Genomic DNA, 115343 nt, shown 5'->3' on the forward strand with positions numbered 1-115343 from the left:
AGATCACGCTGATCGGCTGGATTCCGGCCGCGATCTGGTCGGTATATGCGTTGAGCCAGTACAACACCGACAAGAAAATCGCCCGGGCAATGGGCAATGGCCGTTAAGGCCGAATCCGATGCGCGTCGCCGCGCTGCTGGAATTCAACCGCGTCCGGCGCTTCGATCACCACGTCGGTTTCAGCGATCGCCACGCACGGCAGGATATAGCCTTCCGCTTTTTCTTCGCGACTCAGCCCCGGCCACTCGATCGTGTAGCGCACGCGCCCCGCTGTCATTTTGCACAGACACGTGCGGCACGTGCCGTTGCGGCACGAGCGCGGCAGACGCAGGTTCGCAAAGCCGGCGGCTTCGAGGATCGTGAGCGGATCGGGCGCTTCGAAGCTTTGGCCGAGGGGCTCGACGCGAACTGAAAAAGCGCGTGGACTATCAGTCATGAGTGAATTCGATGCGAATGCGCAAAAGGTCGGACTTCGACTGTACACGGTGGCGGGCAGGCATGCGGTGCAGCGGCCGATGCGCCGGTACTGTGGTCGAAGCTGCAAGACGGCAAATGGTCGGCGCTGAGCGAACTCCAGGATCGACTGGTCAGCCGCGCAGATGCTTCTCGACTTGATCACGTCAAAGCAAAACGGCGATCCTTGCGGATCGCCGTTTTTATAGCAAGCAGGTTTCAAAACCTTTATCGTCGGCGGCGCTGATCGGCCCGCAGTTGAAATGGCCGATCCAGCTACCGACGCAGGACGCGCGTGCTGACGCATTCAATGCGTGCCGCTGCGCCGCAGGTACTTGTACACCGTGTTGCGCGCGAGTCCCAATTCGCGTGCTGCCGCCGACACGTTGCCGCTATGCCTTGCGAGCGTTTGCGCGATCAGCGTGGCTTGCCATTCATCCATACGGGCGGGCGTCGCAGGCGTGTCGGCCGCGCGCGGCGCGCCGTCATTTGCGCGTGCCGCCGCGAACCGAGGAGCACTGCCGCCGACCTGGGATGCGCCGCTCGTGCCGCCGTGACTGACACAATCCTGCAGAAAATCCTCCGGCAAATCCTCGAGTTCGATCTGTTCCGTGCCTTCAGCCATGATGCTCGCGGTGCGCAGCACGTTGGCCAATTGCCGCAGATTGCCTGGCCAGCGGCATTGCGCAAACTGTTCCAGCACCTCATCGGACACACGGCGCGGCAAACGCTCGCCGTCCGGCTGCAACGCCAGCATGCGCTCGACGAGCGCCGCCAGATCGCTGCGCTCGCGCAGCGCCGGCAAGGTGACCACAAGGCCGTTGATCCGGTAATACAGGTCTTCGCGGAAGGTGCCGGCCTCGATCATCGTGCGCAGATTGCGGTGGGTCGCGCAGACGATGCGCAGATCGACCGGAATCGCACGCGTCCCGCCGAGCGGCACGACGGTACGCTCCTGCAGCACGCGCATCAGGCGCACCTGCTGGGCGAGCGGCATGTCGCCGATTTCGTCGAGGAACAGTGTGCCGCCATCGGCTTGCACGATCTTGCCGACGCTGCCGCGTTTTTTTGCGCCGGTGAATGCGCCGTCCTCGTAGCCGAACAACTCTGCCTCGATCAGCGTTTCGGGCAGCGATGCGCAATTCAGCGCGATGAAGGGCGCGGCCCGCCGCGGCGAATCGTGATGGATCGCGCGGGCAAGCCACTCCTTGCCGGTACCGGTTTTGCCGAGGACGAGAATCGGAATATCGCGTCCGCGCAGTTTGGCGACGCGCCGCAGGATGGCGGAAACTTGCGCGTCGCCGGTATCGAGCGTTTCGAGCGTGGCGAGAGGCGCGGGCTCGCCGGGCCGAGTCGCGGCACGCGTGCCGCGCGACGTGGCCGTACGCGCCGCGTCAGAAAAGCCTTCTGCCGAGGCAACCGGACCCACGTAGCGCGGCGCCGCAAATTCGCCGCGCGCGACCACGCGCACACCGCTCGGTAGCGTCAGCACAATATTTTCGCCTGGCGCGCGAGCGATCTGCTGCAACAACCTCGATAACGCAACGCCAAACAGTGCCTCGAACGGTTGCCGTGTCAGCTCGGCGAGCGGCTGCCCGAATTGAAACAGCGCGCTGCGATTCGCCGACAGGAACGTGCCGTCTGGCGCGAATGCGGCGAGCCCTTCGTACAGCGTGCCGATGAATTCCGCGCGCGCGTGAAAGTGGATGCGAATGGCGTCGACGAATTGATTGGAGAACAGATGATTTTCGATCATCTGCGCCGACATCCGCACGAGCGCGAGCGTGTGTTTGTGGAAGCCGCGCGTGTCGCCGCTGACGTCGAGCGCGCCGATGGTGCGCCCGAACGGATCCGCGATGGGCGCGCACGAACAGGTGAGGATGCGGTTGGCATGCAGGAAGTGCTCGCCGGCGTGCACGACGGTCGGCTGGCCGTCGACGAGAGCGGTGCCGATCGCGTTCGTGCCGCGATCCGCTTCGGCCCATGACACGCCCGGACACAACGCGACGCGACTGGCTTTTTCGACGAAATCGCTGTCACCGAGACTGTGGAGAATCACGCCATGAGTGTCGGTGAGCAGCACCATGCTCTGCGTGTCGACGATCTGCGCGTGCAGCGTCTCCATCACGGGGAGCGCATGGGTATAGAGCGACTGGTTACGATCGACGAGCTCACGTAATGCAGGGCGCCGCAGCGGATGAAAGTCCGGCGTTTCCGACGCCCGCAGGCCGACTTCGAGCGAGCGGGCATGAGCTTGCGCGATGACATCGGGCCGACCGGTGGTGGGCGGCGTGGCAGGACGATGGCTCAAGGAATGTCTCCGGTTATCGGACCCGGCGGGTGCATTGCCCGCCGTTGCGTTCCGCACTGCAACAAACGCGTGTGCGGCCGAACACTGATATTACAGGACGAAACAGGACCCGGCGAAAGCCGCGCGGCGGGGACCAGCCGCGTGGCCCTATAGAGGAACGGCGCCTCAAAACACCACGTCGGGCACCAAAATCAAGCAAACAGGAAGGAAAACTTGCGCCGCGCCCGAACTCGTCTACAGTGGATCAAATCACCTCCGCGGGGCGCGAAGTACAGTGCGTTCGCAGCCGTGGGGTGACGGACCCGCACCACCAGCATTCGACAGGGAGGAGTACCGCTGCAGGTGCGACCAGACTCAACCAGCGTGCGCAGTACCAACCGACCCATGCGCAGCACCCAACCCATTAGGTGAACTCCCATGCAGATCCTATTCCCGAACGAAACTCCTGAATATTCAGGTCGCGAACTTACCTTGGCGTTCCCGGCGATGGTGGATGGGCAAAGGGTGGAGTGCATGATCACCGCTGAAGCGCTGGAAGATCACTTTGGCGCCGCCTCGCCGCGTCTGGAGGACATGGTCGGCGCGTTCGACGCGCACCGCGGGCGCATCGAAGCAGCGACGCGGCGTCTGCTATCGGAAACGCGGGCGCAATGTCTGGTGTTGAGAAGCGGCTACGTGCGTTTCTATGAAGCGAACTGGCGCAACTGAGTGAAGTCGTGCCGTCCGGGTGGCTACCCGGCGCGGCAGTATCGTCCAGATGCTGCGAGCGTAAGACAGCAAGCGGATCAAACCATCCGCCGCAGCGTCCGGTCCTTGAACACCACGTGATGCGCAATCGCCGCCAGCGCATGCAATCCGATCACCCAGTAAAACGCATTGCCAAGCCACACATGCGCTGTCTTGAGCAATGGCCGCGCAATCGGATCCGCGCCGACCAGTGTGTAATTGAAATTGGCCCACGCGAGCGTCACCGGATGCCCACCGGTATTAGTCATCAGGATGCCGAGCAGCGGCTGCGCGAAGATAAAGACGTACAGGGCGAGATGCGCGGCCCGCGCCAGAAAAGCGAGCAGGCGATTGCCTTCGATTTCCGCGGGCGCGCCGGCCCACAACCGCCATAGCAGGCGCAGGACCGCCAGTGCCAGCACGAGGGTGCCGGCCCAGAAATGCACGTTGCTCCAGAAAACCCGGCTGTCGGAGCCTTTCGGCCCGCGTATTTCGATTGCCAGATAAGCGAGCGCGACCAGCAGAAAGATCGCCCAGTGGAAGAAGATGGCGGGTGTCGTGTAACGGTCCGTGGCGCGGTTGTAGGACATGCAGGAAACTCCTGTGACCAGTTCGGTAGTTTTTATCAATCATCAGATGATAAAGGGTGCCCGACCAGAACGGGCGCCTTCAATAAAACGATTGTTGATCCAGACCGAACCACAACCAGACACAGTGTCAATGCCGCGATGCTTTGCGGCAGGCTGCGCCGCGTTGCACGACGCCGCACGGTGCAGGAAGGAGCCGCCGCGCTTACTCGCTGCCCAGGTAGAAATACCGGAACAGGAAAATCGCCGCGATGATCCACACCACCAGTTTCACTTTGCGCGCCTGCCCGGTCAGCAGTTTCAGGCCGGCATACGAGATGAAACCGAACGCGACGCCATTGGCGATCGAGTAGGTGAACGGCATCAGCAGGGCGGTGAGGGCGGCCGGCACGACTTCGGTGGCGTCGTCCCACGGCAGGTCCAGCATTTCGCGCAACATCAGGCACGACACATACAGCAGGGCCGGCGCCGTCGCGTAGCCGGGCACCACGCCCGCCAGCGGCGCGAAAAACAACGCCGCGAGGAACAGGATGGCGACGGTGATCGCCGTCACACCTGTGCGGCCGCCGGCCTGCACGCCCGACGCGCTTTCGATATACGCCGTGGTCGACGAGGTGCCCAGCATCGAGCCGGCCAGAATCGCCGTGCTGTCGGCGAGCAGGGCGCGGTTCAGCCGATGCATCTTGCCTTCGACCAGCAGCCCGGCGCGATTGGCCACGCCCATCAGCGTGCCGGTCGCATCGAACAGTTCGACGAGGAAGAACACCAGGATCACGTTCAGCACGCCACCGGAGAGCGCGCCGCGAATGTCGAGCTGGAACAGCGTCGGTGCAATCGACGGCGGCGCGGAGACGATGCCGTGGAACTGATTGCCGCCGAAGAAAAAGCTCAGCACCGTCACGCCGACAATGCCGATCAGGATCGCACCGCGCACCCGCAGATAGTCGAGCGTGACAATCGCAAAGAAGCCGATCACCGCGAGGATCGCATGCGGGTTGTGCAGATCGCCGAGCGTGACGAGCGTGGCCGGATTGCCAACCACCACACCGGCCGACTTCAGCGAAATGATCGCGAGAAACAGACCGATGCCGCCGGTAATCGCAATGCGTATCGAATGCGGAATGCCGTTCACGATGACCTCACGTACGCGAAACAGCGTGACGATCAGGAACAGGCAGCCGGAGATGAACACCGCGCCGAGCGCGGCCTGCCACGTGAAACCCATGCCTTTCACGACGGTGTACGCGAAATAGGCGTTCAGGCCCATGCCCGGCGCGAGCGCGATCGGGTAGTTCGCGTAAAGGCCCATGATCAGCGAGGCCAGCGCGGCCACGATGCAGGTGGCGACGAACACCGCGTCCTTCGGCATGCCGGCGTCGCCGAGAATCGCCGGGTTGACGAAGATGATGTAGGCCATCGTCAGGAAGGTGGTCAGCCCGGCGAGCACTTCGGTGCGCAGGTTGGTGCCGGCGGCTTCGAAGCCGAAGTATCGTTTTATGGAGTCCATGAGGCGGGTCTCTCGTTGTTCAAAAAGCGTTTCTTGTGGTTGATACGGGCGATGCGCAGCTAACAGGCGGGCGACTTACCTTCCCGTCCCGCACGGCACGCAATGGCATGGCACCGATGCGCCGCGCAGCCAGGCCCGCGGGCGGATTGTCATCACGATTGACGGCGCCGCCCCTATCGTGTCACTGGGAGCCTGGCTGAAGGGGCGAGATGATACCTTGCCAGCGCGCGGGGCGGCGCGGCAAGCGAATTTACGATGTTACGGCTGGGAACGGTGGGTTTCCGCGGGAACCGAGAGCGGCAGAGCCTGGCGGGATGACGTGGATTGAAACGATTCGGGCAGAAGCTAACCTCGAAAAGTCGCGCGAAAAGTCGCGCGGAAGCCGGGCGGCGAGCGAGAGGCAGATGACTGACGTGCAGGCTGCGGGCATGCGAGACCCACGTCGCCGGCGACCCTTGCGGTCGCGGGCGGCCCGGCATGCCGCTTCAAGACAACGATGAAACTGCTTACTGCGTCATGCTCCCGCCCGCTTGCTGCGCCCGCCGCGCGGCGACAATGCGACCCGCGCGTTGCGCATTCTGCGGATAGTCGATCCAGTCGAGCGGATCGTAGCCGGCGGCGAGCCATTCGGCCAGATCGGCTTTCACCTCGGCGCGCGTTTTCGGAGCCGATGGGTCGTAAGGCCGCGAGGTCTGCGCAAACGCGCTGTTCATGCCAACGGCGGCCAACAGCGCGCCGAGTCCAACGAGTGAAGCGATTTTCATGATGAGCTCCTATGGAGCGGTTAAAAACACCTCAAGATTTTAATTTTCGTAAGCCTTTCGAGTAAGGCGGTTGAAGGAAATGCACCGTTTCATCCAGTGACTCAATCGGCCCCGCTTGAACCCGCGCGCGATCCCGATTCAGGACGGCGACGGTTTGCCGAAGCGATCCAGCACCGCGCTCAGCAGATCGATCGGCAGCGGAAACACGATTGTCGAATTCTTGTCGGCGGCAATCGTCGTGAGGGTTTGCAGGTAACGCAACTGCATGGCCTGCGGCTGCTTCGCGAGCGTCTGCGCTGCCTCCAGCAGATGCTGCGAGGCTTGCAATTCACCTTCCGCATGAATCACCTTGGCGCGCCGTTCACGCTCGGCTTCGGCCTGACGAGCAATGGCGCGGATCATCGTTTCGTTGATGTCCACATGCTTGATCTCGACGATCGACACCTTGATACCCCACGCATCCGTTTGCGCATCGAGCACCTTCTGAATATCGGCGTTCAGTTGTTCGCGATCGGCCAGCAGTTCATCGAGTTCATGCTTGCCGAGCACCGCGCGCAGCGTGGTTTGCGATAGCTGGCTGGTCGCCTCGAAATAACGCGCCACCTGTATCACGGCCTTCTCCGGATCGACGACGCGGAAATACACGACCGCGTTGACCTTCACTGAAACGTTGTCGCGCGTGATCACGTCTTGTGGCGGCACGTCGAACACGATGGTGCGCAAATCCATGCGCACCGCCTGTTGCACGATGGGGATGATCAGGACGAGGCCAGGCCCCTTGACCTTCCAGAAGCGCCCGAGCATGAACACCACGCCGCGTTCGTACTCGCGAAAAATCCGTATCGATGAGGCAATCAGCGCGATCACCAGCAGAATCAGAATGCTGCTGAAGCCGAATGTGAAACCGATCATGAGCGTTCTCCTTGTTGTCGTGTTTCCGCGGGCACCACGGTCAGCGTCAGTCCGCGCCGCGCCGTGACGCGCACCGCGTGACCGGCCGCGACCGGGGCCGTGCTGGACACCCGCCAGCGTTCACCGTGCACCTGCGCCCAGCCGGCCAGCGTACCGCCCGCTGTTGCGTCTGCCGTAGCATCCCCCGGCAGCAGGCCACCTTCCGGCAGCAGGCCACCGTCGAGCACGACGCCGACACTGCCGATCAGCCCTTCCGAGCCGGTCACCACCGGCTTGCGCCGCGCGTGCAAGGCGAGCCTCGACACCCCGAACACAAACGCGACGCTGAACACGACCACGGCCGCGATCAGGGGCAGCGGAATGCCATAGCCGGGCACGTCGGTATCGATCAGCATCAGCGCGCCGATCACGAAGGCGACCACCCCGCCGAAGCCGAGCGAGCCGAAAGTCGGCAGAAACGCCTCGCCGATCAGGAAGGCGATGCCCAGAAAGATCAGGCCGAGTCCAACGTAATTGACCGGCAGCATCTGCATCGCGAAGAGGCCCATCAGCAGACTGATGGCGCCGACCACGCCCGGCAGCACGAAGCCCGGATTGGCGAACTCGAAAAAGAGGCCGTACATGCCGATCATCAACAGAACCAGCGCGACGTTCGGGTCGGTGATGACCGCGAGGAATTGGCTGCGCCAGTCGGCTTCGAGCGTGACCACCGGTGCGTTGACGGTGCTGAGTTTGACGTCGCCGTGGCTCGTGCCGATTGTGCGGCCGTCCAGCTGGCGCAACAGGTCGGGAATGTCGCGCGCGTTCAGATCGACCACGTGCTGCGCGAGGGCTTCGCTCGCCGACAGGCTGACGGCTTCGCGCACGGCGCGTTCGGCCCAGTCGGCGTTGCGTCCGCGCATTTGCGCGAGGCCGCGGATGTAGGCGGCTGCGTCGTGGACCTGCTTGCGCAGTTCGGTGGATTGGGTGTCGAGCGGAAGGGAGGCGCTGGGCGTACTCGCGGACGAGTTGGCTGGGTTCGCTGAACTGGCTGAGCTCGTCGAACCGGCTGAGTTCACCGAACCGGCTGAGTTCGTCGAACCGGCTGAGGCAGGCACGCCGGGCTCGTTCTTTTGGGCGCCGGCGCCGCTTCCGCCTCCCGTGCCCGGCAATCCAGGCATACCGCCGCCCGCAGGCGGCTCCGCCCCGCCGATGCCCATCTGGATCGGCGTCGCCGCGCCGAGATTGGTGCCCGGGGCCATCGCCGCGATATGGCTGGCGTAGACGATATAAGTGCCGGCGCTCGCCGCGCGCGCACCGCTCGGCGCGATAAACGTGGCAACCGGCACCGCCGAGCCGAGAATCGCCTTGATGATCTGCCGCATCGACGTATCCAGCCCGCCGGGCGTATCGAGTTGCAGCACGGCGAGTTGCGCGCGTTCTTCGGCGGCGCGCTGCAGGCTGCGCACGATGAAGTCGGCGCTGGCCGGACTGATCGCGCCGTTCACGGGAATCACGACAACGCTATTCGGCGCCACCGCGGCCTGAGCGGTCTCGGCGACCCACCCGCGCGGCGCGTTTTCGCACAATGCGAAGCCGAGCGCCAACAGTACGCCGAACGCGGTCATGCCGCGCATCAACCGGCCCACGACACCGCCACGGATAAGCGCAGGGCGCGGACCAGACTGCCGGAACGGGAGACGCGGAAACGTACTCATCGCTGACGGCTGCCGCGCCATGTCGACGGGTATCGGCAGGCGCGGGCCGATACCCCAAATTGGCTGGCCTGCTCATTACAGCTTAGTCCGATTCCGGGCGACGCGTGAAATCCGCACGCGCCGTCCGGTAATCGGTCGGCCGCATGCCGGTCCATTTGCGAAACGCGCGGTGAAACGCGCTCGGCTCGGCGAAACCCACCGAGGTGGCGATGTCGGCGATCGTACGATCGGTGTCCTGCAGTTCGCCGATCGCGATGTCGCGCCGCAAGTCGTCCTTGATCGACTGATACGTATAGCCTTCCTGCTTCAGACGTCGCCGCATGGTGGCCTCGGCGACATGCAAGCGTTCCGCCATCTGATCGGCGGCGGGCCAGCCGGCCATCGGCAGCGCGCGCAGCATCTTGCGCACCCGCGCGGCGAGCGAGCCGGGATTGCGGTATTTGACGATGAAGCTGCCGGGCGCGTCGCGCAGGAACGGCTTGACCGACTTGGTGGTCTGGATCACCGGCAGTTCGAGAAACGCCGGCGACAGGTCGACATATGACTCGGCTTGATCGAAGGTCATATCGTCGCAGAACATCAGACGGTATTCATGCGCGGCAGGCGGCTCGGCGCAGCGAAAGCGCGCCTCGAGCAATGGAATGCGCCGCCCGACCAGCCAGCACAACAGGCCATAGACAAGGATGAAGTAGGTCGCATAGGCGAACATCGCGGGTGGCCTCATGCCTTCGCGTTCCATGAACCTGAGCCGTACGCGCCCGGCATCTGTTTCGATTTGCGCGCTTAGATCGTCGAGCACCAGGCGCATGAAGCGGACCGCACGCGCGAGCGCCTGCGCGCCGTTGCGCGCGGTCAGCGCCGTTTGTGTCATCGCGATGAAGCTGCCGCTTTTCATGCGGTGCGAGTCCTGGCCAAAGAACTCGTCGTCCAGCGCGCGGGCGATGCCGGCCCACAGCGCGCCGTACTGCGCCGACGACACGCGGCTCTTCGGCGACGCCAGCAGCGGCCCCGCAATGCCGGCGGCTTCGGCGAGCGGCAGCGCATCGAAACCGCGCGCGCGTGCCAGCGCGAGGGTCTCATCGACCAGACTGACGGAAATCGTGCCTTTATCGTTCTTGAGGTTCTTCATATTTTCGTGAAGGTCTGGCAAACGCGCTCAACATTTTCCTTGTCACGATCCGCTAAGCCTTTGAAAACGCGGCCCGAACCGGGTTGACATGATACCGCCATGGCAAATGCGCTCAGCCAGAATGATCGGGCTGAGCATCGAACGTGTGCCACCGCTTCCCTACACTTGGCGTCAACCGATAGCGGACCGCATCGCCCGGCGACACACGGCGAGGCCGCGGCAAGGTCGCGGAGAGAGGCCCATCACGCCCCCGCGACGAACCGTGGATGATGAGGCGGCGCCACCGCGAGTCGAAGCGCATGCGCCTCGCCACCGCGACTCGCTGCACATAACAGGACCGAGCCCATGGACAGCTTCTACACCGACGAACAACGCATGATCCGCGACGCCGCCCGCGACTTCGCCACCGAACGCCTCGCGCCGTACGCCGGGCAGTGGGATCGCGACGCGAAGCTGCCGGCGGAAGTCGTCACGCAAATGGGCGAGCTCGGCTTTCTCGGCATGATCGTGCCGTCCGAGTGGGGCGGCTCCTATACCGACTACGTGGCCTATGCGCTCGCGCTCGAAGAGATCGCCGCGGGCTGCGCCGCCTGCGCCACGCTGATGAGCGTGCACAACTCGGTTGGCTGCGGGCCGATCCTGAACTTCGGCACCGCCGCGCAAAAAGACCGCTATCTGCAAGACCTCGCCACGGGCCGCCGCATCGGCGCGTTCTGCCTGACCGAGCCGCAAGCCGGCTCCGAGGCGAACAACCTGCGCACCCGCGCGGTGCTGCGCGACGGCAAATGGATTCTCAACGGCAACAAGCAGTTCGTGACCAACGGCGCGCGCGCCAATATCGCGATCGTGTTTGCCGTCACCGATCCTGAGCGCGGCAAGCGTGGTCTATCAGCCTTCATCGTGCCGACCGATACGCCGGGCTTCAACGTCGGCAAGCCCGAACACAAGCTCGGCATTCGCGCCTCGGACACCTGCCCGATCTCGCTCGACGATTGCGCGGTGCCCGAAGCCAATCTGCTCGGCGAACCGGGCGAAGGCCTGCGCATCGCGTTGTCGAATCTCGAGGGTGGCCGCATTGGTATCGCGGCGCAGGCGGTCGGCATCGCGCGAGCCGCATTCGACGCCGCACGCCGCTACGCGAACGAACGCATTCAATTCGGCAAGGCGCTGAAGGACCACCAGACCATCGCCAACATGCTCGCCGACATGGCGACCCGCCTGAACGCCGCGCGCCTGCTCGTGCATCACGCGGCGCGGCTGCGCACGGCGGGCAGGCCGTGTTTGTCCGAGGCCTCGCAGGCCAAGCTGTTTGCGTCGGAACTCGCCGAGGAAATCTGCTCGAACGCGATCCAGATTCACGGCGGCTACGGCTATCTCGAGGACTATGCGGTGGAGCGCCACTATCGTGATGCCCGCATCACGCAGATTTACGAAGGAACCAGCGAAGTGCAGCGGATGGTTATCGCACGCCATGTTTAAACGCAGGTTAGACGGCGTTTGAGTGCAAAATAGCTTGCTAGTAGTAAGAAGCAGAGGCAAAAAACAGAGCGCATACCGCGCCAGCATGGGATCGGAGTAAGCGCTATGGGACCAGAGTAAGTGATAAAGCATTAACTCTGGTCGACACGCTAACTCCGACCGACAGGAGACGACGATGACTGCAGCGAAGGGCTTTCTCGAAGCGCGCGATCTGTTGTTGCGCCATCGAACCGACTACGAGCGCGCCTACCGCGAATTCGCGTGGCCGGCGCCGGGCGAGTTCAACTGGGCGCTCGACTACTTCGACGTGATCGCGCGAAACAACGACAGCCCCGCGCTGTGGATCGTCGACGATCCGGCCAGCGACGGCGTGCGCCTCTCCTACGCGCAAATGTCGGAGCGCTCGGCGCGCATGGCAAACTTCCTGCGCGGCCTCGGCGTGGGGCGCGGCGACAAATTGCTGCTGATGCTGCCGAACCGCGTCGAACTCTGGGACGTGATGCTCGCGGCCATGAAGCTCGGCGCGATCGTGTTGCCCGCCACCACCCAGCTTTCCGCCGACGACGTGCGCGACCGCGTGCAGATTGGCGGCGCGACGTTCGTGGTAGTCGATAGCGCGGAGCTGGCCAAGTTCGATGCACTCGACGTGCCGCTCACCCGCATCTCCGTCGGCGCGCCGCGCGACGGCTGGATCGACCTCGCCGCGGCCTATGACGCATCGCCTGAATTCACGCCCGAGGGCGTCACGCACTCCACCGATCCGCTGCTGCTGTATTTCACGTCGGGCACCACGTCCAAACCGAAGCTGGTCGAGCATACGCACCAGAGCTACCCGGTCGGGCATCTATCCACGATGTACTGGATCGGCCTGCAACCGAACGACATCCACTGGAACATCAGTTCGCCGGGCTGGGCCAAGCACGCGTGGAGTTGCTTCTACGCGCCGTGGAACGCGCAGGCCTGCGTGTTCGTTTTCAACTTTCCGCGCTTCGTCCCGAAAGAGACGCTCGACGCGCTGGTGCGTTTCAACGTCACCACGCTGTGCGCACCGCCCACCGTCTGGCGCATGCTGGTGCAGGAGCATCTCACCGACTATCCGGTGAAGCTGCGCGAGATCGTCGGCGCGGGCGAGCCGTTGAATCCCGAGATCATCGAACGCGTCAAACATGCGTGGGGCATCACGATTCGCGACGGCTTCGGCCAGACCGAAACGACCTGCCAGATCGGCAACCCGCCGGGGCAACCGGTGGTGCCGGGCTCGATGGGCCGTCCGCTGCCGGGCTACCGGATCGAGCTTCTCGATGCGGACGATCAACCCGTCACCGAAGGCGAAATTTCGCTGCCGTTGGCCGACCGTCCGCTCGGTCTGATGACCGGCTACGCGAACAATCCCAACGCCACCGCGCAAGCCATGCGCAACGGTTTCTACCGCACCTCCGACGTCGCGATGCGCCGTGAGGACGGCTACTACGTCTACGTTGGCCGCGCCGATGACGTTTTCAAATCGTCCGATTACCGGCTGAGTCCATTCGAACTCGAAAGCGTGTTGATCGAACACGAGGCGATTGGCGAAGCGGCCGTGGTGCCGAGTGCCGACGCGTTGCGTTTGTCGGTGCCCAAAGCGTTCGTCACCGTGCGTCAGGGTTACGAAGCCAGCCCCGAACTCGCCCGCGCGGTCTTCGCGTTCTCGCGCGAAAAACTGGCACCGTACAAGCGGATTCGCCGCCTGCAATTCAGCGAGCTGCCGAAAACCATCTCCGGCAAGATTCGCCGCGTCGAACTGCGGCGCCGCGAAATGGAGCGCGAGGCCGAGCCCGCGCGCCTGCCCGGCGAGTATTGGGAAGAAGATTTTCCGGACTTGCGTTGATTATTTTTATTTCCCGTCACTGTTCGGCCGCCAGGCGGCCACTGCACAGGAGTTCCAGCATGAGCGCAATTGCTTCGAACCATGCCGCCACCGTTAAACTGCTGATCAACGGCGAGTTCGTCGAATCCAAAACCACTGAATGGCGCGACATCGTCAATCCGGCTACGCAGGAAGTGCTGGCGCGCGTACCGTTCGCCACCGCCGACGAAGTGAACGAAGCGATCCGCTCCGCGCACGCCGCGTTCAAGACCTGGAAGGACACGCCGATCGGCGCGCGCATGCGGATCATGCTGAAGTTCCAGGCACTGATTCGCGAGCATTCGCCGCGCATCGCGAAGGCCCTCAGCGCCGAGCAGGGCAAGACGATTCCCGATGCGGAAGGCGATATCTTCCGCGGGCTGGAAGTGGTCGAGCACGCCTGCTCGATTGGCACCTTGCAGCAGGGTGAATTCGCGGAAAACGTGGCGGGTGGTGTGGATACGTACACGTTGCGTCAACCGATCGGCGTATGCGCCGGCATCACGCCGTTCAATTTCCCCGCAATGATTCCGCTGTGGATGTTTCCGATGGCGATCGTTTGCGGCAATACGTTTGTACTGAAACCGTCCGAGCAGGATCCGATGTCGACCATGCAACTGGTTGAACTGGCGCTCGAAGCCGGTGTGCCGAAGGGCGTGCTGAATGTCGTGCACGGCGGCAAGGACGTGGTCGACGCGCTCTGCACGCACGATCTGGTGAAGGCGATTTCGTTCGTCGGCTCGACGGCGGTCGGCACGCACGTCTATCGCCTCGGTAGCGAACATGGCAAACGCGTCCAATCGATGATGGGCGCGAAGAATCACGCGGTCGTGCTGCCCGATGCGAATCGTAAGCAGACCTTGAACGCGCTGGCGGGTGCCGGTTTTGGCGCAGCGGGACAGCGCTGCATGGCGACCTCGGTGGTCGTGCTGGTGGGCGCCGCGCAGCAATGGCTGCCCGATCTGGTCGCGAAGGCGAAGACGCTCAAGGTCAACGCGGGCAACGAGCCGAATACGGACATTGGGCCGGTGGTCTCACGCGCGGCGAAGCAACGGATTCTCGGCCTGATCGAAACGGGCGTGAAAGAGGGCGCCACGCTGGCGCTCGACGGCCGCGGCGTGACGGTGCCGGGCTACGAGCAAGGCAACTTCATTGGCCCGACGGTCTTTACCGATGTCACCACCGAGATGGAGATCTACCGCCAGGAAATCTTCGGCCCGGTGCTGGTGGTGCTGAACGCCGCGACGCTCGATGACGCGATCGCGCTCGTCAACAGCAATCCGTTCGGCAACGGCGTGGGCCTCTTCACGCAGAGCGGTGCGGCGGCGCGCAAGTTCCAGAGCGAGATCGATATCGGCCAGGTCGGCATCAACATTCCGATTCCAGTGCCCGTGCCGTTCTTCAGTTTTACCGGCTCGCGTGGCTCGAAACTCGGCGACCTCGGACCCTATGGTAAGCAGGTCGTGCAGTTCTATACGCAGACTAAGACCGTCACCGCCCGCTGGTTCGACGACGACACCGTCAACGACGGCGTCAATACGACGATCAGCCTGCGCTGATTTCCAAGGTCGATGCTTTGGATGGGATGGGAGTAAGGGCTGAGCCCCTAACTCCCATCGACAGCTTTGCATGGGATGGGAGTAATGGCTAAAGCCCTAACTCCCATCGACAGGAGATGACACCATGAAAATAGGCTTTATCGGACTCGGCAACATGGGCGCGCCAATGGCGCTCAATCTGCTCAAGGCGGGCCACACGGTCAACGTATTCGACCTCAACGCGCAGGCGGTGCAGGCGCTGGTCGACGCCGGGGCTAAAGCTGGGGGCTCGCCGAAAGCAGCGGTGACCGACGTCGAGTGTGTGGTGACGATGCTGCCCGCTGCCGCGCACGTTCGCAGCGTGCTGACAGCGGACGACGGCGTGTTCGCCGGCATTGCGAAAGGCGTGACGATCATCGATTCGAGCACTATCGACCCGGCAAGCGTGAAGGCGTTCGCCGAACTGGCCGCGCAGCACGGCAACAGCTTCGTCGACGCGCCCGTTTCGGGCGGCACCGGCGGCGCGGCGGCGGGCACGCTGACCTTCATGGTCGGCGGCAGTGCGGCGGTTTACGAGCGGGTGAAACCGGTGTTGGCGTCGATGGGCAAGAACATCGTGCATTGCGGCGAGACCGGCACCGGCCAGGTCGCGAAGATCTGCAACAACCTCGTGCTCGGCATCACGATGGCGGGCGTGGCCGAGGCGATGTCGCTGGGCGAGGCGCTCGGCATCGACTCTAAAGTGCTGGGCGGCATCATCAATACCTCGACGGGCCGCTGCTGGAGTTCGGACACGTATAACCCGATGCCCGGCGTGATCGAAACCGCGCCGTCCACGCGCGGCTATACCGGTGGCTTCGGCACGGATCTGATGCTCAAGGACCTGGGCCTCGCCACCGACGCCGCGAAATCCGCGCGTCAACCGGTGTATCTCGGCGCGCTCGCGCAGCAGCTTTATCAGACGATGAGCACGAAGGGCGCGGGACGTCTGGACTTCTCGGCGGTGATCAAGCTCTATCGCCGGGACGGCAAGGACGGAGACGCGTGATGATCGAACTCGACTACTCACACCACGGCGCCGTCCCGCTGCTGACGCTAAAATGACCACCCGCGAACGCGTTCACGCCGGATGGTTTGCTGCAGTTACAGCAGACCGTCGAGCGTCTGAACGGCGAAGCGTGCGTGCGGGCTGGTCCGGGAACCATAAATCTTTAACTCGGGCAGGAGATAAGTGCCGATTCTTCCTCTTTTGCGCCAAGTTTCAGAGTTGGCTTGAATGAGCAGTCGCCAGATAAGTCTGTAGTCTTTCTGAAAGGTGCGTGACTCACCTCAGCCGGCGGATTACTGAGGATTCTGCCCAAATCTCCACATCCCGTCTCTTTTAGTTGCGACTGCCTGCTCTGCCGGCCCTAGCACTTTCAGGTCGCTCGGCTGGCTTTCGGCCAGAGCCGCCGTTCGCATGTTGATGTCGGGATGCCCGCTCACTGCAGCACAGCGGTCGTTCGAAAACGAAAATCGTGAACAGCCGCTGCGACATCGACGAATGCGTACTTTTCGGCCGTAAGTGCCCCTCCGATTCGATGCGAGCGCTATGGCAGCTTCCAAACTGGAACTGCCCGAGGGTTATAGTTCAGGCGATGACCTTCTGCTCCCCGGCAGCCTGCTCGCGCATGCGACGGGCTTCGTCGCGCAGGAACTGCTGGTAATCGTCCAGATCGCCGTCGAAGGGCTCGACGCCACCCTTGGTGACGAGCCAGAACTCGTCACAGACCGCGCGCAGCAGGGACCGGTCGTGACTGACCAGCATCACTGTGCCTTCGAATTCGTTGAGTGCCATGCCTAGCGCTTCGCGTGTGGCCAGGTCGAGGTGGTTGGTCGGCTCGTCGAGCAGCAGCAGGTTGGGTCGCTGCCACACGATCATGCACAACACGAGCCGCGCCTTTTCGCCGCCGCTCATCGTGCCGACCGCCTGATGGACCATGTCGCCACTGAAATTGAAGGTGCCGAGGAAGGTGCGTAGCGATTGTTCGGTGCCGCTCTGGCCGGGGGCACGCAGGTGCGCCGGCGTCTCCTTGGCAAGGCGGATCATGTGTTCCAGCGGCGTGTCGAGAGGACGCAGCACGTCGAGTTCCTGCTGTGCGAAGTAGCCGATGTTCAGGCCCTTTCCTTCGCTGATTTCGCCGGCAATCGGCGCCAGCTCGTGCGCCACCGTCTTCACCAGCGTGGACTTGCCCTGGCCGTTGGCACCGAGAATGCCGATGCGCTGCCCGGCCAGCACGGATCGGTTGATGCCCCGCACGATGACCGTGGGCGGCGTGTCCGGCGGTGCGTCGGTCGGTGCCGGGTAGCCGAAGCTCGCGTCCAGCATCGACAACAGCGGGTTCGGGACGTTGAGCGGCTCCTTGAACTCGAAGGTGAACTCGGCGTCGGCAAGCACCGGTGCGATCTTCTCCATGCGTTCGAGCGCCTTGACCCGGCTCTGCGCCTGCTTTGCCTTCGAGGCCTTGGCCTTGAAACGGTCGATGAATTTCTGCAGGTGGGCGATCTTGTCCGCCTGTTTGGCCATCGCGGCCTGCTGCAACACCAGTTGCTCAGCGCGCATCTCTTCGAACTTGCTGTAGTTGCCGCCATAACGCACGAGCTGGGCGTTGTCGACGTGCACCGTCACCTGCGTCACCGCGTCGAGGAATTCGCGATCGTGGCTGATCACTACCAAGGTTCCTTGATAGCGCTTGAGCCAGGCTTCCAGCCAGACCAGGGCGTCGAGGTCGAGGTGATTGGTCGGCTCGTCGAGCAACAGCAAGTCGGACGGGCACATGAGCGCGCGCGCCAGTTGCAGTCGCATGCGCCAGCCGCCGGAGAAACTGTTGACCGGCTGGCTAAGCTGCGCAGCACTAAAGCCAAGGCCCAGGATCAGCGCTTGGGCACGCGCGGGGGCATCATGGGCACCGGCGTCGTGCAGGGCCATGTAGGCGTGCGCCATGCGCATGCCATCGTCGCTGGCCTCAGCGGCGGCCACTTCGGCCTGCGCGGCCAGCAGTAGGGTGTCACCCTCGATGACGAAGTCGGTCGCACTCTGCTCGGTCTCCGGCATCTCCTGCGCGACCTGGCCCATCTTCCATGCAGCGGGAATCGAGAACTCGCCGCCGTCTTCGTGCAAAGTGCCGTTGAGAAGGCCGAAGAAGGATGATTTGCCGGCGCCATTGCGGCCGACAAGGCCGATCTTTTCGCCGGGGGTGAAGGTGACGGACGCGCGGTCGAGTACGACATTGACGCCACGGCGCAGCGTGACATTACGGACGGAAATCATAAGGAGCTACTTTGGAGGGGATAGGCATGATAGCTGACCGGACGTACAGGGCTGTCTCTTTTCTGGTCGCACGAGTGAAAAGCCGCTTGCGCTTTGCGGCGCCCATCGGCCACAAAGCGAGGCGGGCACTGGCGCACCGGGCGTTCCGGCTGCGGGGCCAGCGAACAAACGGTGAGTGGCGGCTCCTGGCCGATAGCACCAGCTCGGCGAACGCTCTCTAGAGCGGCCGTTGGACTCATCGACGGCAGCTCTCCGGCAGGCGGGGCGAATGCGTGCTCCCGGCCCAGGAGCTGCCGCTGACCAATCTGCTCCCAACGACCCATTGAAAGCCGCAAGCGGTCGTTCGGAACGTCGTCGCAGCCAACTCGATCTGTCGCGCACTGCTCTCGCAACAGTTCATCGAGCGAAATCCGGTAGTACGTGGCGATTCGCTCTCGACAATAGTCCAAGCCCATTGACTTGATGGATCGTGCCTGCCTATCGCACCTGAATCTCGAAATCGACAAGATATCCCGATACTTCCGTACCGTGCGCGCGAATCAGTGCAATAAGTTCTTCCGGCGTAATCTCGACACGCCATTCCCGCTGGCTGCCAGGCTTGCGAATATCTAGTGCGACCAGGAGCACGCTGCGACCATCCGCTGAAGCTTCGAGGCGCATCGTACGGTTAATCGTCTCCGTCTGCGGATCAATTTCCGTCAGTAACGACAACGTGCCATGAGCGCCAGAAAAGTGTGAGGAGTTCATGAATGAAAGTTTCCTGATTCCTTCGAACTGTTACGTTCGTCGGCTCTTACGGGGGAGGCATCCGTTCTATTTCCGGTTGCTTTCGACCACTGTCGACGTTTCAACTCCTGGTGGTGGCGTAAGCAGCCAGTCTCCCTGAGAAATGGAGAACGAACCCGAGCAACGCCAACGCGCCACCAAATACGCATGCTGCATGCCATCCACCGAGTCGCCAACTGATACTTGCTCCCCAGGAACCCGCGGCGCCGCCTACGAACATTCCGCTCATGAATAGCGTGTTGAGCCGACTTCTTGCCTCCGGTCGAAGAGCGTAAACCACATGTTGGTTGGAAATGAGAGCCGACTGCTCACCGAAGTCCAGCAGGATGATGCCGACGACCAGGCCAGCGAGGCTGCCCCAAAGGCCCAGAACCGCGTATGACAGCAGCATGATCAGGCAACCAAGTCCGATAACGACATGGGGTCCACGACGATCGGCGACACGGCCGGCAAGTGGGGCAATCAGAATACCCGCCGCGCCAACGATTCCCATGAGGCCTGCCACATCAGCCCCCAAGCCGAAGGCCTCATGCAGACGCAATGCCAGAATTGTCCATAGCCCAATAAAGGAACCGAACATCGCGGCTTGAATACACGTTGCACGGCGCAGTGACCGTTCTTCTCGCCACAACTCGATGAGTGACCTCATGAGACCAAAGTAGCTGTGGTTCGTCCTGGGTTCACTGTGTGGGAGTTTGACTAGCAACATGACCCAGATAATGGCGGTCATCGCGGCCCCTAGCCAGAACGTGGCACGCCAGCCCCAATGATCGGCAGTAAATCCGCCGACGGCCCTTCCCAGCAGAATGCCGCAAAGCAGGCCGCTCATCACGGTACCGACGACCTGGCCACGGCGATTGGATCCGGCTAGCTCTGCCGCGAACGGTACAACCTGTTGGGCAACGGATCCTGAAATACCTACTGCCGCTGAAGCGATTACCAGCAACCAGGCATTCGGGGCTGCAGCAAGGCATACCAATGCCGCGATTAACACTGCTGCTTGCCAGAGAATCAATTTTCTCCGATCAATCCGGTCTCCCAGAGGTACCAGAAAAAACAGACCACAGGCGAAACCCAGTTGTGTCGCCGTCGGAACCAGATTGACGAGGCCAATCGATCGTGGGAAAGCCTGCTGCAATAGTTCCAGGATCGGCTGGTTGTAGTAAATATTAGCGACGAAGATACCGCAGGCAACCGCCATCACCATTAGCAATGAACTGTCCAGGTGATGTGTTAACCCGTGCTCTTCAGGGGCGGCGCACTGCGCCGGAGATTCGCTACCAACCGTATTGGGTGACATGTCCAGACTCACGACTTAGTACAGGGACCTTCATCCTGATGCAGCGCACACAAGAAGTCTTTGGCCTACAATTTCAGACGTCTGAAATTGCCGTTGATCCCCGCAATCTTGCGATGTGACATTAAGAAATGCCTACAGGTACAAAGACTCGCCATGAAAGGCCGTCGAAGGGCCCTGACTCCCGCGACGACGATATGGTTGCTTTCGGCCGTTACCAGTTGTTCCCACGTTTGCGGCTATTGTTAAGAGACGGCGTACGACTGGACGTAGGCGAGCGTGCGCTGGACGTGCTGGTCCAGCTTGTCGGTACGGCAGGCCAGGTCGTATCCAAAGATTTGCTTCTGTCCCGGATATGGGCGAAGGAAGTCATCGAGGAAAACAGCCTGCAGGCGCAGATCTCGTCGTTGCGAAAAATACTGGGGGACGACAGGGACCTGATTGCGACGGAATTTGGTCGGGGCTATCGTTTTACAGGTTCAGTGCAGGCGCATCGGGCTGTCACGTCGTCCATAGGCGCACCTCAAGCACGAGTCGGACTCCCGAATCCACGGTCTCCTTTGATCGGCCGCGTTACGGAGCTACTGGAATTGAGCCGGCTGCTGGCTACCCAGACGCTATGCACGCTCACAGGCCCTGCCGGCATAGGTAAGACTCGCCTGGCGATAGAGGCCGCATCAGAATCCAGTCCTTGTTTCCCCGATGGGGTTTACTTCGCCGACTTGTCGCAACTAAGCGAAGCCTTAGTAACGCCAGCTATTTCGAGCGCGTTGGCGGGGCTTGCTGGAACCAGCACACAGTTAGCGCCTCATCCGGGAAGGGCGCTACTGGTCGTCGATAACTGTGAACACGTTACGTCGGCCTGTGCGGCGGTCCTCGAGCGGCTGCTGGAATCTGATCCTCAATTGAGCGTGCTGCTCACCAGCCAGACCCCATTGGGGCTGGACGGTGAGCAGGTGTACCGGCTCAGTCCCCTCGCGTTACCTCCGCACACCATCAATGCAGCAAACGCGAGAACCTATAGTGCGGTTGAACTGTTTGTCCGCCGTGTCACTTCCGCGGACTATCATTTCGCGCTTACCGAAACGAACGTAGAGCAGGTTACGGCGTTATGCAGGGCGCTCGATGGGGTTCCACTGGCATTGGAAATCGCCGCAGCTCGCGTGCCATCGCTGGGTCTCGCAGCGGTCACCGAGGATTTAGCCGTCTCGTCCGGATTGCTTGCCGCTCAGAAACGCCAGACTCCAGGTCGCCATCGCACGCTTGGTGACGCTCTGCAGTGGAGTTACCAATTACTCGACTCCGCAGAACAAGCGGTGTTCCAGGAGTTGGCCATTTTTCCTGCCGATTTCACCGTCGCTGCCGCAGAACGCATCGTATCCACCAGGCTGGAAAGGCCCAACCGACTGGTTGATGTTCTTTGCAGCCTCGTTGAAAAGTCGCTAATCACGTTGCAGGCCGGAACCCAGCCGATTCGCTATCGCTATCTAACCATGGTGCGGGCATACGCCCTGGAGCAGCTTGCGAACCGCACGGCGGCCATGACCGAAAAGCATGCCCGCTACGTTGAGCAATTGATTTCTCAAGCCCAACAGGATTGGATGTCGCTACCCACGACGCAATGGAAGCGACAATACGAACACCACATTGACGATATCAGGGCCGCTCTTGACTGGTCATTGTCAGATAGTAAGCGCCGCGCCACGGGACTGCTCATCCTCGCGAACTCGGCCCCATTCTGGATACAACTATCACTCTACGACGAGTGTCGCCAGCGGATTACGAACGTACTGGAAGAAACGAAAGTTCCTCCCGTTGAGGAGCGGCAGGAGATGATGATTCAGGCCGCACTGGCCACGTCGCTGACCTGGTCACGTGGACCCGTTCCCGCTAATGGGCGGGCCTGGACCAGGGCCAGCGATCTCGCGCTCCGGCTGGACGACGCGGAAACGCAACTGCAGGCTGAATACGGTCTATGGCTTTATCATCTCCGTAGCGGCTGCTACGCCCAGGCCCTCCAGCACGGGAAAAGCATGGCCGATTTAGCCCTGAGGCATCGCGATCAGGCAGCGCTTCTGACAGCACGTCGTCTGATCGGGACATCTCTTCATTTTTTGGGTAATCACACTGAAGCTTTGATTGAAATTGAATCCATGCTCGACAGCTATACACGCGACGAACGTCATGGCTCCCATTTCAGATTCGGCATGGACCAGCGCGTAGCGGGTTGGGCCTTTCTTTCCCGCGTTCTGTGGTTAATGGGGAACACGGCCAAAGCTCGACGGGCTGCCCAGGTCGCGATTGACGAGGCTATGGCACTCGACCACGCCTGCACCTTGTGCTGTGCCCTTGCGGAGGGAGGCTGTACCGTGGCAGCGCTTTCAGGAGACGTGGAAGGAGTCCAGCGTGTGTCGCAGCAGCTTAACCAGGTGGCAGGAAATCACGGCCTGCACTTCTGGGGACTCTATGGTTCGGCTTTTTTACTATGGGCGAAAGTATTCCAGGACCCCAATGCTGTCTCTTTCCTTGAGCTTCGATCGACACTGGAGACGCTTCAAGCCCGTGGATTTGATCCGGCCTATTCCGTATTCCTGGCCGACTTTGCGAACGCAATGCTGGAACAGGGACGTACGCGAGAAGCAGTCAGCCTCATTAATGCCCGGCTGGCAGGCGACGCCGCTGGACAGTTTTGGAACGCCCCCGAACTGATGAGAGTCAAGTCTCGGACGCTATCGGAGAAGAGGTCATCCCGGCGAGCGCCACGGTCGTTGATTTTGCAACAAGCGTTGACGCTCGCACGCGCTCAGGGTGCGAAAGCGTGGGAGCTAAGAATCACAGACGAACACGTAGCGTAGGCGCCCGGCGTAATGGGATATCACCCGTTTGCCGCGCCGAGCGCTGCACTGGAACGGGACATGCCCGCGAGCGGGCCCGTTTCCGTCGATTCGACCAGGTAGTCGAGGAAGGCCCGCACCGAGGGCGACGTGCGCCGCGCGCGTTCGAATAGCACGTTCACGGGCGCAGGCATTGTCTCGTAATCCTGAAGGATGCGCCGCAGCCGGCCACGCTCGATGTCGTTCGCCACTTGCCACGAGGGGGCGCGCACGATGCCCGCACCGTCGATCGCCGCGGCTGCCAGGACGTCGAGCGCGTTGGCCCAGAGGCGGCCTGTAATGCGCGCGGAATGGCGCGTGCCTGCGGACTTGAAGCGCCAATCGACGGGGCCAGGCTGGTCGGAGAAAACGAGGCAGTCGTGCTGGCGCAGCTCGTCAGGCGAGCAAGGCGCGCCGCGGCGCTCGATATAAGACGGCGCGGCGCAAACGATCATGCGTACGTCACCGAGCTTGCGTGCCACGAGCGCCGAATCGGGCAGGCGGCCCACACGAATCGCGAGGTGGATGTCCTCCTCGACGAGATTCACGGCGCGGTCGATCAGCAGCAGCTCGACCGAAACGCCGGTGTGGCGCGCAAGAAAGCACGGCAGGAGCGGCGCGATGACGGTTCGGCCGAGCAGCGTGGGCGCAGCGATGCGCAAACGGCCTGCCGGCTCGTTGCGGCCCGCGCTGAGCAACGTGCCCACTTCGTCCAGCTCCGCGAGGATCGACTTCGCGCGCTCGAAAAATAGGCGCCCCTCGTTCGTCAGCGCAATGTGCCGTGTCGTGCGGCGCAGCAGCTGCATGCCGAATTGCGTCTCCAGCGCCGACAAGTGGCGACTCACCGAAGTCAGCGACATCGGAATGGCACGGGCCGCGGCAGACAGACTGCCGGCTTCCACCACCCGGACAAACACATTCATCGCGTCGAATCGGTCCATTGGTCACCTTTCCTTAAATCGCAAGAATCATTACCGCTGTACGACCGTACTCCCGAGACGAGGAATAGTCTACATTCCCCTGTGCGCAAAACCGCAAAAGCCCGCACGCCACGTCTCGGATCGAGCGCGTGAGCGCTTCGAACATTTCCGGCAAAGGATGGACGCAGATGAAACAGTCGATCTATTGGGTCATGGCACTCGCAGCCGGACTCGTCGTCGCCAACAACTATTACAACCAGCCGCTGCTTGTCGATTTCGCGCATACGTTCGGCGCTACCGAAGGTCAGGCCGGCGCGGTTTCCATCGCTGCGCAGGCTGGTTATGCGCTGGGCTTGCTCCTGTTCATTCCGCTCGGGGACAAGATCGAACTCCGCAAGCTCTTCGCGCTCACATTGGCGGCGGCGCCTACGCTGCCTTGGGCCGTAGCGGCAAGCTTTGCCGCGGGCATGGCGAGTGTCGCGCCGCAACTGCTCACGCCTTATGCGGCGAAGATTGCGGGGCCCCAAAACCGCGGCAAGGCCGTCGGAATCGTGATGTTCGGTCTACTTTGCGGCATCCTCGTCTCTCGCACGGTATCGGGCACGATTGCAGCGCATTTCGGATGGCGCGCCGTCTACGGGTTCGCGGCAGTCGCGATGGTGGGTGTTGCCGTCATGCTTGTGCGCGTGCTCCCGCGCGTCGAGCCGACCTTCTCGGGCAGCTATGGTGCGTTGATGCGTTCGCTGTTTGCGTTGCTGCGCGAGGAGCCCGTCGTACGGCAGACCGCTTCGATCGCGGCGTTGCAATTTGCCGCATTCAGCGCCTTCTGGACCACGCTCGCGTTTCATCTGCACGGCCTCGACGCCCGTTACGGCAGCGAGACGGCGGGGTTGTTCGGGCTTGTCGGCGTCGCCGGCGCGAGCGCGTCCTATGCTGCGGGAAAGCTGACCGATACGCGCGATCCGCGTCGTATCATCTTCGCCGCCAGCATTGTCCTCATTGCCTCGTACGTGGTGCTTGCGTGGAAAGGCTCGAGCATCGGCGGGCTCATCGTCGGGGTGATTCTGCTCGACCTCGGCATGCAAAGCGCCCATGTCTCGAACATGGCGCGCAGCCTGGCGGTTAAGAGCACTGCGATGAGTCGCGCCAACACGCTTTACATGACATGCCGCTTCGCGGGCGGGGCGATCGGCGCGACGCTTGGCAACTATGCGTGGAGCGTGTGGCACTGGCCGGGTGTGTGCGGCGTTGGGCTCGTCTTTGCCAGCGCCTCGATGCTGCCGCAGATCATTCTCGCGTCCGGTCGGCGACCGTTTGCGGCGCAATGCGAGGCAAGCGCCGACTACAAGGGGCGTGAAGCGCGATAGACGATCGAGTGGTCGCATCAAACGGATCGCACTTCCTTAAGCGTATGGAAGGATCGACCGCTTTTGATCGCTGTTGGGACATCCGAAGAAACGAGCTGAAGGACCGCTCCGGGTGTGCGCCGTGAAAAGGTGGCGCTTTCCAGCGGGTGCAAGCCCCGCCCGGCAAATGCTCCAGCCGGAAGCAACCGGAGCAGCTATGGAGGCAACGAAATGGCTGAAGCCTTCGGTGATGCGTGTCACGAATTGGTGACAGCGCGAGTGTGCAGGCCGTAACGCGAGTGAAGTGCGCCAGTACAAACTGGCAGGAGGTAGTCGATGAAAGTTCGATGCAGCGAAGGTCTAGCAAACCACGCTGACCCCGAGTCATGCGGTGGCTGTCGTGAGGCATCCATCGAAGCGTTGACAGGGGAAACCGGCAGGCCAGCCATTGAGCCGCGTAATCAGGAATTCGGGATGCCGACGGAGTTTCACTTCTCGGAAGGCAACACGGAACATGGCGTTAGATGCGAGTCATGTGACGATCCCGCGCGGTCGGAGACCCTGCGCATGTCGGGAAGCTTCCTGCACAGGAACTGGGAGATCTCATCGGCATTCGGGGCCGTTTGCCCGGATGGGGCGGGGAAGGCCACAAGCCGTACGCCCGCCGTCTACGTCGATGAGAAGTCGGATGCGTCAGTAGTACCTGAGAAGTCGTCGAACAAAGGGGTTCCCCCTGCGGAGGCGATGGAGGGAAGGGACGCAGCCAAGGGGAACACTGGAAAGCCTCCCGCGCCCCGGACACAGAGCCGGGCCGGCGCGTCGATGGGACTTGAAGGTGTACGCGAAGTCGCCCGCCGGGATCGGCGGACGAGGTTCACGGCATTGATGCACCACATCACGCCGTCGCTGCTGGTGGAGAGCTTCTACGCTTTGCGCCAGAACGCAGCGGTGGGTGTGGACGGAGTGACGTGGCGGGAATACGAGGGAGTTCTCTATACGCGGGTGCACGAGCTGCATCGGGAGATTCATACCGGTACGTATCGTGCACAGCCATCGCGGCGGGTATACATCCCCAAAGCAGATGGCAGACAGCGGCCACTGGGGATTGCTTCCCTGGAGGACAAGATCGTGCAACAGGCGGTTTCGACCGTACTAGGTGCGATCTATGAAGCGGACTTCCTTGGATTCTCATATGGGTTCCGTGTCGGGCGCGGCCAGCACGATGCGTTGGACGCGCTCTACATTGGAATCAAGACGCAAAAGGTGAACTGGATTCTCGACCTGGACATTCGGGGGTTCTTTGATGAAATCTCGCACGAATGGATGGTCAAGTTTCTGGAACACCGGATTGCGGACAAGCGGCTACTGCGGCTTATCCACAAGGGGCTGAAGGCAGGGGTGGTCGAGGACGGCCGTAGGATCGTGAGCCAACGGGGCTGCCCGCAAGGGTCTGTGCTGTCCCCAATGCTCGCGAATGTGTACCTTCACTATGTTCTCGATCTCTGGGCGCATCGCTGGCGGAAAAAGGAAGCGAATGGCCGCGTCATCGTCGTGCGGTACGCCGACGATACCGTGCTAGGTTTCCAGCACGAACACGAGGCCAGACGGTTCCTGGCTGCGGTAGAAGAGCGACTGGGCAAATTTGGGCTGGCTCTCAATGCTGAGAAAACGCGCCTGATTGAGTTCGGTCGATATGCTGCGGAGCGTCGGCGCGTGCGTCACCTTGGCAAGCCAGGGACGTTTGACTTTCTTGGCTTTACCCACTGCTGCACTCGCAGCAGGCGGGGTGCCTTCGACATCCTGCGTCTGACGGTCAAGAAGCGCATGCGCGGTACCCTGAAGGCGATACGGGAAACCCTCCTGCGTCGTCGGCATGAGCCGATAGCTGTTGTGGGGCGTTGGCTCGGACAGGTCTTGCGCGGGTACTACAACTACTTTGCGGTGCCTGGCAATATCTACCGCCTCAACGGATTTCGCGCCGAGGTGGAACGGGCCTGGTTGTGTGCCCTGCGACGACGCAGCCAGCGGCCTCGCATGCCCTGGCCGCGCTTCGCGCCGCTCATTGAGCGCTTTCTGCCCCCGTTGCGCCTTGTCCACAATCATCCGCTGGAGCGTCTTCGCGTCATGACCTAAGGCAGGAGCCGTATGCCTTAATTGGGCACGTACGGATCTGCGCGGGGGGCGGCGGGCAACCGCCGTTCCTACCGCAACCGCCGAGCAAACCTCGAAAAGGTCGATGCGCAGGCCGACCCGACAACCCTATCGGGGAAGGCTGATACGACTGGGCGAAATGAACAGGCTGGACGCCCAGTCGCTGCGCCGGGGTAGTGGCGACAGCATATACGCAAGGAAAGCGTACGCAACACGGGAAGTCCCCTGGCGTGGTCAGGGATGACCAACCGGACGCCCGCGAGGGACAGGCCGGGCGTCTTGGGATGACGGAGAGGCCCGCAGTACCGCTGAAGCCGGGTAATGCTGGTGGAGAAGGGGCCTCAGTTCAAGACAGACGCAATACGTAGTGAGGACGTGGAGATTGGGCAACCTATCAACTCCGATTCGTGTTCAGAAGCTGCAGATGGCGTTACACGCGAAAGCGAAGGCAGAAGCCGGATACCGCTTTTACGCTCTGTACGACAAGATCTATCGTGAAGACGTGCTGGCGCACGCGTCCGCCCAGTGTCGCTCGAACAGGCGCGCCGGGTGTCGATCTGCAGGACTTCTCGGCGGTCGAAGCGTACGCGGTGCAGAGGTGGCTCGGTGAACTGGCGCTTGCGCTCAGGCAGGAGCGTTACCGGCCGGACCCTATCGGAAGAGTGTTTATCCCGAAGGCCAATGGCAAGCTGAGGCCACTGGGCATCTTGACCTTGCGAGATCGGGTGTGCATGACAGCAGCGATGCTGGTGCTCGAACCGATCTTCGAAGCAGACCTACCGCCAGAGCAATACGCTTACCGCCCAGGGCGAAACGCCCAGCAAGCGGTGATCGAGGTGGAGGAACGGCTGCATCGAGGGCAAACGGACGTTGTTGATGCCGACCTTGCGGACTACTTCGGAAGTATTCCACACACCGGATTGATGCTGTCGCTTACGCGCTGATTTCGCGACGCCGTTTCGACAAGTTTGCAGAGCCGTCCGATGTCCCATCAACCACTGTCGCGGTCAATGATGGTGAAACCTGTATCGGTGATTTTCTCGTGGGTATCCGGCGTATTGCGCAGGCGCGCAAGCAGCTTCTCGGACGCCACCGTTCCGATCCGGCTGCCGTTGATCCTGACCGTGGACAACGAGGGGAAGGTTTGCTCCGCGGCACTCAGGTCACCGAAGCCCATCAAGGCCAGATCGTGTGGGATCAGCAGACCCCGGTTCGCCGCCTCAGCCATGACACCGAGCGCCAGCTCGTCGGAACTGCACACGATCACATCGATGTCCGCATCCTGTGCCAACAATCGGCTCAGTCCTTCACGACCCAATTTCAACGTGGCCGGTGCTGCCACCGTGCAGGTCGCGGGGTTCTCGATCCCCTCGGCCGCCAAGGCACTCTCGAGTCCTTCGCGCCGCTGCTTGCCTCGTGCATCGTCGAGCCACAGAAGGCCGAAGCGACGATAACCCTTGGCGAGCAAATGCTCCCCGATCGCGACCCCCACGCGGCGATGCGAGAACCCCACCAGGAGATCGATCGGGTCGGCAATCAAGTCCCATGTTTCCACAATCGGGATATCGGCGCGACGCAACAGGCGCATGGCGGATTCGCTGTGCTGCGTGCCGATCAGGATCATGCCTTCAGGTCGACGGCTCAGAATAGTCGCGATCAAGTGCGCCTCTTCGTCCTCGTCGTAGTTCGAGATACCCAACAGAACCTGATAGCCAGCCTTCGTCATGCGGGTGGTCACCGCTTGCACGTATTCGGCATAAATGGAGTTGACGATCGTGGGCAAGATCACGGCGATCAATTTGCTCCGATTGGATGACAGCGCCCCCGCGAGAAAATTGGGCACGTATCCCGTCTCCTCGATCGCGCGACGCACTTTCTGCAAGGTGGAGGCCTTGACCTTGTCGGGGTTGGTCATCACGCGTGACACGGTGATGGGTGCCACACCGGCCACGCGCGCCACATCGATCAACGTCTTGGCCGGCGCTTTCGACGTATGCGATGCCGCAAGGGATTCGGGCTCGGCACGCGCCTTCGAGGCGGCTGCGTTGGGAAGCGAGCTGGAAAGCGGGCCGGGAAGCGCGCCGGGATTCGCAATGGGACTGGCCTCGGTCTTCTTGAATGGCATGGTGGTCTTCGTAGTGGAGCGGGCCCCGCCGACTGCCCGCCGCGACGTGAGAAGAGCATTTTATCGCAGTGCCACCTACGCACGGCGCGTACAACCGCCAAAGGGGAAGGCGTCGGCGGTGACGCTGTATCGGCGGTGAAGACGCGGCATGAGGCGATATTAAGGGTTCACCCTCATCGACAGGCACGTGTTTGACTGCTGAAATGGTTGCGCAACCATTTCAGCAGTCAAACATAGCAAATGTGTCCCCTGAGACGGATTTGCGCCCACACCCTGCACATGCAGGTCCATCGAGCCAGGAGTAAGCCGTGTTATCCAATAGCAAAGGGGTGTTTATCGTTGCACAGACGCCGTTCGACGAGCGGGGAGCTGTTGATCTCACAAGCATCGACACCTTGGTCGATTTTTACGTTGGTCACGGTGCGGACGGCTTCACGGTTCTGGGCGTGAGTGGCGAGGCCAACAAATTGACGCCTGACGAAGCCGAAGCCGTGGCCGCGCGTTATATCGGGCAGGCGAAAGGGCGTCCCGTGATCGTGGGCGTGAGCAATGCCAGCCTGGCCCAGCAAACGCGCCTGGCTGCAGTTGTCATGGACAAAGGGGCGGCGGGCGTGATGATCGCACCGCCAACCGGCATCAAGACCGACGAAGCGCTGTTTGACTATTTCGCTCACGTTTTCCGGGACATGCCGGACGTGCCCGTGGTGCTGCAGGACTTCCCGTTCGCGACGCAGGTATCGATGTCGGTTCCGGCGATCCAGTCCCTCGTCGAGGCCTTTCCGCAGATCCAGATGGTTAAGGAGGAGGATCTGCCTTGCTTGAACAAGATCACACGTTTGCGTGATACGGCGGGACGCCGCGTGGCCATCTTGACTGGCAACAACGCGATGTATCTTCCGCTGGAATTGCAGCGCGGCGCGGATGGTCCGATGGCCGGATTCTCGCATCCGGAAATGCTGTCCCAGGTGTATCGCCTCGTCTGCCAGGGCGATATCAACGCCGCCAACGATCTCTTCGACATCTATTTGCCCTTGCTTCGCTATGAAGCGATGGGATTCTGGGGAGTCAGTGCCCGCAAGGAAATCATGCGCCGGCGTGGCGCGATCAAACACGCGACGATGAGAATGCCGGGACCGAAGCTCAGTGTGACGGATATGGGAGAGATTGATTTTCTGACGTCGCGACTCTCAGCACGCTTGCAGCAGTACCGCTAGGCGTGTTGGAGCGAATGGGCCGTCATATAAAAAAGCAAATATTTGGAGACGTCATGATCGAGCCGATTGAACCTTCCCCGAGAGTTAAAGCGATCCAGCGCGGCGCGTTGACGATGCTGCTGATCAGCGGTGCCATCAGCACCATCGATCGCGCCGCGCTCGCGCTCGCGAATCCTCTGATTAGACATGATTTGGGCTTGTCGATTTCCGAGATGGGCTTTCTGCTGTCCGCGTTTCTCTGGGCTTATGCGCTGTCCCAATTGCCGGTGGGTGTCCTGATCGACCGGTTTGGTCCACGCTGGTTGCTGACTTGTGGCCTCGTGATCTGGTCGAGTGCGCAAGGGATGTGTGGATTTGTCAATGGCACGCTGCAATTTGCCATTGCCCGAGTAATACTGGGTGTCGGCGAGGCGCCGCAGTTTCCCACGGCGGCACGCGTCGTACGGGACTGGTTCGCGGCGCGACATCGTGGTGGCGCGACCGGGGTCTTCATGTGTGCGTCCTATCTGGGCACGGGATTGGCCGCGCCGTTGCTGACGGCACTGATGTTGAACTTTGGCTGGCGTGACATGTTCATCATCATGGGTGTGCTCGGGTTGCTAGTGGCGCTCCTATGGGGCGTTTTCTACAAGGATCCGGCGCAAGTGCCGTTGAGCGACCGTGAGCATGCGTATCGGCAAAGCGGGGAGGTGACCACGCGCAGCCAACGCGCCGTCGCGCCTATCAGCGGCAAGCAATGGCGCGGTCTCTTCAAATCGCCCACGACGGTCGGCCTCATCGTCGGCTTTTTCGGCATGACCTATGTGAATTGGCTGTTCAACAGCTGGTTACCTGGCTATCTGCAAATGGAGCGGCACATGAGCATCGCGCGCGTGGGCTGGGCCGCGGCCATTCCCTATACCTTCGCCGTTGCAGGCGCGTTGAGCGCGGGATACCTGGTCGACCTTCTTGCCAAACGCGGCATGAGCCTGACGAATAGCCGCAAGGTGCCAGCGTGTGCGTTCCTGCTTCTTGAAACCGCTCTCGTTGTGGTTGCCGCGCTCGTCCCCAGCAACACGGTCGCCATTGCCGCCGTGTCCGGGGCCATGTTTTGCGGCACGGCCGCGTCCACCATCGCCTGGTCTGCGATCAGCGTGCTGAGCCCCGCGATTTGCACCGGCTCGCTGGGCGCGTTGCAGAATTTTGGCGGTTATGTGGGCGGCGCCTTGGCGCCGATCGTCACCGGGCTGATCGTGCAACAGACTGGCTCCTTCGTGCCGGCGCTCTTCGTGGGCGCGGGGTTGTGCCTGCTCGCGGCGTGTTCCTATCTCTTTTTGGTGCGCGGTCCGATCACCGTCGTCGAGAAAGATGCGATTGCCACCCTGCAAACCACCTGATCACCTGACATTCGACTCATCCCCCACTCGGAGCATTTGATGAAATATCGCGTCATGCTTGCGCGCCCCATGTTGGCCGCGGTTGAAGAGGCCGCCAGTCTCCGTTTCGATGCCTTGTTGGCGGATCACATTCTGACGCCGGGCTAGATCGCCGAGCGCGCTCACGCGGGCTCTAGTGCAAATAGATAGCCTCGGCGAGATCATGCCAGCAGATCAGGAAATCTCATTGAGCAACGAGGACCGCATTCCAGACGGCGCGTGTAATGGTATCTTTGAGGCGCAAGCGGTTCAGGTCAAATTGCCCTTGCGAATGCGGTGCATCAATTCAATACTCGCAAGGGTGATTGCGGCGTTCCTGAAAAGTTTGAAACCGAGCATCGCGTTCGCTCTGGACTTGACATTGCGATGGTCCTGCTCGTTACTCCAGAATCAGTCAGGACGATACCTGCTTACGGACCTGATGGCAGCCGGCGTAAAGGCGGGTTCTGTCGCGATAAGGCCATCTTGATGAGCAGACCCGAAATGACAAGGATTGCTAACATAACTATCGAATAAAACTGCTCGGCGGCGGACGAATAGGTTCCATCCTCGGTTTTCATTTGCCCCTTCCTGATCATATGCATGACTTCGATGCCGGACAGGATGATGCGGGCGCAACGAAAATCCTTGAAGCCCAGCATCGGTCGGGTGATGCTTTTGATGGCCAGATGGTCTTGCTCGACCACGTTATCCAGGTACTTGACTTGACGGATCGTGATGGGCGTCTCCCGCTCGGCGTTCACCGCGTGCAGCGCAGCCAGATTAGAGCCGCTTTTGTCGATGGTTATCGTCTCGGGTACACCGTTCTGAGCGATCGACTTTTCAAAGAAGCGCCGCGCTGCCACCTTGTCGCGCTTGGCTCTGAACAGGAAATCAATGGTTTTGCCCGCCTTGTCCACCGCCCGGTAGAGGTACTTCCACTGGCCTTTGATTTGATATACGTTTCGTCCATTCGCCAGCTCTTGTCTACCGGCTGCTTGTACTTACGGAACGTCTGCTCGAACAGCGGCACCAACTTGATCACCCAACGATGCACCGTGGAATGATCAACCTCAATACTGCGCTCGGTCATCATTTCTTCGAGATTACGCAAACTCAGTGAGTAGGCGACGTACCACCGCACGCACAGCAACATCACATCGAGCGGATAGTGAAGGCGCTTTAGCACGAGGGCGATGCCCGCGGCAAGCGTCTTTCGCGGTGTTTCGGTCTTCTTCATCGGCCAGCCAAAGCATATTTGTCAGCCTCGAATACTACTTCTCCCGCCTTAACGCGACAAAACCAAGAAGAGTGCCGCAGAGCAGAACGCGAAGCGGATGATGCTGAACAGTCAACTCAACGCATGCTTCCGTCGTGAACGACCGTCGTTGGCCAACTGAGTACAGATGTCATGTCAAGCGCGGATGAGCGATCGCGCGCTGACCATGGCGCCTTGCGCGGCCACGGACACTTGGTGGACGACACGCTACTGCAATACCTATCACCCGTTGGGCTGGAAGCACATCAACCTGACCGGCGATTATCTGTGGCGTAACAGCGCCAAGGTCGGCACAGGCAACTTCAGGCCGCTACGACCTCTGGCCAACCCTTAGCGTACGATTTTTTACGAATTCTGAGACGTCCCCCTTACTGCGGATTTTCCCGTAGTTGGAAAAAACCCAGCGGTTATGTTGGGGGCGGCACAGATGTCCCCGACAGCGTCCCTTACAATCTCCACGTTTCTCCTGATGCCGGAATAGCTCAGACGGTAGAGCAGCGCATTCGTAATGCGAAGGTCAGAGGTTCGATTCCTTTTTCCGGCACCAATCGAATCAATCACTCCCGACCCACAAGGTATTTGACGGCAAGGTTGCGATTTGAAATCATACCCTTCAACCCGTGGCAATCTGACTGGCAACGTCGCGCGTGGAAACCATCACTTTCCGTGTACATCGGCCGTTACGGGCCAGATTTTGCGAGTAGGCACGCGCTAGGCTCGTATACGAAAACGACCGGTTACGTATGGCCGCCATGAGGCCGTACGAAAATAGGCAAAGTGACTTTCGAACATGACGCGAGATTCGTGCACCCGCGGCGTCGACCGTTGGCTTACGTCTCCACTGTCGTCCTACGGCCTACACCTCGATGGTGGCCCAGGGTGACTGATCGGATGTTGTCGCATAGGAAAATCGTAGCCGGTGCGATGTCATGCCGGCCGCGATTTCGTCGCGGACGCGCCTCAACACCATCTTCAAACCGTCTTCAAGGCGCCCTTGCCGACACACTTGGCTTGGCTGTAATCGACCGAGGGTGTGTGAAAACGCCATGATCGCCTAAACTGGATTAACTCATTCAGCTTGGGTGACCGGATGAAGCGATTCATAGAAGGTGAAGATCGCAAGCAGGTGACGCTGCTTCCAGAGTGCCTCGATGACTTCGTCGCCGAGGACAATCCGATCAGGATCATCGAGGCGTTCGTTGAAGAGCTTGACCTTGGATCACTGGGCTTCGATGGAGCGATGCCGTCGACTACAGGTCGACCGTCCTATCATCCTGGCGTTCTGTTGAAGATCTATATCTACGGCTACCTGAATCGGATTCAGTCGAGCCGCCGCCTGGAACGTGAATGCCAACGCAATGTTGAATTGATGTGGCTCACCGGCCGTTTGGCGCCGGACTTCAAGACCATAGCTGACTTCCGTCGTGACAACGGCACTGGCATCCGCAACGTATGTCGCCGCTTCGTCGTCTTATGTCGTGATCTGAAACTGTTCTCGCAAGCGCTCGTTGCCATTGACGGCAGCAAGTTCAAGGCGGTCAACACTCGCGACCGCAACTTCACTGAGGGTAAGGTCGACAAGCGGCAGAAGCAGATCGAGGAGAGCATCCAGCGGTATCTGAACGCGCTGGAGACTGCCGATCGTACGCAGCCCGCTGAGCTGGAAGCAAAGACGATCCGATTGCAGGACAAGATCGCGCGCTTGCGCGAGCAGATGCGAAACCTTGAGCAGATCAAGGAGCAACTCAAGACGCAGCCTGATGGCCAACTCTCGATGACTGATCCCGACGCGCGTTCCATGGCAACGAGCGGCAAAGGCTCGGGAATGGTGGGCTACAACGTACAGGTGGCAGTAGACGCCAAACACCACCTCATCGTTGCTCACGAGGTCACAAACTCTGGCAGTGACCGGGCACAGCTAAGTCCCATGGCTCAAGCTGCCCGCGATGCTATGAATAGGCCCAAACTTCGGGCAGTCGCTGATCGTGGCTACTACAGTGGACCTCAGATCAAGGCATGCGCAGATGCCGGCATTGCCGTCATCCTGCCGAAGCCAACGACGTCAGGCGCGAAATTCAATGGGCGGTTCGACAAAGCAGACTTCATCTACATTGCCCGGGACGACGAATACCAGTGTCCCGCCGGCGAACGCGCAATATACCGCTACACCAGCGAGGAACATGGGCTGCAGCTGCGCCGTTACTGGAGCAGTGCCTGTTCGCAATGTGCAATAAAGTCACAGTGCACGCCGAGCGTCCAGCGACGAATAAGTCGATGGGAACATGAGTCCGTTCTGGAAGCGGTCCAGCGTCGGCTCGACAGGACACCAGACGCAATGACGATACGCAGACGGACCGTCGAACATGTCTTTGGGACGTTCAAGCATTGGATGGGCTACACGCATTTCCTGACACGGAGGCTGCCCAACGTGGGGACCGAAATGAGTCTTAACGTACTTGCCTACAATCTCATGCGAGTGCTGCGAATCCTGGGGTTCAAGAAAACAATGAAAGCGATGCGGCTGGTGGGTGCGTGAGCACCCCGTAGGTCCTAACACAAACCCAGAATAGCCGTTTATAAGGCATTAAAGCCGGTCAATGGTTCGTTGTCGCCGCATCGGTCGAAGCGGCAGTTAAACACGCCAGGCGGTGTCAGAGTCGCGCGTCGCACTGCGATTCTGTGGACGTTTCCACACAACCTTATATGGACACCGTCCGGTTTGCCAGGTTGATCTTGATGTGATGTTAAAACGAGGTATCGGCTGCGGTCTTATATCCGGCCTGTAGTGCAAGCCGAAGCCCGCGGGCCCTGATGGAATTCGCCGGGAACATCCTCATCTGGGCCACGCACTTTTAAGCGCAAGGCTGTGTTCAGGTTTATGTTCCTGCGGTCCGACCTGTTTCGCCATCACATGTTAATCAACCTCAGCAACCTATCGGCCTTCACCTCGTCTTTCGTTGCTCATCTGCTAAGCGGGTTTCACGCTGACGTGATTCTTCTCGTACGTCTTGCCGTGGGCCAGAATGGCCCATGCGGTGCGTGCCATCTTGTTGGCGAGGGCCACCGCCGCAACATTCGCTGGTCGTCGCTCCTGGATCGCCTTCTGCCATGTAGTCGGCACTTTGGCGTGACACATCACCGAGCGCGCGCCGTGGATCAACAGCGTGCGCAGATACGGATCACCTCGCCGGGAGATCGATCCCAGCCGGATCTTGCCGCCGGTGCCGCTTTGCCTGGGCACCAGCCCGAGGAACGAGGCAAACTCGCGCCCGGACCTGAACGTTTTTGCATCCCCAATCGTAGCGACCAGCGCAGTCGCGGTAAGCCTGCCGATGCCTGGCACTTCCGCGATTGCCCGGCATGCAGCTTCCTGCTTGTGCCAGCCACTTATCTGCTTCTCAAGGTGGTCGATATCCTGCTCGATCCCGTCGATGCGTCTCAACTGGTCGCGCAGACTGCTGAACATGGTTCCCGGCAGCGCATCCTCGAGCTCTGCCATGCGGGCCCGCATCTCGGTGAGGCCGGCCACGCGTCCGGCCCGGAATGACACACCGAACTCGTAGAGGAGGCCTCGTAACTGGTTCACCTGCATGGTGCGGAACTTGATCAGCAGCGAGCGCATCCGGTGAAGGCCGAGCATCGCCTGCTGGTCTTCCGTCTTTGCCGCTACCGTTCGCATCCCCGGCTGCTGTACAGCCGTCCAGATTGCCCGCGCATCCGCCGCGTCGGTCTTGTTCGTCTGGACAAACGGTCGGATGAACTTCGCATGCAACAGCACCACCTCGTGCCCGAGCGCCTTGATCTTGCGGGCCCACCAGTGCGCGCTGCCGCATGCTTCAAGCGCCACACGACCCGCAGGCCGCTTCGCCAGAAACGCGATCAGCTCGTCGCGTCGAAAGCGCCGATTGGCAATCTCACCGGTTTGCGCGTCGACCCAGTACATCTGGAAAATCTGCTTTGCAACATCCAGTCCGTATGTCGTAGCATTCATTTGAGCCCTCCGTTCCTCAAGTGGACGTGTCGAAACTCCACTCTGGCACATTGATGCCGTTCGGTTCTGGAGGGCCTCCGCGTTCCTGCTGGACCCTGCGTCCCCGAAGGGAGGACGGTGTCCATTCCATCTGGACCCACAGCAGCCCAGTTATTCGTGCACGCGTGCTGCCCGTCAAGTCATCAGCATCGGCCATACGAGCCATTCGCATTCAGCCCGTTTCGCAAGGGGAACTTTCGAACAAACAATGACACAACAATGGTGGTCCATCGCTAAAGCCTAAAACCGGCCAGGAAGGCCGCTTTCGAAATATCTTATCGGCCTCATTCTGGTGTGCCGGGTCTGGCTCGGCGAACGCGGTAATCGGGTGAGGGAAGTCCGCCAGGCGAAGTGAAAACGGACGTCGCGCATTAACCGTGTAGAACATGTCGAAAGATAGATTGCGCAAGCTGCCGTGGCTCATCGAACATAGTCGCAAGTTCAAATAACATGACAAACAAGCAGGCATACGAAACGCTTGGATACCTGTCGATGAGTCGCACGATGGCTGGCGCAAATCGCTCCATGATCGGTTTTCGCGTTACAACGCAGGTAACGCCAACGCCAAGGATGATTCCTGCCAGAACGTCGCTCGGATAATGCAAGCCTAGATAAACGCGCGGAATACAGATCAGAAAAACGCATTGCAGCAGCGCGAGCACGCCCATCCATCTGGAGACGAGAAAAATACCCATCGCGACGGCCGCCCACATCATGGCATGGTCGCTAGGAAACGAACTCCAGGTTCGAAGAAGCGCTTCCGGAGTGGCCGCTATCGGAAACGTCAGGTGCAGGCTTTGGTCGTAGAGCGGTCGCTGGCGGAAGGGCAAACAGTAAGCGAGAACTCTGCCAATGAAAAGCGCCAGCAAACCGCCCACGATGGTGGCAACAACCATTTCCCGTTGCCACTGCCGACGCTCCCTTGTGTCGAACCAGATGGCACACAGCATGGCTAGTGGCAGAACGCCCTTGAACAGGTAGAAGGCCGCAACGCCCCTGACTGCGTGGCTGAAAGTCTCCGAGCGCATCGCATCCTGTGTCACGATAGCCAGGATTGTCGAGTCGAAGCTGTTCATGATTGGCCTTGGCGGGACATGTTGGTTTACGAATCGCGTACCTATTGGTGGGGGCGGCCAGTTGCAACGGAGCGCGAGCTGAACGGTATGCTTGCACTTCGCAAATTCGTTAATATGTCTGGGAGCGTACACCCGTCCATAAGATTGTCACAACGACCCGCGAACTTTGCTTCAGGAGCGTAATGCTTTGCTCCGCGACATCGTTGGGAACCCCGCTTTCACTTGCCGGCCTCGCCATGGCTCTCTCCAGCTCCTGCCACCCCCAGGAAATCATCGGGAGCGCACCGCCGGTCCTGCTCGCGAGCCACCGGCGGAGCCGAGTCGGTCTGGCTCGAGTTGAGCATCAGCTCACGGATCAGGTGGTCTATATCACGCTTCATTGTTAGAGTCCTCTTGACTCGCCTTTAGTGCCTCAGCCTGTCTCAGCAGTTGCTCGATCGAACGACCGCCGCTCCGGTCACCTGGCCGTTCCATTGTTCGCGATTCCCTTTCCGTTCCTGAATGCTCGTTCGAACGTACGAACGAAAAAGCGAAAGGCGCGAGACTCAGCCGCTCCCTCCTTATCTCAGGGCGCATGTGAGCTCTTTGTTTTTCTATGGGGCGGGAGCACGATAGTCCCGCGTCGCGTTCTGCTTTCGGTTAAGCCGCGCCGACGAATCTCGACGTAGGCACGATTTACAGTATTTAAGTGGATTCCCAACTGATCGGCCAGTAGCCGCTGCGGCGGTAGCTGCGTCCCCGCCTCAAAAACACCGGTATGAATCGCCGTCTCAAGCTCCTGGACGAGCTTCAGATACAGAGGGCGAGATCCGGAAGTTATGTCAGGTAACCATCGGCGCACGGTAACAGCCTGCTGAAAATTTGCGTCCAAATGCCCGTTGTGTGGGTCCCCCGGGCTACGGCCTTCCCCTTAGGCTAAAACGGCGCAAGAAGAGTTCACCGACGTGCTAACAGTCGAGAGACACTGAGGGCCACACTGCCGTTGAGAACCTCAGGCGTGCACATCTGGACGTGGAACCCGCCCAGCCCGAGATGCGCGGCCCGTCCTGCCCTCAAACAGCGAACCTTCACGGCCGGATGGGCCGGAGCAATGCCGAAGTAGGTAGGTAACAACGTTCATTGATGTTCACGGCGAACCTCACCTATTGTTCGAAGCAGCCGCTTCAGGGGCGGGACACGCCGACGGGGGTGGGATAGAGGTCGGCAGTGGCCAGTTGTTACCACAGTAGTCATCGCCAGTACAGAGATCAATAACTTCAAGGATCGAGGCCAACGGAATGCGCGCTCACTGAATCGGCATTCTTGAGCGCGCGTCTCTGCCTGCACGCAGGGCGCAGCCCGCTCACGCAAAGGAGACGCAGAATGAATTCAGTACCCGCAATTGCCTTCATCGCTTTTTAGCGTGGCTGCGATAGCCGCCAATTCCATGAGGTCCTACTCGAGGAATGGCCACGATCAGCAGGACGCTTGCCGTTCTGCAACCGCCGCTGCGGAGCAGGACAGGGTTAATTGGCTGTCCAAGGGATGGAACTTCGCAGGGACATCAAGCTGCACCTGCTCCGGCAGCGGCACAAGCTGGATTTGCTCAGTCAATGCCACGTATTTCCGCCGGTAGCCGCGCGGCGACGCCTCCCGGCAATTCGGGGTCCAGGTCGGCACTTCCGGTGTTCGCGGTTCCCTATTGTCGACCGTCCGGTCAGCAGCCCGACATCGACGAGCCCTGTCAGTGACGTCCCTTCTGAAGTTTCTGGCAAAAAAGAACGGTCGGTCGTTAATCATTGGCATTACGGATTAATTGAAATTGTCTGTGCGTTCTGCACATTTCTCGACTGCAAAGAAGCGGAGAGCGAGCTTGATGTAGCGCAAATCTTTTCTCATACTTATTTTTCACTTGACGTCGATATGCATGAAGATAAATAGTTGTGCATACAACGGTCGAGAAAGTTCGGGGTCGAGTGACGAGCGGGCCAACACGGAGTCACAAAGTTGTCATGGCGAACACGTAGCTTCATTCGACGCCGCGAATGCGTTGGCGCTGAAACGCATAAAAATAAAATCTGAGAGACGTTAAACAAGATGAATCGACCTACCACGAATATCGGTCACCTCGAGCGTAGCATTGAGGACGACCGCCTCAGGCGGGCCTTGGCCGCCCGCCTCGACCGGGCATTCAAACGGGCCGGCATCAGTTCGGCGCGCGCAGCGAGGTGGCTGGGCGTGAGTGAATACGAGGTGCAATATTGGCGACGCGGAATCACCGTGCCGCCATTGAACGCCTGTATGCGTCTGGCCGCCGTCCTCAATCTCGACCTTCACTGGCTTTGCACCGGGCACGCTCAGGTCGCCTAGGCTGCATTTCGTGGAGATGGCGGAATTGGAGGCAGCGTGCCGTGTGTCCGTGTTCATCCTTCTGTTGCCAACTCAGTCGAACTGGCGCGCGGCGACGCGCCAGCCGGCGTTTATAAATCGACGCGGAGGCCGCTTGCCGGAAAACGGGGTATCGATGTGAAGGGAGCTAAACGTAAACGGTCGACTGATGACGTCCGGCGCTTCAATGGTTGCGAGATGGAGTTGGCGCGAGGCGCTTCGCATATCGCGAGCGTGCTGTACGAGCACAGTATTCACGCGGCGGTCAGGGAAACCCTTCTTCAGTTCGAGGCATGTCACGGCCGCGAGGACCTGAAGGGATTTGCGTATGCACTTCTCGGGAGACTGGAGCAGCGCTGCAAGCCGGAGGCAGTCAAGGTGCTTCACGACTTTATCGAGCATGGTTGCCAGCCAGAGCAGACACCCGGCGTGCTGCCCAAACCGGTGTCTGCCTGGAAGTCCATCGCCCCAAAGCAGCAATTTACCCGGTCACGGATGAGTCGGGCGGGTGCAATGACCGAAGTTGCCTGAACGCCACCGGACGGTGCGGCGGAAAGAAGGCTGGTCCGGCGCGCACAGCGGAAACGCGGGGTAGCTTCCAGGCAAAAGTACGTTGGTCCTTTAACCGTAGCAAGAACCAGAGATAGAACATGTCAAAGCGAATCGCTTACGTAACCGGTGGAATGGGTGGAATTGGAACAGCGATATGCCAGCGGCTTTACAAGGACGGCCTGACCGTCGTTGCCGGATGTGGACCCAACTCGCCGCGACGGGAACGATGGCTGGCCGAGCAGGCTGAGTTTGGGTTCTCCTTTATCGCCTCGGAGGGCAACGTCGGCGACTGGGAATCGACCGAAGCCGCTTTTGCGAAGGTAAAGAAGGAGGTCGGTGAGATTGACGTGCTGGTGAACAATGCCGGCATTACGCGGGACGGCGTGTTCCGGAAAATGTCGCTTGAGAGCTGGAACGATGTCATTGATACGAATCTGACGAGCCTGTTCAACGTGACCAAACAGGTCATCGAAGAGATGGTCAGCAAGGAGTGGGGCCGGATAATCAGTATCTCGTCGGTAAACGGACAGAAGGGACAGTTCGGCCAGACCAATTACTCGACTGCCAAGGCAGGCATTCACGGCTTTACGATGTCGCTTGCCCAGGAAGTGGCAACCAAGGGCATCACCGTGAATACGGTATCGCCCGGTTACATTGGGACCGATATGGTTCGGTCTGTACGCCCTGAGGTACTGGATGCAATCGTGCAGAGCATTCCGGTACGCCGGCTCGGAGAAGCGAACGAAATTGCCTCCATTGTCTCCTGGCTTGCCAGCGACGAAGCGGGCTTCGCCACCGGGGCAGACTTTTCGCTGAATGGTGGTTTGCACATGGGTTAGGTATCGAGCCGGACAGCGTAAGCGCGGCCATGCACTCTCGTGGCTCTGGCGCCCACAACGAGGCGCCAGAGTATCTGCATGATGGGTGAGAGCGAAGACGTTTCACGAAGGCGCAATCGAGGGCGGTCTCGACATGCAGCGGACATACGGTTACAGAGATTTCACCATTGAGGTCGAGGTGGAGTCCGTCGACGGAATTCCTCGAGCAAGAGGTCTTTCAGGGCCAGTCGGATACGTTGCCATTGTCCACATTTTCCAGGGCACAGGTCCTCCAACGATACAGCCGTTGCGCTTCGGTCGCGACAATGGCTGTCCGTTCGCTACCGAAGCCGAAACACTGATGCGCGGCTATGGCGCTGCCCAGCGCATTGTCGACGGCATGATAATCGCAGGCGCGTCGCTGCGGGCACGTTGAGCGCGCGTTCCGTTTGCCTGGACCTGTGTGACGCAGCGGCGTCGAAGTTCAGTGTGATTTCCTCGTTTATAGGATTTTCGACGCACGAGGGAGGTTGTATTTAAATTCTTGCCGAACGGTTTCCAGATTATACTTAGGTATTAATATGTAAACTGACGTATAGGCAACGCCATTTAATAATATCGTATTACATAAGAAGCATTCTTGGCAGCGCCGCGAACTTCCCGTAATAAAGGATATTGAATGAATGTGCTCGTCGTCGACGATAGTGAGGTCGTCGCGGACAGTCTGGCTTTCCTGCTGGACTGCATTGGTCACCGCGCCGTTATGGCGCCTGATGGGGAGACTGCGCTGGAGCTGCTCCATGCCGGCGCTTTCGACCTCGTTTTGCTGGACGAAGACCTCCCCGGCATCAAAGGCAGTGCCGTCGCGCTGTCGCTGCGGGACAGGGCGGTCTTCCCCCGGCCCTTTGTTGCCTCCATGACAGGTGACAGCTATAGCAACGAAGAGTTTGCCCGGCTCTTCGATGTTTGCCTGCAGAAGCCGTTCTCTATGGAAACGCTCATGCGGGTTCTCGAAGACGCGCGGCGCAGCTGCAGTGCGAGCTGTCTTCTGGCAGCCTAGCCTCCAGTCATATCCCCAGTCCACGAACAGGACGACGAATTCCTCGCCGCCGCATGGTAGCCGGCCAGCTATTTTTCGGGATATCGATATGATAAGGAATCCATATGACGTCTTTCTGTATTTTCAGGCGGAACTGTCCGGATAGCTTGCCCAACCTTCATTGCGCGCACGCACGTACCTCAGTCATCGAGCGATTCATGTACCGCTTCGGCCCCCTGTTTCCAGTAGCTCGCCGCGCGAATACGTGACTTGTCGACGCCCCGTTCCGCGCACAGGTGGTAGCGCACCGCGCGCATCGTCGCGGATTCGCCGGCGGCCCACACGTAGCCTTCGCCGTGTTCGGGCAAGTACATTTCGCGGACCGCTTGCAGCAAGGCCTCGCCGCGATAGCCCGACTCGCTGCGATGGCGCCAGATGATATGCAGTTCTGCCCGCGTCGCAAATTCGATCTGTGCCGACGGATCGGCCACTTCGATCACCGCCGCGACGCGCGTGCCGGCAGGCAACTCTTCGAGGCGGCGAGCAATGGCCGGCAGCGCGGTGTCGTCGCCGATCAACAGATGCCAGTCGAAGCCGGTTGGTATCACCAGCGAGCCGCGCGGGCCGCCAATGCCGAGATACTGGCCCACTTTGGCTTGCGCCGCCCACGTTGCAGCCGGGCCGGCCTCGTGCATGGCGAACTCGATGTCCAGTTCGCGCGCCTCGGCGTCGAAGCGGCGCGGCGTGAAATCGCGTGCGATCGGCCGCGGCTGGCCGGCGGGGAACACCGGGCCGTCAGGGCCGGCTTCCGGCAGCGCGGGTTTGTCGGCGCCAGGTTCGGGGAAGAACACTTTGATGTGGTCATCGAACGAAGCGGAGACGAAATCGCGCAGATCCTCGCCCGTCAAGGTGACGCGAATCAGATGCGGAGTTAGCGCGTGCACCGCTTTGACCTGCAACAGACGGAATTTCAGCGGGTGCCGCACGCGATGGACTGCCAGATCGGCTCGGTTGTCATGTGTCAGCATAAGGGTGCTGCTCCTGTTGGTTTGGTTGGCGTGAAGGTGTTGATCGGCAACTTCACGCGTGAGTGTTCGCGCGAATGTCAGGTAGCGCGAACTCAAGCAGCCGGTTCGCTGCCGCCTGCGTCGCTGCCGGGAGTGTCTTCGCCTTCGATCTCATTTGCCGCGCGCATCAGGATCGCGGCGATGCGGCGCTGTTCGGCAGCCGGTGCGTTGTCACGGCGCACAAGCGCATGCTTCAGTGCGCGGCGTGCTTCGTTCAGTTCGGGCAGCCAGCCGCCTTCGCTGATATCGGCCGGTTCTTCACCGGCAAACGCGCGGCGCACGGAATCCATCTTGCGGGCGATATGCGTCAGTTTGGCGAGCATCAATTCGACGCGATCGCGGTTGGTCGCCAGATACTCGCGGCCCGTTTCCGACAGTTCGTAACGCTTGCGGTTGCCTTCGAGTTGCACCGTCACATAGCCGAGTTCTTCCAGATACGTGAGCGCCGGATAGACCATGCCGGGGCTCGGACTGTAGAAACCGTTCGAGCGCGTTTCCAGTGCCTTGATCAACTCGTAACCGTGGCTCGGCTGTGCGTCGATCATCGAGAGCAGCAGCAGTTGCAGGTCGTCGGAGCTGAATTTGCGGCCGCGCGGAAAACCGTCGCCGTCGCCACCGAAGCCGCCCGGGCCACCGCCGAAACGCCCGCCGCGACCGCCGCCACGATGCTCGTGATGGCGGCCGATTGCGTGCCACAGTGCGTGAAATGAGACGCGGGCGTGGCTGTGGCGGCCGAAGCGATGGCCGTGGTCGAAGCCGCCGCGGTCGTCGCGTTCACTGCGGTGGTCGTCAGGGCGGCCGTGGCCGCGTTCGTCGTTGTGAAATTCTTGTTGGCTGCGGCGGCCACGCTCGTTGTCGTGGGCCTCTTGTCGGCCGCGGCGACCGCGCTCGTCGTCGTGGAACTCGTGTCGGCCGCCACGGCCAGACTCGTCGCCGTGGAACGCGTGCCGGCCGCCGCGGCCAGGCTCGTCGTCGTGGAACGCGTGCCGGCCGCTACGGCCACGCACATCGCCGTGAAGCTCGTGCCACTCGCCGCGCCCGCCACGGAGGCGGTCGAAGCCTTCGCCACGTGCCTCAGCGCGGCGCTCGCCATGGGGCTCGTATTGTCGGGCGAACGCATGCCAAAGCGCATGTAGGGACGAGCGGTTATGCCCAGTGAATAAACTGTCGTCCGCACCGCGCGAACGGGAAAAACGATGGTGATGACGCATCTTGGCACTCCCGTTTGTGTCTTAAGATGTGTCTTAAGATATATATCTAAAGATAGTTTGTCAAACTTCTTCTTTGCATCTATCGGCGCGCAACAAAGTCTGCGGCATTCAAGAAAACGGCGTTCAGAGGCAACAAAGTCCGCGGCAGTTGATAAATTAATTGTGGCGCAGCAATTTTTGTGCGCTCTGGAACCTCTTCATGGCATGACAACAACCTTCGTGCCAACTGTCCTCGGACATAACCTTTCCCGGCCCACGACGCAACCGCCTACGTCAAAAGCTGCCGAGCCTCGACCTGAACCGCGCGAGCGGGCGCGGCCAGTCCACCCAACGTCACCGCGACGTTTCCGCTCTCAACTTGATCAACGTAAGTCCGAGCGAAGCCGATCCTCGTGACGTTCGTCGGTGGTCCCGAGGCGTCGGATGCATGAGCGCGATCCTCGTTGGTATGAATTAACGATATCGGGAGTAAGCGTGACAAGGAGCATTTGCAGAAAGGCTTTCTTGGCTGCCGTCTTCTTCGATTTCTCTTGGCAAACGCAAGGCTAACAACCCCGTCATCGGGGCTCCGACACCTTACGAAATTCAATGTCAGCACTACGGGCTATCGGCATTCGGACCGCCGGCGGTTGTTTTAGCTGTACAGCTAAACTAGCGAAAACAGCTAAGGAAGGTCTGCACAACCCGTTTTCTGTGCATTGATTGTTTGCAGCGCATGCTGCTTCACACTGCAAACCTGCTGGCACCTTGATCACAGGGTTCTGATTCGGCTTTGTGATTCGCGTTTGGCTGAGCGCAGGGTGCCGACACCTTCCCCGTTTCATGCTTTGAGCAATTGCCTACGCGCCATCCACAGGTTACCCAGCGCGAACAGCGTCGTGATCTGGGCAGTGTTTTTCGCCAGGCCCCGGTATCGGGTCTTTGTATAACCAAACTGCTGCTTCAGCACGCGGAATGGATGCTCGACCTTGGCCCGGATTCCGGCTTTAAGACGCTCAATCCGATCGAATATCGCGTCCAGACGGTCTTTCAGATTCAGTTGTTTTCGCCTGGATGGCCTCATCGCGACATGCCAGCGCGCCGAGCCCTCCTCGCATCGCTTGTGAATACCCTGATAGCCGGCATCTGCGTACACATCCGTTTCTTCGCCGTGCAGCAGCGACTGGGCCTGATTGATGTCGGCCGTGTTGGCCGCTGTGCCGATAACCGTGTGAACCAGCCCCGATTCCGCGTCCACGCCGATGTCGGGTAGCGGTAGCGCATTGCTGCGCCACCGCCCCCTAAGAACCGGACGTGCGAGTCGCCCCGCATCCGGCTCAAGCCACTCGGCAGCCCCATCGGATGGGACCGGGCAATCAACCAGCGGTCGCGGTTCGACGACGGGCAAAGTAAGACGACCACGCAGGGTCAAAGGGATTTGCCTGACCACGTATCTTCACGTGCCGAACAATTGGAATCATCGTAGCTCGAAACAGTCGGATGACCCCGCGATCTTTGGTTCGCGCGGTAAACGCCCAAGTACGATGTCCCTCTACGTGGAAGTATTTTTGCTTCACCCAACCCGTGCCTTTCGTGGGATGCCGACGCATAGCCCATTTCCATAAGAGCTGCCAGATGTGAGCGTCTACCGACGTAAAATGAGACTTGGAAACCACATGACGGTGATACATGGCCCAACCCCGAATCACAGGGTTGAGTTGTAGAATCAGATTCGTCTGTGTAGCGCTCCTGTGCTGCCTCACGATCTCCCTAACCTTTTCCAGAAGTGCCTTCACACTCTTGCTGGCTGGTTTGATAAGCAGCTTATCCGCGTACTTGCGGACATTCTGCCCGAGGAAATCGAACCCATCGGCAATGTGAGTAACGCTGGTTTTCTCATCTGAGAGTTCCAGCCCCCGAACAGCCAGGAATTGCCTGACCGCAGGGAGTACGTTCTGCTCCAGAATTTCTTTCGAGACTCCGGTCACAACGAAGTCGTCCGCATACCTGTTGACGTTGACTTTGAACCTTCTGCGTGCGCGTTGCGTCGGCCCCACGCTGGCATCTACTGCTGCTTCGAGTCCGTCCAACGTCATGTTTGCGATGACGGGCGAGATGATGCCCCCTTGCGGAGTTCCCGCATCGGTCGCAAACAAGGTTCCTTTATCGATAAATCCGGCCTTAAGCCATCGCCGCAGGATAACCTTATCCATCGGTATATGTTTGAGGATCCAGTCATGGCTAAAATTATCGAAACAGCCACGGATGTCTCCCTCTAAAACCCACTCTGGTGACTTGCGCTTAGCCAGCGTGGTGAAACAACATTCAATGGCGTCGGCAGTCGAACGTTTGGGGCGAAACCCGTACGAGTTTGGATCCGCCAGGCTTTCCGCAATGGGCTCTAACGCGAGCTTCCATAGCGCCTGCATTGATCTGCATAGCATGCGGGGAATTCCTAGCGGACGCTTCTTGCCGTTGCTCTTGGGGATGTAGATACGTCGAAGCGGCAACGCTCGGTAACTGCGGTGTTGCATCGCCTCCACCCCTTTCCATTTGGCCGCCGGAGTTGGCCAAGTCTTGCCGTCAACGCCCGGCGTTCTCTTGCCGCGATTCTCTGTCACTCGTTTCACGGCTAGCATTTTGCCGCTATGCGAGCGGGTCAGCAGACGCTGCAGGGCACTTACTTTGCCCCATCTGCCTTCCTTGGTTGCCTGGGCGATACGCGCCTGGAGTCGTTTCACCTCATCTGTGATGCGAGGCCAATCAGCCTGAAGCCACATCTCAGCGGGGCGCGAGGACGCACCAGCATCGATCGCCTCTGCTTGTGCAGCGCCACCGATTGCCGTCATCTGCCTTCCCTCGTATAACGATTAATCAAGTTCTCTCGCCATGAATGACCACGCGGAAGTCTGCCCGCTTTCGCGTCCGACCATGCAGCAGTCGGTATCCTCCCCATTACAGGAAGGCGTTCGCTTTTTCCGCAATCCCTTACCCGCAGTGCCAACAGCGTTCCTTGCGGTTCGCCTGCCGTTGCCGGCAGCACTACGGGCTTATCCTGTTCCGCATGAATTTCAGAGCGGGACGGACCCCTCCTATCCGCCGGCGGCGCAATGTCCATGCTGACCCAGCACACAGAGGCCAGACCTTGCCGCGCGCCATTTTGGCTCAAGCCTGTCAGCACATTTGGCTTGTCAATGATGACGACGTTTAATAGAGGTTCACGTATGTTGGTCGTTACCGCTCGTTCCTAGTCCCTCACCGCACTTGTGCTGGCAGATTCCGCTTTCCCTCACGGGTCCACGTACCGATACAGATCGGTGGTTACATTGTCCCCGGAGCTTCACACCGAGCCGTTACCGGCTCCGCATGTCTGGGTAGGAAACGGCTGATGGAACAGCCGGTTCGATCACAACGGATCACGTTGAGTCGAACAGAAATTCAAGCGACTTGCAGGTCGCACATGCGTTTTCATCCCGAAGTACCAGCTACGGCCTTTCTGTGTCTGGTGCATTTCCGGGTCTCGCTCACCCGAGGCATTCTTCGTCGATGTGGGCGCCGATATCAGGGTAGCGTCGACGACTGATCCCGCTTTGAGCATCAATCCCTTGCTGATCAGAATCTCATTGACCAGCGCAAACATCTGTACCGCCAGATCATGTGCTTCGAGCAGGTGACGAAACCTCAGGATCGTGCTCTCGTCGGGCAAACGCGTCATGCCGCCGTCCAGCCCTGCAAAGTCGCGGTACAGCGGCACGTCATAGAGTGCCTCTTCCATCGCCGGGTCTGACAAGCCAAACCAAATGGTATGGATGCCTCCGCCCTGGCGGCAGCCCACTAACGAAGGTCGTCGCAAGCGCACGACGCTTCCCAGCTAAAAGCGGAAGATGAATGGTTCATCGTGGACAACTGGAGAATTGTGATGATTTCCAGCAAAACTGTTGTCGGTGTTGACATCGCGAAGCGTGTCTTTCAATTGCACTGGGTCGAGCCCGCGACCGGAGAGGTCGTGAGCCGGCAGCTTAAGCGCGATAAATTTCTGGAATACTTCACCAATCGATCCCCGTGTCTGATCGGTATGGAAGCTTGCGGAGGTTCACACCACTGGGCGAGGCAACTTACAGCTCTCGGTCACGAAGTCAGATTGATGCCCGCCTGCTGGGTTAAACCGTTTTGCGGCAGCAACAAGAGTGACGTCCAGGACGCCAGAGCGATCTGGACGGCAGTACAGCAGCCTGGTGCCAGGACCGTCGCGGTAAAAAGTGAAGCTCAGCAAGCAGTGTTGGCACTCCACCGCATGCGCCAGCAACTGGTCAAGTTCCGTACCGCCCAGATAAATGCGCTTCGAGGCTTGCTTACTGAATACGGCGAAGTCATGCCGCTCGGCAGAGCTGCTCTGGCAACGGGTCTGGTTGCCGCCTTCGAGCGGATCGCTGGCCGACTTCCGGCTGTGCTAATGGACACTTTACGCGAGCAGTGGGCACGCATCGGAGCGCTTGATGACCAGGTCAACGAGATTGAACGGCGACTTCAGATATGGCATCGAAATGACCCAGCAAGCCGCCGCATCGCCGAGATACCCGGCGTCGGGTTGCTCACGGCGACTGCGGCTATCGCATCGATAGGTGATCCCAGGGCGTTCAAATCCGGCCGTGAACTGGCGGCATGGCTGGGTCTTGTGCCCCGGCAAAGTGGAACGGGCGGCCGGCTACGACTGCTAGGCATCAGCAAGCACGGCGACACTTATTTGCGAACGTTGCTGATCCACGGCGCGCGATCGGTACTCACGCATAGCAAGGAGCCGCCGGTCTGGGCAGTGAAACTGGCGCAACGTCGACCACAGAATGTCGCGGTTGTTGCGCTGGCCAACAAGATGGCCCGTACGATCTGGGCATTGCTAGCCCATGACCGAAGGTATCAACGGGATTTTGTCGGTAAGCCCGCAGTCGCCTAGATAAACCGGGATTAAGTACGTATCTCTATCAACGGTTGCGCAAGGTACGACAACGAATGATGGCAAACAGGTCAGACCGTGACACGCCAAGCCTGCATGCAGCAGAGGACTTCGAGTCCATGAACCAAATGAGGCGCGGGTCAGCGGATTCCATCAGGGCCAAGAGGTATAGGCCTCGACAACAGGCCGGATATAAAACCGCAACCTGATTCTGTTTGACAGCATCATTGCCGGCTCTTGGCAAACAGGAGGCATCCATATAACTGCTGCATGAAATGGATCTGCAGCATCGTGGCAATCGGAAAGGGCGGGCGTCCCGTCTTACCCTTCGGGTAGTGCGGCTCGATCAGTGCAATCAGCTTCGACCACGGCACCACGCGCCTCATTTCTTCGAGAAATTCGCGCTTGCGCGTGCGTTTCGTCGACAGATCCAGACCAAGTCCCAGTTGCGTCATCAACACTCCCCCTGATTAACCATCCTTCTTCCAGGATAGTCCACACACACGTCAACGCCAGGACTTTTGCAGACCTTCCCTAAAACAAGCGGGCGTTTAAAAGAGGCGACCGGTCCCTGGCGGGCGAAAGTCAGAAGGCGCCGAATCTCCGGGTTATTTTTGGCTCGTTCGACGTTTGCAAGCCGCGCGCGGCGGCAGCATCTCTGCGCTCTCAGTGAAAAAGTCGTGACGCGTTTCGTCAGCGGCGCTTGGCCAGCGGAAGCTTGACGCTCATTTCCTCGCCGTTGTCGCTTCCTCCTGGCTCACCTGCTTTGCAATGGTCGCGAAGTTCAGCATCACCTTTGAACGCTCCGCCGCCCGGTAAGCGAGCGCGATACTGGCGTTACGTGCATTGCCACCGATCGGCCGATAGGTCACCCCCTCAGCGTGAAACTGTCTGATTCGCCGATGCTCAAGGCAATCGAGCGTCAACCGAAGTTCGTCTTCGAAGATGTGAGCGGCACTCTGATTGGTTTTCGCTGCCCTGAGTATCTGCAGGGTGTGAATGTCGCCGGCTTTCACGTGCATTTCATCACGGAGGACCGCTGCGGTGGCGGCCATGTACTCGCCTATACATTGCTCGACGGGAAGATCGAGGTCGCCAAGGTTTCAAACCTCCGCATTGACCTCCCGCAGACCGAAGATTTCGCGAACGCGACGCTGCACTCGGACGAACTTGAGCATGCTATTCGAGAGGCGGAGGGCTGATGGTAAGAACGCAGCACACGGTAACAGCCCTATCAGTTTTCTCTATAAATGTTTTGTTTCAGAACAGTTGTCGTCATGAGTGACAGCAACGTTGAATTGCAGTGGAAGTGCGGTGCAGATCTGGTGGTTCGCAATCTTGGAGCCCCTCTGGTCGCGACCGGTGGCGCTGTCAAATTGGAAGACCGTCTGAAGCAGGTCCCCCAGACAATGGATACGGTGAGCCTCTATAAACCGATCCCCAAGTACCGTGCCGAAGTGGTGGCGTCGTCGTCGAATTCCGAGGTCGCGGCAAACGCGTTCGGGCAGCCGAGCGAGGGCGCCCAGGCGCTTCGTTCGTTAGCCTGCCAATGGACCTGATCAACGCACCCCAAAGGGCGATGTGCTTGGCAAAGCAGACCTGCCAGTGAAGGGCGCCGCTGCGCAGGAATTCATCAAGGAAGCCGCCAAGGTGATTCGGAACGCCCGCAATCCCGTAGTACTGCTTGGCCTGCTGGCGAGTCATCCCGAAAACGTCGAGGCGATTCGCAATCTCGCAAAACAGACGAATCTGACTGTTGGCGGCACCTATCAAGCGGCAGGCGCGTTGGACGCCGCACAGCTGAATCGTTGCGCGGGGCGGGTGGGTCTGTGGAACAACCGGCCCGGCGACGAACTCCTGCAGAAAGCGCGGGGTCGCGGACACTGGACAATCGATCGACCAGACTCAACTGGCATAGAGAGGTGCGTCCCGATCGAGCAGCGACGTCCGGATAAAATGCAGATGACCAAGAATTCGCTGCACGCAATCGCGTTTTTCCAGGCAGTCGTGCAGCGAATCGCATACGGACTGTGCCATCTGGATTGCCACGTCGACGGACAACAGCGCTCGCTCGAGCGCGCCGGTGTCTGGCTGTTCAAAGAGGTCAGCCAGGTTCTTCCTGACTGCACCGATCGACTTGTGCCAACCCGGCCGCAATCGCTCTGCATAGCCCGTGTTAATCGCGTCGTTGCGGAGATCGATCACCAATTGCCCCACTTCGAGGGTGACGAGCATCCAACGCAAAGCCTCGCGATGCTGCGGGGATTGTTTGGTTAGCAACGCTCTGAGCTGAAACATCAGGTCATGCGTGCTCGAATGGAACTGCTGATTGAGTCCCGCGAGTGCTCCCTGGCCGGCGAGCACCATTTGGCGCCGTAAATCGCGCTTCATTTTCTCAATCCGCCAGGGCATCTGCGGCGGAAAGATCACTGCGCACGCGACGCAAGACACCACCATTGCAGCAATCAATGCAATGCCATTATTGATGAGAACATCGGGGCCATAGACAGTCGGGTTGTCCGGCCCCGCAAGCAGGCCAAAGAAGATGCAAAAGCCAACCCCGTATCCGGTCGTGTCCGGCCGCGTCGCGAGCATCACGCCGCACGCCATCACGGGCGCCAATACGGCGCATAGCAACGGGAAACCGTCGATATTCGGATACGCGTAACATGTAACCAGATATCCCACAACGACCGAAAGTACCGTGCCCCCCGTAATTTGAGAAGCGAATTTCGACGGGTTAGCCGAGGTCGAACAGAGAGCGCAGGTTATCGCCGCCCCGATTACGGCAAGGCCCCCACTCGGCCAGTCGGTTGCGATCCAGAACGCTGCCGTCGCTGCGACGGTCACGACTGTACGCAAAAACGTGAATCCAACGACGTAGGGGCTAGTCCTGACAGTGTATTTCGTTACTGATCGCTCAAGAACGTGGTTTTGGTCAGCCAACGACGCATACGTATGCGTATAGTGAAGAAAGCCGTTGACGAAGCGATGCAGCAGTTCCATCGTCGTATCAAAGTCGAGCAACAGTTCCGGCGCACTTACCTCGAACGAGCGCCGCGCCTCAAGAAAGCGTCGCGGCAAGCCCGCCTGAAGCTGCCTGAGATGAAGCGCTGTATTCGCCACATGCTCCTCGTTTGTGTCCGTCAGGTTGTGCTGCCCGGTGAGCAAGACCGAAAGTTCATGGAAATATGGCGTTGCTACGGCAATCACCGGCCCCGCCTGTGCAGCATGCAAACGCTTCAGCCACTGGTGAAGCATGTGCAGTCGCGTACACACGTCCATGAATTCGCTATTCAGTCGCGCAAGGCGTCTGCCCCGGACACGTATGTTCGGGTCGTCGAATGAAGCAAATCCACGGGCAGCTTCAAATCCCACAATCTCGTCGACGAGATCCGCGAAGTGCGCTTCGAACGCGGCGTGCTCAACCCGCTCTCCGAGCACGCTCGCCGCAAACGCACAGAAACGCATATGCAGGCTTCGCACACTGTGCTGCAGCGCCGTACCCGATTTCAGCGGCAGCACCAAAGCGCTAACCGCGCTAGAACAAAGGATGCCGACCATCACCTCAGCGACGCGGGTCAGTGCGGCCATGAACAGGTTGTTTGGCTCCATCACGTTCGGGATGCCGATCAGTGCGGCGGTGTACCCCGCGAGCACGAAGCTATACCAGCGAAAGTGGCGATAGCGGACCGCGGCCGCCGTGCACGCACCGATCCACAACGTCATCCCAAGCATGTAAAGCTCAGGCTGTTGAGCAAGTACTCCGCCTAGCACCAACGCCGCGATCATCCCGGCCGCGGTTCCAACGACCCGATAAAAGCTCTTCGCCAGAACCATGCCACTCATAGGCTGCATAAGGACGAACACTGTAACCATCGCCGTACGCGGGCTGGGTAGTTCCATTCGCATCGCGATGCCTAACGCGAGTAACGCGGCGGATACCGTCTTCAACACGTGCAGCCAGACAAGACCGTCACCCGCCGCCCATTCCCTGACAACGTTCTTCGTCACGCGCGTCCAGACACACCACCGGCAAATCGGATCTGAGGTATTTCTTGCTGCTTTATCGTTCGTCACAAACACAGACTCATCCCGTCAACCAAAAGTGAAGTCGCTGTTCACGACCGGTAAACATGTACTTTCGTCGGACCTGCACGACAGAATTGTCGATTGCCTACGCTATGGCGACGGTCAATCCGTAACTTTAGATCGGCGACTTCCCGACTAACGTGCACTATGGAATATCTGGCGAAAGCATCAAGCTTCGCCCCGGCTCGCCAGACAATGACGTTCAGCACCACGCTTCAACTCAATTTAGCCGCAAAGTCAGAGCACTTGCGTCCCGCCCAGGCGCGGGTACGCGATCGGCCTGTACAACTTCGGCCGGAGTCATGGGCAGATCAAATTCCGACACGTCTTCCTGTCCGATCTGAGCCACTATGGCTTCGTCACGCGCGATAAGTTGAGGCACGTGAGTACGCAGAAATTTGACCCAGGTCGTGATCTTCGCATCAGTGAATCTGCGCGACGCGTAGATCGCATAGAGGTTCATTATGTGCAGTTTGTGGTTCGGCAATACACGAACAAGGGTTCCGTCTTGCAGACCTGCGACCGCCGCATAGATTGGCAACATCCCGATGCCCATACCCGCGCGAATCGCCACAGCCAGCGATTCGGCGATGTTCACCTGTATGGGACCGTTCACTTCGACCATCTCCTTTCCCTCGGGTCCCACCAGCAACCACTTATGCGTCGGAAACGCAGGTGTTTGCAGCATCAGACAATCGTGCTGCGTAAGATCGGATGGCTTGCACGGAAATCCGCGAATACGCAGGTACTCAGGTGATGCACATAGGATATTGAATGTCGTTCCCAACTGATGAGACACGAGATCGGAGTCGGGCAGTGAAGACGCGCTAATAACCGCGACGTCATTACTGCTTTCAAACAGGTCAGGCTTCGTTTGGGATAAGTTCAGCTCTACCTTCACTTCTGGATACTGCTCACGATATTTTGAAATTGCCGGCAGTATGTAATGCTGCCCCACACTGGCGAAGCTGAGCATCTTCAAGGTCCCCGCAGGGCGCTCATGCGCGGCACTCGCTTCTTCTTCGGCAAGCGCGACATCCGCGAGAATTCGCCGACAGCGAGCCAGATAGCGTTCGCCCGCGGTCGTAAGCGAGTGTCGTCGCGTCGTGCGATTCATCAAGCGGGTCCGCAAATGAGCTTCCAGCTCGGATACCGCACGGGACATCACACCGGTGGTCGAATCAAGCGATTCAGCCGCAGCGGTGAAACTGCCAGTGTCTACCACGCGCGCGAACGCCAGCATATTCTGTAAAGTATTCATAGCTCTCAAACATCAGTAAGCGAACTCAAATTTTCGACAAACGTCCAGCAATTCGGTGCCGCTCACTTGGGACTGCGGCTTCGGGTAACCCATATCTGTGCTGCCTTCGCGTCCTATGCACCCGAAATCGATTTGTGGACACTACACAAAACGCCTTAATGCGGAACCCGAAGCCACGCCAGAGATAGCAATTCCATTGCCGGCCTCCGTGAAAGTCTGTGTTGCAAATGAGCTTCGCACTTTACGACTACTGGCAGATTGCAAGCCGGCGGCGCTACGTTACAACTGCAATGCGCGCCGAGCGTCGACTCGAAGCTCGGCGGAACGTCGTGATTCAGCAGGAAGATCACAGGCTTGAAATGCCGGCACAAAATCGTCGACCGCTCCTGTACCGTCAACTGGCACGTACTGATCAGACCGAGGTTCGTGCTGCTTGCAACCTCGCCCAGTACTTGCCGAAGCGCCGGAGGGAGGATAATGCGGTGGTGGGGTGATACGCACACTGATGCTGGTCTTGGCGGCCGCGACTTCCTGCGGATGGTGTTGCGCTTGTTCGAGGCCGTCGTCGACGACGGCCTGACGGCGAATGAGGCGAGCAGGCTAGTCCGCGCCGCGCTCGACGGCCTCTGGAGTGCGAATTTCCCCGAAGAGACGTCGCGCCTTTCGGATGTCGATCCGAATGGCTTAGGCAGCATGATTGCGCGACGCAATGCTGATTTGCGGAGGCAAGAAATATGTTGCGGTCTAGTCCTCTACGGTCGTCTGCGCGGTTCGCTTTTTCTAACTATGCAGTTGCAGTTCTGTCGGTTGCTGCGGCGCTCATCGCCGCGCTGCTACTAGCAACTCACATGCAAGTTGGTCCGTTCGTGTCGCTGTCTCTTTGCGCGATCATGTTTAGTGCCTGGTTCGGTGGCCTCGGCCCGGGATTGCTCGCTACCGCACTGTGTGTTGCGGGTTACACTTATTATGTATTCGAGGTTGCGCCTACGGACTTCCTGCGCATTATCCTGCTTGCGGTGACAGCTCTGTTTGTGGTGTGGCTGAGCGTCGCGCGAAGAGGCGCTGAAGGCGCGTTGCGGCGGAGTGAGGCCTATCTGGCTCAAGCTCAACAGCTAAGTCAGACGGGGAGTTTTGGCTGGAAGGTAGCCAGCGGCGACATTGTCTGGTCGAAAGAAACGTATCGGATATTTGGAGCGGACGAAACGGTCAACCCTACGATCGACTTCGTCCTCCAACGTGTTCACCCGGATGACCAGGAACTTGTACAGCACGAAATAGATCGTGCGGCGCAAGGCGGACAAGACTACGACTACGAACACCGTCTCCTGATGCCGGATGGCGCGATCAAACACCTGCACGTCCGAGCCCAGCGCGTGAAATACAAGTCAGGCGGGGAGGAAATCGTTGGTGCACTGATGGACGTCACGGCAACACGAAAATCGCAAGAGGCATTGCACATGGCACAGGCAGAACTCGCCCACGTCGAGCGTGTAACAGCCCTCGGGCAAATGAGTGCTTCGATTGCGCATGAAGTGAATCAGCCTTTGGCTGCCATCGCCACCAGCGCCGCAGCCAGCTTGCGCTGGCTGACCCGCGACGTTCCGGACGTAGAGGAGGCGCGCGCCTGCGTGAATCACATTGCCAAAGAAGCCAATCGTGCGAGCGAAGTCATCCGGAGCGTTCGCGATCTTGCCAGGAGGGCAGATCCGAAGGTGATCCCACTCGACATCAACGAGGTCATCGGAGAGGCAGTCGCTCTCGTAAAGCAGGAGGCGCTCAGCCATCGAGTGACTGTGCAAGTGCAGCTTGCGCCGGAATTGCCCCTGGTGCGTGGCGACCGGATCCAGCTGCAGCAAGTGATCACCAACCTTGCCATCAACGGTGTCCAGGCCATGGCGACAGTCACCAATCGCGCGCGTGTGCTAACCATCCGAACCGAACAGCGCGAATCCGACCAGGTGCTTGTGGCCGTACAGGATGTCGGCATCGGCACGGAGCCTGACGGTCTGGAGCAGCTTTTCAGCGCGTTTTATACGACAAAGCCCGATGGTATGGGTATGGGACTCTGCATCTGCCGTTCGATCATCGAGGCTCACGGAGGGCACATGTGGGCGTTCCACAATACCGGCTCGGGAATGACATTTCAATTTACGGTTTCCGTGTATCGGTAACGTTGCCGTGTCTGAAGGCGCCTTGTACGCCAGTCGCGTGGGGCAGAGACCGGGCAAGGAACGGTTCGCCGCAATCGATTTGCGATCGGACACTCTCCCTGGACGTGTGTGCGTGGCCGATGCGCAGGCAGCTATATCGGCGACGTTCTTGCAAGCTGCATCCGTCACGGCCCCTAACGATACCGCCGTCCGTACTTGCCAACCAATCGCTGCGGCGCCGAACACGAGTGGCTGTCGACTGAAATCAACCAGTCGTCGGCCATGACGCGCTCACTCACCATCGCCCACAGGAGGCTTGGCTGGCCGCGGGAACCAGTGCAGCGACCTATTTGGCAAAGCACACGATTGGCTGCTGGTCGGTAGTGCCGCGCGGCAAGCGGATGACGCGTTTCAAGTGAAATGAAGGCATACACGAACGTTTCAATTGGAATCAATCGATAGCCTGTATGAAATGATGAAGTAACGGGCGGCCGATTAAATCTCCATCAGTCCCGGCGCGCAGCGCGGCGCCGGGAAATTCCCGAGTATCCATGGAGATATACATCATGAAAACGCTTCTATGTATTACGTTTGCGGCCTGTGGGCTCGCTGCCCCTATTGCCGCCTTCGCCGTGCCGCCATCGGCCCCGCTGACCCGCGCGCAGGTGCAAGCGGAACTCATGCAGCTTGAAAAGGCCGGTTACACTCCCTCCGCCGGCGATGAGGCAGACTACCCGGCCAACATCCAGGCGGCAGAGGCAAAGGTCGCTGCCGAGCATGCACAACGGCTGGCCGTCACGCGGAGCGATTCCTCACTGGCAGCCTTAGCAGGCCGTTGAAATATGCGTCGTTGATTCATCCGGATGCATTACGACGGGCGCTGAGTTCTCACTTTTAAGCTGGGGACAACACCTTTGCGGGCATTCGAGCCGCTCGCCATTTGACCATATCGGTGTTATCCATCGATTCGTGCCGCTCAACCGGCAAGTGTGCGCATACGACGTTTTGCGCTACATGCGGCGTGACGCGATCCGCTCGACAACTGGCCACGAAGCCGGCGGTGTCGTAGTTCTTGTCCGCGCCGACGATAATGCCTCTCGGGGCTACATTTGCAGCCTTCGGCACAAAGTCGTGCAGCTCCAACACCGTGAACATTGACTCGGTAAAACCATCTGGCCCACGCATCCGTTCCATCTCGCTCTCATTGATGACATCACTTCAACGTTTAGGCCACGGATGACCGCTCCACGCGGTATTACAGCGGCCCGTTAGAGCACCGAGGTTGACCTGCGCAAGCGAGTGTCGCGGCAAAGACCAGGCTCGCAATGATGAGGCGCTCTTCACCGCTTCCTGATCAGAACCGGTGACGCACGCCGACCCGGAACGCCAGCTGACTATTCGCCCCCGGACCTGAAGGCCCGAAGAAGCTCGTGCTGGAGCCAATCTGCGCCTGCACATCCTGCGTCCCGTCACGGCCCGCGGCGATCTGGTAGATGCCCAGAGCGTACGCGTCAGTGCGCTTGCTCAGCGCATAGTCGACACTCAGGTCGGCCTGGTTCCAGTGCCCCGTGTTCGCGTTGCCCAGGTGCATGTATGTATAGCCGACGCCTGCTGTCAGCGCCGGCGTGAACGTGTACCTCGCGCCCGCTTCGTACGCAGTGAATGTCGTTGCCGCACCCGTTAGCGTTTCCAAACGCGTATTCGTATAGAGAGCCCAAAATGCAGCCGCGCCGATCGCGTAACGGCTGCCGATGCCGAATGTGCGCAGATCGCGCACATTGCCTGCCGACACGTTTGCGATGGTCGTTGAGAACGCGGGGACCGCCTGGCTCGGGTAACGGATATCCGTGTAAGCCGCGCCGATGCCGAACGGGCCGTTGGCATAATTCACGCCGAAGCTGTATGCACGCGACGATCCTGCGACCGGTGCCGCGGCCGTACCCGCGGCCGGTGCGCCGGCGAATGCGCCGGCCTGATTCGAGAACCCGTACATCGCGCCGAACGTGAAGCCCGAGAAATTCACGCTGCTGAACTTCACTGCGTTGTTAATGCGGCTCGACACCAGCTGGTCCACGTCGTTGATGTGGTAGGCGTAATTGCCTGCGACAGTCTGGCTGCCGGTCGAGTAACTGCCGCCGAGGTATTCGGACGAGAACGAATACTGCCGTCCGAAAGTCAGTGCGCCGATGGTGTCTTTCGAAAGACCGACATATGCCTGTCGCCCGAACAGGGCGCCGCCTTGGCCGAGCGTACCGTTACCGCTGTTAAAACCGTTTTCGAGAACAAAAAGGGCTTTCAGGCCGCCGCCGAGATCTTCGTTGCCGCGCAGGCCCCAACGGCTGCCCGATGCGACGCCATCGTCGTACTTGATGAGGCTCTCATGGCCCGTGCCGGAGCGTGCATTGCTTACGTAGCTGATACCGGTGTCGATCAATCCGTAAAGCGTCACACTACCTTGTGCATGGGCGGTCAGCGTGAAGCTCCCAAGGACTGCCGTTGCGAAGATGGTCTTTTTCATTTGTTTCCTTCTTTTTATGTTGGCGGTACGGCGCAAGTCCACAAGCGCCGCTGGGTACGCCTGGAGAGTTGGCAGGTTCAATTACTCGGTGTAGCCCCGGTCTCTTAAACGACAACTGGCTCGCCGCGTTCTTGAGACAGGCACGCTTGCCTCAGTGCATCTCAAGTTCAGCTACTGTTGCGGGTCCAACCGGCAAAGCGGTCGGCCGGTGGGCGTAGTAAATACCCTTCAAGCCTATGGCAACCGCAGCCAACACTGCGGGAACCGCCAATCCGAAGAAGATGGTGCGGAAGTCCCAGCCCAGCGTCATCAACACACCACCCATCGATGCACCCAGAATCCCGCCAAACCGACCGATGCCGAGCATCCAGCTCACACCGGTCGCACGGTACTGTGTCTGGTAAAACTGGGCAGCCAGAATGACCATTGACGTCTGGGCGCCCATCGCGAAGCCCGCGGCGAACACGAGGACGCGGAGCAACGCCACTTCGCCTGGATGGATACCGATTGCCACTACGCAAAGAGCGGCCGCCGCGTACGAGACGCCCATGACAAGGTGGTTATTGATGCGGTCCATCAGCCAGCCCATGAGAACCGTTCCGAAAGTGCTACCGAACATGAACATCCCAGTTACAACTGCAGCCTGCGCCATCGGCACGCCCGCTTCCTTCATGAGAGTCGGCAACCACCCCGTCAGCAGGTAGACGACCACCAGGCCCATGAAGTACGTTATCCATAGCAAGAGCGTGCCTGTCGTGTTGTCGTGACGGAAGAGTGCCTTGATTGACGACTCGGACTGGGCGCCGATGTCCTCCGGTACGGTGAACGCGATGTTCGTGAAGTCGGTCTTCGCGCAAATACGACGAAGTATCTTCGCTACGCGGTCAGCGGGCGCCCCCTTGCAAACCAGGAAGCGAACGGATTCAGGAAGGATGATGGCGAGAAACACGACGAGGATGATTGGCAGTACACCTCCGACCACGAGCAGGCTCCGCCATCCGTATGCCGGAATAATGTGGGAAGCGACGAAACCGGACGAAGCGGAGCCCAAAGTGAAGCCGCAGAACATCAACGTCGACAGCAGTGCGCGTCTTCCGCGAGGCGCGTACTCACTCATTAAGGTGACCGTGTTCGGCATCGCCGCACCGAGTCCAAGACCCGTCAAAAAGCGAAAGCCGGTCAGCGACCACAGTGACCAGCAGGCCGCGCTGGAAAGACTGGCCAACCCGAAAATCAGCGCCGATGCGACGATTACCTTCTTGCGGCCATACTTATCGGCAAGTGGACCAGCGGTCAAAGCGCCAATCGCCAGACCAAACAGCGCTGCGCTCATGACCGGTGCGAGCGCAGCTTTCGTCACGCTCCATTCAGATACGAGCGACGGTGCAATGAAGCCCATTGCGGCTGTATCCAGGCCGTCGACGGCGACGACGAAGAAGCACAGAACTAAAATTGCCCACTGAAAGGCGGAAAAGCGGTGGTCGTCCAGAAACTGCTGGACATCAATTGTTCGCGGGTTCATAAGCCGTCTCCAAGTTTGCCAAGGGCTATGCGTCATAAAGCTTCAGGATTACCGTCTGACGTTCTGGCCTCATGGTTGCGATTCGCCTTTGCAACGTCGTTATCGTTATCCGGCCGTAAGCCGTGAAGACAAGTTAGCGGTGAAGCGAAGAGCGCACGAAATACGAGTTGCAGATGCCCTGTATAGGAAAATCCTATATTCGCGTTGACGCTGTTTCGCCGAGCGTGCGACGGAGCGGCGTAGGGGAAAGTCCTGATGGGACCGGCGGTCGAACGATCGCGCGGTCGCGCGCTTTTTGTCGTTGAACCTCAGAATATCTGGACGGGCAACGGCGCCATACGAGGGATATCTGGGGAGGGGCGAGATGAGGCGAAAGGTGCGATCGTCGATCGCTCCAGATATTCGACACCGCCGGCGGCGGCGAGGGTTAGTGCCAAATGATTGGCGATGGTTCTGGCCATAACGCATTCCTCATTCAGGATTGGGACCGGCCCGGGGTGCGGTCAATGCCTATCAGGCGACGGCTAGCACGCGGCGCGCTTCGCGGGCGATCGCCTCGTCCACCATGCGGCCATCGACGGTGCCGGCCCCCCGTTCGGCGGCTTCAACGACGCGCTTCGCCCACGTGATGCGTTCGGCCGAAGGGGTGAACATTATGTTGATCGACTCGATGTGCGACGGATGAATCGCGGCCTTGGCCTCGAACCCGTTGGCCGCAGCAAACGTCAGATCGGCCTGTAACCGGTCAGCGTCGTGAAGCGCGAAACAAGGCGCATCGATCGCGAACACGCCCGCCTGCGCACAGGCCGCGGCGATGCCGCAGCGTGCAAGCTGGAGCGCAAGCGCCTCGGGTTGTGCCTTGACGTCTGACGCATAGTCGGCCGCGCCAAACATCAGTGCGGCGACGCGGGAGCAGGATAGTGCAATCGACGCGATGACCGAAAGGCCGCGCGCCGATTCGATCATCGGCACAAGCCAGGTGGTTTTGCCGGCGGCCGTCAATAGTGTGTCGATCTGCAAGACCTGCTCGGGCGATTCGATCTTCGGCAATAAAACGAACTGTGGCGCGTGCTTCGCATCGAGCAGCATGACGAGGTCGTCGATACCGAAGCGGGTCAGCGGCGAATTGATACGAACAGCCAAGGGTAGCTGCGCCGCATTGTCGGCTGTATCGAGCAAGGTTCGAACGTTGCCACGTGCTGCCGCTTTTTCGTCCGGCTGCACGGCGTCTTCAAGATCTACGATGAGGACATCCACATGGCTTTTAGCGGCATTCGCGAAGCGATCGGGACGTGTCGCCGGAGTGAACATCCAGCTCCGTGTACGGATCGCAAGCTGACTGTTTGTGGCAGTGGACATGATCCAGGGCTCCTCGTGAGGATGGTTTTGATGCACCCAATGTAAGAGATCGACGAAGCCCTGCGGAAATACAGGTCAGGTCTAAGTGGTATAGGATCAACCTATCGGCACGCCGATTTTCCCCCGAACCTTCCAGCAGGAACTGCGTAGCCTATGGACGTCAGGCAACTCAAATACTTCATCGCTATCGTCGATGCCGGCAGCTTGTCGAAAGCCTCGCAAAAGCTTTATGTGGCACAGCCGTCACTTAGTCAGCAGATAGCCGGGCTCGAGGCCGAGCTGAAGACGAAGCTGCTGCTGCGAAGCGCTCAGGGCGTCAAGCCGACGACGGCGGGCAGCACCCTGTACCGGCACGCGAGACTTGTATTGCGGCAGATTGGCCAGATCCGCGAGGACGTCCGTGAGGACAGCGGCAGCGAGGCGGGCGCGGTCGCGGTGGGGTTACCTACCACGGTGGCGTCCATCCTCGCGCTGCCGCTGTTCGAGCGGATCCGCCAGCGCTTTCCCGGCATCCGCCTGCAGCTTTTCGAAGGCATGAGCGGATACATCAGTGAAATGCTGCCGAACGGACGACTCGATCTCGCGCTGTTGTTTCGCGACTCTGAAACGCGCGGCATGTCGGTGATTCCCGTCTTCGATGAGGAGCTTTACGTGCTCGGCGACGCGGGGCTTTCGCTGCCCGAGGATCAAACCGTGTGTCCGCTGCACCTGCTGTCGAACGTGCCGCTAGTGGCGCCGAGTACCAGCAATGGGCTGCGGCTCATTATCGAGCGCACTTTTCAGCGCGAAGACGTCGAGTTGAATCTGGTTGCGGACATCGATTCACTGCCTACGCTCATCGCGATTGCCGGCACGGGCGAGGCCTGCACGATTTTGCCGGCCTCCGCGCTGGCGCGGCACGAACTGTTGACGCGGCCTGCGATGCGCCGGATTGTCGACCCCGTGATGTCGAGGCCGGCAAGCGTCTGCTGGTCGCATGCGCTTCCGATTAGTGCAGCCGCGCTTGCGGTGCGAAAGTCGATTGTGGAACTGATCGGCGAACTGCATGCGCAGGGCCTGTGGACTGGAATTACCTTGCGGCCGCCGCCCGATGCGGCGACGCTGGCCGACACGGGTGGCTCGCCGGGTGCGCAAGGTTTTGACTGAACCAAAGGTTTTACCTATAGGACCTTTCGCGATTTCGTATTTCCTCTAGTGCAGAGGCACTCCCTACACTGGCTCCCAACGTGCAATCACTTGGGAGAACCAGCATGGCGAGCATTTCAGCGCGAACGATTCCTGACTATGTCGACGGCTATGGCAAGGTCCAGCGTTTTTCCGGCGTCAGTCGCGAGCCGCAGGAGGTTGTCTTCGCCTCGGTGCGGTCAATCTCGGAACAGACCGGGGCGAGCAAGCTTCTGTCCGACATCGGCGCCGCGCTCGACGCATGCGGGGTGCGCGACGGCGCGACGCTGTCCTTTCATCACCACATGCGTAACGGCGATCATCTGCTGAATCTGGTGCTCGCCGAAGCGGCCAAAAGGGGGTTGCGCGATCTAACGATCGCACCCAGTTCAATCTTTCCGGTCCATGCACCTTTGGTGGAGCACATGCGCACGGGCGTGGTGACCGGCATATATACAGCCTATGTTGCCGGACCCGTCGCCGAGGCGATCAGCGCAGGCTTGCTGCGCAACCCTGCAGTCCTGCAAACCCACGGCGGCCGTGCACGAGCGATCGAGTCCGGCGAGCTGCCCATCGATGTCGCCTTTATCGCGGCGCCGACTGCCGATGACTACGGCAACCTGAACGGCGTCGACGGTCCGTCCGCTTGCGGCACACTGGGTTATGCGCAGGTCGATGCGCGCTCGGCGCGCCGGGTGGTCGCCGTGACCGACAACCTCGTGCCGTATCCCGCCTGTCCGGGCGAAATCACTCAGGACCTTGTCGACTTCGTCGTAGCCGTGCCGGAAATCGGCGACGCTTCGCAGATCGTGTCGGGCAGCACCCGCGTGACCGAGGATCCGGTGGGTCTGCAGATCGCTCAGAGCGCCGCTGCGGTTATCGATGCGTCGGGTCTGCTCGTGGACGGGTTCTCTTTTCAGACCGGCGCAGGCGGGATTTCGCTCGCGGTTGCGAAATATGTGGGGCAACTGATGCGCGACAAGCATGTTCAAGGCAGCTTCGCTGCCGGCGGCATTACCGGGCAGATCGTCGACATGCTGGAGGCCGGACTGTTCCGCACGCTCTTCGACGTACAGTGCTTCGACCTTCGTGCGGTGCGCTCGTACCGCGACAATCCGGCTCATCAGGGGATGTCTGCGTCGCTGTACGCGAATCCGTGGAATCGGGGCGCGGTAGCGAACCGGCTGGACACGATGATTCTGGGTGCAGCCGAAGTCGACCTGGATTTCAATGTCAATGTCACCACCCGCTCCAACGGCGTTCTAATGGGCGGCTCGGGTGGTCACGCTGATACCGCGTGCGGCGCGAGGCTCGCGATCGTGACGACGCGTCTGAAGGCCGGCAAGTATCCGAAGATCGTCGACAGCGTGACGACGGTGACCACCCCCGGGTCCACCATCGATGTGGTCGTCACCGAAGCAGGTGTGGCGGTGAACCCGCTTCGCGAAGAGCTTGCCGCGCGGCTCGTCGCTGCCGGTGTAAATGTCGTGCCGCTTGCACGTCTTCACGATCTGTCTCAAACCGATGCATCGCCCACGCTGCGCGCCGACGCTACCGTTGACCAGGGGAAGAAGATCGTCGCGCTTCAGCAGTATCGCGACGGCACGGTGATCGATGTGCTGAGGCAAGCCGGTTCGCTCAACTAGCGCACAGAGCCGGTAATCGCCGGCTTCGCCACGTCCCTCAAAGGAGCATCCAGATCATCAGCAGAGCCTTGTACTTGTCGCTGGAGTTCATACCGATTCACTCCCTGGGTGAGGGTTGTAGACTAACGACGTTTTTTTAGCACTTCTGGATTCACAACATGCGTTGGGTGGCCATTTGCAAAGGCAACAATCTGATCAAAAATATCGGTAAACTGGATTTCAAATTCATCACGCGATACATAGCCGAGATGCGGCGTACAAACAACATTATCCATGTTGAGTAAAGGATGTTTAATGTCCAGCACCGGCTCATCTTCGAACACATCCACGGCAGCCATTCCTGGGCGCCCTGCTTGCAGAGCCTGTACCAATGCGCCTGGTACTATAAGTGCTGCCCGGCTGGTGTTGACGATCAGTGCGGTCGTCTTCATGTGGGCGAGATCCTCAGCGGTGACGATGCCGCGCGTTGCATCGTACAATCGCATATGCAGAGAAATGACATCAGATGTTTCAAAAAAAGCCTGCTTATTCTCAGCAATTTCGTAGCCATCCTCTATTGCTTTCTTGAGCGATTCTGCGCGCGCCCATATCAACACTTTCATACCAAAGGCTTTGCCATATCCAGCAACCACGCGCCCGATCCGGCCATAACCGTAAACACCTAAGGTCTTCTCACGCAAAGTACTACCAGCACCAATTTGCCACTTCCCTGTCTGGAGAGCCGACATTTGCTGGGGAATCTGGCGCACACCAGCAAGCACCAGGCCCCACGTCATTTCTGCTGCAGCATAGTTGGGGGTATCAGCGTGCTGACTAGATGAGACGATCACGCCGAGTCGTGTGCAGGCAATAATGTCGATGTGTGGATAAACGCTACGTTGGCTGATCAGTTTGAGATTAGGGAGGCGCTCTAATAACGCAGCCTGAATTTTGGTGCGCTCGCGATTCAATACTAGTACTTCGGTCTCTTGTAATCGTTCAGCTAGCACATCAACATTTTGTACATGATCGTTCCAGATCGTGACGTCGTGGCCTATCAATTTGTCGAAACAAGGTAGCGTGCGTATGGTGTCGTGATAGTCATCAAGTATCGCAATTTTCATTTGTCGTCTCTTTATAAGAAAAGCGGACCCAGTAGTAAAACAGTTTTTAACTGAGTTAAAACTGCGTCCATTTTTATCAGGCTACCTCGCGCGTTTCAATTGCTGCGATTTTTCGACAATGGGTTTCCGGCATCCGTAGATAGACGAGAAGCGACACCGCCGCCCACGCGGTAACGTACCAATAAAAGTACTGTTCGTGACCGTTCGCCTTGAAGCGCAACGCGACGAACTCCGTCGTGCCACCTAGAATCGCGGTGGTCAGCGCGTAAGGCAAGCCGACTGCGAGTGCACGGATTCGCGCCGGAAACAGCTCGGTCTTCGCGAGCATGTGGACCGACGTGAATCCGCTCAGCATCACGAGTCCGGCGAACGACAGCAGGAACGCAATGAGCGGATCTTTGGTGTGACTGAGCGCCGTAAACAACGGCACTGAGAAGAACGTGCAGCACACGCCGAAACAGATCAGCACCGGGCGCCGGCCAAACACATCCGACGCGAGGCCGAACAGCGGCTGCAGCGGCATATACAGCAGCAGCGCGCCGGCGGAGATAAGCGTTGATGTTTCCTTGCTGAGCCCGACCGAATTGACCAGGTACTTCTGCATGTACACCGTGTAGGTATAGAAGCCGACAGTGCCGCCAACCGTGATGCCGATGGCAAGCGCGAGCTGCCGCCAGTGCTGCAGCATCTGCCGGCCGACCGATGGCCCCGTTTGCCGCGCACTCTGTTTGAACGCTTCGGTTTCAGTGACGTTACGGCGCATGTACAGCGCAAACAGCGCGAGCGCGCCGCCGATCACGAAAGGAATGCGCCAGCCCCAACGCTCGATCTGCTGCGACGTGAACAGCACGTTCTGCATCACCAGCATCAACGCGAGCGCGACCAGTTGCCCGGCCACCACGCTGACCTGCAGAAAGCCAAGATAGAAGCCGCGGCGGTTTGGCGGAGCAATTTCGCTCAAATAGGTCGCACTGGTGCCGTATTCGCCCCCCATGCTCAAGCCTTGTAACAACCGCGCGAGAATCAGCGCAATCGGCGCGAACACGCCGATCGTCGCGTACCCCGGCGTGACGGCGATCATCAAAGAGCCGACGCACATTGCCGTGACGGACCAGGTCAACGCCGATTTACGGCCGCGCCGATCCGCGTAGAGCCCGATCAGCCAACTGCCGAGCGGCCGCGCCACATAGCCGACCGCCGCGATCGCGGCGGTGTTCATCAATTGCACCGTTGGCTTGTCGCTCGGGAAGAACGATTTCGCGAAATAGATCGAGAAGATGCTGTATGCGAGAAAGTCGTACCACTCGATCAGATTGCCAGCCAAGCCGCCGACAATCGAGCGGATGCGCACCGGCGCCGCAGCGCTCTCTGTGCTCCCAGCATGTCGGGCGCTCGCGATGGCGGCTGCATTGATGTCACGCGTGTCGCGTAGGTTAGGGGGCATTTCCATGAAGTCTCCTAGATTTTATTGATGTGATCGAATGATGGTGCTGTTCACTTGTCTTTTGCTGCGTATTCGCGGTCGAGCTGGTCGTACAGCGGCTTGTTGACGAGCCGCTGGCGTTCGCTGAACGGCGCGACGAGCGTCGCGTCTTCATCGAGGCGCCCATTGCTCTTCAGCGTGCCGAGCGCGCGCTGCATGCCGAGCACCGCGCCTTGCAGCGCCGCGTTCGCGTACAGGACGATGCCGTAGCCGAGCTTGGCAAGCGCTTCACGCGATTGCACGGGCGTCTTGCCGCCGATCACGATGTTGATCAATTGCGGCGTGTCGAACAGCGACGGCAAACGTTCGATATCGGCGAGCGATTCGGTCGCTTCGATAAACAGAATGTCGGCGCCGGCTTCGATGAAACGATGGCCGCGCTCGATCGCGTCTTCGATACCATGGACCGCGGCCGAATCGGTGCGCGCCATGATTTGCAGATTGCCGTCTTCACGGGCATCCACAGCGGCGCGGATCTTGCCGACCATCTCGCTCGCGCTGACCACTTCCTTGCCGGAGAAGTGGCCGCATTTCTTCGGCATGATCTGATCTTCAAACTGGATCACGTCGGCGCCGCTGCGCTCCAGCACGCGTACGGTCTGGCGTACATTCAGTGCGTTGCCAAAGCCGGTGTCAGCATCGACGATCAGCGGCAGCGCGACCGCGTCGCGAATCCGCGCGCAATGCTCGGCGACTTCGGCAAGACCGATGAAGCCGAGATCGGGCAGCCCGAGCGACATGTTGGTGACGCCCGCGCCCGTGATGTAGAGCGCTTCGAAGCCGGCGTCTTCAATCACGCGCGCGCTCATTGCGTTGAAGGCGCCCGGCACGAGCAGGCCCTGGCGTTGGTTGACTTTGGCGCGGAACGCCGCGCGGCGAGCAGTGGAAGAGATAGTCATAGCTTGTGTCTCCGGATAATTGCTTGAGGTGGCCGACTTACGCAGGAAGCGTGCCGATCGTGAGCCTCTTTCTGTTTCGTTTGCAAAAACATGGACTTATCGAAAGCAGTGTGCTGAGAGGCGGTCGTGCAAAAATGTTCCACTTGTTCCGCGGAACGTTTCATGATCGTTCCATCGTCTCCGGAGACTCCATCGTGTCAACGCTTGTCTCGAACCCGAACCAGGGCCGCCCGGGCATCGCGCTGGTCAGCATCAGCCGGCTGAGAGCGCTGTGCGAAACCGTCGCGCCCCGCTATGCGGAGCGCGCAAAGTTCTTTTCGGTACGCGAGGGCTACGGCGCTGCCGTGACCGCGCTGCAGGCGTATGTCGATGCTGGCACGGTCGACGTCGTACTCGCCGCCGGCTCAAACGGCGCGTATCTGCGCGACAACCTTAGCGTGCCGGTCGTGATGGTCAAGGTGAACGGCTTCGACGTGCTGAGCGGTATCGCGGTCGGCCCGCTGCTGCGCGAAACGCTCGACACCGACGCGCCGATCGACGAGCGCATCGAGCAGATCGACGGCCGTGCGCTGATCGTGAACTGTGTGCCGATCGTCGAGCATGACTTGCGTTCCGGGTCGGTGGTCACGATGCAAGATGCCAGCACCGCGGAGCGCGTGCTGGAATTTCTGGCGCCGCTGTTCGAACATTACGCGTGGCCCGGCAACGTGCGGGAGCTTGAGAACCTGCTAGCGCGCGGCGATTTATCTGGGCGATGCGGCGAGCTGCGGATGGCAGGATCTGCGGGACGTTTTTTCGGAGTTCGGACGCATGCATGCGCCGCCCGCCCCAGCGGCCAATGGCAAGGTCGTCGGCTCGCCGCCCGCGGCCGTGACTCGCGACGACGTACTACGTGCTCTGGAAAGAAACGGCAACAACCGTGCCGCGGCGAGCCGTGCGCTCGGGATCGGACGTACCGCGCTTTGGAGGCTACTGAAGAAGTGAAGCTGTCCAGGTTCACACGTTGGATACTTGCGCCCCGCCTGCTCAAACCCGGTAGTTGAAACCGCGGGGCCAACGGGAGTGTCTTTCGCCGGCCAGCTTACGAGGCACTGAGTGAATTACCACCGTTGAACCGCCCGAACATGCGCGCCAGCATCATGCCGGTGAGAAGGGCGCCTAGCCCGGCGGCAACAACATGGTCCGTCGAGCGCAGATCAAAATTCCCAACACGTAATACAAGAACATATCCGGCGACGATGTTGAGAAATCCCCACAGCACGTTCACGGTCGAAGAGGAGAGTCCTTGCCCCGGCGGTCTGGCAAAGGGACTCTGAAACGGTCTCCCCATTATTCCGCTGACCAGGTGCGGGAGGGCGTTCATAAGAAAAGCGCCGCCGAAGAAGTAAGACACGTAGTGAATCCATTCCATTGTCAATCTCTCCTTTTAAGGACATCAATGATTTCCTGGGTCGTGCCGGTCTGACCCAGCCTCGGGAAGATTCGGGCGATGCTGTTGACGTAGGCTTCAGCGCTCAGATCGGTCATGGAGTCCACGGCAATGGTTACGCTGAACCCACGCGCGTATGCCCCTCGCAATGACAGGCCGCGCAAGCCGCTCAGTGCATCGTATCTGCTTCGACTCGCGCTATTGCGTCAGTGTCGCCCACCGCCGGCTGCACGACGAGCGACATGTTCTCGCGGTACCGCTCAAACGCCTCATCCGCGTAACAGATCTTCGTCCGCCCATGCGGCGCCGGCTCGCCGTTCTCGTTGAGATTGACGAATACCATCTTCTCGACAGTCAGAATGCTCTTACGCGTGATCTTGTTGCGAACTTCGCAGCGCAGCGTGATCGACGTGCTGCCGAAGTGCGTCGCAGTCATGCCGAGCTCGATGACGTCGCCTTGACGAGCCGAGCTAACGAAATTGATCTCTGACATGAACTTCGTGACAATGCGCTGGTTGTCGAGCTGGCAGATCGCATAGATCGCGGCTTCTTCGTCGATCCAGCGCAGCAGGCTACCGCCGAACAGCGTGCCGTTCGGGTTCAGGTCTTCGGGCTTGACCCATTTTCGGGTATGAAAATTCATCGGTATCTATCCTTGAGAGTGGCGTGGCCTGATATGGAAACGATTCTAGGGTTAACACCTAGTATTGATGCAATATAAGGGTTTTCCCTAGTTCTTGGCAAGGACGACAAAAAACGACGCGTGGTTAGGCAGTGCGCGGTTGCTCCGCGCGCTGCTTTGCCTCGTCCATCGCCACACGCTCGGCTCGCGAAAGCCGACGCAGCCATGGCCTGTGTCCACTGACGTCCGAATGCGAACCAGCTTGGTGCCTAACACGTACCAGCCCAGGTCGGCGTCTCAAACGGTCGAGAATGAATCTTTTTCGCATGCGAACTGTGTCGATTATCGATGGCAGGTGCTCCTCGCGCGGCAACACTGCGACGGTATCGGGCTGCCCGACGCGGATCTGAAAAATTCGTCGCCGACGCCGCTAATCTGTGACGCCCGACCGTTATTCACAGAATGATATGGAAATCGATATAACGCGTGCATTGCATGTATGTCGGACGAAACTGATCCTGCTGGCAGTGCTGCCTGACGCAGTGGCCGATCAGACCGTAGGTCGTCAGGCATGCGAAATAACCCTGATAGAAAAGACCTGCATCGACCGGATGCTGGCCGTCAGAAGAAGGGTTGTTCATCGACTCGGAATTGCCACCTATATGTTCAACGGTCTAGTGTCTTGAGTTAAAAATTCATTAAATGATGCCGATCACGCATAACGTGTTCTGTGTAGCACTTGATACGCGGAGGCAACGATGAGTGGAAGGCCCAAAGGGGAACTCGTGCTGAGCGAATCGGAGCGCGAAGACCTGCAAGCGCTGACTATGCGACGCAAGACTGCTCAGGCCCTGGCATTGCGGGCGCGCATCGTGTTGGCCTGTGCCGATGGCATGGACAACAAGACAGTCGCGGCGAAACAGCGGGTCACTCAGCAAACGGTTTCGAAGTGGCGGGCGCGGTTCGTGATCCATCGTGTGGACGGACTGCTCGATGCACCACGGCCCGGCGCACCGAGGACGATTGATGACGCGTGCGTCGATGCGGTCATCGCCAGGACGCTCGAGTCCGTGCCTGTCGGCGCGACTCACTGGAGCACGCGCACGATGGCTCGCGAAATGAAATTGTCGCAGACGGCGGTCACGCGGATCTGGCGTGCCTTTGGTTTGCAGCCGCATCGGCAGGAAACGTTCAAGCTTTCCAGCGATCCGATGTTCGTCGACAAGGTCCGAGATATCGTCGGGCTTTACCTGGACCCGCCGCTCAAGGCCATGGTGCTGTGCATGGACGAGAAAAGCCATGATCAGTCGTGAACTCGCCTGGGGAATCAGTATCCACATGACGTTCGTCGTCCCTGCTGTCCTGTTAGCGTTGATGGATTTGCTGATGGCGCGGACGCGGAAGCACTCGGCGACAGCCTGGCCCCGCTGGACGGGACGGGCACGGCCGACGCATTTCCTTTCGGGACCCCAGGCGCATCGCAATGACGAGCGCCGCAACGGACAACAGTGACACGAGCAGCACCGACCACTCAACCGGGAGATAGTCGCCGTCGACCGCCCAGATCGTCGCGGCAGAAATTGGCGAGACACCCTTGTGATAGATCGTGACGCTCATCCACGTTGCCTTTTATGCTGTTATTCACTTCGTACCAGTTCTGCGACCGGTTGACGACGTCAGCGACCAGAAGCGTTGCCGGCGAGCCGGGCCAGGTTCGTCTGCCGACGCGTGCAGGATCTGTGCTCGCCTGAGCAGACGGTGCCTTGCGACCGGTCACGCTGCCGGCCACTCGTCACCTGACGTTTAGGAACCGGAGTCAATCGGTTTCATGCCGTCATTGGCTCCAGCGCGGACTGCTGCGGGAGCGCCGGAGGCCGACGAACTGACCACGCCACCGTAGCTGCTCGCCCCACTTTTTTTTGCCACCACCCGAGCTTCGGCAGCCTGGATATCTTCGGGGTAGTTGACATTTTCGCCGCGGGGGGTAAAGCCGGCCCTTTCAAGCTCGACGAGTTCGGCGCGCACCTGCGCACGCGTCACCGGCCCGTTCGATTGTTGAGCGAACGATACTGCCGGCGCGGCCAAGGCCGACGCGAGCGCGACGGCGGAAAAAAGAGTTCTGACATTCATGGTGAAGCTTTCCTGTATGAGGTACGGGGCACGAAATGGAAAAATATGGGGGTTTGGTATTGTCAAGTCGTCGAACGACATGCGTTCGAGCTCGCAGAAAAAACGCATACCTAATTTAAGCAGCAAGTCGCTCCAGTACCGGAGCGTCCGTAATGTCTTCCCAAAGCTTCAAACGCCTAAGAGCGAAGCGCCGCTTCTGTTTTCTGTCGGTGTGGTAACGGCAATACCTGAAGAGATTGCCCACTCGATCATGGACCGAAGCGAAACGTTGCAGGCAACGCGCGGATTTGAAGCCGCGCATCACCATTTTGGTTAATTGTCAGAAAGCTTCGCCGACAGCGACTGGACGCGCGCCGGGTCGGCACCCAGTGCTCGCTCAAGTCGCGCTCCAAGATCCGAATCGGCCTTGTTGAAATACGACAGCATGGTGTACCTGTTCTTGTCGTTCGTCACATGGCGCAGATCGCCAGACAGCGCTGTCACGAGGTCGGCCTTTTCGGACGCCGGCAGCGCACGATAGTACATTCCCGCCTGCTTGAAGTCCTGCTGCTTGTGAATCGCGATCTGCTGGGTGGTGCCGGCAAGCGGTGTCTGCGTGTATTTATATTTCGGGTCCTGAGAAATCTCATTGATTCCGGACGGTTCGTAGTTAACTTCGCCTGTGCGATGACCTGAATTCATAGGGCCGTCCTGGTTGTTATTTTGGACAGTGATGAGCGGTCGATTGATTGGCAGCGAGTTGTAGTTCGCGCCCAGACGATACATCTGCGTGTCGGCATAAGCAAACAGGCGACCCTGGAGCATGCGGTCTTCTGAGGCCTCGATGCCAGGTACCAGACGAGACGGGGCAAAGGCGGATTCTTCCGTACTTTCGAAGTAATTGTCTGGAACGCGATTCAGCGTCATGGTGCCGACCTTCATCTCCGGCACGTTCAACCATTCCTTTGTGTCGTCCAGGGCATCGTAGTCAAACTTGTCGAGGTCAGATGGACTGAGCACCTGAATGTACAGATCCCACTTCGGATTGTCGCCTTTGCGGATTGCGCCATACAGATCATTGGTCATCATGTTCCAGTCGTTGCCGATCGACGCCGGAATCTCCTGCGGACGCAGATTCTTGAGACCCTGGTCGCTGCGCCAGTGGAACTTGACGTAGTGCACCTCGCCCTTGGCATTGATCATCTTGAACGCGTGTACTCCCCATCCGTCCATATGCCGATACGAATCAGGCATGCCCTCATTAGCGTACATGTGCGTCAACATGTTCGTCGATTCCGGAGTATGAGCAAAGAAGTCGTACGCCAGATTAGCGTCCTGAACACCAGTTACCGCGCCAGGCTTGTTTGCATGAACGAAATCAGGAAACTTGATTGCGTCGCGTATGAAAAAGATCGGCTTGTTGATCCCAACGATGTCCCAGTTCCCCTGTGCGGTGTAGAACTTCGTAGCGAAACCACGCGGGTCACGCGCTTGTTCGGGCGAACCTCTGTAACCCATTACGGTCGAGAACCGAACGAAGACCGGCGTTTTCGTGCCGGGAGTGAACACCTTCGCCACCGTCAGATTCGATATATCGGCGGTGGGTACGAACTCACCGAATGCGCCAGTGCCTCGAGCGTGAACGACACGCTCGGGGATGCGTTCGCGGTCGAAACGCTGGAGCTTCTCGATAAGGTGCGAGTCCTGGAGGACCACAGGGCCCTGCGGACCAGCGGTTTGCGAATTCTCGTTATCGCCAACGGGCGAGCCGTTATCGCGCGTCATGTCTTGTGCATTGGCGAAGTGCAGCGACGCAACGCCGACCGCCACCGAGATGACGGTTTGCTTGAGGATTCGGTGTATGACTGCCATTTCTACTCCTGAACGGTGGCGGTTGATAGAGACCAATATGTCTGCTGGGACGAATCCTACAAGCAACGACGAAGATCACTCCAATACCGGTTTTCAATTAAATCAATAGACGTACGGTCTGCTATCCATAAGTAACGGGTCATTGAAGGTTCGACGCAACCTCACCCATTGAGGTTTGGTGTGGGACGTGCGTGACTGTCGCGTCTATATGGGCGACGTGGTGACCTCCGATGGCGCATTTTCAGCCATGATTGGCAGAAATCGACGGCTTTCCAGAATCACCATATTCTCCGATGCGAGTTATGATCCAACGGGGATTGCAGTGCTCTATTGAAAAGTCGATGACCGCTTGCTGATAATAGGCGAGGTCAAACTGAATCGTATAAGACGGAAGCAACTTTCACTGTCAGTGAGTGCGTTCGCGGAAGAAGAAAAAAAGTGGGAACGCCAGATATCCTTGACGGCGCGATCTATGCGAACGTGCAACGAAAATCAAGCGATTGCGTCACGTCATCATACGGAAAATCAACTAGTAATACACCCATTGTGGAGGAGATAAGTACCATTCATATCTCGTCAATGAGTGGCAATCGCACCTATAGAAATTTTTGTTTTGCGTTGACCTATCTAATAGATAAGAATCTCATTTCCGTTAGCAATCGTCTTTAAGAGTGAGGAAGATGAAGAAGTTTGCATTATTGGCAGCATCGATTTCTGCTCTTGCATCATCGCACGCTGGGCAATCCGAAAGACGCCGGGTGAGGTCTACCGAGAACTGGAACAGGCCAACCAGCAAGGTCGGCGTTTTGTAACCGAGACGTCTTACCCAGATGTCGTTCCGCAGTTCGCCCCACTGGTTGCTCAACTCGAATAGCACGCTCAACCCACGGCCCAAGAAGGTAAATCCGTTCCGATCGGTTCTTCCATGCCGGATTAAGCACACTAACACTTAATGGGGGCGCAGGCGTATATAGAACCACACCCGCCCTGAATGATTCAGACAAGGTAATGTGATGAAGACAGTCCAAACGAAAGCAACTTTTGCAGTATCAGGAAAAGATGAACTCCGCGGCGCGACTCGCAGGTTCGGCCGTACTGCGGCAAACACCGTCAGCCTGGTGGCTGCGGCGGCAGTTGTAGTGTTGTTTGCGGGGTGCTCGACGCTGACAACGAAACCATCGAGCGGATGCGTTGGGCCGAAAAGCTTTTGCAGTATGTATTTTGGGCATTGAGTCATCGTCCGCCACAGGGAAATCTACATTCCTTCAGGATGAGCGTTAGCCGGTCAGACGACCGATCCAGACTGGTCGTGCACCCTTGAATTCGGGGCCTTCTTCGAGGAATAAGACGATTGTTGTTACGAGAGCGTCCAATTACTTTCCCGCAGTCTGTAGTACGGCGTCATCGGAGTCACCGTTAGCAACGTATGTGGCGGCAACTTCGCTTCCGTGGACATCGACATACTGATTGGGACGTGAACCCGATTCGATCCGACGACCCCTGCGACGGAAATGCGATGTCGTGTGCGAGGCGTAGTGCCTCAGGCCTGGCTCATAACAGCCTCGGGGCAGCGAGGTTGCAAGTGGTCGGTACGCTGATGATCGCAAGATTCGTCTCCATGCAGGAAGCCAGGGGTTGAAGTTCGCCGCCGCACCACTCGAAAGCATGTGAAGTGTTACGACGTCGACATCATGGATGTGTAGCGCGCCGAGTCATTGGTTCAGAATCGTATTCACGAGTGTGTCTCGCGAGCGGCGCGTTGCCCAGAGCCAAAAGCATCGTGCTGGCAACCGGAGCGGGCGCGACATCAATGTATCTTGGTTACAACGTATCGGTGCAACCCAATAGCGGATTCTTGGAGCGCATCATGTCGGACCGTATATTTTGGCCGACCACGAGTCACGGTTTTGCGGTGCCATGCTCCAATTCTCGGAGCATGCAGATCGGAGTCGGTTCAACAAAGGGTAATGCAAGATTTCGATGCAACCGCCAACTCTGAATGATTGACAAAGTGAGCTGACAAAGACGGATATCCAGTGACCGAGTTGTTCGAGTGGTGGGTTGCTATACCAACTTCATAGAGCGGAGGGATTGGTGGACAAGCCTGTAGAGAGAAGCACAAATGTTGGAGGGACGCGGTCGCCTAAGTACCGCGATCCTCGGACGGGCAAGACCTGGTGCGGAAGGGGGCGCAGCCCTCGGTGGATTCAAGGCGAGGACCGCACGCCTTTTCTCATCAAGAAGGCGCGATAGGCATATCGCGTTTGACGGGTCACGCGTCGTCACTACGCATTCTTAAGCAGGAAATCACAGCTTGCGTCGACGGCTGATCAAGATATAAGGAAACGACTCAGGTGCTTGCGGCACACGCTTCGGAATAGCCGGCGTTGATACCGCTAATACGCAGATTCGATTGGAAATAGCGGCCTGGCTCAACTATATTAGCCTGGCTGCACAACTTGTCATGAGGACCTCGTTGTTGTGCTATCCAGCCAATGTTAAATGTTGTTGAAATGGCATGAGCGGTGCAAGCCCGGCCATCAATTCATTTTTCATTCGCTCTTCAATTGAACATATTCGAAAGGGTGCTTGAAGAAAATGCTAGACAAGGTATTTGAGGTCGCGGTGGGGCGATGGGTTGACCGGGCAAAACAGGTAGCTGATCTCCCAATTGAGCTAACGCTCTGGTCGGGGCAGGCGTACAAATTGGGTAACTTCGACAAGCCGGCGGTTCGCCTCCGAGTAGCAGACTCCAGTGTCGTTCCGGCGTTGCTGAACCCGTCACTTGATACACTGGGCGAAGCGTACGTGCAGCAGAAGCTTGATGTAGAGGGCGAACTCACGGACGTCATCGATGTGGCTTATAAGCTAGCTCGGGTGGAAGGGGACCAACCGGGGTTTGCGGCTCGTCTTGCGAAACGGGTTGCTCACTCAAAAAAGGAGGATGAGGAGGCGATTCAATACCACTACGATGTCTCCAACGAGTTCTACCAGTTGTGGCTTGATAAACGGATGGTGTACTCATGTGCCTACTTTGAGCGTGGTGATGAGACACTCGAGCAGGCTCAACTGAAGAAGATCGATCACATCCTCAACAAGATCCGGATAGTGCCCGGAAACACGCTTCTCGATATCGGTTGTGGCTGGGGAGCCCTTGTGATTCGGGCCGCGGAGCGCTTCGGCATTAAATGTGTCGGTATCACGTTATCAGAACGCCAATTTGAATTGGCGAGGGAGCGGGTCGCTGCGGCAGGTCTCTGTCACCTTGTTGATATCCGTTTGCAGGATTATCGCGATGTAACCGGCACGTTCGATCGTATTACTAGCGTTGGCATGTTTGAGCACGTTGGTCTTGCCAACCTGCCACGCTACTTTAGTAAGCTACAGAGACTTCTGGTGGATGATGGCGTTGCGTTGAACCACGGCATCACGTCCACCGACGCTGAGAGCGGTGACACGCCGTTTGGCGGCGGAACCTTCATTGATAAATACGTCTTCCCGGCGGGCGAACTTCCTCACATTTCGATGGCGCTGAAATGCATGCAAGAGGGCGGGTTGGAGGTGCTGGACGTTGAAAATCTCAGGCGTCACTATATGAAGACGCTGCAGATGTGGACATCTGAGTATGAGCGCAACGGGTCGCAGATCCGAGAAATGCTGGGTGAGAAAAAGTATCGTATTTGGCGTGTGTATTTGGCTGGTTGTGCTCACGCATTTTCAGTCGATAATGTTGCGATCTTCCAGGTTTTGTGTCAGAAATCCGGGCAGCCGGCCGTTTCTATACCAAATTCGAGAAAGTACATGTATGCTGCGCCGTTGTGAACGGGAACAATTACGATAGCAGTCTAGTTGTGAGTCCTCGTCATATCGTAGTGCTAGTGATTTTGCATGGATCGGTGTGCGAACCACTACTCACACGAAGCAAGCAGCGTGAACGTATTTTGGGGCGGGCAGGCCGGCCTGCGCGAGATTCGAATCGGGAGAATCTGTGTTAGTAGTCCGCTTTGATCCGCGCTCAAACGACCTTTTCTGCGGGCGTCGCTGTATGGAAAACTGCTGGGCGAACACTTTGCCGCAAGGCCCCGCTTTACAGGACTGGCCCAAAAACCGTCTTATTTCTGAGCAAAGACGTCTCCTCTGCGCTTTCTCGTCCTCGTCAAGGTAACGTGACAGCGCCGACGAACGCTTTGCCACATCGCATGGCTGGACTATTACGATCTCAGGCGATAAAAATATCTAATACGGATAACTACTCATAAGTAAAAGAGTAGCCCGCGCCTGTCAACTGTACAGAGACCGAGGCTGCCCTCGCGTTCAAAACGGTGTTTGTATCCTTGGCGACACGGATCGATTCAGGTACCGCGTCGCGTCAAAGGATGCCCACTGCGTTATTTCCCATTGGTCTGCAGCGTCAGGCTATTGCGAACTTCTCGCACACCGGCCATGTCTCTTGTCGCGTCCGTCGCAAGATCGATCTGGTGGGTGTCGGGCACCGTACCCAATAGCGTGACGATGCCGTCCTCGGCTACGACGTTTATCCCGTCGACGTTGAGTCCGCGTGTACGCGAAAGTTGGCGAATGACGACTTTCCTGAGTACCCGGTTGGGGGCCTTCGCGGCTTTGGCATTTGATGCCTCGACGGTCTGCGACGACGCTTGCGAACCGGCAGCCTGGATTTGTGCGAGCGCGATTGTCGCACTGTCTGTCCCGCTAAGGCCGATATAAAGTGAAACGGAAAGGAGGGCTGAGCGAACGGCTTTCAACTTGAATATCCGTGATAGTGGCGATAGAGCGGCCAGACGGATGGCCTTTGGTATCGAGTGCGTCGCCGCGGGAGGCGCACGCCTAGTGTTCCGATCTGTTGTTAACTAATCTATATTCACATAGCATGCTCGTATCAACGGAACGGGAGATACCCAGCGTGCACATGGGACGACCAAAGGCCGAACTGGTGTTGAGTAAAGATGAGCGCGCGCAACTGACTTCGATAGTGCGTTCGCGCTCGATTTCGGCGGCGCTGGTGATGCGTGCGCGCATCGTGCTCGCTGCTGCGGCGGGGAGCCCAACAGCGCAAATGCCCAGCGTCTTCAGTTCACGCGCGTCACGGTGGGCAAGTGGCGTATCCGGTTCCTGGAGTATCGCATCAACGGGCTGTATGACGAAGTACGTCCTGGCAAGCCGCGCACGATTGACGATGAGCGGCTGGCTCAACTGATTCACAAGACCCTGCACACCAAGCCAGCGGATGGCTCCACGCACTGGAGCGTGCGCACGATCGCCGCCGAAACGGCTATTTCGCCGAGCAGTGTGCACCGTTACTTCAAGCTGCTCGGTCCGCAACAACCGCATCGCAACGAAAGCTTCGAACTCTCTATCAATGCATTCTCGGTCAGAAAACAGCGTGACGTGGTCGGTCTGTACTTGAGCCCACCGGAGAACACACTGGTACTGTGCATGGACGAGAAGAGTCAGTGTTAGGCGCTCGAACGCACGCAGCCCATGCTGCCGATGGGCTTCGGCTATGTCGAAGGCGTCACGCACGACTACGTTCGTCATGGCACCACCACGCTGTTCGCCGCCCTGAACGTACTCAATAGCGCAGTACTCGCCACCTGCAAGCCGCGTCATCGACATCAGGGGTTCCTGTCGTTTCTGCGCGAAATCGACAAGGCCGTACCGGCTGAAATCGACGTGCACTGCGTCGTGGACAACTACAGCAGTCACAGGCATCCCAAGGTCAAGACGTGGCTGGCCGCAAAGGCCCGCTGGCATATGCATTTAATTCCTACCTAAAGTTTGTGGCTTAACCAGGTCCAACGCTTCTTTGCGCTGATCACCGACAAGGCCATTCGCAGGGGCTCGTTTCGCTCGGTCAAACAACTGATTACGCGTATCGATCAGTTCGTTTCCCACTACAACGAAAACTGCAAACCATTCACGTGGACCGTTTCCTCTGATTCCGTGCTCGAAAAGCTTCACAGACTTTGTTCGCGAATCAGCGGAACGGAGCCCTAGAATGAATGCCGAATTCCCACCGTGGCGCCCATCGTCGTGCCATGTGTGCCGAATAGCGCGCCGTTGACGGACAGGCCCGTGTTCATCGCGCCGTGATTATTCACTGAGGCGACCTGCGCATAGAGCGTGGTCCTCTTTGAGAGGTAATAGCTCGCTCCCAGCGCGGCCAGAAGCGAATGATTGGTCGTGTTGTTGCGGTCGCTGGTCACCCACACGCCGCCGTCGAGATCGAGCGTCGGCGCGACGTACCAGGATAGGCCGCCGCCGTAGACATTGTTGTTGAAAGAGCCGGCGACCTTGTAGTTGACGAACGACATCTTTGCCGTCAACGCGCCGAACTTGAACGCGGCGCCGATCGTGCGGCCTTCGGCTGAGAGGTTGGACGGAGTGGGCGTCGGGTTTGCGCTGCCGCTGTTGCCGTCGAAGATCGCCGCATTGATCATCAGGCCGCCGTACTCGTACTTGATACTGGCGGAGTATTGGCGGCCTGCCTGAAAATCCCCGGGCTTGCCACCGAATGAATACAGGAGGCTGGCCTGCAGGCCCCATAGCTCCGGGCTCGTGTAGGATACCGAACTGGCGCTGAAAATACTCGTGCCAAGGAAATTGTCGACGAGATTGACGCCGCCGCTGCCGAAAAAGGACATGTTGCGCGGGTCCGACGCGTACAGGGCGAGGAAGAACGGTGAGAACTGAAGGCCCGCCTTCACTTCGCCATAGTTGCTATCCAGTGCAACCCACGCCTCGCAGCCAAAGAGGTTGCCGTTGCAGTGGGCGAGTCCCCCGTTGGCAATGCTGATCCCGCTTTCGAGCTTGAATTTCGCCTGCAGGCCGCCGCCGAGGTCTTCGGCCCCCAGGATCCCAAACTGCGAATACGACGAACCGCCATCGATCATTGAAAACTGCTTTCCGACGTCGCCGCCCGTGGTGGCGTTGAGAGTCTTGCTCGTATAAAGGAGGCCACCGTCAACTAGCCCGAACAGCGTGACATTGCTTTGCGCGTGGGTTAGGCCACAGATCAGCATGCCCGCCGTGCAACCGGCAAGGCGCAATACACACTTCGATTTTTGCAGCATTCGTGTCTCCTCGTGCGTCATGGCCAACGTAATGGTTCGCAGTCCGCGCGTATGGGAACCAGATTTAAAGTTAAATATATAAGTAATACTTAATAATAAAAACTACATCGGGCCGTGTTCGTTGTTGACGGCAGGTCATGCTGGTTTGCGCTCCCAGTGTTTCGCCACGAACGCTGCTACGCAATTCCCGGCGCAATGTCGGTGGTTCGCGAAGGGTCTTGCCACCAATCGAGTTCGGCGCGCATTGCGTCTACCTTGACGGCAATCGCGTCGACGGTGTCAGTTTCGGCTGCCAGTGAATGGCGGATGCTCATGTCCGGCGAGCTTGTCGATCACCCGGACCAGTTTGACCGGATCGCCAAGTGCTAATAGCTCTTCAACTGGAGTGCGGACTTAATCGTCCATGAATGTTCGTCGTAGTCGGAAATGTTTCGCATGCCGAATTCAAGAGGGCGACGGTCCAGAAAATCCGTGCGAAAGCAACCGGGTTCGAGCGGCGTGACTTTGGCGCCGAACTGGGCCACTTCGAGCGCGAGCGATTCCGAGAAGCCCTCGATCGCAAATTTGATCGCGGAATACAGCGTGCCGCCCTGGCAGCCGCGAACGCCCGGGATGGATGGGATTGCTTCTGGGTTGCCGGCCGATGCGATGACGCAATCTCCGGCGGCAAGCGCCGCCTTGACGATCTGAGAGCCGATAGCGCGGCCGGCGCCTGTCACAAACCATGTTCTTCTCATGTCGCTATTCCTGTTCCGGGGGATGGGAGCGGTCTATGTTGTGCAGCATAGTTATAGGGGCACACGTGTGCAATATGGAGTTAACCCGGACCAACTGCTCAGATGGTTTCTCACCTGTTGCATCAAGCCCAATGCGCGCATATGGGCGCTAGCACGGAGTAAGCACTTCGACAAAAATCACTGGCGCTCTGAGCAGAAACACTGCGATAACCGCCGAAGTGCTGGGTGTCGTGCACCCATCGCATCGCTTACCTGCGTCTTCGGCAAGCAGACGTGAAACCGTCAGGCCACCGTGCCGCCCGTCTCGACCGTACTTCCGGCTTGCGGTCGCTGGCCACGACGATCGTCGTCAGCATGCCGATCAGTTCGATAGCGGCGCCGAGCATGAAGCCGCTGCCATAGCCGCCGAGGTACTGCACCGCGAAGCCCATCATCGTAGGACCGACGATGCCGGCGATGTTTTTCATCAGGTGCACAAAGCCGCTCCCGTCACCGATATGCCGGCCTGGCACGAGCTCATGCATGGTGGCCAAGCACGCCTGCGACGGCGCCGTGAGAAACGTTACGGCGCATGCGACCAGGATCACGGCTTGCAAGGTGGAATCAACCATGCTGAAGCCAGGCATCGCCCGAACCGACAGCGCGAGCAGTACCACCGCCGAGATCATTCGAGCGGGCAGCTTGCCCTTCGTGCGCTTGAAGACGGCGTCGGCGACCGGACTGCCGCCAAAGTAGTCAATGCCGCCACACGCTCAGAGCGCCGCGCTCAGGACGCTCATTTGCTTCATGTTGAGGTGGGAGGGCGTTAGTGAAGTAGCCAGGCATCCACGAGATGAACACGAACAGCGTGCAGTTCGCCGCCGACAGTCCGACGCCGAGCGAAGGCAGCCAATCGGCTTCCTGACTCTGCTTCGACCGACGGGTATGCGATGCCATACGTCATGGTGGCGATATTGCGCGGTGTAAAATGCCGCACCGACACGATCGCAGATGATTGTCCTCGCGCCAATGACCAGGGCGTTTACGTGCCAGAAAGGCCCTCTAAATTTAATGTGCTTCTAGTGGAGAGATTATCAATATGGGTTCCAACGACACGCAGGGAGCAAGACCGCCACTGCGAGGGGACGCGGGTGTCACGATACGCGATATAGCGAAAGCGCTGAACATCTCGCATACAACGGTCTCACGCGCGTTGGCCGATAGCCCGAAAATTAGCGAGCTGACCAAATCGCGTGTTCGAGCGGTGGTTGCGCAGATGGGCTATCTCCCATCCGCCTCAGCGAGAATGATGCGTGGTAAGCGCAGCTCGCTTGTGGGCCTCGTCATTCCAGACGTACAGAACGACTTTTACGCGACCGTCGCAAAAATCGTGGCTGACTCCCTCGCATCGCATTCGATGCAGCTTCTGCTTTCCGTCACCGATGATAACCCGGACCGCGAATTGCGCGAACTGAGGGCCATTCTCGAGACGCGCCCGGCTGGCTTAATCATTGTCCCGACAGCGCAGCCCCGGCCGGAAACCGCCGCGTTGTTGCAGAACGTCGAAACTGTACAACTCGTACGTGTTCACGCCGACCTTGCCGGCAGTGCAGTCGTTATCGATGATCGTGCAGGGATCAAAGGGGCGACCCGGCACCTCCTTGATAGTGGGCATAGACGACTCGCATTCGTGGGTGGCGACGAAACACTCAGTACGGGACGAGAGAGGCTTGGCGGCTTCCAGGACGCGCTGGCCGAACGTCGCCTGAAGCCCGCGAATATAGCGCTCGGATCCCCGCGTCCGGAGTTTGCGCGATACGCTGTCACCTCCATGATGTCGGCAAGGAACCGCCCGACGGGAATCATCCTCGGCAGCGCTGAGTTGACTCTGGGTGCGCTGCAGGCGCTGAGGGCACTGAAACTCGCCTGGCCACGAGATGTCTCCGTCGTTGGGTATCACGATCCTGCGTGGTTCGAATTAGCCGAAGGGGGCATTACAACAGTGCGGTTGCCGGTGGAAGACATCGCCACCACTGCGACTACTGTCCTGCTGTCCCGTCTCGACGAGCGCCAAACGAATGGCGCACCGGAGGTCTCGCACGGCACCGTCCAGTTTGAACCGTCTTTGGTGCTGCGAGGATCGACCAGATCGTTGTGAGTTATCTGTCAGGCGAGAAGGGCGGCCACGATCCCCCATTAGCTGGAGGACGATCGGAGCTTCCAGGCCCTGACCGATCCCACACAGCCGCGGGCTGGCCCGGGCCGCCCGCTGTAGCCGCACGGGCCGGTATGCACCGCCTCAACTCCCCGTTCCCGGCCTATCTCCTACGCCACTTCACAGCGTGCGCATTTGAGTGGCTGCTGCCGCCACTGGTAACAGGATGCCACCGACACAAGAAGGGACACTAGGGCCAGTTCGGTGAGTAATGCAGCGTGCATCGCGCGCAGATAACTCCCACAACTTTCACCCAGGACTAGCTGAATATGCCTCCCAAGATTGCGGATCCGGGTCCAAACGCAGCCTGCTGAACCGTCGCAAGCATTGCGCTTCCCGCACCAGCCTGCCGTGCTGGAACGTCCGACAGGCCAATCCGGTAAGCGCAGCTGACATTAAAAGTCCGGCCAAAACCAATCAGGGCGGTTGCCACGAAGCGGCTACAGTTGACCCAACGTCGCCATCGGCGTGACTAACCCCAATCACTTGTGCCGCGTATTTCCTGCCGGGCGCTACTGACGCCGGGCCGGAGCGGTGGTCGACACTGCAGCTGCAAGGGGCATGATGAATGAGGCCGGAAAATTGAAATGCACACGTGTGCGTTAGTTTGCCCTATACTTATGCCTGAGCGCGCCTTCTTTCGGGGCTGCAATGAAACACCGTATCCATTGAGCAATGGGGAACCATGGTGATGCCGGAAGACTGGTTGGACGCGGAAAACGAAGGGATCGGTCATCTGGCGATCCACGTACAGGCATAGGAAGGAATGGCGATGATTGTCGAGCAGCGGACCTACACGGTCAAACCGGGTGCGGTACCGGCATATCTGGACCTCTATCTGCGGGAAGCCATGGAGGTCCAAACGAAACACCTTCCTCAGATGGTGGGGTACTTTTCGACCGACATCGGCCCGCTTAACCAGATTATTCATATGTGGGGCTACGCCGACCTGAACGAGCGTACACGGTGCCGTGCAGCACTGTATGCTGACCCAGTCTGGCAAGCAGTGGCAAAAAAGCTTTTCGAGCTGATTGAAGCAATGGAAACCAAGATTCTCGTGCCGACGGCGTTCTCGCCAATCAAATAACGGGATGACAATGAATGCGATGCAGCAGCGTGATATGCGAAGCATCGAGGAAGAGTGATGCCGTGCGATGACTGGCAGCGATATTGCGGCGCCGGTCATTGAGTAAAAGCTGATGCGGTTCGCCGTGGCTTCAGACGAAGCTCGAAGCCCTAGGTCAAACAATCGGGGCATTGAAGGCGTGCAAGGCGTTCCCTTATAGTCCTATTCGCCGCGGAATACACTCATCCGCTTGATGCTTCACGCGAGCGCGACCAGCGACCATTCCGCGGGAACATTGGACAGCCCGCGCAGCGAGAACTGCCGGAATCCCATTACGCGCTTGATGATGCCGAACACCCGCTCGGCGGTGTTCTTTGCGCTCGTCGGCGCGTAGTGATGCCCTGGTCAGATTCTTCCAGAATACAAACTACAGAGCCCGACCATCTACACGATATAACCAACGCGAGAGTATTTGGACACAAAATCAAAACATGAGTTGCGTTTCTGCGTGACTTTGTCGGGACTGCATTTTCCATGAAACACGCTGAGTATTCACGGAACGGGCGAGGTTTGGATCGTGGCATGCGCCTCGACTCACTGACTGACGTAGATCTGTTGCGAGGCTAATGCGTGCTTCGGTTGGGGCCTACGAATACCGCCCCGACCGCAAAGCTATTTTTTGATTGGGTACCTGATTAGTGTTCCGGGTCAATCGACCATCTGACCAAAGCGACCGCTGTTGAAATCCGTAATAGCCTGGTTGATCTCCTCGATCGTGTTCATCACGAACGGACCGTGACCGACGATGGGTTCGTCGATCGGCTCACCACTGAGGAGGAGTACCGTGGCATCGCTGTTGGCTTCCAGTTTGGTGTCGCTACCTTCGCGATCGAGTACCACCATCTGCGCTTCTCGGGCAAGCTGTGAACCGTTAATTTGCACGGAGCCTCGCAGAATCACCAATGCCAATGTGTGTCCCTCGGGCACGCTAAAGCTCGTAACGTGTCCCTTATTCAGCCGGATATCCCACACATCGATTGGTGTAAAAGTCTGCGCCGAACCGCGATGTCCTTTGTATTCGCCAGCGATTACCCGCACCGTGCCGGCGCCGTCAGACAGTACGACGGTGGGGATGTCCTGGTTGAGCAAGGTCTGGTAGCGCGGTGCTGCCATCTTGTCCTTGGCAGGTAAATTCACCCACAACTGCACCATTTCCAATGCTCCGCCAGTACGGGTGAAATCGCGCGAGTGAAATTCCTTGTGCAGGATGCCGGAGGCTGCTGTCATCCACTGGACGTCGCCCGGGCCAATCTTGCCGCCCGCTCCAGTGGAGTCGTTATGTTCGACCTCGCCCTCGTAGACGATGGTCACCGTTTCAAATCCTCGGTGTGGATGCTGGCCAACGCCGCGAGGTTTGGTAGTGGGATTGAATGTTGTCGGCCCAGCATAGTCCAGCAACAGGAATGGGCTTAATTGGTGACCATGCCTGTCATAGGTAAACAACGAGCGAACGGGGAAGCCGTCGCCGACCCAATGGCCTGCCGGTGCGCTGATAATCCCGAGGATCTTCGTCATGACAATCTCCTGTGAACGTCAAGCCAAGGGGCCAGACATCGAGGACCAGATGATAGACCTCGGGCGATATGCTGGATAGCGGCATAGTTTGAACGTTGTGTTCTATCAATAGAACGATAGAGATGCCACCATGCAGGATCTGAACGATCTTGATGCATACCGCCGAACGTAAGGCGCTGATATCAGAAGACCCGGGATGTCGAGATTGGTTAGGACTTCATGACTTGTACCGTAACCGGGTGACGACGTGGGCAGCGTCTCTTCAAGCGTGACGAGATCAGCGCGATCCGCTGCCGGTTTACATCGTTACCCTGTATTGCGCAGTCCGGCCGCGATCCCGTTGATGGTCAGATGAATCCCGCGGCGCACGCGCGCGTTCGTATCGCCCGCGCGGCGACGCTTGAGCAACTCAACCTGCAAGTGATTCAGCGGATCGAGGTACGGGAAGCGGTTCCTGATCGAACGCGCGAGCAGGGCATTGTCCGCGAGTCGCTCGCTCTTGCCGGTGATCTCACCGAGCGTCTTCGACGTGCGCTCCCATTCCGCGACGATCCGCTCGAACACATGCTTGCGCAGCTTCTTGTCGGACACTAACTGTGTGTAGCGCGACGCGACCGCGAGGTCGGTTTTCGCCAGCACCATGTCCATGTTCGACAGCAGGTTCGCAAAGAACGGCCACGTTTTGTACATCTTCTTTAGCAACGCAAGACGCCGCGCGCGCTCGGCGTCGGACGGCGCGCTGTCCAGATGCGCAGCCACTGCGCTACCGAAGCCATACCAGCCGGTCAGCAGCACGCGGCACTGACCCCACGAGAAGCCCCACGGAATCGCCCGCAGATCCTCAATCTTGCGTTGCTTCGGATCCTGCAGCTTGCGCGACGCCGGCCGGCTGCCGATGTTCAGTTCGGCAATTTCCGAAATCGGTGTCGATTCGAAGAAATAGTCCTTGAAGCCGGGCGTTTCGTAGACCAGTGCGCGGTACGAGGCCATTGCCGCGTCGGACAATTGCTGCATCGTTTTCTCGAAGGCTGGCAATTGCGCGGGCGTTTTGCCGTGCGGCAGGAGCGAGGCTTCGAGTGTCGCGGCGACCACGGTTTCGAGGTTGCGCCGGCCGATCTCCGGATTGCCGAACTTGCTGGCAATCACTTCGCCCTGTTCGGTTAGACGAATCTGGCCTTCGACTGCGCCCGGCGGTTGCGACAGGATGGCCTGATAGGTCGGACCGCCGCCACGTCCGACTGTGCCGCCCCGGCCGTGGAACAGCCGCAGCGTTATGCCTCGCTCGTTGAAGAGCGACACCAGCGCGCGTTCCGCACGGTACAGTTCCCAGTTCGACGTGAGGAAGCCGCCATCCTTGTTGCTGTCCGAATAGCCCAGCATCACTTCCTGCTCACCGCCTTGATGTTCGATCAGCGAATCGACGCCTGGCAGCGCGATCAGATCTCGCATAATATGCGACGCTTCGCGCAAGTCGGGGATCGTCTCGAATAGCGGAATCACCATCAGGCCGGCTTTGGCGGGCTCGTGCGGGTCACCGAAGTGTCCATGCAGCAGGCCGGCTTCTTTTTGCAACAAGATCACTTCAACCAGATCGCTGACGGTTTCCGTGTGCGAAATGATGTAGTTCCGCACGGCGCGTGCGCCGAACGTCTCGCGCGTCATGCGGGCCGCTTCGAGCACGCCCAGTTCGCTTATCACGAGATCGGAGTACTCGAGGTACGGGGAGCGGAGCAGACGCGGCTGTGCGAGTTCGGCCAGTAGTACGCGCAGCTTGTTGGCTTCGGACAACCCGGCGTAATCCTCTTCGACGCCAGCGCGCTTGAGCAATTCGGCGATCACGGCTTCGTGAATGTCCGAGCTCTGGCGCAGGTCGATGCTGGCGAGGTGGAAGCCGAATACTTCAGCGGCACGCACGAGCGGCGCCAGACGCGGCGCGGCGAGCGCCGCGCCATGATGCTCGGTGAGCGAATCGAGCAGCACATGCAGATCTTGTGCGAAAGCGGCGGCGTCGTAATATGGCTCGGCGTCGAGATGCGCGCCGCGCGTTGCGATCACGCCTTCGCCGAGCCGCTTGCGGACTGTCGCGGCGAGCCGTGCATATACGCCGATCAGGGCACGGCGGTAGGGCTCGTCGACGCGATGTGGCGACTGGTCCGGCGACGCCGCGGCAAGCGCCTTCAGCGTGTCGCTTGCGCCCGTCAGCAGATTTGACACCGAGAGCTCGGCGCCGAGCTTGTGCACCTGTTCGAGATAATGTTCGAAGATCACCGCGGCTTGGCGCGTGATCGCTTCCTGGAGGGTCGCGGCTGTCACGTTCGGATTGCCGTCGCGGTCGCCGCCGATCCAGCTGCCCATCTGTAAGAAGGGCGGCAGGCGCGCGTCGAGTCCGTGCTCGGCGAGCGCGAACTCGATATCCGCATACAGCGCCGGGATCTCGTCGAGGAAAGTGGTCCGGTAATACGACAGCGCGTTTTCGATTTCGTCGGCCACCGTCAGGCGTGCGTCGCGCAGCATTCGTGTTTGCCACAGCGAGGTGACGCGGGCGCGCAGCATCGTTTCGTTGTGCGCGTGTTCTCGCTCGGTTAGCGGCTGGTCGCGCTCCGCAAGCAGGCGGGCGATGTCGTGCTGGGCATCCAGAATACTCTTGCGCTGCACTTCAGTCGGGTGCGCCGTCAGCACCGGCACGATCAGCGCTTCGTTGAAGAACTGTTGCAAGACCGGCGTGGCGGCCGCGTTGGCATGTGTCAGCCGTTCGAGCGCGTAGGCAATGGTGCCGGCCTGCGCCGCCGAACCGGCCAGCGCATCAATCCGGTGCCGGCGATTGCGATGGCGGTCTTCCGCAATGTTCGCCAGATGCGAAAAATAGCTGAACGCCCGCACGACGCTCATGGTCTGCTCGGGGCTCAGCGAGCTGAGTTTCTTGTCGAGCATCTGCGCGGCGCTGCTGTCGTCTTCGCGGCGAAACCGCACGGCGGCCTGGCGGATCGTCTCGATCACGTCAAACACCGCGTCACCCTCCTGTTCGCGTACCACGTCGCCGAGCAGCCGTCCTAGATAGCGGATATCCTGTGACAGCTGCTGGCCCTTATCCGCGCGAGTGCGGCTGGCGCGTAGGCTTGACGACGCGTCCGCTGCGCTGCCACACGCCCGTAGCGTTGCCTCCCCGAGCAGTTCAACGTCGCGCCCAGATAACGTGGCGCTGGCCTCGGAGTTATTGCGGCCCAGAGAGTGAGGCCGTGTCAACGGCGCTGCTTTGAAAGGCGTCATGTTTGGTTTCCTGAAGGGCTATGAACCGAGACGGGCCAGGTAAAAGGCTGCTTTGCCAACGCCGTGCGTCTCCCGCCACATCCTAGAGCACACGTGTGCCCAGCGCAACCGCGTAGCGCTTTTTTGTTAGTGTTGGGTGCTCTCCCGAGGATGTCTGCCACGACTTGTCCACGGCGGTGTCGCAGTATGACGCGTGAAGGAACTGCGGCCGCTATGCAAAGGAGTCCCTAGGTTGCCACGTCAAAGGATTGATAGGTGCCAGATGGATGCGTCCTGCGAGCACTTTCATCTGTCCTTGGGCGATCATTCGCACGGTCTCCACGGCGGCCAGAAGGGTCCGCGCACAGCGAAAAGTTTTGAATTACGGCATGGGCGGCTTGCTCGCAGCGACGACGGTTCGATTCAGTTTCGCTCGCCGCATGGAGTTGCATGGTAAACCCCGTATTGCACACGTGTGCTTTTGCCAATAATCTTTTGCCTGTGCGATGCAGAGGCCGCCGCACGCAGTGCATCGCGGGAGCGGGGCTTTTCTGGACGAGGTTTTCAGGACAATCTGATGAACGAAACTGTTTTTTTCACGCGGGGACCGGCCGGAAAGCGCGCCTCCGTCAGCGTGACCTTCGACAACCTGGGAGAGGCCTGCGATATCAGCATGGGCCGCTGGTCCACAGCGGACCCCGTCGGCGACCACTACACCGCAACTCGCGTGCTGCCCCGGTTGCTGGCCGAGCTTGATGGCCTGTCCGTTACTTACTTCATCGAGGCGGTGAATGCCGAACTGTATCCGGCAGAACTGAAGGCGTTACGGGATGCGGGGCACGAAATTGGCTTGCACGCGTGGAGACATGAAAACTGGGGGCGTCTGACTTCGGACGAACAACGCTCGAACCTCGCAACGAGCGTCGCGGCACTCCGTTCGATCGGCGTTGATCCGACGGGTTTTCGTCCGCCCGGCGGCGCAATCGATGCAGACTCACTCGCTTTGCTACACGAGAGCGGCTTCACCTATTGCTCCCCTGTGTCGGGCGACAGGCAGATACGGTTACAGCAGGGGATGGTCGTTCTGCCGTTCGCGTGGCAGCACGTTGACGCCTATCTGATCGATCCCGACCTGGCTGAGTTTCGCGCATCCAACGGTGATCACCGCACTCCCGCGTCGGCGGATGAGTGGGAGCAAACGCTCAATCATGCCTTCGATGAGGCGGTGAGCGCCGGTCAGCATCTGACGGTCATTTTTCATCCCTATCTTTTCGGTGCCGACGAACGACTATGGCAGGTCCTGAGCAGGTTTCTGCACCGTGTGCGAGCGCGCGACGATGTATGGCTCGCCTCGTGTCGTGAAGTTGCAGAATGGACAAGACCGCTTCTGTCAGGCACGTCGGCGCTGACTTCTGTCGCGCCGCCCGCATAGGCACGCCGGCGCCCTGATTACTGGCCTTTGCGGGCCGTTTCTTTAATTCGTCGGAGGAGCAAGAGAATGTCACATCAGGAAAAGAATGTTCTGGGAGCGGTCAGCGATGCCGCTATTGACCCGAAAGACAAAGAGCGGGCAATCACGCGTCGGGCCCGTAACCGGATCCGCGGGCTTAGCCACCATGCTTACTACACCACGGATGCAGAGAAGACACGGCATTTTTACGAAGATATTCTGGAATTGCCGATGACCATTGCGCTGCGCATTCCGGACGAGGTGTTTACTGGCAAACCAGCCCCGTACTGCCACTTTTTCTTTGAGATGGGGGATGGGAGCAGCATCGCGTTTTTTGACTATCCGGATATCTTCGATGGCGAGCCGCCGTTCACGGTGTCGACTGTCTATCACCATCACATCGCAGTTAACGTGGACAGTGTTGCGGCGATTGAATATTTCCAGAAAAAGCTTTCGTCTGAGGGCTACGAAGGCACTTATGTTGACCATGGCACTTTCTTCTCCCTTTACCTGAGGGACCCGAACGGCATGAACCTTGAATTGACGTATACGCCTCCTATGGCGGAGGAGTACAACCTTCGTGCCGAAAAGACGGCGCACGCAGAATTGAAAGCATGGGTTGCCACGCGCGCGTAGCAACGGGTGATGCCGGGGCAGAGGTTCGGAGCCATCAGATGGTTTCGAACTTCTTCAGGAATGCTTCGGTTTTGGAACGATCGGACGTTGTCAAAACAATAATAATGCCTGCCGGACGCGTCTCAAGGATCGCGCTGATCTTGGGCTATCGGCCAGCGCGTGCGAAAGTCGTATGCGAAATGTTCAGTGCTCGTGCGATGTCGTGGATGGTCACGCTCGCGCCGCTTCCGGATGGCAACTTCGGGTCCGATGCTACCTTGCCCAACACATCGATTACCTGCACTAGCGTCGTGTAGCGCCCGATATACCGTGCAATGCCGGCGGCATACATAACCGCCGGCTGCAATGCAGCAGTACGTTCTACTGCTCCGCGACGACTGGATTCGACAGTGTCCCAATCCCTTCGATCTCCACCTCGAACACGTCGCCAGGCTTGATCGGTCCGACGCCCGACGGTGTGCCGGTCATGATCACGTCGCCTGGAACGAGTGTCATGAACGAGCTCAGGTAGGCAATCAGCCGGGGTACCGAAAATAGCAGATCCGAGGTATTGCCTCGCTGTTTGACCTCTCCGTTCAAGCGGCCGACGATCTCAAGATTCCCCGGCTTCAGGTCGGTGCTGATCACTGGGCCGAGCGGTGCAAACGTATCGAAGGCCTTGCCCGCGAACAGGCAGCCGAAGCGCATTTCCTCTTTCTGGATAACGCGGTCGCTGACGTCGTTGCCGCAGGTGTAGCCGAGCACATAATCGAGCGCGTCTGCTTCGGACACACGCCTCGCGATACGCCCGATCACCGCCACGAGTTCCGCTTCGTAATGGATCACTTCGCCCAGCTTCGGATACACGATCGGGTCGTTGGGGCCGGCCAGCGCCGACTCCGGTTTGACAAACAGTATGGGCACCGTGGGAGTGTCCCAGCCGGTTTCCTTGATGTGCGACACATAGTTGAATCCGGCACCGAAAATCCGCGGATTCTCGACTGGCGCGAGTAACGTCACGTCATTAGCAGCTACGTAGGTGCCGGTCAGCCGGACCTCGCCGTCAAACGGCGAGCCGGAAAGGTGCTCGATCGTACCGTCGTCTCGCAGATCGCCGTATGCAACGACGTCGCCCAGCTTGAAACGCGTGATCTTCATGATTTGCTCCAGTTGAGGGAAGGTCGAATCCGGCCTGTTTGCTTACCATCCGGAAGGATTCACGTGTGCCCATTATGTCGAGCGGTATTGTTTCTGTAAAGAGAATCGAGAATGCGAACTACATTGGCAGAATCACGAACGTCCCCTGAATGAGCGGTTTGGCGAAACCAGAGCACGCTGTCTCAATCTGGACCGGGGTAAACCCCTAAACATTTTTCATGGCACACGTGTGCTCAATTCGCTATATTACGAACGAGACAAGTACAGAGTGGGATGTTCCGATGAATGTTGAACTGGATGCGGAAGATGTATCGGCACTGGTTGCGTCGCTGCGCCGCATGGGCCTCGTCGGTGCGGATGAGGCGCCGCGGCTGACGCCGCTGACCGGCGGGGTGTCGTCGCAGATCGTGCGTGCGGACACCGCTCGCGGCACGGTGTGCATCAAGCGCGCACTGGCAAGACTCAAGGTGGCCGCGCAATGGTTAGCGCCGCTGGAGCGCAATACAGCCGAGGTGGCGTGGATGAAATTCGCCTCCACGCTGGTTCCCGGTTTCGTGCCGCAGATCATTGCCGAGGATCAGACGGCGCGTGCTTTCGCGATGGCCTATCTCGACCCTGAAAACTACCGGGTCTGGAAAGATGAACTGCTCGCCGGCAATGCGAAGATCTTCACTGCGCGCCAGCTCGGTGCGAGGCTCGCTGCGATCCATCAGGCGAGCGCCGGCAAATGCGACCTGGCGCGGAGCTTCGCGAACGATGCGAGTTTTTTCGCGCTCCGTCTCGAACCTTATTTTCTCGCGGCGGCGGAGGCGAACCCGGATTGCGCGGCCGAGCTGATCCAGCTGAGTGACGACACGGCAGCAACGAAGTGCGCGCTCGTTCACGGGGACGTCAGCCCGAAAAATATTCTGATCGGTTCGGCGGGACCGGTTCTGCTGGACGCCGAGTGTGCATGGTATGGCGATCCCGCGTTCGATGTTGCGTTTTGCCTCACCCATCTGCTGCTGAAATGTCTGCAGCGACCCGACGCGACGGCGCGCTTTCTTGCCTGTTTCGACGCGCTCAACGATGCGTATTTCGCGGGCGTCGCGTGGGAGAACCCGGCGGACGTGGAGGCACGCGCGGCGCGCCTGCTGCCGGCGCTGATGCTTGCACGGGTCGACGGAAAGTCTCCTGTCGAATATCTGAAGACGCCTGAAGACCTCGCGCGCGTGCGCAGCTTCACCAAGCCTTTTATCGTCGATCCACCGAAGACACTCGACGCCATCCGAAATCGCTGGAACAAGGAACGAGCATGAACACAGGTATCAGGAAAATCATTGGCCGCCGGATCTGGGACTCGCGCGGCAGACCGACCGTGGAGGTCGACGTCGAACTCGTGAGCGGCGCATGGGGGCGCGGCATCGCACCGGCCGGGGCATCGCGCGGCAGCAACGAGGCCATCGACCTGCGCGACGGCGGCAGCGCATTCGCGGGCTTCGGCGTGCAGCGCGCATTGCAGAACGTCAATGAGATCATCGCACCGGCATTGACCGGCATGGAAGCGCTCGACCAGGAGTCTGTCGACGCGCGTCTGATCGCACTCGACGGTACACCGAACAAGTCGCATCTCGGCGGCAACGCGACGATCGCCACTTCGATGGCGGTGCTCAACGCGGCGGCGGCGGCAGCCGGCATGCCGTTGTGGCGATATCTCGCGGGCGGCCAGCCAGTGCGCATGCCGTTGCCGGAAATTCAGATTTTTGGTGGCGGCGCGCATGCCGGCCGCCGCATCGACATTCAGGATTTCCTCGTGATGCCGCTCGGCGCCCAGAGCTTCGACGAAGCGCTGTGCATGGTGGCGGATGTCTACCGGGCCGCGGGCGATCTGATGGAGTCCCTGGGTCGGCGCGCCGGGGTGGCGGACGAGGGCGGATGGTGGCCGGATTTCACGTCGAACGAAGAACCGCTCGAGCTGCTGACCCGATCGATCGAGCTTGCCGGCTATCGCCACGATCAGGTTGCGATCTCGCTGGATATCGCCGCATCGGAATTCGGTCGTAACGGGCGTTACAAGCTCGCAGTCGAGAACCGCGAATACGATACCGGCGAATGGCTGGAGCAGATGTACGAATGGCTCAAGCGCTATCCGATCGTGTCGGTGGAAGATCCGGTTGCCGAGGATGATCCCGAAGGCATGCGTGCCTTCACCTCCGCGGTGGGCGATAGCGTGCAGGTAATCGGAGACGATTTTCTCGTCAGCAATGCGGATCGCGTCAACGCCGCCGCGGTAGCCGGGCAATGCAACGCAGTGCTCCTCAAACCGAATCAGGCGGGCACGATCACAGAAACGCGCCGTACCATGGAAGCGGCGAAAGCGCTCGGCTGGGGTATGGTTGTATCGGCACGATCGGGGGAGAGCGAGGATACGATGATCGCGCATCTCGCAACGGGCTGGAATACCGGACAGCTGAAGGTTGGTTCGTTCGCACGTTCCGAGCGCATGGCGAAGTGGAACGAAGGCCTGCGCATCGAAGAGCAGATCGGCAGCAGTGCAAATTTCGCGGGCTGGTCGGCGTTACCGCTGCGGAGTCTCGCATGAAGGCCGTGCTTCAATACCGCGCGAGCCCCGGCTTTCGCGAGCGGCTACGCGCGAGTGCGCCTGAGTGGCTCGACATCGTGGTCGTGGACGAGAACGACGCCTACGCGATTCGACGTGAACTCGAGAACGCGGACGTGCTACTGCATGTGCTGACACCCGTCACCGCCGAGATGCTTGACGCGGCACCCAGGCTCAAGCTTGTGCAGAAAATCGGTGTGGGCACGAACACGATTGCGGTCGACTCGGCGAAGTCACGTGGCATCGCCGTGGCGAATATGCCAGGAACCAACAGCCAGGCCGTCGCCGAGCATACGCTGGCACTGATGCTGGCCGCGCTGCGGCGGGTCGCCTACCTCGACAGTGCGTGCCGCCGCGGCAGCGGCTGGAACCTGCCGCTCGACACGTTCGATACGGTGGGCGAACTGTCGGGCCGCACGGTAGGCTTCGTCGGATACGGGGCGATTCCGCGCAGACTGACGGCTGCGCTGGTTGCGCTCGGTGCCCAGGTGGTCTATTACGCGCGCAACCCCGCAGCGGACCCCGCCGCGCGGCATCTAGCGTCGCTGCAGGCCTTGCTCGCGCAGGCGGACATCGTGTCGCTGCACATTCCGCTCACGCCCGACACGCGCTGTCTGCTTGACGCCGACGCGCTTCGTTTGATGAAGCCGGGCGCTGTGCTGATCAATACCGCACGCGGCGAACTGATCGACGAACCCGCGCTTTTCGATGCGCTGCAATCGGGCAGGGTGTCTGCAGCGGGACTCGATGTGTTCGCAACAGAGCCCACCGTTGCCGACAATCCTCTATTGTCGCTGCCGAATGTGGTCGCAACGCCCCATATCGCGTGGCTTACCCCGCAAACGCTCGAGCGGAGCATCGCCGTGATCGTGGAGAACTGCCGCAGGCTGCGTGATGGCGAAGCGTTGTTGAATCTGGTTTAGTGGAGAACGCACAGGAGCGCGAGCGTGCATCGCATGCCGATCGCTAGTGTACTGAGTTGGAAATTCATAGGAAAAACTGCGAGGGTAGTGATCGTTGCTTCGTTGGGTCGAGTTCAGTATCCATCACGTGGAATGACAAAACTCCATTTGGGCCGCAACCACATCTTGCCAAGTGCAAGAGGGCGCGACCTAACCAACGGCAATGACGTTGTAGGAGAAACGGATGAGCGCAGAAAATACGAGCGCGTACCGCCCGGGCACTTCGAATTGGTCCGGGGCGCGATCCGATCGACCGGCCACATCGCTAGAGCCGCGCAGGACAAGAGCCCGAGGGTATCGGTGATCAACGCCCGCGGCGCAAGGCTGTCTTTATGAGCAGCTGACGGCCGGCGTGCTCGGCTTACGCCTCTATCAAAACGTGTATTTCGCCGAAGCATTCCGCCCGGACTTTCAATCGGTGCCGCCGGGCCATCCTAACGCGTGTAGTTTCCGCACTGCGCTGTCTTCGGTGCGATCGTCCATATAGCGAACATCGAAGCGATTCGACTCAAGCGGTACCTAGAAGCTTTGTATCGTTGAATAGATCAACTATCGCGCGAACACCAGGTATGCTTCATGCAGATATCCTTCATACACGAGCGAGACCGTGTTTTGTGCTTCGGCCTTGTGAATGCGCGCACTAGCCATGTGGGAGTTCTTCAGTTCCGTTACTCTAACCCTCCTCATGTTCTTGCTGTTTAACGGAGCGGCGCGCAACGTTCGTCTCGCAGCTTGGATCGGACCATACTTGGCGCATGGTCTCCGCCGTCTCCCAATTGCGCATATGCTCGGGTAAACCAGATTGCTCACGTGTGCCTTTTCTCCTATGCTTGGTCCTGAGACGTTGAAATTGGGCGGGAGACAGCGCACAGGGTTGTCGGCTGAGGGAAGCGAAGTCAAGGGAACTTGCCTCAACCTACTCCGGGAAGAGCAACGGAACTGACCGATGGTTGCGGCAGGTCCTGCGCGAATTCCTCGAAAGACTCAAGCGAACGACGACGTGTGGCTCGCGCCGCGTCCCCAGGTGCTGAATGGGTAGCACCTCGAATCTCGAACACGTTGGCTGTTGACTCTACGCCGCTCGCATAGACATAAGCGGCATTACTAACCAGCCTTGCCAGGCCGGTTTCATAGGTCCATGAAGGAGCACGAGCATGTCCCATCAGGAAGAAAATGTCCTTGGCGCGGTCGGCGAAGCCGCGATTGACCCGGCGGATAAGGAGGCGGTTGTAGCTCGTCGCGCGAAGAATCGAATTCGCGGAGTCAACCATCACGCGTACTACTGCACCGATGTCGAAAAGACGCGGCACTTCTATGAAGATATCCTGGAGCTGCCCATGACGATTGCATTGCGCATTCCGGAGGAAGTGTTCACAGGCAAGGCGTCGCCGTACTGCCATTTCTTCTTTGAGATGGGGGACGGAAGCTCGATTGCATTTTTTGACTATCCTGACTTTTATGACGGTGAGCCGCCATTCCAGGTGCCGACCGTCTATCACCATCATATCGCCATCAATGTAGATAGCGACGAAGCGATTGAGTACTTTCGCGGCAAGCTGGAGGCCGAGGGGTATGGCAGCACCTACATCGATCACGGAGCGTTTCATTCGCTCTACCTTAAGGATCCGAGCGGCATGAATCTTGAGCTATGCTACTCACCTCCGATGGCGGAGGAATTTATGCTCCGGGCGACGAAGGTCGCCCATGCTGAGCTTAAGAAGTGGGCCGCCACGCGCGCGTAACAGCAGCGTTGAAGCAGAAGAGGTCGCGCCTGCGACCTCTTTCAATGACCGGCCATGGTGCTTGCGTTGAGCCATAATTCCTGGCCGACGAGGCAATACGGGACCGAGTAAAAGCTCTGCTCGAACTGAACATGAGCCTCCGCCGTGCACCTTCCCACTAGCCCAAACTGCGAACTCCGGCGGGACGGTCTGGCAAGTTGATCAGCAGGCTTCGTTCAACCTCCGCGCAGCGCTTCAGAGGCATCTCGCGCGCAGTACCATGAATGCGGTTGCCGGCCTCGTTCATCGCCCAGGCGTGTATCCGGGGAGGTTGGCGTCGACGAGGCCACGGAACTCGCGTAAGGGCAAGAAGCCGTACTTCACTCCGCTCGACACCGAAAAACCACGCTCAAGACGAAAAATCGCCTGTTCCCGCCGCCGAGATCTTCTGAGCGCCCTGCTCAAGAGTTAGCAGGTGCCGCGTTCCACCAGAAGATATCCACCCGACGAGAATGCACGATGCAGGAATTGACTCGACCACTATGAACTCAATACCGCCAACGAACCCTGCCCATGGAATGCACGTGAAGCGGGACGCCCGGCGGACGTCGCATAGCCTTGTGCGAATTCTTTGGCGCGCTCCGGCCTCGCAAACAGGAAGCCCTGCGCAAGTGGCACGCCGATCGTGTCCAGCACATCCTGCTGTGCGCGCTCTTCGACGCCTTCGGCGACAACGAGTGCCCCGACTTGTGCTGCGAGGAAAGTAATACCTTCGAGCAGCGCGCGATCGTTGCCGGCAACGCCCTGGACGAATTGCCGGTCGATCTTGATGTAGTCGAAATGAAACCGCTGCAGCAAGGCAAGATTGCTGTTCTCTGTCCCGAAGTCGTCGACGGCGAATTTGACACCCTGGCGCTGCAGCCGGGCCAAGCTGTCTTTCACGCCGTCGATGCCCGCGAGCAAGCCGCGTTCGGTGATTTCGAGCACAAGCTGAAGTCGGGTCTGGCTGGCAGAGAGGATCTCGCTCAAGTCGCCGGGAAAGCCGCGCAGACCTGCATGGAATGCCGAAAGGTTGACGGTGAGCCTGAACCCGTTTGGCAGCTTCATGGCACCCAATTCCTTGAGCGCTCGCCGGAGGACGAATTGCGTCAGGTCCGCGATCACCGGACTATCCTCCACTTCGCCAATGAAATGACCCGGCATCACCAGGCCCCGGCGGGGATGCTGCCAGCGCACCAGCGCCTCGGCGCCCACCCATTTCCCTGTCGCCACTTCGACGATCGGCTGATAGACCACGAGGAATTCGCCGCGCGCGAGACCTCGGCGAACCCGACGGATCAGACGTTGTCGTGGCGTGTATCCGCTCAGATAGCCGGCGGCGATCGCCAGCCCCACCATCATGCCGATCAGCATGGCAACGTTTTCGACATCGCCCAGATCCTGTTGCCGCCACGTTGGACCACCTTGTACCGATACGGAAAACAGGGCGTCAGGAGCCGAATAACTCGCCCATCCCTTGCCCGGGGCGAAAGACGCCAGAATCTGTCCGTCGCTGGTGAACGCACTGCCATCGGTGCTGGTAATTGTCGCTGACTGGGCCCCAGACGCCCGCACCCGTCCAAGCAGATCGTCAATGTATATGCCGCTGACGACGAGGCCAATTCCGGCTCTGTCGGACAGGCGGTCGTACACGACCATCGCTGGACTCTTCGGGAAAAGCGGCGTGCCAGCACGCATCGCTACGCTGATGCCTGGTCGGAACGGCGAAATATACGCACTCAACGGGACGTCGCTGGCTCCCGATACCGTCGTGCAGTAGACGCGATTGTCCCTGGAAAAAAAGGCATTGCGAACGTACAGGGCAATCCTCTTGTCGCCCGTGAGGCCTGCGACGACCCTGGCGCAGGACTGTCCCTCAAACGGTGCAAGTTGCTGCCTGTCGCGTTCGACGATGGCGATGATCCGCGCCAGGGACCGGCCAATATCCTGCGCCAGCGCTGCCTCGCGCTGAAGTGTGCGCTCTGCCGCGATGTGGTAGCCCACCGCCAGCGAAGCTGCCACAGCGGCACCAAAGAGAGCCGCGGCCGAAGTCCACGTCTTCCACGGACGCAACGCCACAGCGACAGCGCGATGAAATACGGCGGCAGTCAGTTTTGTGATCACGATCATATTGAAGTAGTCATGCAGGCGAGTCGGTGTTGCGATAGGCACCTGGCGTAACGTGTAGTCGGGGCCGGCGTGAAATCCACACGTACCTGGGCGCAGCCGGTCAGGCGTTAGTCTGAGACGAATACCGTAATGGCCTCTGGATCGTCCAACCCGAACGCGTGGACGCGTCCCGCGCGGACGTCGAGTATCAGCCGCTCGATCAACTCGACTCCCTGAAATTCAGAGTCAACGTTGCCGCTCGGCGTGACTGCGATTTTTTCGAGCAGCGCGCGCCGACGGTTAAGCAGATACGACACGGCACTTGCGCGTGTCAAAAAAAGACGATCCATTTCAACTTCCAACGTCTCGCTCAATTGCGGCTTTTCGGCGCTGAGGGGATACGCATCCCGCCGCAAAAAAAAACCGACCGGGTTAGGGTCGGCTAAAGATTCTGGCCATTCGGGGGTCATGCCAGAACCTGAGAGAAAATCAGGCATCCGATATTCATTGGCCGCTCAATGCGCCTGAGACAGCCAGGCGGACGCGGGCTCCTGTGTCGACCGACGCGTTCGCGGACATGTGCCGCACCAGGCGTATGAAACTATCCGCTATCCATGCGTGGCTGATTCCTGATCCAGTGTGGCGAGGATGGCATTGGTGAGTTCAAGCAGCGTCGAGTGATATTCAGCGGGCAAGGGCATATCGTCCATGTACGACAGGGCATCTTCAATGCCCTGCCGGAATGACCGGGTGACCGCAGCACGCTGCGACGTCGTGAGGTGCGGCAGGGTGGCATCAAAAAACGCGCCCAGCACCATGGACCGCGCGCCAAGCATGCTGACGGTTTTCGTGTTGGTGGTCATGATCCCGGCCATCTTGCCCAGCACCTCGTCGGTATTGTTCAATTTTCCACCCGCTCAGAATGCCTGCCAGTCCACGGCATCACTGCTGTCTGTCGCGACGGTGGTGCTCCGGTCTGCCCGCACGACTGAACTCGTCACTGGCCCGGTCAATGGTGCACGAGGAGTCGTGCGAACGGTCAGTGCCGAGCGGCGCGGTTCACTCCGCTGGGCAACCGCTCGTGACGCCGAGGGTCCCGTTTCGCCGACCTTGAAGAACGCCACCGTTTCACGCAGGCTTTGGGCCTGCCCGGCCATCGACTGCGCCGCCGCCGAGGCCTCTTCGACCAGCGCGGCATTCTGCTGGGTCACCTGGTCCATCTGGCTGACGGCCTGATTCACCTGTTCGATGCCGGTGCTCTGCTCCTGCGACGCCGACGAGATTTCGCCCACGATATCGGTCACGCGCTTCACCGACACGACGATCTCGTTGATCGTGCTGCCTGCTTCCTCGACGAGCTTCGAGCCGGCGTCCACCCGGTTCAGCGAGCTGCCGATCAGATCCTTGATTTCCTTCGCCGCAGTGGCGCTGCGCTGGGCAAGCGTGCGGACCTCACCGGCCACGACAGCAAACCCCCGACCCTGTTCGCCCGCGCGGGCTGCCTCGACCGCCGCGTTGAGCGCGAGGATGTTGGTCTGGAAGGCGATGCCCTCGATCACCGTGATGATCTCCGACATCTTTGCTGAACTGCCGGCGATCTCATGCATCGTCTCAACCACCCGCCCGACCACCTCGCCGCCGCGCTGCGCGATGCCCGAGGCCGTGCCGGCCAGCGTCGCTGCCTGCCTTGCGTTATCCGTGTTATGGCGGACCGTGGCGGTCAGCTGTTCCATGCTGGAGGCGGTTTCTTCGAGAGAGGCCGCCTGCTCTTCGGTGCGGCTCGACAGATCCAGATTGCCCTGGGCGATCTGCGCACTCGCGGTCGCCACGCCTTCGGCGTTCTCGCGCACCTCCGACACCACCCCCAACAGGCTGTCGCGCATGGCCTTCAGCGATGCCATCAGGCTGCTCGTGTCGCCGGGACGCAGGTCGATCCTGACGCCCAGATCGCCGGTGGCGACGCTCCTGGCCAGTTCGGCGGCGGTCGCCGGCTCGGCCCCCAACTGCCGCGTCACGCTGCGCGTGAGCCAGACCCCGATTCCGACACCACTCAACACGGAGAGGACCACCAGGGCGATCATCAGCGTGCGGCTTTCCTGATAGAGCATCCGGTTCGAGTCGGCACGATCCTTCGCGCCTTTCTGCTTCAGATTCACCACTACGTCCATCAGGTCGTCGACCTTGTTGGTCCTCGAGCGGAAATCGCCGAACAGGTAGTCGGTCAGGTCACTGCGATCCTGTAGCGAAGCAGCACGGGCCCGGGCCTGCATCTCCCTGACGGCCTGCGCGTAATCCTGCCAGCTCTGGTCGAGCTCGGCGAAGGCAGCCTTACCCTTCTCGCTAACTAATGTCTGTTTGGCTTTATCGAGGTTCTCACGCGTCAGTGCCAGGTTTTTTTCGCTGTCGGCGAGGAATGCGGCCCGCTGCTCGGCGCTCGTGGCCAGGATGGCGTCGCGCAGGGAGCGGCTGACATACAGCAGGTCGATGTTCGCCTCCTGGGTAAGGTCAAGCCCGATCAGATTGACACGGTAGATATCGTCGCCGTTGTCGTTAATCTGATCCATATCGCGGATGCCGATCCCGCTGACGATGGCGCCGATGGCACACACCAGGATGAAGGCACTGATCAGTCTGGTACCCAATTTCATGTTGCTGAATTTCATAGTTTCACTTTTCAAGGTCAACGAGGTACTGCGTGTCCAGCTGATCGTTAAAATCTCGCGACGATTACACCGATGCGTTGTGCGAGCTATTTCGCAATCGACGTCACTGGCCAGTCGAGGTCGATGCTAAATGATACCATACGGTACGGTATTAGTATGAAATTGCGAAGCGGTTTGGCATCGAGGGATGTCTCGAGGTGGCGCAAGAACCCAATGCCGGTGTCTTGATGCGAAGACACTCCCTTCGCCGTGCTGGGAATCCCCAGAATCCAGCCGGGGCCTTCGCCGGTTCTGCTTCGAGTTGTGCTGGTCGTCTGTTTAAGATAGGTAGGGAACCAGGGGTGAAATCCGTCAGCTTCGCATTTCTGCGGCTATTGCCGAGACTGGAAATCTGTCCGTCGTCACGCGACAACTCGATTGGTCGACATCTCTGATGAGTCACTGCCTTACGACGCTGGAACGACGCTTCGGCGAGACGCTAGCCACTCGTACGCCCCGAAGACTGGAGCTAACAGAGGAGGGACGGACGTACTACGAGCGCGTGCACGATATTCTCCTTGCGTTAAAGGATACCGAGGAGGAAGTTACGCGAAACGCCAGCGAGCCTGTGGGCGTGCTGCGCGTTGGTGCGCCATTGGAAATGGCATGAAGAGAATTGCGCCGCTCATTGCTGGCCGCAACGAGCGTCGGTCTCGTATGTGGGAAGTGCTTTTGGCCTGCTAGTCGGCGTATGGGGCGGTAGACCCCCGCAGAACCAGCGTGGGTGCGAACTCGATGTTGGCTGCCTGTTCGGTGTGCTCTTCATTTGAATGTTTTGCGAGCGCACGGGAGAGCAGCACGCTCGTCGCCGTTGCGGCGATGTCCTGTACTGGCAGGCGAACCGTGGTGATGCCGCCTACCGCGAGTTCAAACCATGCAGGGTCGTGGTAGCCGACGACGGAGATGTCGCGCGGCCAGTCGAGGTGCAACGCGCGCAATGCCTGCAGGGCGCCCAGCGTAAGCTCCGCGCTGCCGAGAATGATGCCGGTCGGCCGGATCCGAGCCGACATCATGGTTGTAACCGCGTGCCGCGCGAATTCCGGCCTCGGTGCGCCAAGCGCCACAGCGACCGGTTGAAGACCCTGTTCCTCGAGCGCGCCCTCAAAGCCCGCAAGCCGGTTCCGTCCCGTGCTGAGCGAAGCGTCTCCGCCGATGAAGGCAAGACGCTTGTGTCCATAGGCGAGCAGATGCCGTGTAGCGGTATAGGTGCCCTCACGGTCATTGATAACCACCGCTTGCGTTGCAAGCCGCGAAGCGACCCGGACCAGTTGGACCGTTTCAACGTTCTCGAGCAGGGCCAACGTCTCCGCGCGCGGCGAGGCCGTGGGGACGATGATAATGCCGGCGGGTCGGGTTTCCAGAATCGCCCGCAACTCCCGCAGTTCCCGGTCGCTATTGTCGTCCGTAACCGACAGCAGCAGGTGCATCGAGCGTGCGGCAAGCGCGTCGGTGACGCTCTTTGCTACGGTTGCGTAGAAATCGTTCTGAACGTCCGGGATGACCAGCCCGACAAGCGAACTGCGAGCGCCGCGCATCATGCGCGCAGACGCCGATGGCACGTAGCCGAACTGTTCGACCGCGTTGCGCACCCGCACTTTAGTCTCTTCGCTGATTTTCGGGCTATCAGCGAGCGCGCGCGAGACGGTGGTGTGCGAGACGTTCAGGGCCTGCGCGATGTCCCGAATGGTGATGCCCGCTCCGCCGCGGGTGGAAGTCTTGGGGGCGGACGTTGCGTCGCTCCACATGTTGGTTACCTGCGTTCCGTTTTGTGTGTAGGTGCTTTTATAGCTTGCAACGTCGACGGCTCAACGCGGCCGCCGCAGGGCCAAACGAGGGCGTCGCGCTTACCGGTCGGCAATCACAGGATTGGAGAGAACCCCAATCCCTTCAATTTCGACTTCGAAGACGTCGCCCGGCTTGATTGTCCCGATGCCAGAAGGCGTGCCCGTCATGATGACGTCGCCGGGTTCGAGCGTCATGAAGGAGCTCAGATAAGCAACGAGATAGGGCACCGAAAAGAGCAGGTCGGAAGTGTTGCCGTTCTGCACCACTTCGCCGTTCAGGCGGCCAATGATGTTCAGGTTCGACGGGTCCAGTTCGGTATTGATAACGGGACCGAGCGGGGCAAATGTGTCGAAGGCCTTGCCCGCGAACAGGCAGCCGAAGGCCATTTCTTCCTTCTGGATAACACGTTCGCTCACGTCGTTACCGCAGGTATAACCGAGCACATAGTTGAGCGCATCGGCTTCGGACACACGCCTCGCGGTGCGACCGATAACCACGACCAGTTCAGCCTCGTAGTGCACCACCTCGCCCGCCGACGGATAGACGATCGGGTCGTTCGGGCCGGCGAGTGCCGATTCGGGTTTCACGAAGAGAGCCGGCCGCGTGGGTATATCCCAACCCGTCTCCTTGATATGCGACACATAGTTGAACCCGGCGCCGAAGATGCGCGGCCGTGCGACCGGCGACAACACCTTCACGCTGTCGAGCGCAACGAACTCGCCCGTCAGGTGAACGTTGCCCTCAAACGGCGAGCCCGAAAGATATTCGATGTTGCCGTCATCGCGCAGATTGCCGAAGGCGACAAGCTCGCCCTGTTGGAAACGGGTGATTTTCATACGATGCTCCAGTGGTAAGCGGTCGGAACTCGCACGTTCCGGTCAATCGGTAAGGCTCACGTGTGCCTATGATCAGACTCGACCCCGGGTTTGTCAAGGGTTCGTTTTCCGCGTTGACGGCTATGAGTACAGGGTAAACGCGAGTAATCCAAAAGCGACGGGCGGACGCCGGTGCTGCCGAACCGAGTTGATACAAATTACTTTGCACACGTGTGCCGTTCCGACTATAGTCATCTCAACACAGATCAAAAAAGCAGGAGACAGCGGAATGGAAGTTGCCTTGGACGCGGACAGCACGCTCGCGCTTTTGGAGTCGTTGCGCAGGATGGGGCTGGTTGGCCCGGCCGAGCGGCCGGTGCTGACACCACTGACCGGTGGCGTTTCCTCGGAAATCGTACGTGTCGAGACCTTGCAAGGCGTTGTCTGCGTGAAGCGGGCCCTCGTCAAACTCAAGGTCGCTGCGGACTGGTCGGCACCGCTCGAGCGCAACGCCGCTGAAGTGGCATGGATGCGACTTGCGTCGACGCTGGTTCCTGGCTGTGTCCCGTCGATTCTGGGTGAGGATGAAGAAGGCCGTGCCTTCGCGATGGCATTCCTTGAGCCGAGCGACTACCGGCTGTGGAAGGCCGACCTTCTGGAGGGCATCGCCAGCGTCGCGACAGCGCGTGCAGTCGGCGAGACGCTCGCGACCATTCATCGTGCCACGGCGGATGACGAGACTCTGGCGAACACGTTTTCTACTGACGCGAACTTCTTCGCGTTGCGCCTCGAGCCGTACTTTCTCGCGAGCGCGGCGGCCAATCCGGACTGCGCCGACGCATTGAAGCGGTTGAGCGAAGACACCGCGAGAACGCGGCGTGCGCTGGTTCATGGCGATATCAGCCCGAAGAACATCCTCGTCGGTAAAGCAGGGCCGGTGTTTCTTGATGCCGAGTGCGCGTGGTACGGCGACCCCGCATTCGATGTCGCGTTCTGCCTCACGCACCTGCTACTCAAGTGCGTGCGGCGGCCTGACGCCATGGCGGGCTATCTCGCCTGTTTCGATGCGCTCAGCGATGCGTACTTCGCGGGTGCGTCGTGGGAAGACCCCACTGCGCTGGAGGCGCGCGTGGCAAGACTGCTGCCGGCCATCATGCTTGGGCGGGTCGATGGGAAGTCTCCCGTCGAATATCTGAAAGCGGCAGACGAACGCGCCACCGTGCGGCGCTTTGCAAAACGATTCGTCGTGGAAGCACCCCGAACGCTCGACGCCATCCGGGACCAGTGGAGCAAGGAACAAGCATGAAAACAGCCATCAGGAAAATCACGGGGCGCCGCATCTGGGATTCACGCGGCCGACCAACGGTCGAGGTCGACGTCGAGCTGGAGGACGGATCGCGGGGCCGCGGCATTGCACCCGCCGGCGCATCGCGCGGCAGCAACGAAGCGATCGACTTGCGCGATGGTGGCACCCAGCTTGCCGGCTTTGATGTGCAGCGCGCACTGGCCAACGTCAGGGGCATCATTGCGCCCGCATTGACCGGCATGGACGCGATGAACCAGGCCGGCGTGGACGCCGCATTGATTGCACTCGATGGCACAGCGAATAAGGCCTACCTTGGCGGCAACGCGACCATCGCGACCTCCATGGCGGTGCTGAACGCGGCAGCTGCGGCAGCCGGCGTCCCACTGTGGCGGTATCTGGCTGCCGGTGCGCCGGTGCGCCTGCCGCTGCCGGAAATCCAGATTTTTGGTGGCGGCGCGCACGCCGGTCGGCGTACCGACATTCAGGATTTTCTGGTGATGCCGCTCGGTGCCCAAAGCTTTGATGAAGCGCTCGTCATGGTGGCGGAAGTCTATCGCGCGGCAGGCGATCTGATGGACTCGCTTGGCCGTCGGACGGGTGTGGCCGACGAGGGCGGATGGTGGCCGGCGTTCTCTTCGAACGAGGAGGCGCTGGAGATGCTGACACGCGCCATCGAGCGGGCTGGGTACCGGCACGATGAGGTGGCAATCTCGCTCGACATTGCCGCTTCCGAATTCGGCCGTAACGGGTGTTACAAGCTTGCGCTCGAGAGCCGTGAGTACGACACACACGAATGGCTCGAGGTGATGCTCGGCTGGTTGAAGCGCTATCCCATTGTATCGGTCGAAGACCCGTTCGCTGAAGACGACCCCGAAGGCATGCGCGCCTTTACCGCGGCTGTCGGCGAGTCGGTGCAGGTCATAGGGGACGACTTCCTCGTCACCAGCGCAGCCCGCGTGAACGCGGCTGCCGCGCAAAGCCAGTGCAACGCCGTACTGCTCAAGCCCAACCAGGCAGGCACCATCACCGAGACACGCCAGACGATGGAAGCAGCGAAGAAGCTCGGCTGGGGGATGATTGTGTCCGCCCGGTCGGGAGAAAGCGAGGACACCACCATCGTTCATCTTGCGACCGGCTGGAATACCGGGCAGTTGAAGGTCGGCTCGTTCTCCCGCTCTGAGCGAATGGCGAAGTGGAATGAGGGGCTGCGCATTGAAGAGCAGATGGGCGCGAGTGCCACCTTTGCCGGCTGGTCGGCGCTGCCGATGCGCAGCCCTGCATGAAAGCCGTTCGGCAATGTCGCGCGAGCTCGGGTTTTCGGGAGGCCTTGCTGGAAGGCGCGCCTAAATGCCTCGACATCACTTTTTGTCGGTGAAAGCGACGCAAACGCGCTGTGTCAGGAGCTTGAGGATGCGGACGTCTTGCTTCATGTCCTGACGCCGGTCACTGCGGCTGCCGCAGGATTTCATATATTCGCAACCGAGCCATTCGCCGAGAGGGCGAAGCGCTTTTGAACATCGTGTAGTCAGGGCTGGTTCAGTTGGCGGGGGCCGTCCAATCTTTATAAACAGTAGTGCGATATAAATTTCTGGAAAGGGAGAGATATCGGCCACCCGGAGGGCAACAAGGTCACGTTGCCCGTGCGTGGTTCTGATGTCAGGCGCGCGGTCTGAGGCAAACGGGCAGGATTGCCGGCCGCTTTTCGTTGACTTGATGGAGACAGGAAACTCTTATGGAACAGAAGATTCGCGACATGCTTTCTGCCATTGACCGGCAGGACATGACCGCATTTGGCACCTTCCTTGCGAACGACGCCCGCTTTGTATTCGGCAATGGCGAAGCGATTCACGGACGCGAGCTCATCGTCACAACGGTTCGGGCCGTTCTTCAGTCACTCCAGTCCATCGCGCATACCGCCCAGCGGTTCTGGTCGATGGATGGTGTGGCCATTTGCGAAGGACGTGTGTTGTACGTTGACGGGCTGGGTCAGAAACTCGACGCGCCCTTCGTCGATGTCCTGAACGTCAACGCGGATGGCCTCATCACGGATTACCGCGTGTACGTCGACGCGTCCCAACTGAATCGACCGCAATAACAAAGTCAGGCTCGTGAGGCAACCGCTCTAGTGGTTCCGAACGGCCGTTCACCGTAGTGCAATTACATCCCGATTTGAGACATGGAGGAAGTTATGGATAAGGAACTGGACGGCCGCGCAATTATCGTCACGGGCGCAGGTGGTGGAATCGGCCGGGCAGCGAGTCTTTCGTTTGCCGCCGCAGGGGCAAAGGTCGTCGTGTCTGATCGCGACGAGAAGAACGGCGCGGAGACGGTCGAACTGGTGACCGCCCAGGGCGGTACAGCGATGTTCATCAGGACGGACGTCGCCAACGAGGACAGCGTGGCGGCCATGGTGGAAAAGGTGCTCACGAGCTATGGACGGCTCGACGGCGCGTTCAACAATGCAGGCATCGCGCAGAGCCACAAGGTCATTCACGAAATCAGCCTCGAAGAATGGCAGCGGGTGATCGACGTCGACCTGACGGGCGTCTTCCTCTGCATGAAGTACGAAATCGAAGCGATGCTCAAACACGGCGGCGGCGCGATTGTGAATACCGCATCGGTGCTGGGTGTCGTTGGCATGCCCGTCGCGGGCGACTACACGGCTGCCAAACACGGCGTTATCGGCCTGACGAAGTCCGCGGCGGTCGACTACGGCACGCGTGGCATCCGGGTCAATGCGGTGCTACCGGCCCTCATCATGACGCCCATCGTCGTTGAAGCGCTGCGCGCGCCGGCCTATGCCGAGCACTTTGACGAAATCAAGGCGAAACACCTGGTCGGGCGCCCGGGGCAGCCGGAAGAGGTCGCTGCCGCGGCGAAGTGGTTGCTCTCCGATGCCGCGTCGTTCGTGACGGGCCATTCGATGGCCGTCGACGGCGGCTGGACCGCGGTCTGAACGCGACGTACGGATTGCGAGGCCCGCAGACGTCGCGTCTTCCCGTCCTCGACGATACCAACTCACATGGAGGTAGACATGCAAAGAACCCTGGATAATCGTGCAATCATTGTGACGGGTGCGGGCGGCGGAATCGGGCGTGCAGCGAGCCTGATTTTTGCTCAAGCCGGCGCGCGCGTAGTCGTCTCCGACGTCGATGTCGCGAACGGCGAAGAAACGGTCAATCAGATTGCTGCCCAGGGCGGCACGGCGATGTTCGTCAAGACGGACATCGCGAATGAGGCGAGCGTCGCAGCGCTGGTTGAGCAGACGGTGGCGGCATACGGAAAGCTCGATGGCGCATTTAACAACGCGGGCATTGCCCCCAGTCACAAGGCGTTTCACGACATCAGCCGGGCCGAGTGGCAACGCGTCATCGACGTCGACCTGACCGGCGCATTTCTTTGCATGAAGCACGAGATTGCGGCCATGCTGCAAAGCGGCGGCGGTTCGATCGTGAATACGGCCTCTGCGCTGGGCGTCGTGGCTGTGCCGAGCGCCGGGGACTACATCGCCGCGAAGCACGGTGTGATCGGTCTGACCAAGGCCGCTGCGGTGGATTACGGCATTCGCAACATCCGCGTCAACGCGGTCCTCCCGGGCCTGATCATGACGCCGCTCGTCAAGGAAGCGCTGCGCGACCCGGAGTATGCGTCGCACTTCGAGAAGTACAAGGCGCAGCATCTGGTGGGCCGTGTCGGGCTGCCAGAGGAAGTCGCGAGGACGGCGGAGTGGCTTCTGTCCGACGCCGCATCGTTCGTCACTGGCCACTCAATGGGAGTTGATGGCGGCTGGACGACTGTGTAACGCGTGTTTCCACGACGTGGGCGGCATGCCGGGGTTAGCTCGCATGCCGCCCCTCAGGAGGTCTCGTCAGGTCTTGATGGTGGCGGGTTAAAGGTTGGTAGCGGGTTAAAGATTGGGTATTGCCTGTCGTTAACCAATCAATCAGCAGAAACCATCTGACATTCCTGTGCTTCAGCATGGCGCCAGCTGAGCAAGGCAATAAGCTCTTCCGGGGAATGAATTTTGAATCAACAACGATCGTCATGGTCGCGCACCGCGGCCCCAGGCGAGGTCATCTATTCTGAAGGTTACGCAGGCGATGCCGCTATCTTCGTGATCGCAGACGGCAAAGTCGAAATCTCCACCTATTGCGACGAGAAGAAGGTCGTCCTCGCCACCTTAGGCAAGGGCGAATTTTTCGGCGAAGCAGTCCTGTTGTCTTCTGAACCGCGAGCACACACCGCAAAAGCACTGAGCTTCTGTCAGTTGACCGTTATCGCGGCCGACGTCGTCGAAGAGGAGCTCGGGCGCGTGTCGCCGCTGCTGCGCCATATCGCGCGCACCATGATTCGACGGGTCAAGAAGAAGGACGACATCCTTGCCACTTACACGCACGCCGATTTCCTGCCGGGCGTCGTTTCATACGCACACGTTCTGGCGCTGATGGCGGGCAGCGAGGGCGCGGATCGGCCTGACGCGCGCATGCGCCGCGCGCCAGGCGAAGAGTTCTCGGTGCCTTTGCCCGAAGTCATCAAGAAGTGCCATGCCATTGCCGGCCATTCCCGTCCGCATGTGATGGCGATGCTCAAGCGCATGGAGAAACTCAACCTGGTCACGCTCGAACCTGGCCGCTCCGACCGTTTGAGCAGCATGTCAACACGATATTCAGCGCAAGACGGCGCGACCAGCCGGCAGCTCGTCACTTTCGATCCCATCCGGATCACAGATCGAGCCCAACAGGTGGCGGACCAGGAACTGGACATCTCCATTAGCAGCGAACTCGAACTGATCGAACTGGCGGACCTGGAAGCACTGATCGGGGTCGATAAGAAGCTGATTTTGAACAAGCTGTCCCACGCGGAAATCGCGGAAGACATTTTTGCGTTCCGCAAGACCAAAGTCCTGAATTACGTCGAGGAAAACGGCATTACGTATTTTTCGCGACGCAATTCACGTGGCGCGAGCGATCTAAAATCGCTTGACGATCTGGAGTTCGTCGACCAGCGAACCTTGTTCGAGGCTGTGAGTGCTTTCGACACCTATGACCTCGCCAAACTGCTGTCTGCCGTGACGGACCAGCCTATTGGCGAGCGCCTGCTGTCGGTGATGACCGAGGCGAGAAAGAAAGAGGTGTCGTGGGTCATGCGGCGGGACATCAAGATCGATCCGCTCGAGATAGCCGGGATCGAGGAGCGATTGCTCGATACGGTACGGGCCATCAAATCTCCGGCGGGCAACACAGCGTCGCTTTCGAGTTTGGGTGCCTGATACCCGGTTCGCGGACACCAGGTTATTGCGGTTGGGCTTGTGATAAGCGCGGCCGTTGGAGAGGATGTATGGATCTTTTGACCCTGTTCGGCGCATTGTTCGGCGGGACGGCCGTCGTCGCCGGATTCCTGCTCGAGGGCGGACAATTCACCAGCCTCTTTCAGGTGGAGGCGTTCGTTGTCGTGTTTGGGGGGACCCTCGGCGCGGTGATGATCCAGAACACCTGGGCGAGGTTCTATGACGGCGTCAAGCAACTGCGGCTCGCGTTTGTGAAAGCGCGCCAGGTTGACCGCGAAAGTCTGGCGGTTCTGCTCGAGTGGGGCGATCAGGCGAAGCTGAACGGCATGCTGGCATTCGAGTCGATCGAAGCCGGCGGCATCACCCCGTTCGCCAGAAGAGGCCTGGAGTTGCTGGCCAACGGCGTATCTACCCCGGTGCTGGAAGACGCCTTGCAAAGAGAGCTGGAAGCCTACGAGCGCAATCACATGGCCGCCGCGCGAATCTGGCAACAGGCGGGCGGGTATGCGCCGACCTTTGGCATCCTCGGTGCCGTACTCGGCTTGATTCAAGTTACGGGTCATATGCTCGAACCCGCGCAACTCGGCGCCGGTATCGCGGTTGCGTTCGTCGCCACGCTTTACGGCCTCGCTTTGGCGAACCTGGTCTTTCTGCCCTTGTACGGGAAGATCAGGGCGCAAGTGGATAGCGAGTTGCGGTTTCGGCGTTTGTATCTGGACGGCTTGCTGGCGATATCGCGCAAGGAATCGCCCCATACGATCGAAACCCGGCTGGCGGGCGACGTGCGCGAAAGATCAGCTGAGTTGCTGGGATAGTCTGCGTCAGGCTCGCGCTGGCATACCATTCAATCTCTTTGGCAGCAGACTTTTCATCGATGAACACCT

General features: G+C 59.6%; 93 protein-coding genes, 1 tRNA gene and 15 pseudogenes (2 of these 109 only partly in view). 53 read left to right on the forward strand and 56 right to left on the reverse strand.

The features are described from left to right. A protein-coding gene (locus P0D84_RS27355) for a YqaE/Pmp3 family membrane protein (protein WP_028194701.1) crosses the window boundary here: on the forward strand, window positions 1-107 show its 3' portion. Its footprint begins 88 nt before the window's first position; the window shows 107 of its 195 coding nt (coding positions 89-195); its start codon lies off the left edge, out of view; the stop codon is at window positions 105-107. Here the strand turns inward: P0D84_RS27355 and P0D84_RS27360 are convergent. Together P0D84_RS27360 and P0D84_RS27365 are read right to left on the reverse strand one after the other, a co-directional pair. Then, entirely contained in the window at window positions 104-436 is a 333-nt protein-coding gene (locus P0D84_RS27360) for a 2Fe-2S iron-sulfur cluster-binding protein (protein WP_408341770.1), read from the reverse strand. The genes P0D84_RS27355 and P0D84_RS27360 overlap by 4 nt on opposite strands. A gap of 324 nt (window positions 437-760) precedes the next feature. After that, window positions 761-2764, reverse strand: a complete 2004-nt coding sequence (locus P0D84_RS27365) for a sigma-54-dependent Fis family transcriptional regulator (RefSeq protein ID WP_408341771.1) — start codon at window positions 2762-2764, stop codon at window positions 761-763. Between the two features lie 417 nt (window positions 2765-3181). Here P0D84_RS27365 and P0D84_RS27370 point away from each other — a divergent pair, with 417 nt between their 5' ends. Further along, the gene (locus P0D84_RS27370; protein WP_408341772.1) at window positions 3182-3472 is read left to right on the forward strand and encodes a DUF1488 family protein; all 291 of its coding nucleotides are present in this window, start codon (window positions 3182-3184) and stop codon (window positions 3470-3472) included. Between the two features lie 77 nt (window positions 3473-3549). Here the strand turns inward: P0D84_RS27370 and P0D84_RS27375 are convergent, their stop codons facing one another. The 6 genes from P0D84_RS27375 to P0D84_RS27400 all read right to left on the reverse strand — a co-directional run bounded on the left by P0D84_RS27375 (window position 3550) and on the right by P0D84_RS27400 (window position 10086). Beyond that, window positions 3550-4080: a cytochrome b gene (locus P0D84_RS27375; protein WP_408341773.1), complete on the reverse strand. Its 531-nt coding sequence runs from the start codon at window positions 4078-4080 to the stop codon at window positions 3550-3552. Window positions 4081-4282: 202 nt separating this feature from the next. Further along, a complete protein-coding gene (locus tag P0D84_RS27380) occupies window positions 4283-5584 on the reverse strand; it encodes an NCS2 family permease (protein ID WP_408341774.1) in 1302 nt (433 codons plus the stop codon). A 506-nt stretch (window positions 5585-6090) separates the two neighbouring features. Next, on the reverse strand, window positions 6091-6348 hold the full coding sequence (locus P0D84_RS27385; RefSeq protein ID WP_408341775.1) for a DUF4148 domain-containing protein: 258 nt from the start codon (window positions 6346-6348) through the stop codon (window positions 6091-6093). A 138-nt stretch (window positions 6349-6486) separates the two neighbouring features. Continuing rightward, window positions 6487-7260 (reverse strand): slipin family protein, encoded by a 774-nt coding sequence (locus P0D84_RS27390; RefSeq protein ID WP_408341776.1) that lies wholly within the window; start codon window positions 7258-7260, stop codon window positions 6487-6489. Next, entirely contained in the window at window positions 7257-8957 is a 1701-nt protein-coding gene (locus P0D84_RS27395; protein ID WP_408341777.1) for an NfeD family protein, read from the reverse strand. The genes P0D84_RS27390 and P0D84_RS27395 overlap by 4 nt, the downstream gene beginning before the upstream one ends. An 82-nt stretch (window positions 8958-9039) precedes the next feature. Next, on the reverse strand, window positions 9040-10086 hold the full coding sequence (locus P0D84_RS27400; protein ID WP_408341778.1) for an AraC family transcriptional regulator: 1047 nt from the start codon (window positions 10084-10086) through the stop codon (window positions 9040-9042). A gap of 345 nt (window positions 10087-10431) precedes the next feature. On the opposite strand from P0D84_RS27400, the gene P0D84_RS27405 reads away from it, so the two are divergent. The 5 genes and pseudogenes from P0D84_RS27405 to P0D84_RS27425 form a co-directional block, all read left to right on the forward strand. Beyond that, window positions 10432-11565, forward strand: a complete 1134-nt coding sequence (locus P0D84_RS27405; RefSeq protein WP_408341779.1) for an acyl-CoA dehydrogenase family protein — start codon at window positions 10432-10434, stop codon at window positions 11563-11565. Window positions 11566-11740: 175 nt separating this feature from the next. After that, entirely contained in the window at window positions 11741-13432 is a 1692-nt protein-coding gene (locus tag P0D84_RS27410; RefSeq protein WP_408341780.1) for an AMP-binding protein, read from the forward strand. Between the two features lie 59 nt (window positions 13433-13491). Further along, on the forward strand, window positions 13492-15009 hold the full coding sequence (locus P0D84_RS27415) for a CoA-acylating methylmalonate-semialdehyde dehydrogenase (RefSeq protein ID WP_408341781.1): 1518 nt from the start codon (window positions 13492-13494) through the stop codon (window positions 15007-15009). Window positions 15010-15133: 124 nt separating this feature from the next. Next, window positions 15134-16036 (forward strand): 3-hydroxyisobutyrate dehydrogenase, encoded by a 903-nt coding sequence (gene mmsB, locus P0D84_RS27420; protein WP_408341782.1) that lies wholly within the window; start codon window positions 15134-15136, stop codon window positions 16034-16036. Next, a pseudogene (locus P0D84_RS27425) lies at window positions 16036-16179 on the forward strand (enoyl-CoA hydratase); the annotation flags it as partial. The gene mmsB and the pseudogene P0D84_RS27425, both read left to right, overlap by 1 nt. Window positions 16180-16618: 439 nt before the next feature. Here the strand turns inward: P0D84_RS27425 and P0D84_RS27430 are convergent. From P0D84_RS27430 to P0D84_RS27440, 3 genes are all read right to left on the reverse strand, one after another. Further along, window positions 16619-18298, reverse strand: coding sequence for an ABC-F family ATP-binding cassette domain-containing protein (locus P0D84_RS27430; protein WP_408341783.1), 1680 nt, complete (start codon window positions 18296-18298; stop codon window positions 16619-16621). A gap of 477 nt (window positions 18299-18775) precedes the next feature. Next, window positions 18776-19045, reverse strand: a complete 270-nt coding sequence (locus P0D84_RS27435) for a hypothetical protein (protein WP_408341784.1) — start codon at window positions 19043-19045, stop codon at window positions 18776-18778. A gap of 100 nt (window positions 19046-19145) precedes the next feature. Further along, window positions 19146-20384, reverse strand: a complete 1239-nt coding sequence (locus P0D84_RS27440) for an MFS transporter (protein ID WP_408341785.1) — start codon at window positions 20382-20384, stop codon at window positions 19146-19148. A gap of 194 nt (window positions 20385-20578) precedes the next feature. Between P0D84_RS27440 and P0D84_RS27445 the strand changes: the two genes are divergently transcribed. Beyond that, entirely contained in the window at window positions 20579-23236 is a 2658-nt protein-coding gene (locus P0D84_RS27445; RefSeq protein ID WP_408341786.1) for an ATP-binding protein, read from the forward strand. A 20-nt stretch (window positions 23237-23256) separates the two neighbouring features. Here P0D84_RS27445 and P0D84_RS27450 read toward each other — a convergent pair whose 3' ends face one another. Continuing rightward, window positions 23257-24195, reverse strand: a complete 939-nt coding sequence (locus P0D84_RS27450) for a LysR family transcriptional regulator (protein WP_408341787.1) — start codon at window positions 24193-24195, stop codon at window positions 23257-23259. Window positions 24196-24323: 128 nt separating this feature from the next. Here P0D84_RS27450 and P0D84_RS27455 point away from each other — a divergent pair, with 128 nt between their 5' ends. The 3 genes from P0D84_RS27455 to P0D84_RS27465 all read left to right on the forward strand — a co-directional run bounded on the left by P0D84_RS27455 (window position 24324) and on the right by P0D84_RS27465 (window position 28615). Next, complete coding sequence (locus P0D84_RS27455) at window positions 24324-25541, forward strand: MFS transporter (protein ID WP_408341788.1); 1218 nt, start codon at window positions 24324-24326, stop codon at window positions 25539-25541. 801 nt (window positions 25542-26342) lie between these two features. Beyond that, complete coding sequence (ltrA, locus tag P0D84_RS27460; RefSeq protein ID WP_408340808.1) at window positions 26343-27653, forward strand: group II intron reverse transcriptase/maturase; 1311 nt, start codon at window positions 26343-26345, stop codon at window positions 27651-27653. A gap of 512 nt (window positions 27654-28165) precedes the next feature. Continuing rightward, complete coding sequence (locus P0D84_RS27465) at window positions 28166-28615, forward strand: reverse transcriptase domain-containing protein (protein ID WP_408341789.1); 450 nt, start codon at window positions 28166-28168, stop codon at window positions 28613-28615. 47 nt (window positions 28616-28662) lie between these two features. On the opposite strand, the gene P0D84_RS27470 is transcribed toward P0D84_RS27465, so the two are convergent. After that, a complete protein-coding gene (locus P0D84_RS27470; RefSeq protein ID WP_408341790.1) occupies window positions 28663-29796 on the reverse strand; it encodes a LacI family DNA-binding transcriptional regulator in 1134 nt (377 codons plus the stop codon). 308 nt (window positions 29797-30104) lie between these two features. Here P0D84_RS27470 and P0D84_RS27475 point away from each other — a divergent pair, with 308 nt between their 5' ends. Both P0D84_RS27475 and P0D84_RS27480 read left to right on the forward strand, forming a co-directional pair. Further along, a complete protein-coding gene (locus P0D84_RS27475) occupies window positions 30105-31010 on the forward strand; it encodes a dihydrodipicolinate synthase family protein (protein ID WP_408341791.1) in 906 nt (301 codons plus the stop codon). A gap of 53 nt (window positions 31011-31063) precedes the next feature. Continuing rightward, window positions 31064-32386 carry an MFS transporter gene (locus P0D84_RS27480; protein ID WP_408341792.1) on the forward strand — a complete coding sequence of 441 codons (1323 nt, stop codon included), beginning with the start codon at window positions 31064-31066 and terminating at the stop codon, window positions 32384-32386. Between the two features lie 223 nt (window positions 32387-32609). Here the strand turns inward: P0D84_RS27480 and P0D84_RS49090 are convergent. Together P0D84_RS49090 and P0D84_RS27490 are read right to left on the reverse strand one after the other, a co-directional pair. Further along, window positions 32610-32803, reverse strand: a pseudogene (locus P0D84_RS49090) (IS6 family transposase); the annotation flags it as partial. A 125-nt stretch (window positions 32804-32928) separates the two neighbouring features. Beyond that, window positions 32929-33644, reverse strand: a pseudogene (locus P0D84_RS27490) (IS6 family transposase); the annotation flags it as partial. A gap of 195 nt (window positions 33645-33839) precedes the next feature. Here P0D84_RS27490 and P0D84_RS27495 point away from each other — a divergent pair. From P0D84_RS27495 to P0D84_RS27505, 3 genes and pseudogenes are all read left to right on the forward strand, one after another. Then, window positions 33840-34017 (forward strand): annotated as a pseudogene (locus P0D84_RS27495) (Tn3 family transposase); the annotation flags it as partial. A 137-nt stretch (window positions 34018-34154) separates the two neighbouring features. Then, window positions 34155-34230: transfer RNA gene (locus tag P0D84_RS27500), tRNA-Thr, on the forward strand. 543 nt (window positions 34231-34773) lie between these two features. After that, window positions 34774-36219 carry an IS1182 family transposase gene (locus P0D84_RS27505; RefSeq protein ID WP_408341794.1) on the forward strand — a complete coding sequence of 482 codons (1446 nt, stop codon included), beginning with the start codon at window positions 34774-34776 and terminating at the stop codon, window positions 36217-36219. Window positions 36220-36651: 432 nt separating this feature from the next. On the opposite strand, the gene P0D84_RS27510 is transcribed toward P0D84_RS27505, so the two are convergent. From P0D84_RS27510 to P0D84_RS27525, 4 genes are all read right to left on the reverse strand, one after another. Next, the gene (locus P0D84_RS27510) at window positions 36652-37674 is read right to left on the reverse strand and encodes an IS110 family RNA-guided transposase (RefSeq protein ID WP_408341795.1); all 1023 of its coding nucleotides are present in this window, start codon (window positions 37672-37674) and stop codon (window positions 36652-36654) included. 410 nt (window positions 37675-38084) lie between these two features. Next, window positions 38085-38789 (reverse strand): phosphatase PAP2 family protein, encoded by a 705-nt coding sequence (locus tag P0D84_RS27515; protein ID WP_408341796.1) that lies wholly within the window; start codon window positions 38787-38789, stop codon window positions 38085-38087. Window positions 38790-39007: 218 nt separating this feature from the next. Next, window positions 39008-39169, reverse strand: a complete 162-nt coding sequence (locus P0D84_RS27520) for a hypothetical protein (RefSeq protein WP_408341797.1) — start codon at window positions 39167-39169, stop codon at window positions 39008-39010. A 185-nt stretch (window positions 39170-39354) separates the two neighbouring features. Continuing rightward, on the reverse strand, window positions 39355-39630 hold the full coding sequence (locus P0D84_RS27525; protein WP_408346039.1) for a GntR family transcriptional regulator: 276 nt from the start codon (window positions 39628-39630) through the stop codon (window positions 39355-39357). 1235 nt (window positions 39631-40865) lie between these two features. Here P0D84_RS27525 and P0D84_RS27530 point away from each other — a divergent pair. The 4 genes from P0D84_RS27530 (at window position 40866) to P0D84_RS27545 (ending at window position 43586) form a co-directional block, all read left to right on the forward strand. Next, complete coding sequence (locus P0D84_RS27530; RefSeq protein ID WP_408341798.1) at window positions 40866-41138, forward strand: helix-turn-helix domain-containing protein; 273 nt, start codon at window positions 40866-40868, stop codon at window positions 41136-41138. A 216-nt stretch (window positions 41139-41354) separates the two neighbouring features. Next, on the forward strand, window positions 41355-41687 hold the full coding sequence (locus P0D84_RS27535; RefSeq protein WP_408341800.1) for a hypothetical protein: 333 nt from the start codon (window positions 41355-41357) through the stop codon (window positions 41685-41687). Window positions 41688-41806: 119 nt separating this feature from the next. Next, on the forward strand, window positions 41807-42547 hold the full coding sequence (locus P0D84_RS27540; protein ID WP_408341802.1) for a 3-ketoacyl-ACP reductase: 741 nt from the start codon (window positions 41807-41809) through the stop codon (window positions 42545-42547). 658 nt (window positions 42548-43205) lie between these two features. After that, window positions 43206-43586, forward strand: a complete 381-nt coding sequence (locus P0D84_RS27545) for a response regulator (RefSeq protein ID WP_408341804.1) — start codon at window positions 43206-43208, stop codon at window positions 43584-43586. A gap of 179 nt (window positions 43587-43765) precedes the next feature. Here P0D84_RS27545 and P0D84_RS27550 read toward each other — a convergent pair whose 3' ends face one another. Together P0D84_RS27550 and P0D84_RS27555 are read right to left on the reverse strand one after the other, a co-directional pair. Then, a complete protein-coding gene (locus P0D84_RS27550; protein ID WP_408341806.1) occupies window positions 43766-44593 on the reverse strand; it encodes a siderophore-interacting protein in 828 nt (275 codons plus the stop codon). A 92-nt stretch (window positions 44594-44685) separates the two neighbouring features. Further along, a pseudogene (locus tag P0D84_RS27555) lies at window positions 44686-45417 on the reverse strand (PadR family transcriptional regulator); the annotation flags it as partial. Here P0D84_RS27555 and P0D84_RS27560 point away from each other — a divergent pair. Continuing rightward, a complete protein-coding gene (locus P0D84_RS27560) occupies window positions 45352-45768 on the forward strand; it encodes a hypothetical protein (RefSeq protein ID WP_408346362.1) in 417 nt (138 codons plus the stop codon). The pseudogene P0D84_RS27555 and the gene P0D84_RS27560 sit on opposite strands and share 66 nt — an antisense overlap. A gap of 895 nt (window positions 45769-46663) precedes the next feature. Here the strand turns inward: P0D84_RS27560 and P0D84_RS27565 are convergent. The 3 genes and pseudogenes from P0D84_RS27565 to P0D84_RS27575 all read right to left on the reverse strand — a co-directional run. Next, window positions 46664-47086 (reverse strand): annotated as a pseudogene (locus P0D84_RS27565) (transposase); the annotation flags it as partial. A gap of 112 nt (window positions 47087-47198) precedes the next feature. Next, window positions 47199-48671 (reverse strand): group II intron reverse transcriptase/maturase, encoded by a 1473-nt coding sequence (gene ltrA / locus P0D84_RS27570; protein ID WP_408341808.1) that lies wholly within the window; start codon window positions 48669-48671, stop codon window positions 47199-47201. Window positions 48672-49279: 608 nt separating this feature from the next. Next, window positions 49280-49621 (reverse strand): annotated as a pseudogene (locus tag P0D84_RS27575) (transposase); the annotation flags it as partial. Window positions 49622-49741: 120 nt separating this feature from the next. On the opposite strand from P0D84_RS27575, the gene P0D84_RS27580 reads away from it, so the two are divergent. Then, window positions 49742-50773 (forward strand): IS110 family RNA-guided transposase, encoded by a 1032-nt coding sequence (locus tag P0D84_RS27580; protein WP_408346042.1) that lies wholly within the window; start codon window positions 49742-49744, stop codon window positions 50771-50773. A 254-nt stretch (window positions 50774-51027) separates the two neighbouring features. Here the strand turns inward: P0D84_RS27580 and P0D84_RS27585 are convergent. Beyond that, window positions 51028-51228, reverse strand: a pseudogene (locus P0D84_RS27585) (transposase); the annotation flags it as partial. 447 nt (window positions 51229-51675) lie between these two features. On the opposite strand from P0D84_RS27585, the gene P0D84_RS27590 reads away from it, so the two are divergent. From P0D84_RS27590 to P0D84_RS27600, 3 genes and pseudogenes are all read left to right on the forward strand, one after another. Continuing rightward, the gene (locus P0D84_RS27590) at window positions 51676-51975 is read left to right on the forward strand and encodes an acetolactate decarboxylase (RefSeq protein ID WP_408341810.1); all 300 of its coding nucleotides are present in this window, start codon (window positions 51676-51678) and stop codon (window positions 51973-51975) included. A 75-nt stretch (window positions 51976-52050) separates the two neighbouring features. Continuing rightward, on the forward strand, window positions 52051-52332 hold the full coding sequence (locus P0D84_RS27595) for a hypothetical protein (protein WP_408341811.1): 282 nt from the start codon (window positions 52051-52053) through the stop codon (window positions 52330-52332). A gap of 46 nt (window positions 52333-52378) precedes the next feature. Then, a pseudogene (locus P0D84_RS27600) lies at window positions 52379-52630 on the forward strand (acetolactate synthase AlsS); the annotation flags it as partial. 48 nt (window positions 52631-52678) lie between these two features. Here P0D84_RS27600 and P0D84_RS27605 read toward each other — a convergent pair. Then, window positions 52679-54853, reverse strand: a complete 2175-nt coding sequence (locus tag P0D84_RS27605; RefSeq protein WP_408341813.1) for an FUSC family protein — start codon at window positions 54851-54853, stop codon at window positions 52679-52681. Window positions 54854-55085: 232 nt separating this feature from the next. Next, window positions 55086-56126, reverse strand: coding sequence for a LysR family transcriptional regulator (locus P0D84_RS27610; RefSeq protein ID WP_408341815.1), 1041 nt, complete (start codon window positions 56124-56126; stop codon window positions 55086-55088). A gap of 227 nt (window positions 56127-56353) precedes the next feature. Here P0D84_RS27610 and P0D84_RS27615 point away from each other — a divergent pair, with 227 nt between their 5' ends. The 3 genes from P0D84_RS27615 (at window position 56354) to P0D84_RS27625 (ending at window position 59115) form a co-directional block, all read left to right on the forward strand. Then, window positions 56354-56620, forward strand: coding sequence for a hypothetical protein (locus P0D84_RS27615; protein ID WP_408341817.1), 267 nt, complete (start codon window positions 56354-56356; stop codon window positions 56618-56620). 240 nt (window positions 56621-56860) lie between these two features. Beyond that, window positions 56861-58297 carry an ATP-binding protein gene (locus tag P0D84_RS27620; RefSeq protein WP_494478246.1) on the forward strand — a complete coding sequence of 479 codons (1437 nt, stop codon included), beginning with the start codon at window positions 56861-56863 and terminating at the stop codon, window positions 58295-58297. Between the two features lie 545 nt (window positions 58298-58842). Then, window positions 58843-59115, forward strand: a complete 273-nt coding sequence (locus tag P0D84_RS27625; protein ID WP_408341821.1) for a DUF4148 domain-containing protein — start codon at window positions 58843-58845, stop codon at window positions 59113-59115. A 55-nt stretch (window positions 59116-59170) separates the two neighbouring features. Here P0D84_RS27625 and P0D84_RS27630 read toward each other — a convergent pair whose 3' ends face one another. The 5 genes from P0D84_RS27630 to P0D84_RS27650 form a co-directional block, all read right to left on the reverse strand. Next, the gene (locus P0D84_RS27630) at window positions 59171-59470 is read right to left on the reverse strand and encodes a hypothetical protein (protein ID WP_408346365.1); all 300 of its coding nucleotides are present in this window, start codon (window positions 59468-59470) and stop codon (window positions 59171-59173) included. A gap of 160 nt (window positions 59471-59630) precedes the next feature. Then, window positions 59631-60794, reverse strand: coding sequence for a porin (locus P0D84_RS27635; RefSeq protein WP_408341823.1), 1164 nt, complete (start codon window positions 60792-60794; stop codon window positions 59631-59633). Window positions 60795-60945: 151 nt separating this feature from the next. After that, window positions 60946-62316, reverse strand: coding sequence for an MFS transporter (locus P0D84_RS27640; RefSeq protein ID WP_408341825.1), 1371 nt, complete (start codon window positions 62314-62316; stop codon window positions 60946-60948). Between the two features lie 308 nt (window positions 62317-62624). Beyond that, window positions 62625-62777 carry a hypothetical protein gene (locus tag P0D84_RS27645; protein WP_408341827.1) on the reverse strand — a complete coding sequence of 51 codons (153 nt, stop codon included), beginning with the start codon at window positions 62775-62777 and terminating at the stop codon, window positions 62625-62627. Window positions 62778-62829: 52 nt separating this feature from the next. Further along, on the reverse strand, window positions 62830-63675 hold the full coding sequence (locus P0D84_RS27650; RefSeq protein WP_408341829.1) for an aldolase/citrate lyase family protein: 846 nt from the start codon (window positions 63673-63675) through the stop codon (window positions 62830-62832). A gap of 153 nt (window positions 63676-63828) precedes the next feature. On the opposite strand from P0D84_RS27650, the gene P0D84_RS27655 reads away from it, so the two are divergent. Continuing rightward, window positions 63829-64821, forward strand: coding sequence for a LysR substrate-binding domain-containing protein (locus P0D84_RS27655; protein ID WP_408341831.1), 993 nt, complete (start codon window positions 63829-63831; stop codon window positions 64819-64821). Between the two features lie 104 nt (window positions 64822-64925). After that, window positions 64926-66485 (forward strand): citrate lyase subunit alpha, encoded by a 1560-nt coding sequence (citF, locus tag P0D84_RS27660; RefSeq protein ID WP_408341833.1) that lies wholly within the window; start codon window positions 64926-64928, stop codon window positions 66483-66485. A 122-nt stretch (window positions 66486-66607) separates the two neighbouring features. Here the strand turns inward: citF and P0D84_RS27665 are convergent, their stop codons facing one another. From P0D84_RS27665 to P0D84_RS27675, 3 genes are all read right to left on the reverse strand, one after another. Beyond that, window positions 66608-67588: a D-2-hydroxyacid dehydrogenase family protein gene (locus tag P0D84_RS27665; RefSeq protein ID WP_408341835.1), complete on the reverse strand. Its 981-nt coding sequence runs from the start codon at window positions 67586-67588 to the stop codon at window positions 66608-66610. 76 nt (window positions 67589-67664) lie between these two features. Next, a complete protein-coding gene (locus P0D84_RS27670; RefSeq protein ID WP_408346045.1) occupies window positions 67665-69032 on the reverse strand; it encodes an MFS transporter in 1368 nt (455 codons plus the stop codon). A gap of 50 nt (window positions 69033-69082) precedes the next feature. Then, window positions 69083-69970: an isocitrate lyase/PEP mutase family protein gene (locus tag P0D84_RS27675; protein WP_408341837.1), complete on the reverse strand. Its 888-nt coding sequence runs from the start codon at window positions 69968-69970 to the stop codon at window positions 69083-69085. A 134-nt stretch (window positions 69971-70104) separates the two neighbouring features. On the opposite strand from P0D84_RS27675, the pseudogene P0D84_RS27680 reads away from it, so the two are divergent. Continuing rightward, window positions 70105-70458 (forward strand): annotated as a pseudogene (locus tag P0D84_RS27680) (PrpR N-terminal domain-containing protein); the annotation flags it as partial. 593 nt (window positions 70459-71051) lie between these two features. Here P0D84_RS27680 and P0D84_RS27690 read toward each other — a convergent pair. From P0D84_RS27690 to P0D84_RS27705, 4 genes and pseudogenes are all read right to left on the reverse strand, one after another. After that, window positions 71052-71381: a hypothetical protein gene (locus tag P0D84_RS27690; protein ID WP_408341839.1), complete on the reverse strand. Its 330-nt coding sequence runs from the start codon at window positions 71379-71381 to the stop codon at window positions 71052-71054. 2 nt (window positions 71382-71383) lie between these two features. Continuing rightward, window positions 71384-71545 (reverse strand): annotated as a pseudogene (locus P0D84_RS27695) (cysteine hydrolase); the annotation flags it as partial. A gap of 23 nt (window positions 71546-71568) precedes the next feature. Further along, the gene (locus tag P0D84_RS27700; protein WP_408341841.1) at window positions 71569-72042 is read right to left on the reverse strand and encodes an acyl-CoA thioesterase; all 474 of its coding nucleotides are present in this window, start codon (window positions 72040-72042) and stop codon (window positions 71569-71571) included. Window positions 72043-72476: 434 nt separating this feature from the next. After that, complete coding sequence (locus P0D84_RS27705) at window positions 72477-72662, reverse strand: hypothetical protein (RefSeq protein ID WP_408341843.1); 186 nt, start codon at window positions 72660-72662, stop codon at window positions 72477-72479. 117 nt (window positions 72663-72779) lie between these two features. Between P0D84_RS27705 and P0D84_RS27710 the strand changes: the two are divergent. Further along, a pseudogene (locus P0D84_RS27710) lies at window positions 72780-73331 on the forward strand (IS630 family transposase); the annotation flags it as partial. Next, window positions 73321-73533: a hypothetical protein gene (locus P0D84_RS27715; RefSeq protein WP_408341844.1), complete on the forward strand. Its 213-nt coding sequence runs from the start codon at window positions 73321-73323 to the stop codon at window positions 73531-73533. The pseudogene P0D84_RS27710 and the gene P0D84_RS27715, both read left to right, overlap by 11 nt. Before the next feature lie 291 nt (window positions 73534-73824). Here the strand turns inward: P0D84_RS27715 and P0D84_RS27720 are convergent, their stop codons facing one another. Further along, complete coding sequence (locus P0D84_RS27720; RefSeq protein ID WP_408346051.1) at window positions 73825-74151, reverse strand: DUF4148 domain-containing protein; 327 nt, start codon at window positions 74149-74151, stop codon at window positions 73825-73827. Window positions 74152-74463: 312 nt separating this feature from the next. Continuing rightward, window positions 74464-75915, reverse strand: coding sequence for a catalase (locus P0D84_RS27725; protein ID WP_408346054.1), 1452 nt, complete (start codon window positions 75913-75915; stop codon window positions 74464-74466). A 2181-nt stretch (window positions 75916-78096) separates the two neighbouring features. On the opposite strand from P0D84_RS27725, the gene P0D84_RS27730 reads away from it, so the two are divergent. Next, window positions 78097-78255 (forward strand): H-NS family nucleoid-associated regulatory protein, encoded by a 159-nt coding sequence (locus tag P0D84_RS27730; protein WP_408341846.1) that lies wholly within the window; start codon window positions 78097-78099, stop codon window positions 78253-78255. Window positions 78256-78600: 345 nt separating this feature from the next. After that, on the forward strand, window positions 78601-79824 hold the full coding sequence (locus P0D84_RS27735; protein ID WP_408346057.1) for a class I SAM-dependent methyltransferase: 1224 nt from the start codon (window positions 78601-78603) through the stop codon (window positions 79822-79824). 566 nt (window positions 79825-80390) lie between these two features. On the opposite strand, the gene P0D84_RS27740 is transcribed toward P0D84_RS27735, so the two are convergent. After that, entirely contained in the window at window positions 80391-80765 is a 375-nt protein-coding gene (locus tag P0D84_RS27740; RefSeq protein ID WP_408341848.1) for a BON domain-containing protein, read from the reverse strand. A 164-nt stretch (window positions 80766-80929) separates the two neighbouring features. Here P0D84_RS27740 and P0D84_RS27745 point away from each other — a divergent pair. Continuing rightward, window positions 80930-82017: pseudogene (locus tag P0D84_RS27745) on the forward strand (IS630 family transposase). On the opposite strand, the gene P0D84_RS27750 reads toward P0D84_RS27745, so the two are convergent. The 3 genes from P0D84_RS27750 to P0D84_RS27760 all read right to left on the reverse strand — a co-directional run bounded on the left by P0D84_RS27750 (window position 82014) and on the right by P0D84_RS27760 (window position 84441). Next, window positions 82014-83093, reverse strand: coding sequence for a porin (locus P0D84_RS27750; protein ID WP_408341850.1), 1080 nt, complete (start codon window positions 83091-83093; stop codon window positions 82014-82016). The pseudogene P0D84_RS27745 and the gene P0D84_RS27750 sit on opposite strands and share 4 nt — an antisense overlap. Before the next feature lie 365 nt (window positions 83094-83458). Then, entirely contained in the window at window positions 83459-83830 is a 372-nt protein-coding gene (locus tag P0D84_RS27755) for an SDR family NAD(P)-dependent oxidoreductase (protein WP_408341852.1), read from the reverse strand. Between the two features lie 248 nt (window positions 83831-84078). Next, the gene (locus P0D84_RS27760) at window positions 84079-84441 is read right to left on the reverse strand and encodes an MFS transporter (RefSeq protein ID WP_408341854.1); all 363 of its coding nucleotides are present in this window, start codon (window positions 84439-84441) and stop codon (window positions 84079-84081) included. A 467-nt stretch (window positions 84442-84908) separates the two neighbouring features. Here P0D84_RS27760 and P0D84_RS27765 point away from each other — a divergent pair, with 467 nt between their 5' ends. Beyond that, window positions 84909-85967 carry a LacI family DNA-binding transcriptional regulator gene (locus tag P0D84_RS27765; RefSeq protein WP_408341856.1) on the forward strand — a complete coding sequence of 353 codons (1059 nt, stop codon included), beginning with the start codon at window positions 84909-84911 and terminating at the stop codon, window positions 85965-85967. 829 nt (window positions 85968-86796) lie between these two features. Then, the gene (locus tag P0D84_RS27770) at window positions 86797-87111 is read left to right on the forward strand and encodes an NIPSNAP family protein (RefSeq protein WP_408341858.1); all 315 of its coding nucleotides are present in this window, start codon (window positions 86797-86799) and stop codon (window positions 87109-87111) included. Window positions 87112-87348: 237 nt separating this feature from the next. Here the strand turns inward: P0D84_RS27770 and P0D84_RS27775 are convergent. From P0D84_RS27775 to ppc, 3 genes and pseudogenes are all read right to left on the reverse strand, one after another. Beyond that, window positions 87349-87465: pseudogene (locus tag P0D84_RS27775) on the reverse strand (transposase); the annotation flags it as partial. A gap of 333 nt (window positions 87466-87798) precedes the next feature. Further along, window positions 87799-88665 (reverse strand): pirin family protein, encoded by an 867-nt coding sequence (locus P0D84_RS27780; RefSeq protein WP_408341860.1) that lies wholly within the window; start codon window positions 88663-88665, stop codon window positions 87799-87801. Between the two features lie 306 nt (window positions 88666-88971). Then, the gene (gene ppc, locus P0D84_RS27785) at window positions 88972-91932 is read right to left on the reverse strand and encodes a phosphoenolpyruvate carboxylase (protein ID WP_408341862.1); all 2961 of its coding nucleotides are present in this window, start codon (window positions 91930-91932) and stop codon (window positions 88972-88974) included. Window positions 91933-92488: 556 nt separating this feature from the next. On the opposite strand from ppc, the gene P0D84_RS27790 reads away from it, so the two are divergent. Both P0D84_RS27790 and P0D84_RS27795 read left to right on the forward strand, forming a co-directional pair. After that, a complete protein-coding gene (locus P0D84_RS27790; RefSeq protein ID WP_408341864.1) occupies window positions 92489-93343 on the forward strand; it encodes a polysaccharide deacetylase family protein in 855 nt (284 codons plus the stop codon). A 66-nt stretch (window positions 93344-93409) separates the two neighbouring features. Then, window positions 93410-93997, forward strand: coding sequence for a VOC family protein (locus P0D84_RS27795; protein ID WP_408341866.1), 588 nt, complete (start codon window positions 93410-93412; stop codon window positions 93995-93997). 360 nt (window positions 93998-94357) lie between these two features. Here the strand turns inward: P0D84_RS27795 and P0D84_RS27800 are convergent, their stop codons facing one another. Next, window positions 94358-95134: a fumarylacetoacetate hydrolase family protein gene (locus P0D84_RS27800; protein WP_408341868.1), complete on the reverse strand. Its 777-nt coding sequence runs from the start codon at window positions 95132-95134 to the stop codon at window positions 94358-94360. 281 nt (window positions 95135-95415) lie between these two features. Here P0D84_RS27800 and P0D84_RS27805 point away from each other — a divergent pair, with 281 nt between their 5' ends. The 4 genes from P0D84_RS27805 (at window position 95416) to P0D84_RS27820 (ending at window position 100437) form a co-directional block, all read left to right on the forward strand. Next, window positions 95416-96432, forward strand: coding sequence for a phosphotransferase family protein (locus tag P0D84_RS27805; protein ID WP_408341870.1), 1017 nt, complete (start codon window positions 95416-95418; stop codon window positions 96430-96432). Next, on the forward strand, window positions 96429-97715 hold the full coding sequence (gene eno, locus P0D84_RS27810) for a phosphopyruvate hydratase (protein WP_408341872.1): 1287 nt from the start codon (window positions 96429-96431) through the stop codon (window positions 97713-97715). Before P0D84_RS27805 ends, eno (P0D84_RS27810) begins: the two co-directional genes overlap by 4 nt. Continuing rightward, window positions 97712-98656, forward strand: coding sequence for a 2-hydroxyacid dehydrogenase (locus tag P0D84_RS27815; RefSeq protein WP_408341874.1), 945 nt, complete (start codon window positions 97712-97714; stop codon window positions 98654-98656). Before eno (P0D84_RS27810) ends, P0D84_RS27815 begins: the two co-directional genes overlap by 4 nt. Window positions 98657-99849: 1193 nt before the next feature. Continuing rightward, a complete protein-coding gene (locus P0D84_RS27820; RefSeq protein ID WP_408341876.1) occupies window positions 99850-100437 on the forward strand; it encodes a VOC family protein in 588 nt (195 codons plus the stop codon). Between the two features lie 59 nt (window positions 100438-100496). Here the strand turns inward: P0D84_RS27820 and P0D84_RS27825 are convergent. The 5 genes and pseudogenes from P0D84_RS27825 to P0D84_RS27845 all read right to left on the reverse strand — a co-directional run. Continuing rightward, window positions 100497-100812, reverse strand: a pseudogene (locus P0D84_RS27825) (Mu transposase domain-containing protein); the annotation flags it as partial. A 144-nt stretch (window positions 100813-100956) separates the two neighbouring features. Further along, a complete protein-coding gene (locus tag P0D84_RS27830; RefSeq protein ID WP_408341878.1) occupies window positions 100957-102627 on the reverse strand; it encodes an EAL domain-containing protein in 1671 nt (556 codons plus the stop codon). Window positions 102628-102692: 65 nt separating this feature from the next. Beyond that, window positions 102693-103061: a hypothetical protein gene (locus P0D84_RS27835; RefSeq protein WP_408341880.1), complete on the reverse strand. Its 369-nt coding sequence runs from the start codon at window positions 103059-103061 to the stop codon at window positions 102693-102695. Window positions 103062-103172: 111 nt separating this feature from the next. Next, window positions 103173-103469, reverse strand: coding sequence for a hypothetical protein (locus P0D84_RS27840; RefSeq protein ID WP_408341882.1), 297 nt, complete (start codon window positions 103467-103469; stop codon window positions 103173-103175). Between the two features lie 12 nt (window positions 103470-103481). Continuing rightward, window positions 103482-105227 (reverse strand): methyl-accepting chemotaxis protein, encoded by a 1746-nt coding sequence (locus P0D84_RS27845; RefSeq protein WP_408341884.1) that lies wholly within the window; start codon window positions 105225-105227, stop codon window positions 103482-103484. A 346-nt stretch (window positions 105228-105573) separates the two neighbouring features. On the opposite strand from P0D84_RS27845, the gene P0D84_RS27850 reads away from it, so the two are divergent. Further along, window positions 105574-105876 (forward strand): LysR family transcriptional regulator, encoded by a 303-nt coding sequence (locus P0D84_RS27850; RefSeq protein WP_408346060.1) that lies wholly within the window; start codon window positions 105574-105576, stop codon window positions 105874-105876. A 70-nt stretch (window positions 105877-105946) separates the two neighbouring features. Here the strand turns inward: P0D84_RS27850 and P0D84_RS27855 are convergent, their stop codons facing one another. Then, a complete protein-coding gene (locus tag P0D84_RS27855) occupies window positions 105947-107011 on the reverse strand; it encodes a LacI family DNA-binding transcriptional regulator (protein ID WP_408341886.1) in 1065 nt (354 codons plus the stop codon). Window positions 107012-107110: 99 nt separating this feature from the next. Beyond that, window positions 107111-107887, reverse strand: a complete 777-nt coding sequence (locus P0D84_RS27860) for a fumarylacetoacetate hydrolase family protein (RefSeq protein WP_408341888.1) — start codon at window positions 107885-107887, stop codon at window positions 107111-107113. Between the two features lie 268 nt (window positions 107888-108155). On the opposite strand from P0D84_RS27860, the gene P0D84_RS27865 reads away from it, so the two are divergent. The 8 genes from P0D84_RS27865 to P0D84_RS27900 all read left to right on the forward strand — a co-directional run. Beyond that, entirely contained in the window at window positions 108156-109172 is a 1017-nt protein-coding gene (locus P0D84_RS27865; RefSeq protein WP_408341890.1) for a phosphotransferase family protein, read from the forward strand. Then, complete coding sequence (gene eno, locus P0D84_RS27870; protein ID WP_408341892.1) at window positions 109169-110455, forward strand: phosphopyruvate hydratase; 1287 nt, start codon at window positions 109169-109171, stop codon at window positions 110453-110455. Before P0D84_RS27865 ends, eno (P0D84_RS27870) begins: the two co-directional genes overlap by 4 nt. Before the next feature lie 449 nt (window positions 110456-110904). Next, a complete protein-coding gene (locus P0D84_RS27875; protein ID WP_408341894.1) occupies window positions 110905-111267 on the forward strand; it encodes a nuclear transport factor 2 family protein in 363 nt (120 codons plus the stop codon). Between the two features lie 93 nt (window positions 111268-111360). Continuing rightward, the gene (locus P0D84_RS27880; protein ID WP_408341896.1) at window positions 111361-112128 is read left to right on the forward strand and encodes an SDR family oxidoreductase; all 768 of its coding nucleotides are present in this window, start codon (window positions 111361-111363) and stop codon (window positions 112126-112128) included. A gap of 78 nt (window positions 112129-112206) precedes the next feature. Continuing rightward, window positions 112207-112974, forward strand: a complete 768-nt coding sequence (locus P0D84_RS27885) for an SDR family oxidoreductase (protein WP_408341898.1) — start codon at window positions 112207-112209, stop codon at window positions 112972-112974. Between the two features lie 222 nt (window positions 112975-113196). Then, complete coding sequence (locus P0D84_RS27890) at window positions 113197-114441, forward strand: Crp/Fnr family transcriptional regulator (RefSeq protein ID WP_408341900.1); 1245 nt, start codon at window positions 113197-113199, stop codon at window positions 114439-114441. 68 nt (window positions 114442-114509) lie between these two features. After that, window positions 114510-115274 carry a flagellar motor protein gene (locus P0D84_RS27895; protein ID WP_408341902.1) on the forward strand — a complete coding sequence of 255 codons (765 nt, stop codon included), beginning with the start codon at window positions 114510-114512 and terminating at the stop codon, window positions 115272-115274. A 59-nt stretch (window positions 115275-115333) separates the two neighbouring features. Next, window positions 115334-115343, forward strand: partial view of an OmpA family protein gene (locus P0D84_RS27900; protein WP_408341904.1) — the beginning only. Its footprint extends 686 nt past the window's final position; only the first 10 of its 696 coding nucleotides appear in the window; it begins with the start codon at window positions 115334-115336; its stop codon lies beyond the right edge, outside the window.

Source organism: Paraburkholderia sp. RL17-337-BIB-A (genome assembly GCF_046025895.1).
Taxonomy (GTDB): Bacteria; Pseudomonadota; Gammaproteobacteria; order Burkholderiales; family Burkholderiaceae; genus Paraburkholderia; species Paraburkholderia fungorum_C.

Coding starts and splice junctions, on each gene's coding strand:
- P0D84_RS27360 (WP_408341770.1), bottom strand. CDS start 436: ATGACTGATAGTCCACGCGCTTTTTCAGTTCGCGTCGAGCCCCTCGGC.
- P0D84_RS27370 (WP_408341772.1), top strand. CDS start 3,182: ATGCAGATCCTATTCCCGAACGAAACTCCTGAATATTCAGGTCGCGAA.
- P0D84_RS27375 (WP_408341773.1), bottom strand. CDS start 4,080: ATGTCCTACAACCGCGCCACGGACCGTTACACGACACCCGCCATCTTC.
- P0D84_RS27380 (WP_408341774.1), bottom strand. CDS start 5,584: ATGGACTCCATAAAACGATACTTCGGCTTCGAAGCCGCCGGCACCAAC.
- P0D84_RS27385 (WP_408341775.1), bottom strand. CDS start 6,348: ATGAAAATCGCTTCACTCGTTGGACTCGGCGCGCTGTTGGCCGCCGTT.
- P0D84_RS27390 (WP_408341776.1), bottom strand. CDS start 7,260: ATGATCGGTTTCACATTCGGCTTCAGCAGCATTCTGATTCTGCTGGTG.
- P0D84_RS27395 (WP_408341777.1), bottom strand. CDS start 8,957: ATGAGTACGTTTCCGCGTCTCCCGTTCCGGCAGTCTGGTCCGCGCCCT.
- P0D84_RS27400 (WP_408341778.1), bottom strand. CDS start 10,086: ATGAAGAACCTCAAGAACGATAAAGGCACGATTTCCGTCAGTCTGGTC.
- P0D84_RS27405 (WP_408341779.1), top strand. CDS start 10,432: ATGGACAGCTTCTACACCGACGAACAACGCATGATCCGCGACGCCGCC.
- P0D84_RS27410 (WP_408341780.1), top strand. CDS start 11,741: ATGACTGCAGCGAAGGGCTTTCTCGAAGCGCGCGATCTGTTGTTGCGC.
- P0D84_RS27415 (WP_408341781.1), top strand. CDS start 13,492: ATGAGCGCAATTGCTTCGAACCATGCCGCCACCGTTAAACTGCTGATC.
- mmsB (WP_408341782.1), top strand. CDS start 15,134: ATGAAAATAGGCTTTATCGGACTCGGCAACATGGGCGCGCCAATGGCG.
- P0D84_RS27430 (WP_408341783.1), bottom strand. CDS start 18,298: ATGATTTCCGTCCGTAATGTCACGCTGCGCCGTGGCGTCAATGTCGTA.
- P0D84_RS27435 (WP_408341784.1), bottom strand. CDS start 19,045: ATGAACTCCTCACACTTTTCTGGCGCTCATGGCACGTTGTCGTTACTG.
- P0D84_RS27440 (WP_408341785.1), bottom strand. CDS start 20,384: ATGTCACCCAATACGGTTGGTAGCGAATCTCCGGCGCAGTGCGCCGCC.
- P0D84_RS27445 (WP_408341786.1), top strand. CDS start 20,579: ATGGTTGCTTTCGGCCGTTACCAGTTGTTCCCACGTTTGCGGCTATTG.
- P0D84_RS27450 (WP_408341787.1), bottom strand. CDS start 24,195: ATGGACCGATTCGACGCGATGAATGTGTTTGTCCGGGTGGTGGAAGCC.
- ltrA (WP_408340808.1), top strand. CDS start 26,343: ATGGGACTTGAAGGTGTACGCGAAGTCGCCCGCCGGGATCGGCGGACG.
- P0D84_RS27470 (WP_408341790.1), bottom strand. CDS start 29,796: ATGCCATTCAAGAAGACCGAGGCCAGTCCCATTGCGAATCCCGGCGCG.
- P0D84_RS27480 (WP_408341792.1), top strand. CDS start 31,064: ATGATCGAGCCGATTGAACCTTCCCCGAGAGTTAAAGCGATCCAGCGC.
- P0D84_RS27505 (WP_408341794.1), top strand. CDS start 34,774: ATGAAGCGATTCATAGAAGGTGAAGATCGCAAGCAGGTGACGCTGCTT.
- P0D84_RS27510 (WP_408341795.1), bottom strand. CDS start 37,674: ATGAATGCTACGACATACGGACTGGATGTTGCAAAGCAGATTTTCCAG.
- P0D84_RS27515 (WP_408341796.1), bottom strand. CDS start 38,789: ATGAACAGCTTCGACTCGACAATCCTGGCTATCGTGACACAGGATGCG.
- P0D84_RS27520 (WP_408341797.1), bottom strand. CDS start 39,169: ATGAAGCGTGATATAGACCACCTGATCCGTGAGCTGATGCTCAACTCG.
- P0D84_RS27530 (WP_408341798.1), top strand. CDS start 40,866: ATGAATCGACCTACCACGAATATCGGTCACCTCGAGCGTAGCATTGAG.
- P0D84_RS27535 (WP_408341800.1), top strand. CDS start 41,355: ATGGAGTTGGCGCGAGGCGCTTCGCATATCGCGAGCGTGCTGTACGAG.
- P0D84_RS27540 (WP_408341802.1), top strand. CDS start 41,807: ATGTCAAAGCGAATCGCTTACGTAACCGGTGGAATGGGTGGAATTGGA.
- P0D84_RS27545 (WP_408341804.1), top strand. CDS start 43,206: ATGAATGTGCTCGTCGTCGACGATAGTGAGGTCGTCGCGGACAGTCTG.
- P0D84_RS27550 (WP_408341806.1), bottom strand. CDS start 44,593: ATGCTGACACATGACAACCGAGCCGATCTGGCAGTCCATCGCGTGCGG.
- ltrA (WP_408341808.1), bottom strand. CDS start 48,671: ATGACGGCAATCGGTGGCGCTGCACAAGCAGAGGCGATCGATGCTGGT.
- P0D84_RS27580 (WP_408346042.1), top strand. CDS start 49,742: ATGATTTCCAGCAAAACTGTTGTCGGTGTTGACATCGCGAAGCGTGTC.
- P0D84_RS27590 (WP_408341810.1), top strand. CDS start 51,676: ATGCTCAAGGCAATCGAGCGTCAACCGAAGTTCGTCTTCGAAGATGTG.
- P0D84_RS27595 (WP_408341811.1), top strand. CDS start 52,051: ATGAGTGACAGCAACGTTGAATTGCAGTGGAAGTGCGGTGCAGATCTG.
- P0D84_RS27610 (WP_408341815.1), bottom strand. CDS start 56,126: ATGAATACTTTACAGAATATGCTGGCGTTCGCGCGCGTGGTAGACACT.
- P0D84_RS27615 (WP_408341817.1), top strand. CDS start 56,354: ATGAGCTTCGCACTTTACGACTACTGGCAGATTGCAAGCCGGCGGCGC.
- P0D84_RS27620 (WP_494478246.1), top strand. CDS start 56,861: ATGTTGCGGTCTAGTCCTCTACGGTCGTCTGCGCGGTTCGCTTTTTCT.
- P0D84_RS27625 (WP_408341821.1), top strand. CDS start 58,843: ATGAAAACGCTTCTATGTATTACGTTTGCGGCCTGTGGGCTCGCTGCC.
- P0D84_RS27630 (WP_408346365.1), bottom strand. CDS start 59,470: ATGGAACGGATGCGTGGGCCAGATGGTTTTACCGAGTCAATGTTCACG.
- P0D84_RS27635 (WP_408341823.1), bottom strand. CDS start 60,794: ATGAAAAAGACCATCTTCGCAACGGCAGTCCTTGGGAGCTTCACGCTG.
- P0D84_RS27640 (WP_408341825.1), bottom strand. CDS start 62,316: ATGAACCCGCGAACAATTGATGTCCAGCAGTTTCTGGACGACCACCGC.
- P0D84_RS27645 (WP_408341827.1), bottom strand. CDS start 62,777: ATGGCCAGAACCATCGCCAATCATTTGGCACTAACCCTCGCCGCCGCC.
- P0D84_RS27650 (WP_408341829.1), bottom strand. CDS start 63,675: ATGTCCACTGCCACAAACAGTCAGCTTGCGATCCGTACACGGAGCTGG.
- P0D84_RS27655 (WP_408341831.1), top strand. CDS start 63,829: ATGGACGTCAGGCAACTCAAATACTTCATCGCTATCGTCGATGCCGGC.
- citF (WP_408341833.1), top strand. CDS start 64,926: ATGGCGAGCATTTCAGCGCGAACGATTCCTGACTATGTCGACGGCTAT.
- P0D84_RS27665 (WP_408341835.1), bottom strand. CDS start 67,588: ATGAAAATTGCGATACTTGATGACTATCACGACACCATACGCACGCTA.
- P0D84_RS27670 (WP_408346045.1), bottom strand. CDS start 69,032: ATGCCCCCTAACCTACGCGACACGCGTGACATCAATGCAGCCGCCATC.
- P0D84_RS27675 (WP_408341837.1), bottom strand. CDS start 69,970: ATGACTATCTCTTCCACTGCTCGCCGCGCGGCGTTCCGCGCCAAAGTC.
- P0D84_RS27690 (WP_408341839.1), bottom strand. CDS start 71,381: ATGGAATGGATTCACTACGTGTCTTACTTCTTCGGCGGCGCTTTTCTT.
- P0D84_RS27700 (WP_408341841.1), bottom strand. CDS start 72,042: ATGAATTTTCATACCCGAAAATGGGTCAAGCCCGAAGACCTGAACCCG.
- P0D84_RS27705 (WP_408341843.1), bottom strand. CDS start 72,662: ATGAACAACCCTTCTTCTGACGGCCAGCATCCGGTCGATGCAGGTCTT.
- P0D84_RS27715 (WP_408341844.1), top strand. CDS start 73,321: ATGATCAGTCGTGAACTCGCCTGGGGAATCAGTATCCACATGACGTTC.
- P0D84_RS27720 (WP_408346051.1), bottom strand. CDS start 74,151: ATGAATGTCAGAACTCTTTTTTCCGCCGTCGCGCTCGCGTCGGCCTTG.
- P0D84_RS27725 (WP_408346054.1), bottom strand. CDS start 75,915: ATGACGCGCGATAACGGCTCGCCCGTTGGCGATAACGAGAATTCGCAA.
- P0D84_RS27735 (WP_408346057.1), top strand. CDS start 78,601: ATGCTAGACAAGGTATTTGAGGTCGCGGTGGGGCGATGGGTTGACCGG.
- P0D84_RS27750 (WP_408341850.1), bottom strand. CDS start 83,093: ATGCTGCAAAAATCGAAGTGTGTATTGCGCCTTGCCGGTTGCACGGCG.
- P0D84_RS27755 (WP_408341852.1), bottom strand. CDS start 83,830: ATGAGAAGAACATGGTTTGTGACAGGCGCCGGCCGCGCTATCGGCTCT.
- P0D84_RS27760 (WP_408341854.1), bottom strand. CDS start 84,441: ATGGTTGATTCCACCTTGCAAGCCGTGATCCTGGTCGCATGCGCCGTA.
- P0D84_RS27765 (WP_408341856.1), top strand. CDS start 84,909: ATGGGTTCCAACGACACGCAGGGAGCAAGACCGCCACTGCGAGGGGAC.
- P0D84_RS27770 (WP_408341858.1), top strand. CDS start 86,797: ATGATTGTCGAGCAGCGGACCTACACGGTCAAACCGGGTGCGGTACCG.
- P0D84_RS27780 (WP_408341860.1), bottom strand. CDS start 88,665: ATGACGAAGATCCTCGGGATTATCAGCGCACCGGCAGGCCATTGGGTC.
- ppc (WP_408341862.1), bottom strand. CDS start 91,932: ATGACGCCTTTCAAAGCAGCGCCGTTGACACGGCCTCACTCTCTGGGC.
- P0D84_RS27790 (WP_408341864.1), top strand. CDS start 92,489: ATGAACGAAACTGTTTTTTTCACGCGGGGACCGGCCGGAAAGCGCGCC.
- P0D84_RS27795 (WP_408341866.1), top strand. CDS start 93,410: ATGTCACATCAGGAAAAGAATGTTCTGGGAGCGGTCAGCGATGCCGCT.
- P0D84_RS27800 (WP_408341868.1), bottom strand. CDS start 95,134: ATGAAGATCACGCGTTTCAAGCTGGGCGACGTCGTTGCATACGGCGAT.
- P0D84_RS27805 (WP_408341870.1), top strand. CDS start 95,416: ATGAATGTTGAACTGGATGCGGAAGATGTATCGGCACTGGTTGCGTCG.
- eno (WP_408341872.1), top strand. CDS start 96,429: ATGAACACAGGTATCAGGAAAATCATTGGCCGCCGGATCTGGGACTCG.
- P0D84_RS27815 (WP_408341874.1), top strand. CDS start 97,712: ATGAAGGCCGTGCTTCAATACCGCGCGAGCCCCGGCTTTCGCGAGCGG.
- P0D84_RS27820 (WP_408341876.1), top strand. CDS start 99,850: ATGTCCCATCAGGAAGAAAATGTCCTTGGCGCGGTCGGCGAAGCCGCG.
- P0D84_RS27835 (WP_408341880.1), bottom strand. CDS start 103,061: ATGCCTGATTTTCTCTCAGGTTCTGGCATGACCCCCGAATGGCCAGAA.
- P0D84_RS27845 (WP_408341884.1), bottom strand. CDS start 105,227: ATGAAATTCAGCAACATGAAATTGGGTACCAGACTGATCAGTGCCTTC.
- P0D84_RS27855 (WP_408341886.1), bottom strand. CDS start 107,011: ATGTGGAGCGACGCAACGTCCGCCCCCAAGACTTCCACCCGCGGCGGA.
- P0D84_RS27860 (WP_408341888.1), bottom strand. CDS start 107,887: ATGAAAATCACCCGTTTCCAACAGGGCGAGCTTGTCGCCTTCGGCAAT.
- P0D84_RS27865 (WP_408341890.1), top strand. CDS start 108,156: ATGGAAGTTGCCTTGGACGCGGACAGCACGCTCGCGCTTTTGGAGTCG.
- eno (WP_408341892.1), top strand. CDS start 109,169: ATGAAAACAGCCATCAGGAAAATCACGGGGCGCCGCATCTGGGATTCA.
- P0D84_RS27875 (WP_408341894.1), top strand. CDS start 110,905: ATGGAACAGAAGATTCGCGACATGCTTTCTGCCATTGACCGGCAGGAC.
- P0D84_RS27880 (WP_408341896.1), top strand. CDS start 111,361: ATGGATAAGGAACTGGACGGCCGCGCAATTATCGTCACGGGCGCAGGT.
- P0D84_RS27885 (WP_408341898.1), top strand. CDS start 112,207: ATGCAAAGAACCCTGGATAATCGTGCAATCATTGTGACGGGTGCGGGC.
- P0D84_RS27895 (WP_408341902.1), top strand. CDS start 114,510: ATGGATCTTTTGACCCTGTTCGGCGCATTGTTCGGCGGGACGGCCGTC.